Source organism: Azoarcus sp. DD4 (assembly GCF_006496635.1).
Taxonomy (GTDB): domain Bacteria; phylum Pseudomonadota; class Gammaproteobacteria; order Burkholderiales; family Rhodocyclaceae; genus Azoarcus.
This window is the reverse complement of record NZ_CP022958.1, coordinates 1-112,942: the sequence shown is the minus strand read 5'-3', so window position 1 is coordinate 112,942 and position 112,942 is coordinate 1. Positions and strand designations below refer to the sequence as shown.

The window sequence follows — 112,942 nt, the reverse complement described above, 5'->3', positions numbered from 1 at the left end:
CGTAGACCGGCTGGGCGACGATGCCGGCTTCCTCGAAGGGCAGGCTGATGACGATGACGTCGAGCTCGCCACGCTTGAGCGCTTCGGCCAACCGGGTGGTGTAGTTCTCCTGGATGATCAGCGGCATCCGGGGCGCCAGCTGGTGCACCCGTGGAATCAGGCGCGGCAGCAGATAGGGCCCGATGGTGTAGATCACCCCCACGCGCAGCGGTCCGGCGAGCGGATCCTTGCCGGCAGCGGCAATCTCGTGGATCTGGCTGGCCTCGACCAGCACCTTTTCCGCCTGGGCCACGATGCGGCGGCCGGTTTCGGTGATTTTCACCTCGGAGGCACTGCGCTCGAACAGCGCGATGCCGAGTTCGTCCTCGACCTTCTTGATTGCGACCGACAGGGTCGGCTGCGACACATGGCACTTTTCGGCGGCGCGGCCGAAATGACGTTCGTGGGCAAGAGCGACGAGGTAGCGGAGATCGGTAAGCGTCATGGATATGGCCCGGTGATGGCGGCGCGGGCGGTCCCGTGTCCGGAGCCGCAAATATTAACGTTTAGGCAGATTCGGCGCTTGCCGCTTCTGCCTAAGGATATACTTCAGTAATCCAACATCATGACAACAAGCAGACCATAATGTCTCGTCGAAGCCGCGAGAGGCGCGTTCTGTCTTCCCTGTTGGCATGCCTTTCGGCTGCACTGAGCAGCATGTCCCCGGCCCACGGCGAGGACAACTATTTTGCGGCACTTCCTATCGTTCTGAGCGTATCCCGCCTGCCCCAGGCGATGCAGGACACCCCGGGCGCCGTCACCGTAATCGACAGCGACATGATCGCCGCGACCGGTTACCGCGACCTGGCACGCCTGTTCCGGCTCGTTCCCGGCATGCAGGTCGGTCAGGAGCGCGGCAATCACCAATGGGTGACCTATCACGGTCTTGGTGCCGACTACCCTAACCAGATGCAGGTGCTGGTGGACGGCCGATCCATCTATTCGCCGTATTTCTTCGGTGGCGCCGACTGGGGTTCGCTGTCGCTGACCCTGCAGGATATCGACCGCATCGAGATCGTGCGCGGTTCGGATTCGGCCGCCTACGGTTCGAACGCCTTCCTCGGCGTGGTCAACATCATCACCCGCCACACCGGCGCGGAAACCGCCAACTCGGCGACCGTGACGGTCGGCAGCGGCAACATCGCCGATCTGACGGCGCGCGCCGTCGTCCATCACGAAGCGCTCGGCCTGCGCCTCACCGCCCGTCACCAGTACGACACCGGGATGCACGGGCTGAACGATACGCTGCGCTCCAACACCCTCAACCTGCGCAGCGACCTGCGCCTGAGCGACACCGACGAACTCACCGTGATCGGCGGCATCGCGGCCGGCAGTCGCGGCGCCGGCTACGCGGGTACCCAGTTCGACGGCAGTTCGCCGCGCACGGCGACTTACAACGACAGCAACCTGCATGTGCGCTGGCGTCGAACGCTCAGCCCGGACGAGGAATGGTCGCTGTCGTGGTACCGCAATCGGGAACGTTCGCGCGAAGACTGGGTGCTCGACTCGCACAAGAACCTGCCGGCCCACCTGGCCCATCTGGTCAACCTGCCGCGCATGCTGGTCCCGGTAAACAGCGACCGCGACAGTCTGCGCGACAACATCGAATACCAGCAGCGGCTCAAGCCCGCCGACGATCTGCGCCTGCTGTGGGGCACCGAATGGCGGCGCGACTGGCTGGATGCGCCGATGCTGTTCTACGACGGCGATTCCCGCAGCCAGCAGGAATGGCGCCTGTTCGGCAATGCGGAATGGCGTCTGGCGCGACACTGGCTCTGGAACATCGGCATGATGGCCGAGCATATCGAGAAAGACCGGCTGCGCTTCGCACCGCGCGTGTTCCTCAACTGGCAACCGCAAGCGACGCAAACCTGGCGCGTCGGCTTCTCGCGCGCCTGGCGCCAGCCCACGCTGTTCGAGCGTTCCGCCGACATCCGCGTGGTGCATCCGGTGTACGGCCTGCTGCACCGCGACCATCTGCCCAATCCTGACATCCGCCCGCAGCGCATCGATGCCTGGGAAATCGGCTTTCTCGGCCAGCTTCCTTCCCGTCAAGGCAGCTTCGATCTGCGCGTCTTCCACGAGCGGATCAAGGACTACATCGTGCGCAGTCCGGTCGATCCGGCCGAACTTCCGGACACCGACATCCAGCGTGCAGCGGGCGGTACGCGCTGGGTGAACAGCCCCAACGGCGTCCAGCTCCTCGGTCTGGAATACCAGCTGCGCCTGCGACCCTGGACGCAGGGCGAGCTGATATTCAATCACACCCTGATCCGCGCCCGCAGCGACGACGACGCGGTACGCCGCAGCGTTGCACCCTATACCGCCAGCCTGACCTGGCTGCAGACCGTGGGCCGCTGGCGCTCCACCCTGAGCCTGCTGCGCATGGGGCCAAGCGACGCAGGCAGCGGCTACATACCCGGTTATCGCTACAGCGTGCCGGCCTACACCACGCTCGACTGGAGCATCGCCCGCCCGCTGCAGATCGGCCCGCATGCCGCCGAGATCCGCCTGACCGGCATCAACCTGATCGGCAAGCACCAGGAGCTGGTACACCGGCCGCTGCAGAGCCTCGCCGCCTACGGCGACGATCGCCCCGCCAACGAACTGGAGCGGCAGGTGTATGTGAGCCTGCACGCCAATTTCTGACGCGGGCGCCGCCGGCCCTTGAGTTCTTGCGCGCTCACCCCGATCTTGCGGTCATCGACTGCAACCGGGAACGCGTCCGCGGTCCGCGCGTCCACCGCACTGATACCCTTGAACCAAGCCCGACAACCCCGCTAACGCACCAGGATTTCCCCCATGCGCCCGCTGCTTGCCGCCAGTACCCTGTTGATTGCCCTTGCCGCCAGCCTGCCCGAAGGGACGGTGGTGTCGACCTCGAACGCCGCCCTGTTCGGTGACAGCAACCCGCCGGTCAGCGCCAACCGCTACGGCCTGCCCGACTTCGGCGACCTGGTCGAGCAGGTCGGCCCGGCGGTGGTCAACATCAGCGTCGTCCAGCAACAACAATCCAGCGGCGACAGCCCCTTCGCCAACGACCCCTTCTACGACTTCCTGCGTCGTTTCGGCGTGCCGACACCCGACATGCCGGGCCAGGGCGGTGGCGGCCCGCGCATCAGCCGCGGCATCGGTTCGGGCTTCATCGTCAGCGCCGACGGCTATGTGCTGACCAATGCCCACGTGGTCGGTGAAGCCGGCGCCGAAGTCACCGTAACGCTGATCGACAAGCGCGAGTTCAAGGCCAAGGTGGTGGGCACCGACAAGCGCACCGACATCGCCGTGATCAAGATCGACGCCCGCGGCCTGCCCACCGTCAAGATCGGCGATGCCGAACGCGCCCGCGTCGGCGAATGGGTAGTCGCGGTGGGTTCGCCCTTCGGCTTCGACCACTCGGTGACCGCCGGCATCATCTCGGCCAAGGCGCGCCGCCTGCCCGACGAGAACTACGTGCCCTTCCTCCAGACCGACGTCGCCATCAATCCGGGCAACTCCGGCGGCCCGCTGTTCAACCTCGGCGGCGAGGTAATCGGCATCAATTCGCAGATCTATTCCCGCTCCGGCGGCTTCATGGGGATTTCCTTCGCCATCCCGATCGACGTCGCGATGAAGGTCAAGGACCAGCTCGTCACCCACGGCCGGGTGCAGCGCGGGCGCCTCGGCATCGCCATCCAGAACGTGGACAAGGAGCTGGCCCAGTCTTTCGGCCTGCCCGATGCACGCGGTGCGCTGGTGGCCAACGTCGAGGCCGAAAGTGCAGCCGAAAAGGCCGGCATCAAGACCGGCGACGTGGTGCTGTCGGTCGACGGCACCCGCATCAACGATTCTGCCGACCTGCCGCGCCTCATCGGCGACCGGCGTCCAGGCACGCGGGTCAAGCTGGAAGTATGGCGCGATGGCCGCAGCCGCGAAGTCAGCGCCACGCTGGACGAACTGAGCGGCGACGCAAGCGCCGCTGCGCGTCCCGGCCGTGGCGAGAGTGCCGGCGGCAAGCTGGGCCTAACCGCCCGTCCGCTCTCAAGCCAGGAAGCCACACAGCTCGGCCTTGCCGGCGGCCTGGTGGTGGAAAGCGCCAACGGCCCGGCGGCCAAGGCCGGACTGGAACGCGGCGACATCATCCTGGCGATCAACAACCAGCCGGTAAGCAACGTCGCCCAGTTCCGCCAGTTGCTGGAGCGCGCCGGCAACCGCTTCGCGCTGCTGGTGCAGCGCGGCGGCTCGCGCATCTTCGTGCCGGTGCGGCTCGACTAGGGCCGGCGCGGGCGGCGACGTCCTGCCGCGCGCCCGCCAGGTTCAGACGCTAAAGCGCGACACCGAATCCTGCAGCCGCGCGGCAAGCTGTTCCAGCTCGCGCGCTGCACTCACGGTGCCTTCGATCGCGGCATTGTTGTCACGCGCCATCGCGGCGATGGCCTCGATGCTGGCGCTCACCGATTCGCTGGAACGGCGCTGCTCGCCGGTGGCGCCGGCGATCCGGTCCAGGCCCTCGCCCACCTCGCTGACCGCGGCATTGGCTGCCTCCAGCACCTGCGACACCTTGTCGGCAGCGTGCCGGCTCGATTCCAGGTGATCCAGCCCGCGTGCGATGGCCTCCTGCACCGACACCGACTGCTCGCCGATCTCGCGGGTGATGGCATCGATACCGCCGGCCGAATGGGCCGACTTCTCGGCCAGCTTGCGCACCTCGTCCGCCACCACGGCAAAGCCGCGGCCCTGCTCGCCTGCGCGCGCCGCCTCGATTGCCGCGTTGAGCGCCAGCAGATTGGTCTGCTCGGCGATCTCGCGCACTTCCTGCGTCATGCGGGTGATCGCGGTGGTCGATTGCACGAAGGCACCGACCGCCGTCGCCATGTGCTGCACGGCGCCTTCGACCTGGCCGACCTCGCCGATCAGCTGGGCCAGGCTGCGCTGACCTTCCTGCGAACGCGCCAGGCTGTCGCGCGAGCGTTCGCGCACGCTCTCGGCGCTGGTGGCGATATGGGCGATGTTGTCGGTCAGCGCCTCGACTTCGCCTGCGGCCGACAGCGAGCGGTCGTTCTGCCGGTGCGAACTTTCCGCCACCCGCGCTGCGCCCTTGGCCAGTCCGCCGGCCGAAGCGGTCACCGCCGCCGCGGACTCGCCGACCTGGCGCACCAGCCCGGCAATGGTTGCCAGCATGCGGTTGAACATGCCGGCGGTGCGGCCGATCTCGTCGTCGCCGGCGCTGTCGAGGCGGCGGGTCAGATCGCCCCCGCCCTGCGCGATCTCGGCCAGACCTTCGGCCAGATGCGCCAGCGGCCGGGTGACGAAGCGGCGGATGAACAGGAACACGAAGCCGAGCAGCGGCAGCGACACCAGCAGCGCGAACAGGATGCTCTGGTTGCGGAAACTGTCCACCGCGGCATTCACCTTGTCGAGCGAGATGCGCATGCTCACCGCGCCCAGCGGGGTACCTTCCGCCACCTGGTGACACAGGATGCAGTCCTTGCCGAGGTAGTTCTTCGATGCCTGCGCGGCGATCACCACCCGCAGATGCTCGCCGTTGCGCTCGTCGTGCTCGACCCGCATCACCGGCTCGCCGCCGGCCAGCACCTCGCGCTCGGCAGCATCCAGGGTCAGGCCGGCACCGCTGCCCGGGCCATAGAGCTTGCTCACCGCCTCGCCGCGTATCACCTGGAGGTCGCGCACCGCCGACAGCTCCTTGATCTGGTCGAGGAAGACATCACGCTGCGCCACCGTGCCGGTGATCATCATGCCGGTCAGGCCGGCCATGGTCATTTCATTGACCGAACGGGCGAAGTCCTTGGCCTGTTCGATGGCGATGTTGCGATTCACCCGCGTTTCCCAGGCGATCATGCTGCCCCAGGCAAGCACCAGCATCAGCCAGATCGCTCCGGTCAGACGCACCCAGATCGGGGTATTGGCCAGTCGGCCCATGTCGTATTCTCCTGCCCGCCGCTGCGGGCCTGTTTTGCTACGGTCGCTTCAAGTCTATCTACGGCCGCGAAGCATCCGCCTTTAACGCCGGCAAACGGTGCCGGCGGTTTCCCTTGCCGCCTTCGCGGCACGTCTTCAAAGCAGGATTTGAACCATTGCTGCGCTGCAACTGTCGCAGACGGGATTCGTACTATTCCGATCGACTGACCTGATAATCCAGTACGAATATTTCCACCCGCTTCATCCATCAACCCACGAGGAACACATGAAGAAGTCACTCGCCCACGCCGCCTTCGGCATCCTTGCCCTGGCGCTCGCCACCACCGCCTCCGCCCAGGTCAAGCCGGAAGACCAGATCAAGTACCGCAAGGCCGGTTACAGCTTCATGAGCTGGAACATGGGCAAGATCAAGACCAATCTGGACGGCAGCTACAACAAGGATCAGGTCGCCGCCGCCGCCAACGCCATCGCCGGCATCGCCAACTCCGGCATGGGCGCGCTCTACGGTCCGGGTACCGAAAAGGACGTCGGCGCGCAGAAGACCCGCGTCAAGCCGGAATTCTTCAGCGACAAGGAAGGCGTGACCAAGGTCGCGATCGATTTCAACAAGGCCGCCAACAACCTCGCCAAGGTCGCTGCGGACGGCGATGCGGCCGCGGTCAAGGTCGCCTTCGGCGACCTGGGCAAGACCTGCAAGGCCTGTCACGACCAGTATCGCGCCGAATGAGCGGCAGGTCGCGCTGAAAAGGAAAACCGCCTCGAGGGGCGGTTTTCTTTTGGGTCGCGCGGCGACTTACCAGGCCGGAGCAGCTTCGGCCGGCGCCGGTGGCGGAGGCGGTGGCAACAGGCCACCGGTCGCCACCCACACCACGGCGGCGGCGACGGCCAGCGCCAGCACGAAGGACAACAGGCCGCCGCCCTCGGCCGGCTTGACGTCGGCATCGGCCACCTCCTTGACGCCGGTGATCATCGGCTTCACCAGATTGTCCTTCCTGGCATGCACGTAGAACAGGATGGCGGCCAGATGCAGCGCCACCAGGCCAAGAATGACCCACATGTTCTGGCGGTGCAGGCCGGTCAGCCAGGCGCTGACTTCATCCGACACCAACGCTGCCAGCGGGCCGGTAAAGGCGATGTCGTCGTTCGACACCAGACCGCTCGCTACCTGAAAAATGAGCACCGCAAGCAGGGCCAGCACCGACAGGGCGCCCAGCGGGTTATGACCGACGCCGCGCCACTGGCCGCGCAGGTAGGCGAAGACGCGGCCGGGGCCGGGCACGAAGTGGGCAAAGCGGGCGTAGGTCGATCCGACCAGCCCCCACACCAGGCGGAAGGCCAGCAGGCCCGAGATCGCGATACCCAGCCAGCCATGCCAGACGATGAGATTGCCGCCGATCAGCCCCGTGACGAAGGCGGCGACGACCAGCACCAGCAGCAGCCAGTGAAAAAGCCGGGTGGGAACGTCCCACACCCGGATCAGCTTCTTGTTCATTCTTGATTCCCTGCGCGCTAAGGCAAACGTGTGCAAAGACCGGCTCAGGCCGGATTAGTTTCCGCAGTGCAGCAACGGGTCGCCAGAAATTCGCCCAGATGGCGCCCCGTGTGCGACACCGGCGTCGCCATCGCCGTTTCCGGCGGCCCTTCGGCCACCACCATGCCGCCGCCGTCGCCGCCTTCCGGCCCGAGATCGATCAGCCAGTCGGCCTCGGCCATCACGTCGAGATCGTGCTCGATCACCAGCACGGTGTGGCCGGCATCGGTGAGGCGGTGCAGCACGCGGATCAGCTTGTCTACATCCGCCATGTGCAGACCGACGGTGGGTTCGTCCAGCACGTAGAGGCTGTGCTTATCGGCCGGCTGCGGCATGCCGCCGGTGTTCACCGGATCGCCGGCGCGATTCCTGACCTTGGCCAGCTCGGTAACCAGCTTGATGCGCTGCGCCTCGCCGCCGGACAAGGTCGGGCTGGGCTGGCCCAGGGTCAGGTAGCCGAGACCGACGTCCTGCAGCAGCTGCAGCGGGTGGGCGATGGCGGGATGGGCAGCGAAGAAATCCACAGCTTCGTCCACCGGCATCGCCAGTACCTCGGCGACCGTCTTGCCGCGCCATCGCACCGACAGGGTTTCCGGGTTGAAGCGGGCACCGCCGCAGGCCTCGCATGGCGTCTTCACGTCGGGCAGGAAACTCATCTCCACCGTGGTCTGGCCCTGGCCTTCACACACCGGGCAGCGGCCGGCACCGGTGTTGAAGGAGAAGCGCGAGCCGTTCCAGCCGTGGGTGCGGGCATCGAAGGTATCGGCGAAGAGCTTGCGGATCGCATCCCAGAAGCCGACATAGGTGGCCGGGCAGGAGCGCGGCGTCTTGCCTATCGGGGTCTGGTCCACCTCCAGCACTCGACCGACCTGCTGCCAGCCGTCGAGGCTGCGGCAGCCGACCAGGCTGTGCGTGCTGTCCTCGGGCTGCGCCTTGCCCCGCCGACGCGCGCGCACCGCATCCGGATCGCCGAGCAGGCCGCGCAGGTTGGCGTGGATGACGTCGCGCGCGAGCGAGGACTTGCCCGAACCGGACACGCCGGTCACCACCGTCAGCCGCGCCAGCGGAATGCGCACCGCGACATCGCGCAGGTTGTGCAGATTGGCACCCTTGACCCGGATCACCGGGTGATCCGCCGCCACCGCGCGCCGCGGCCGCATCGGATGCTGCAGCGGCGCACGGAAGCAGGCGCCGGTGGCCGATTCGGGTGCCGCCATCAGTTCCGCCAGCCGGCCCTCGGCGACGACGCGGCCGCCGCGCACACCGGCACCGGGACCGAGATCGATGACGTGGTCGGCGCGGCGGATGGTGTCCTCGTCGTGCTCGACCACCAGCAGGGTGTTGCCGCGGTCGCGCAGCGCTTCGAGCGTGCCGAGCAGCAAGTGGTTGTCGCGCGGATGCAGGCCGATGGTGGGTTCGTCGAGGATGTAGCAGACGCCGCGCAGGTTGGAGCCGAGCTGGGCTGCGAGCCGGATGCGCTGGGCCTCGCCGCCCGACAGCGTGGGTGCGGCGCGGTCGAGCGCCAGGTAGCCCAGGCCGACGTGCTGCAGGAAGTCGAGCCGGCCGCGGATCTCGGTGACGAGGTCGCGGGCGATGTCGGTCTCGCGCGGCGCCAGTTCCAGCGCACCGAAGAAATCCACAGCCTTATCCACAGCCAGCGCGGCGAGCTGGTGCAGGCCACGCTCGCGGAAACGCACCGCGCGCGCCACCGGGTTGAGGCGCGCGCCCTCGCAGCTCGGGCAGGGTTCGTCGCCGGCGATGGTTTCCTCCGCGTCGCCGAGGTCGAGCGCATCCGGGTCCTCCACCTTGCCCGCCACCTTCAGCCCGGTGCCGAAACAGCTCGGACACCAGCCGTGCTTGGCGTTGTAGGAGAACAGCCGCGGATCGGGTTCGGGGAAGCCGGTGCCGCAGCTCGGGCAGGCGCGCAGCGTGGAGAAGGTGACGGGCGTGGCACCGAGCTTGCCGAGCTCGATCACCTTGAGTACGCCCTTGCCGTGCTCAAGCGCCTCGCCGACCTGCGTGCGCAGCGTGGCTTCGTTGTCCGGCCCGACCACCACCATGCCCACCGGCAGCTCGATGTTGTGTTCCTTGTAGCGGTCCAGCCGCGGCCACTTGGCGGTCGGCAGGTATTCGCCATCGACCCGCAGCTGCGCGTAACCCTTGCCGCGCGCCCATTTGGCGAGATCGGTGTAGAGGCCCTTGCGATTCACGATCAGCGGCGCCAGCACTTCGATGGACGCGCCGCGGTAGTCGCGCATCAGTTGGGCGACGATGGCCTCGAAGCTCTGCGGCGTCACCGGCACGTCGCAGGTGGGGCAGTACTGGGTGCCGAGCTTGACGTAGAGCAGGCGCAGGAAGGGATGGATCTCGGTCAGCGTGGCCACCGTGCTCTTGCGCCCGCCGCGGCTGGTGCGCTGCTCGATCGCCACCGTCGGCGGAATGCCGAACAGACCGTCGACGTCCGGCCGGCTGGCCGGCTGCACGAACTGGCGGGCGTAGGCGTTGAGCGATTCGAGGTAGCGGCGCTGGCCCTCGCCGAAGACGATGTCGAAGGCCAGCGTGGACTTGCCCGAGCCCGACAGACCGGTGATGACGGTGAACTGGTCGCGCGGGATCTGCAGGCTGACGTTCTTCAGGTTGTGCTCGCGGGCGTGGCGGATCTCGATTGCCGGCGCTGCCAGCGCGCGGTATTCGACGCGCTTTTCCGCCGCCTTGGGCACTGCTGCGCGGCGGGTTTCCTCCAGCGCCGCGGCATACTCGCGCAGCGCCTGACCGGTGTGCGAGCCGACGTGCGCACGCACGACGGCGGGCGGACCGGCCACCACGATCTCGCCGCCGCCGTCGCCGCCTTCCGGGCCGAGGTCGACGATCCAGTCGGCGGCGGCGATCACGTCGAGGTTGTGCTCGATGACGACCAGCGAGTGACCGGCTTCCAGCAGCTTGCCGAAGGCGCCGAGCAGGGTGGCGACATCCTCGAAATGCAGGCCGGTGGTGGGCTCGTCGAAGAGGAAAAGCAGGCCGGGCTCGATGTTGTCCACGGCATTGTCAACATTTTTATCCACAGCCTTGGACTTGCGTCCGGACTTCTTCTGTGCCGCCTCGGCGAGATGGCCGGCGAGCTTCAGGCGCTGGGCTTCGCCGCCCGACAGCGTCGGCACCGGCTGGCCGAGACGCAGGTAGTCGAGGCCGACGTCGGCCAGCGGCGCGAGCGCCGCCAGCACCTTGGGCTGGTCGGCGAAGAAGCTCAGCGCCTCGCGGACCGTCATCTCCAGCACGTCGGCGACGGAATGCCCTCGCCATTGCAATTCAAGCACTTCCGGCCGGTAGCGCTTGCCTTCGCAGTCCGGGCAGCGCAGCCAGACATCGGACAGGAACTGCATTTCCACATGCTCGAAACCCGAGCCGGTGCAGGTCGGGCAACGGCCATTGCCCGAGTTGAAGCTGAAGGTACCGGGGGTGTAGCCACGCTGTGCGGCCTCGGGCAGGCCGGCGAACAGGTTGCGGATCGGATCCCAGGCGCCGACGTAGCTGACCGGGTTGGAGCGCGAACTCTTGCCGATGGGCGACTGGTCCACCATGACCACGCCGCGCAACTTATCCACAGCTTCGAGGCGATCGAAACTGCCCGGGGTGTCGGCCGCTTCGCCGAAGTGCTTCGCCAGCGCCGGGTAGAGCACGTCCTGTATCAGGGTGGACTTGCCCGAGCCGGACACGCCGGTGAGACAAACCAGGCGCTGCAGCGGAAAGGCCACGTCGATGCGCTTGAGGTTGTGCTGGCGGGCGCCGACCAGCCTGAGCCGCGGCGTGTTCGCGTCCACCGGCCGTGGCGGCCGCGACACGTCGATGGCCTTGCGGCCGGCCAGCCACGGTCCGGTGACCGAGGCCGGGTCGGCGGCGATCTCGGCCGGGGTGCCGCGGGCGACGATGTTGCCGCCGCGTTCGCCCGGACCCGGACCGATCTCCAGCAACTCGTCGGCCGCGACCATTACCTGCGGATCGTGCTCGACCACCACCAGGGTGTTGCCGGCATCGCGCAACCGCGTCATCACGCCCAGGATGCGGCCGATGTCTCGCGGATGCAGGCCGATGGAGGGTTCGTCGAGGACGAACAGGGTATTCACCAGCGAGGTGCCGAGCGCGGTGGTCAGGTTGATGCGCTGCACCTCGCCGCCCGACAGGGTGCGCGACTGGCGGTCCAGGGTCAGATAGCCGAGGCCGACGTCGGCGAGATAGTCGAGCCGGCTGCGGATCTCGCCCAGCACCAGCTCGGTAGCCTCGTCGGTGAGACCGGGCAGGTCCAGCGCGGCAATCAGCGCCCGCACTTTATCCACAGGCAGGTTGAACAAGCTGTGGATAGGTAGACCGTCCCCGGTAGTCGGCAGCCGCCACAGCAGGGCTTCCGGCTTGAGGCGGGCGCCGTGGCAGGCCGGGCATTCGGTGTAGCTGCGGTAGCGCGACAGCAGCACCCTGATGTGCATCTTGTAGGCCTTGGTCTCCAGCCACTCGAAGAAGTGGCGCACGCCGTAGAAGTAGCGCGGCCAGGAGGCATCCCAGCTCTTCCACTTGTCGTCGCCTTCCAGCACCCAGCGGCGGTGTTCCGGCGGCAGGTCGCGGAAGGGCACGTCCATCGCCACGCCCTGCTTCTTTGCCATCTTCACCAGATCGTCCTGGCACTCGCGGAAGCTCTGGGTCTGCCAGGGCTTGATCGCCCCGTCGGCCAGGGTCTTCGATTCGTCCGGGATCACCAGGCCGAAATCGACGCCGATCACCCGGCCGAAGCCGCGGCAGGTATCGCAGGCGCCGATCGGCGAGTTGAAGGAGAACAGCGAAGGCGTCGGATCGGAATAGTGGATGTCGCAGGGCGCGCAGTGGAGGTCGCTGGAATAGCGCCACACCGCTTTGCCGCCTTCGACCGTGTCGCCCGAAGCAAACACCGCTAGCCGGCCATGGCCGCGCTGCAGCGCGGTTTCCAGCGCCTCGGCCAGGCGCGCCGGTTCGACATTGGCCAGCCGGAAGCGGTCCTGCACCACCTGCAGCACATCGCCGTCGCTGGCTTCGATACGTTGCTGGATGCGTGTATAGCCCTGGGCATTGAGCAGCACAGTGACTTCTTCTTCGCTGAAGTTCTTCGGCACCGTCACCGGAAAGCACACCACCAGGCGCGGGTCGCCAGTCTCTGCCGTACGGCGGGCGAGGTCGGCAGCAATGCTGGCCGGCGTGTCGCGCCGTACCGGCTCGCCGCACTGGCGGCAGTGGAGATGCGCCGCGCGGGCGTAGAGCAGCTTGAAGTGGTCCGCCAGCTCGGTCATGGTGCCGACGGTGGAGCGCGAGGTGCGTACCGGATTGGTCTGGTCGATCGCGATCGCCGGCGGCACGCCCTCGATCCGGTCCACCTGCGGCTTGTCCATGCGGTCGAGGAACTGGCGCGCGTAGGGCGAGAAGGTCTCGACGTAGCGGCGCTGACCCTCGGCGTAGAGGGTGTCGAACACCAGCGAGGACTTGCCGGAGCCGGACACGCCGGTCACCACGGTCAGACGGTTGAGCGGCAGGTCGAGCGAGAGGTTGCGCAGGTTGTTCTGACGCGCACCGCGGATGCGGATGCTGTCTTTGGGATCAGACATGACGGGCTGCGGGGAGGGGCCGGAAAGGCGTCATTGTAGGGCGGTTCGGCCACCGCTCCGTCAGACTTCGACCTATGCCGAAGTCTTGTGGCAACACACGTCATCGCATCGGTGGCAGCGGCCGCCGACGCGCCGAAGCTTCAGTTGCCGGCGCCCTCGGGCCCCTTGTTACGTACCGACTCGACCGCATCCTTGCCGACTTCCTTCAGCTTCTGCGCCGCCTCGCGCGTGGCGTCGGCAATGCGGCGGGCGGCGAGTTCGGCGGCTTCCTGGGCATCGCGCGCACCCTCGCCGGTCGCCTCCGTGAGTTCGCCGAGCTTCTCGCTGCCGCTGTCGGTGCCGGCACGGGTGCTTTCCTCGACTGCTTCCAGCGCAGCCTTGCCGGCCTCGCCCGCTTTCTGCACCGCCACGCCGGCCTTGTCGAGCGCTTCCTTGGCTGCTGCCGCTGCTTCGGCGGCGGAACGCTCGGCCTTCTCGGCGGATGTCTCGGCCCCACAGCCGGCGACAGCAAGGGTCAGGGCAGCCAGTGCGACCAGCACGGGTTTCATCGAAAGGGCTCCGGTGGGAAAGGAAAGGCGATGCGGCATGGGGTTTGGGCAGGGATCGTGAAGGTGGGACTTCGGACCTTTGAACACGCCGTACGGATCCCGCCAGCAACAATCGGAAAACAAAGGGGCCCGCATGGGGCCCCCTGGCTTGCGAACGCGCGCGACTTACTTGACGCGGTTCTTGTACTCGTCGGTACGGGTGTCGATTTCGATCTTGTCGCCGATTTCCACGAAGGCCGGCACCGGCAGCTCGAAACCGGTGGTGATCTTGGCCGGCTTCATGACCTTGCCGGAGGTGTCGCCCTTGACTGCGGGTTCGGTGTAGACCACTTCGCGCACCACGGTGGTCGGCAGTTCGACCGAGATCGCCTTGCCGTTGTAGAACACCACTTCGCACTGCAGGCCGTCTTCAAGGTACTTGAGCGCGTCGGTCATGTTATCGGCTTCGACCTCGAACTGCTCGTAGTCGGCGTCCATGAACACGTACATCGGATCGGCGAAGTAGGAGTAGGTCACTTCCTTGCGATCGAGCTGCACGACTTCGAACTTGTCGTCGGCCTTGTACACCGATTCGGACGGCGCGCCGGTGAGCAGGTTCTTGAGCTTCATCTTCACGACCGCAGCGTTGCGGCCGGACTTGTTGTATTCGGCCTTCTGGACCACCAGCGGGTCGCTGCCGACCATGATGACGTTGCCGGAGCGGAGTTCCTGTGCGGTTTTCATGCTGTTTCCTGAACGGGAGGGTGCGACCGAAGGCCGCTGGTCCACAAAAATTTAAGCGCGCGATTCTACCGCTTAACGGCGCGGATGTGGTTGCAGAATTGCGTCAGGCGCATCACGAGATCGTCCTGCGCAGCGAGGCGTCCGCACCAGTCGCGGGCATGGGCAGCAAGCGCCGGCAGCACGGCAGCGAAATCCGGCCAGGCCGCGGCGATCCCGCCAGCGCCGTTCCAGGCCGACCAGAAACGGCGCAATGCCGCGGCCGCCGGCGCTTCCAGTCCTGCGCACCAGCGCGCGACGAAGGCATCGAGCTTGTCGACATGGGCGTCGCCGTCCTGCAGGTAGATCTGCCAGACGAAAGGGTGAGCCGCCCACTGCGCCCGCACGAAGGAATCCTCGCCGCGCACGAAGTTGAGATCGCAGGCCCACAGCAGGCGGTCGTAGCCGGCCTGGTCGGTGAAGGGCAGCACCGCGAGCGCGAGCTGCCCGCGTTGCAGTCGCGCGCCCGGCGCCAGCCCATCCATCCCGACCGCGGCGGCCAGGTCGCCCAGCACCCGGCCCTCCGGCACCAGCAGCAACACCGGCCGTTCGCCCTGCGCCCAGGCCGCCACCAGTTCGGCCAGCGCCGGCTGCTCGTAGGCGAACAGCGACACCACCAGGGTGTCGGGCGACGGCAGCGCCATACCCTGAGCGGCGAACCAGGCCGCGCGGCCATCGCCTGCGCGGAAGGCGTCGCGCTCGGCCAGCAGGCCGGTTTCGCGTATCAGGCCGCCGGTATCGGCATCGAAGCCGGGGAAGAAGAAGTGCTTCACCAGCGGCAATGCCGGATGGGGCGAGGCCAGCCGGTGACAGCCGGCCACCCAACCCTCGGCCGACAGGTATTCGAGGTTGATCCACACCGGCGCCAGCGGCTGCGCCGCCATCGCCCGCAGGTGCACGTCCGGCAGGTCGCAGGCGAAGGCTTCGATCACCACCGCCGCCGGTTCGACTTCAGGAAGGGGATCCGTCCATCGCCGGACTTCTATCCCGCCGCGGCAGACCTCGCCGTCCGCGCCGGCGAGGTCCGGACAGAGGCGGGCGAAGGCCGCCCAGTCGTCCACCCACAGCCTCACCGAAAAGCCTGCCCCGGCGGCCAGCGCGCGGGCAAGTCGCCAGCAGACGCCGATATCCCCATAGTTATCCACAACCTTGCAGAAGATCTCCCAATCGGGACGGGAAACGGCGGCGGCGGGCTTCATTGACGTGGGCAAGTCAGGGGACGAAACGGGGAAAGGATGTGGACAAAAGGGAAAAACACCAACCGATGAAAAAGCATGGACATTCCATGCACAGCTGTCGACCGGGTTTATCAACCTGTTTATCAGACACTGAATCCTGCGCGAGCACAGGGCTCATCCGGCTTATCCACAGATTTCGGGGCACTGTTTACTTCTTTGTTTCTTTAATTATTAAAAAAACTAAAAAACAAAACCCTCAACAGCCGCAGCCCCAAATCACATCCGGCGAGGCAGGACTTCAACTCTTCAACTGCCCTCGGGCGGAAAATCGGCCAGCCGCGCAAGGTCCTCGGCTTCGAGCCAGCGCCATTCGCCCGACGCCAGTGCCGGATCCAACGCCAGGCCACCGACACGGCTGCGATGCAGCGCCTCGACGCGATTGCCGGCAGCCGCGACCATGCGCTTCACCTGGTGGTACTTGCCTTCGCAGATGGTGAGATCCAGAGTGTGACTGCCGGTGGCCACGCAGGCGGCTGCCGCGATGGGTTCAGGTTCGTCGTGCAATTCCACCCCGGCGAGCAAGGCGGCGATGAGTTCGGCGCTGGCCGCATGCTTGAGCGTCACCTCATAGACCTTGGGCGTGCGCTTCTTGCCCGAGCTCCACTGGTGGATGAACTGGCCGTCGTCCGACAGCAGCAGTAGGCCTGTGGTGTCCTGGTCGAGCCGGCCTATGCACTGCACGCCGCGCGTCAGCATCTGCGGCGGCAGCAGGCGGAATATCGAGGGGTGGAAGGTCGGCTTGTGCGAACACTCGTAGCCGGCCGGCTTGTGCAGCATCAGGTAGGCCTGCGCACGGAACCGCCAGGGCTGGCCGTCGACGCTGAATTCGAGACCGGGGCGGCCGTCGGTGCTGCCCGGGTCGAATTCGGCCGCGGGATTTTCGCAAGGGACGCCGGCAACGCTGATGTAGCCGGCACGGATGAGGGCACGGCATTCCTTGCGGCTGCCGAATCCCTGAGCGTGGAGAAGTCGTTCGATCTGCATGGCCGGCATGGTATCCCGGATGGCGGACGGGGCGCTGCGGACGGATCGCCGCTCGGGGTAAACTGCGGGCCCGACTGGCAAGGGAGACGCCTTTGAGATTCGAACACCTGGTCGAGGTCAACGACCTCGCCGACCCCAACGCCAACCTGCTGACGCGCGAGGAACTCTGGTTCGGCCTGCTGTGCCGCGCCGAGGACGCCCGCCCCTTCCTGCCCGGCCTGGAAGCCTGCCGCATCATCGAGCGCACCGACACCGAGCTGGTGCGCGACCTGCATTTCGGCCAGGCGGTGATCCGCGACCGCGTGCGCTTCCGCGAACTCGAGTGGATCAGCTTCGAATCGGAAGCGACCGCCGAACATGCCGGCGGCAGTCTGACGATACGCATCGAGGAACCGCAGGCCGGCGCCCTCTTCCTGCGTTTCGTCTACACCACCAGCCTGTCCGAAACGACCGGCAGCGAGGACGCCACCTATGCCGACATCGTGCGTTCGGCCTACCATCAGTCCGATCTGGACACCCTCAAGGTCATCCGCATGATCGCCGAATCCGGGCGTCTGCAATAAGCCTTTCCATCCCTGCGCCCGTGGCCCAGGCCGCGGGCGCTTTTCGTTCACCTCAGGAAAAAACATCATGTGGTTCAAGAATCTGCAGATCTATCGCGTTCCCGCCGGCTGGGACATTGGCCTCGAACGGCTGGAGGAGCAACTGGCGAAGAAGCGTTTCCAGCCCTGCGGCAGCCAGGATATGGAGAGCCGTGGCTGGGTCTCGCCCACCGCTGACGACGTCCTGGTGCACCAGGTCGGCGGCCAGTGGCTGATCGCGCTCGGTGTCGAGGCCAAGCTGCTGCCCTCGTCGGTGGTCAAGGAGGTCGCCGACGAGCGCGCCGAGGAAATCGCCGAGCAGCAGGGCTACAAGCTCGGCCGCAAGCAGCTGAAGGATCTGCGCGAGCAGATCCAGCAGGAGCTGCTGCCGCGCGCCTTCAGCCGCCGTCGTCGCGTCCATGCCTGGATCGACCCGGTGGGCGGCTGGCTGGTGGTCGATGCCTCCAGCCCGGCCCGCGCCGAAGACGTGCTCGAATTCCTGCGCCAGACGCTGGACAGTTTCCCGCTGGCCATCCTGCGCACCGAACGTTCGCCGACCTCGGCGATGGCCGACTGGCTGGCCGGCGGCGAAGCGCCGGCCGGTTTCACCATCGACCAGGATTGCGAACTGCGCTCGGTCACCGAGGAAAAGGCGGCGGTGCGCTACGTGCGCCACACCCTCGAGGGCGACGAGGTCAAGGGCCATCTGGAAGCCGGCAAGCTGCCGACGCGGCTGGCGATGACCTTCGACGACCGCGTCAGCTTCATGCTGACCGAAAAGCTGGAGATCAAGCGGCTGGACTTCCTCGACGTCGTGCGCGACCAGATCGACGGTCAGGGCGAGGACGCGATCGCGGTCTTCAACGCGGAATTTGCGCTGATGACCGGCGAACTGCAGAAGCTGTTGCCGGCCGTGGTCGAGGCACTGGGGGGCGAGCAGGCAGTACCGGAAGTGGCACCGGCGATGACCGCCTTCGCGGCAACACCGGCTGCTGCCCTTGCTGCAGACGATCCCCCTTTCTGACGGCCGGGGGCGCTGCAGTCTGGCTGCGGCGCCCTGCTTTTGGGTGTACACAAGTTTTATAAAAGTAAACAATCATAAAGATCATGTACGGCCCGTTTCTGTGGACAAGTCGATTTTTTCCTTTTCTGTCAGCGTATTGGACGTCCTGAAAGTCGGTGTACAAAGCGCAGGGAAAGCCGGGACGGATTGTTGATGAAATTCGGTCGGTGGATGACGGGACGAGTTGTCCACAGTTCGTCCCTCGGCCTGGCCACAGCTTTTCAACCGGGTGAAAAGCTGTTTTTCAGCACATGAGGAAGGGGCGAATGAAGCCTGCGGGAAGATCCTGGCGCCGCCTGCGATGCGGCACGGTGCTGGTCGGCATGGGGCTGGCCGGCTTGTCGCCGCCGGCCGCGGTGGCCGGTCCGCTGCTCGACAGGCTGATGGAAGCCCGCACGGCCGCGGATCAGGGTGGCGGAGCCGGTGCGATGCCTGCCCTCCCGGCGGGGGTACGCCTGTTGCGCGAACTGCCCTATGGCGAAGACGCACGTCAGCGCATGGATGTCTATCTGCCGCCGGGGCTGGGTTCGGGCCGGGCGCCGCTGCTGGTCATGGTGCATGGTGGCGGCTGGCGGGTCGGCGACAAGGCGATGTCGGCCGTGGTGGCGAACAAGCTCGCTCACTGGCTGCCGCGCGGCTACATCCTGGTGTCGGTCAACTACCGGCTGTTGCCTGCCACGGCGCCGCTGGAGCAGGCGCGCGACCTTGCCGCGGCGCTGGCCCGGGCGCAGGCGCTGGCACCGTCCTGGGGCGGAGATCCGGCAGCTGTCGTGCTGATGGGTCATTCCGCTGGAGCCCATCTGGTGGCGCTGCTGGCGGCGGATCCGGCCTTCGCCCGCGACGCCGGTGCGCAGCCCTGGCTGGGCACGATCGCGCTCGACAGCGCGGCGCTGGACCTGCCGGGCATCATGGAGGCGCCGCACCCGTCCTTGTACGACCGCGCATTCGGGCAGGACCCGGCAGCGTGGCGGGCGGTTTCGCCCTATCACCGGGTTGCCGGGACGACGCGGCCGTTGCTGCTGGTGTGTTCCAGCCGGCGCGCGCTGGCGTGCGCACAGGCCGACCGCTTCGCCAGCCGGGTCGGCAGCCTGGGCGGGCGTGCGGAGGTATTGCGGCAGCCGCTGTCGCACGGCGAGATCAACCGTCGATTGGGCGAGCCCGGGGCCTATACCGCGGCGGTGGAGGCCTTCATCGCCACGCTGCGGCGCGGCGGCTGATCAGGGCGCTGGCGCGCGCAGGACGAGGGTGTCGCCGCGCTGGGTGAATTCGAGGTGCTTGAGCACGCTCATGCCGAGCAGGATCTGGTCGTCGTGGTCCATGCCGGGGTTGAGATGGCCGCGCACCTGGCGGGCGAGGAAGGGCCCGAGGCCGAGTTCGTCTATCACCGTCAGCCGCACGGTGACGCTGCCGTTGGCGGTGGAGACCTGCGCCGGCGTGCCGGCGCGCAAGCCGAGTTCGGCGCCGAGCCGGGCGGGTACCGACACCTGGGTGGCGCCGGTGTCGAGCAGGAAGGTGACGGGCTGGCCGTTGATGGTGCCCGGCGCCACGTAATGGCCGGCGCGGTTGCGCTTGAGCACCAGCTCGGTGGCCGAGCCGGGCGTGGCGACAAGGCCGCGGTTGGGATTGTTGCGGCGTTCCAGCTGGCCTTCGAAGAACAGCCACAGCACGCCGAGCAGCGCCAGCGCCGCCAGCCAGGCCATGATGCGGCCCATGCGGTGGGTGGCGGCGTGCTCGGGGGCGTTCATGCGGGCAGGGTCAGCCGATCACCTGGCCGTGCTCGCGGGTGGCGTGAAAGCCCACCTTGGGCCATTTTTCCATCGTCACCGCCAGGTTGTAGCGGCTGCTGGCGAGGTAGACCACGTTGCCATCGACGTCCTTGCCCAGGCGCAGGGCCTGTTCGCGCTCGAAGTTGCGGCGGGTGAGTTCATCGGGGAAGGTCAGCCAGCGCGCGGTGTGGATGTCGGCCGATTCGAAGATGGCATCGACCTTGTACTCGTCCTTGAGGCGCTGGGCGACGACCTCGAACTGCAGCTGGCCGACCGCGCCGAGCAGCATTTGCCCGCCTTCCTGCTCGAACACCTGGATCGCGCCTTCCTCGCCCAACTCCTGCAAACCCTTCTGCAACTGCTTGGATTTGAGCGGGTCGCGCAGACGCGCAGCGCGGAACATTTCCGGCGAGAAGTAGGGAATGCCCTTGAAGCCGAGCACTTCGCCCTCGGTCAGGGTGTCGCCGATCTGCAGCTGACCGTGGTTGTGGATGCCGATGATGTCGCCGGCGACGCCGTCTTCCTTCAGCACCCGCTCATTGGCCATGAAGGTGAGCGCATTGGCCAGCTTCATGTCGCGGCCGGCGCGCACGTGCTTGACCTTCATGCCCGAGCTGTAGCGGCCGGAGCAGATGCGGAAGAAGGCGATGCGGTCGCGGTGCTTCGGGTCCATGTTGGCCTGGATCTTGAACACGAAACCGGTGAAGGCGGGCTCGGCGGGCTGCACCATGCGGCTGCCGGCGTCGCGCGGCTGCGGCGGCGGCGCCCAGTCGATCAGCGCCTGCAGGATCTCCTGCACGCCGAAGTTGTTGATACCGGAACCGAAGAACACCGGGCTCTGCTTGCCGGCGAGGAATTCGTCGAGGTCGAAGGGCGGCGAGGCGTCGTTGAGCAGGGCGACGTCGTCGCGCACCTGGCCGATTTCCATTGGGTAGCGGGCGTCGAGTTCGGGGTTCCCGATGCCGGACAGCACTTCGGCGTCGGTGCGGCGTTCCTCACCGGGGGTGAAGGTCAGCACCTGGTCCTGCAGCAGGTGATAGACGCCGCGGAAAGCCTTGCCCATGCCGATCGGCCAGGTGACCGGGGCGCAGCTGATCTTGAGCACGTCCTCGATCTCGGCGAGCAGCTCGAAGGGTTCGCGCACCTCGCGGTCCATCTTGTTCACGAAGGTGATGATGGGCGTGTTGCGCAGGCGGCAGACCTCGAGCAGCTTGATGGTCTGGGCTTCCACGCCCTTGGCGGCGTCGATCACCATCACCGCCGCGTCCACCGCGGTGAGCACGCGGTAGGTGTCTTCGGAGAAGTCCTCGTGGCCCGGGGTGTCGAGCAGGTTGATGGTGTGGCCCTGGTACTCGAACTGCATCACCGAACTGGTAACCGAGATGCCGCGCTGCTTTTCGACTTCCATCCAGTCGGAGGTGGCATGGCGGGCGGATTTGCGTGCCTTCACCGTGCCGGCGAGCTGGATTGCGCCGCCGAACAGCAGCAGCTTTTCGGTCAGCGTGGTCTTGCCGGCGTCGGGGTGGGAAATGATGGCGAAGGTACGGCGTTTGTCGACGTCGCGCAGGAGTTCGGGCGGAAAGGGCGTGGAGGACAAGGGAAGAACGGCCATGAACGGGGTTGTGGAGAGGCGGCCGCTCCACACCGGGAGCGGCCGCCGAATGGCCGGATTCTACCAAGCAATCAGGTGCTTCCGTTTCTTTCCCTGGTCGATGTGCGGGGCCGGCTTCAGGCCGCGGCAGGGGCGGTGCCGACCGGCGCCTCGCGGATGGGCAGGTTGACCACCGCGGCGGCGGCGGCGAGCGCGATGTCGGCGTACCACATCCATGTGTAGTCGCCCCGCACCGTGATGGCGATGCCGCCCAGCCAGGCGCCGAGGAAGCCGCCGATCTGGTGGCTCAGGAGGGTGAGGCCGAACAGGGTGCCGAGGTAGCGCACGCCGAACAGCTTGCCGACGATGGCGGCGGTGGGCGGCACCGTGGCCAGCCAGGTGAAACCCAGTCCGGCGGCGAACAGATAGAAGGTGAGCGCGGTCTTGGGCGCCATCAGGTAGAGCGCCACCAGCACCGCACGCGAGGCGTACATCCAGAACAGGATGTGCTTGCTGCGGTAACGCGCGACGCAGCTGCCGGCGTAGATGCTGCCGGCGATGTTGGCCAGGCCGATGATGGCGAGCGACCAGCTGGCCACGTCGGGCGGCAGGCCGCACAGCGCCACTTCGCCCGGCAGGTGGGTGACCAGGAAGGCGATGTGGAAGCCGCAAGTGAAGAAGCCCAGATGCAGCAGAAAGTAGCTGCGGTCGCCAGCGGCGCGGCGCAGCATCTGCGGCAGCCCGCCGTCGGTGGCTGCATGGTGGCGATGGCTGCCGGGCGGCACCAGCTTCTTCACCAGCGGCAGCGCCGCCAGGGTGAGCAGCGCCAGCCCCCACATCGCCCCCATCCAGCCCACGCCCTGGATCAGCTTCTGGGTGATGGGCGCGAACACGAACTGGCCGAAGGAGCCGCCGGCATTGACCACGCCGGATGCCGCACCGCGCGCTTCCAGCGGCAGGCGCTGGGCGGCGGCGCCGATCAGCACCGAGAAGCTGCCGGCGCCCGAGCCGATGGCCGACAGCAGGCCGAGCGTGAAGATCAGCCCCAGGCTGCTGTCCATGAAGGGGGTGAGCGCGGTGCCGAGCGCCAGCAGCACGATGCCGCCGACCAGCACCGGTGCCGGACCCCAGCGGTCGGCCACCGCGCCGGCCACCGGTTGCACCGCACCCCAGGCGAACTGCGCGATCGCCAGCGCGAAGCTGATCGAGGCGATGCCGAGGCCGGTGGCTGTGTTGAGCGGCGACACGAAGAGGCCGGTGGATTGGCGCACGCCCATCGTCACCATCAGGATGCCGGCGGCCGACAGTGTGATGAGCCACAGTCCGGGTTGGTTCAGGGCACGCAGCATGGTTTTCGGCTCGGCGGGTTGGATGGGGATAAATGATGATGATCGTAATTTATGTTGTCAATGCATGACGTTCCGGCCGGCCGATTCGCTAGACTGCGCGCTTGTCGCGGCGCCAGCGCCGATCACCGTTCGTGGAAAGTCCGATGCCCAAAGCCACCCCGACCCTGCGCCAGCGCAAGATCTTCGCCCTTACCCGCATCCTCGGCGGCTTCGTCGCCGCGCTCTATCTCGGCTACGTGGTGCTGGCCAACCTCGCCGCCGGCCTGCCCTTCGACCGCACGCTGGTGTTCACTGCGCTGGTGGCGGTCGCCGGCTTCGCCTACGCGGCCTGGTATCTGCGCGACCTGCAGGCGGTGGCGCGGGACGAGCGCGCCGCGGCGGGCAAGAAGGACTGAGTCACCGTCGCCGGTCTGCCTCAGCCGGGCGTACGCGGGCTCGGCGGGTCGAGCGCGAACAGCCCGGCGCGAAAGCTCTCGGCCATGAATTCGGCGCGGCCGATGGCGGCGCGCGCCGCATCTTCCGGCAGGGTCTCGTTGGCAGCCTCGCGGAACAGCTCCAACCACTGGCCGAAATGTTCGCGCTTGATCGGCAGGTTCATGTGCACCGGAAAGGCGTGGCCCTTGTAGCGATTGGTGTGCAGCAGGCTGTTGGACCAGAAGTCGGCAACGATGCCGAGGTGGTGGTCCCAGTCGCTCACCGCGGCGTTGAACAGCGGCCCCAGGCTGGGGTGCTGGCGGGCGCGGCCGTAGAAGGTGTGCACCAGGTTGACGATGTGTTGTTCGGTCAGCTCGGTCATGGCGGAGTCCTTATTGCGATGCAGCATATTAACCCTGTCACGGACAATGGGATTCGCCATGTGCTTGGTCGCGGGCCCCGACCTTAAGATGCGGCCATGATTCCAGCCTGCTTCACATCTTGCCCCTGCTGGCCGCGGGGGCGTCGATGACGGCGCGTGCGCACTTCGCCGGCGCCGCTCACACCCTGCGCAACCTGCGACAGGACTTCGTCGAATGGCACGACGGCCGTCCGCGCTATGCGCTGTGGGCGGTGGATGTGGACATTCCGGCGGTGGCGCAGCGGGTGGCCGCGGCCGACCGTCATCTTGGCGGGCTGTTACTGGACGGCTACCGTCGCCAGCCGCATGTGACGCTGGGCTTGTGCGGCTTTCCGCAGGCGCAGCCGCGGCGGCGCGACGACTACGGCCCGGCCGCGCTGGCTGCCCAGCTCGCCGGTCTGCGCCGTGTCTGCTGTGCGCCGTTCGAGATCGCCATTGGCGGTCTGTCCAGCTTCACCTCGGCGCCCTTCCTGAGCGTGGCGGACATCGACGGCGGCATCGCGCGGCTGCGCCACGGCCTGGCGGTCGCCGACATCAACCGGCCGGACGGCGCCTACACGCCGCATATCACCGTCGGTCTCTATGCCGGCAGCTGGCCAGCCGCGGATGTGTTGCGGCGGCTCGAGGCCTTTGCCGAGGTCGAGGCGCTGAAGCTGCGCATAGCGCGCATCAGCCTGATGAGCTACTGCGCCCGCGACATCGGCGGGCCGCTGACGGTCGCGGCGGATTTCGAGCTGGGCGAGGGCCGCCTGCGCTTGCGCGATGCGGCGGCCTTCGGCGCCGACTTCTTCACCGCGGTTGTCTAGCCGGCGGCTTTCAGGCGGCCTGGCGGTGGCGGGCGATGCAGGTGTCGAGCGCACTGCGCGCGGTTTTCTGGATCTTCAGCAGCAGTTCGTGATCGACCGCGGCGAGCGCGTAGCGTTGGCGCAGCTCGGCGCCGATGCGCAGGAACAGGTTGGCGGTGGCTTCGGCGTCGGCCAGCGCGCGGTGGTAGCGGCCGGTGGCCGGCAGGCGCAGGGTGCTGACCAGGGTGCCGAGCCTGTGGTTGGGCGCGTCGGGGAAGAGGCGGCGGGCGAGCAGCAGCGAGCAGACGAAATCGGCCTCGCGGCAGCGGCCCAGACGGGCGAGTTCGGCATCCCAGAACTTGCGGTCGAAGGCGGCGTTGTGCGCCACCAGCGGATGCGGTCCGACGAAGTCCGCCGCTTCCGCCATCACCCGCGCCACCGGCGGCGCGGCGCGCACCATGGCATTGGTGATGCCGGTCAGCGCCTGGATCTCGTAGGGCACGAAGGCGCCGGCGTTCATCAGGCTCTGGTAGCGGTCCACGACCGCGCCGTCCTTGACCAGCACCACCGCGATCTCGGTCGGACGGGCACCGTGTTCCGGCGCCATGCCGGTGGTTTCGAAGTCGATGACGGCGTAGGTGTTCAAGCTGGTTTCCGGTTGAGGATGGGGGCGGCGCGGCCGCGCCAGGGCGAACGATAGCGCGTTATCGGTGCACCGCGCAGCGGCTCTGGGCGACAATGCGGCATCCCCGAGAACGAGAAAACGGAATCCGTCACGATGAGTGTCGCCGTCCTGTTGCGCGAAATCCCCACCGCCTGCGGCCGTCGCTTCGGCCATGCGACGCTGAACGCGGAGCGCTCGCTCAACGCGCTGTCGCTGCCGATGATAGATCTGCTGGCGCCCCGGCTCGACGCCTGGGCGGTCGATCCGGACATCGTGGGCGTGCTGCTCGATGGTGCCGGCGACAAGGCCTTCTGTGCCGGCGGCGACGTCGCCGCATTGTGGCGCGCGATCAAGGCGGCGCCGGCCGGCACCGTGGCGCCGGAAGCGGAAGCCTTCTTCGAGCGCGAATACCGGCTGGATTACCGCATCCACACCTATCCCAAACCCATCCTGTGCTGGGGCCACGGCATCGTCATGGGCGGCGGCGTCGGCCTGCTGGCGGGTGCTTCGCACCGGGTGGCGACGCTGCAGACGCGGCTGGCGATGCCGGAAGTCACCATCGGTCTCTACCCGGATGTCGGCGGCAGCTGGTTCCTGCCGCGCGTGCCCGGCCATGGCGGCCTCTTCCTGGCGCTGACCGGGGCGCCGCTCAATGCCGCCGACACGCGCTTCGCCGGGCTGGCGGACTTCGTGCTCGACCATGCCGCCAAGGCAGGTGTGATCGCCGCGCTCGGCGCCACCCGCTGGGGCGACGGCGCCGACGCCAACCGCCTTCGCCTCGACCATCTGCTGGGCGAGTTCGCGTTGCGCGAGGGGCTGCCGACGTCGCCCCTGCGCAGCCATTTCGACCGCATCGAGGCGCTGGTCGGGCGCGGCAGCCTGGCCGAGATCGCCGCGCGCATCGCGGCGCTCGCCGACGATGCCGATCCCTGGCTGGCCGCGGCCGCCACCACCTTCGTGCGCGGTGCGCCGGGTTCGGCGGCGATCTCGCATGCGCTGTGGCAGCGCGCCCGCCACCTGTCGCTGGCCGAGGTGTTCCGGCTGGAGTACGTCGTGTCGGTGGCCGGCACTCACCACGCCGATTTCATCGAGGGCGTGCGTGCGCTGCTGATCGACAAGGATCGTTCGCCGCGCTGGGCGCATGAGAACGTCGCGGCGGTGGCCGCAGATTACGTCGCCGATCATTTCCGGGCACGTTTCGACGGCGCCCATCCACTTGCCGACCTGGCCTGAGACCATGACGACCTCCGATATCCTGCCGCCCTGGCCCCAGGTGCCCGCCTGCTACGGCTGGCTGTCGCTCGATCGGCGCGGCGGCTGGCGGCTGAGGGGCGAGCCGGTGGAGCACGGCGGCCTGCTTGCCTTCCTCAACCACAACTACCGCAGCGACGGCGGTGACTGGTTCGTGCAGAACGGGCCGCAGCGCGTTTTCGTCAGTCTGGCCTACACGCCGCTGGTGCTGCGGCTGCAGACCGACGGCCGCATCACCACCCATACCGGTGCCGACGCCGGCGCCGCGCGGACGGTGCATGTGGACGACGAGGGCAATGTGCTGGTGCTGACCGAGGCCGGCATCGGCCTGGTGGACGACCGCGACCTGCCCGATTTCATCGGTGAATGCCGGCTGGCCGATGGCGAGCCGGCGGAGGTCGAGGCGGTGCTGGCCGGCGAGGGGGTGAGCTGGCGTGGCCTGCCGCTGCGGGCGATCGCGCGCGCCGAGGTTGCCGGCCACTACCGCTTCCGGCCCGATCCCCAGGCCTGAGCGGCCGGTGCCGCGGTGCTGAACCGAATGTTGCGGCGATGGTCGTCAGGACATCGCAAGCCGGTATAGTCCGGCGTTCGACCGTGTCATGCGGCCACTGGATCTGCCCTCAAGTTCATGTCGCCCATCTTTCCCGCCTACCTCATCGCCCGCTGGCTGCTGATCCTGGTCCTGCTCGCCGGGGTCTATTTCTTCAGCGGTTTCATCCTGCCCGTGCTGGCCGCGCTCATCATCGGCTTTGCCAGCTGGCCACTGTACCGGCGACTGCTGCAACGCTGCGGCGGGCGCAGCGCGGTGGCGGCCAGCGTGGCGCTGATCACCGTCATCCTGGTGCTGGTGGTGCCGCTGTCATTGGCAGCGACGTATGCGATCCGTGAGGCGGAGGGTTTCATCGACTGGTTGCTTGCCGCCAACCGCAACGGCATGTCGCCGCCGCAGTGGGTGAGCGCGCTGCCGCTGGTGGGCGAACGCCTGGCCGGCTACTGGCAGGAGCACCTCGGCGAACCGCAGGCGCTCGGCAACTGGGTGCAGCTGTTGAGCGGCCAGCACCTGGGCAACATCTACCGGGTGGTGCTGGCCGCCACCGGCGACATCTTCCATCTGGCGCTGACCGTGCTGTTCATGTTGATCACGCTGTTCTTCATCTACAAGGACGGTGCCCACGTGGTGGCGCAGCTCGACCTGGTCGGCGAGCGCATCCTGCCGGCGCGCTGGGAGCGCTTTTCGCGCGTGGTGCCGGCCACCGTCAGTGCCACCGTCACCGGCATGGGCCTGATCGCGCTCGGCGAAGGCGTGGTGCTGGGCGTGGCCTACTGGATCGCCGGCGTGCCCTCGCCGGTGCTGCTGGGCGCCGCCACCGGCTTCATGGCACTGATCCCGGGCGGCGCGCCCTTGTCCTTCACGCTGGTGTCGCTCTACCTGGTGGGTTCGGGCAATCCGGTGGCCGGGCTGGCGCTGTTCCTGTGGGGCACGGTCGAGCTCTTCATCGTGGACAAGACGCTGCGCCCGCGCCTGGTGGGCGGGCCGGTCAAGCTGCCCTTTCTGCCGACCTTCTTCGGCCTGGTCGGCGGCGTCAAGACCATGGGCCTGGTCGGCCTCTTCGTCGGTCCGGTGCTGATGGCGCTGCTGGTGGCGATCTGGCGCGAATGGCTGCGCCATGTGAACGCAGGGGCCGAGCGGCCGCCAGCCGGCGAACCGGCGGCAATGGATGCCGCCGGCCCGCGCTGAAGACGCAGTCTCGGCGGATGCCCCTATTGTCGGCGGACCCGGCTTGGGAGTAGAACTGTCGCCGCGCCGGCCTGGTACCGGCGCGACCGAGGATGCCTGCCATGACTTCAGCGTCGTCCGCCGTTTCGTCGGCCACCCGCCTGCCGGAAGGTTTCGACGTCGCCAGCCTGCTCGCCCACCTGCAAGTGAGCGTGGCCGATGAGCGCGGGTGCATCCTTCACGCCAACGACCGTTTCTGCGAAGCCTGCGGGTACGGCCGCGAGGAGCTGATCGGCCAGTCCTACCGCATGCTCTCGAGCGGCCGCCAAGCGCCGGATTTCTTTCACGAGTTGTGGAAAACCGTGCGTGCCGGGCTCAACTGGCGCGGCGAGCTGTCGAACCGGCGCAAGGACGGTTCGGAATTCTGGGTGGAACTCACCGTGGTGCCGCTGCCGCCGGACGCCGACGGCCGCCGCCGCTTCGTCGGCATCGGCTCGGACATCACCCGGGTGGTCGAGGCTGAGCTGCAGTTCCGCCGCAGCGAGAAGCGCTTTCGCGGCCTCGCCGAAACCATCAGCGCGGCCATCCTGCTCCACCGCGGCGACAAGCTGCTCTATGCCAACCGGGCGGCCGAGCGGATCACCGGCTACGGGCACGGCCAGTTGCTGGAGATGAGCATTCCCGACCTGGCCCACCCGGACGCGCGCGATGCGGTGCGCGCACGGATCGCGGCGCGGCTGCGCGGCGAGGAAGTGCCCGAGGTGTACGAGATGCCCATCGTCACCGCCAACAGCGAGCTGCGCTGGCTGGAGGTTAACGCGACCCTCATGGAATATGAGGACGGCGTCGCCGTGCTGGCGACCGCCATCGACGTTACCGAGCGCAAGCGCGCCGAGGCGGCGCAGCGCCATATGCAGCAGGTGCTGCAGCAGATCATCGAGGGCGACCCGGTGCCGACCTTCGTGATCGACGCCAACCACGTGGTGACGCACTGGAACCAGGCCTGCAGCCTGGTGACCGGAACGTCGGCTCAGGCGCTGGTGGGCAGCCGGCGCGCGTGGTCGGCCTTCTACCCGAGCGAGCGGCCGGTGCTGGCCGAGCTCATCGTCGATGGCGACATCGAGGCGCGCATCGAGACCTACTACCGAGGGCGCTTTCGCCGCTCGATGGTGATACCCGGCGCCTACGAGGCCGAGAGCTTCTTCCCCCATTTCGGCGAGCATGGCCGCTGGCTGTTCTTTACCGCGGCACCCCTGCGCGACACCAAGGGGCGCATCATCGGCGCCATCGAAACCCTGGTGGACATCAGCGCGCGCAAGCAGGCCGAGGAGGCGCTGCAGCGCGCCCACGACGAACTCGAAGGTCTGGTGGCCCGCCGCACCGAGCAGCTGGCGCGTGCCAACCAGGCACTGGAGCAGGACATGCGCCGGCGCGAGGCGTCAGAACGCGAGCTGCTGCGGCGCAATATGGAACTGACCGAACTCAACCGACGCCTGCAGGAAGCCCAGGCGCAGCTGCTGCAGTCGGAGAAGCTGGCGTCCATCGGCCAGCTGGCCGCCGGCGTCGCCCACGAGATCAACAATCCGATCGGCTACGTGCAGTCGAATCTCGGCACCCTGTCGCGCTATCTCGACGACATGCGCGAGGTGATCGCCGCCTTCGACACGGCCGCTGCGCAACTGCCGTCCGAGCATCCGGCGGCGCAGGCGCTGGCGCGCGTGCGCCAGGCGCGCGACTTCGACTTCATCATCGACGACCTTCCCGACCTGCTGCGCCAGTCATGCGAAGGCGTCGATCGGGTCGGCCGCATCGTGGCCGACCTCAAGGACTTTTCCCGCCTCGACGGCAGCCAGGAGTGGCAGTCCGCCGACTTGCACCACGGGCTGGATTCCACGCTCAACATCGTCAACAACGAGATCAAGTACCGCGCCGAGGTGGTGCGCGACTACGGCACGCTGCCCGAGGTGGAATGCCTGCCCTCGCAGCTCAACCAGGTGTTCCTCAATCTGCTGGTCAATGCCGCGCACGCGATGCCCCCCGAACGCATGGGCCGCATCCTGCTGCGCAGCGGCCACGAACCGGGCCCGGAGGGCGGGCAGGTGTGGATCAGCGTGGGCGACGACGGCTGCGGCATTCCGCCGGAAAATCTCGGCCGCATCTTCGACCCCTTCTTCACTACCAAGCCGGTAGGCAAGGGCACCGGGCTGGGCTTGTCGCTTTCCTACGGCATCGTGCAGCGCCACAACGGTCGCATCGAGGTCGACAGCACACCCGGCCGCGGCACCACCTTCCGCGTCGTGCTGCCGGTGCGGCAGGCGACGCCCGCCGGTGCTCAGAGCGAGAATTCGAAGAGCTGAGGCATCAGCCGCCGGTAGCGGCGCAGTTCGATCACGGTTGCCGGCACCAGGGTGCCGATGGCGTACCAGAGGCGGTCGCGCTCGTCGGCATTCCTCGCCTTCAGCACCGGGCGCAACTCTTCCCACGCCAGCCAGTCGATGCGACCCAGGCGTGCGGTGACGGCGTCGGGCAGGTCGCGTGCGCTGTCCACCATCACGTTCATGCACTGCAGCGCCTTCTTGCGCGCCGCGCGCGATTCGAAGAAGGCATCCTTCTCCCAGCCGGAAGTGCACAGCGAGATCGCCACGCCGGCGTCGTGAAGATTGCCGAGCAGGCCGGCACACCACAGCGCGCGGCCGATGTCGGCAGTGGGGACGTCCGCGCTGGCGGGGTCGATGGGCAGGGCGCCGGAGGAGTCGGGCAGCCGGGACATGTCGGACATGGGCGTATCTCCGTGTTCAGGCGAGCGCCGCCTGCAGCAGCAGGGCGACGTGGATGGGTTCGCGCGCCACGCCCTCGCGGATCTGGTGGCGACAGGAAAAGCCGTTGGCGAGGATGGGCGCATCCGGCGCCGCACGCAGCGCCGGCAGCAGGTCGAGTTCGGCCATGCGGCGGGACAGTTCGGCGTGCTCGGCTTCAAGGCCGAAGTTGCCCGCCATGCCGCAGCAGCTCGCCTCGACGAATTCGAAATCGAAGTCGGGGATCAGCCGCAGCACCTTGCGCAGCGACTTCATCGCGCCGACCGCCTTCTGGTGGCAGTGGCCGTGCACCAGGGTCTTGCCGCCGGCGATGGGCTTGAGCGCCAGCCTGAGGCGCTTGCGGTCGTTCTCGCGGGCGATGAACTCCTCGAACAGATAGACCTGCCTGGCGAGTGCTTCGGCCTCGGCGCCGAGGCCGAGCTTGAGGTGGTCGTCGCGCAGCGAAAGGATGCAGGACGGCTCCAGGCCCACCACCGGCCAGCCTTTCTCCAGCGCCGGACGTAGTGCCGCCTGCATGCGGCGGGCCTCGAAGCGCGCGGCCTCGACCTGGCCGAGCGACAGCCAGGTGCGGCCGCAGCATAGCGGGCGCGCCGATTCGGCGTCGTCGGCGGCGGGCGACAGCACTTCGACCTGGTAGCCGGCGGCGCTGAGCACCGCATGGGCGGCGGCGGCGACTTCGGGTTCGAAATGGCGGGCGAAGGTGTCGACGAAGAGGATCACGTGGCGGTCGTCGGCCAGCGCCGGATAGAGCTCGGACGCCGTGGCGGCGGCAGCGGCGGGTGGCGCTGCGTAAGGCGCGGCGGCTGGTTCCGGCAGCACGCGGCCGGCGGCGATGCCCAGCCAGCGTTCGCCCAGTCTGGCCAGCCAGGGGCTGCGGTTGCGCCAGCGCACCAGGCTGGCGACCCAGCGGCGTTCGCCGAGCAGGCGCGGCAGGCCGGCGAAGAGGCGGTCACGGCGGCTGGTGCCTAGCGCGGCATTGCGCTGGGCGAGCACCTCGATCTTGATGGCCGCCATGTCGACCTGGTTGGCGCATTCGCGCTTGCAACCCTTGCAGCCGACGCAGAGGTCGAGTGCGTCCTTGACGCGCGGATCGGCAAAGGGGGCGTCGCCGAACTCGCCGTTGAGCGCGGCCTTGAGCACCTTGACGCGCTCGCCGGGCGAATGGGCCGGATCGTCGGTGGCGCGAAAGCTCGGGCACATCACGCCCTTGGGTTTCTTCAGGCAGCTGCGGTCGCTGATGCACACCGCCACCGCCTTGGCGAAGTCGCCCCCGGTCGCGGGTATGCCGGCATAGGCGTCGCCTTGCCCGGCGGTTTCGTAGGACGACCAGTCGAGTTGATGTTTCATGCCTGCCTCGTTGCGGTCCTCTGACATAGCAAGGCCAGTGCCATCTATAGGAATCAATGGCTTGAGGTAAACGGCCGGTGTTTTCTGGCGCAAAGACGACACAGATGTCCTGTTTTGCGTCACATCGGCTGTCGTTAGCTCCGCTGCGCCGTCGGGCTCGGGCATAATCACGCGGCTTATCCGCTTCGCATTGCCGTCCCACCGGGGCCGGCCCTTGTTCTGACGGTGTCCGCCCCATGTCCTCCACACCTGCTCCTGCTCCCGCGCCCGCTGCGTCCAGCGCCGCGGCGCCATCCGGCCGCCGCCGCCTGCTCATGGCCGGCGCTGCCGGCCTCGCCCTGCTGCTCGGCGCCATCGCGCTGTTCTGGCTGCAGCGCTTCGACGGCAAGGTCAATGCGTTGTCGCTCGATCTTTCCCGCCCCGACGCCCTGATCCGCACGCGCAGCCTGTCGCGCCTGCCGGCCGATCTGCTGCGGGTGCCGCTGGCGCGCGACGTGCTGACCGAGGACTTCGTCGATTACTACGAGCATCACGAGCAGCGTCTGGCGCTGTCCGGCACGCTGCGCCGCATCGCCTTCGAACATGCGCTGAGCCTGCCGGAGCGGGTACTGGAATCGGTGTTCGACGAGCCGGCCGAGGTGGCGCTGTGGCGCGGCGCCGACGGTACGCTCAAGCACTTCGCGGTGGCGATGACGCGCAATGGGCTGGCGCGCGCACTGCAGCTGGCGCTGCCGGTGTTGCCCGATACCCAGCTGGAGACCGCCGGCACGCTGCGCGGCAGCCGCGCCCGGGTGCTGGTGCTGCAGTACGGCTACGGCCGCTATCTGCTGCTGGTGGCGCAGGGCGACCGGGTGGTGGCCCTGTCCGATCCCGGCATGCTGCTGGTGGCCGCCGAGGGTGAGGCGGCGGACGGCGCCGAGCCGGCCCAGGACGAGCGCGCCGCCGCGCTGATCGCCCGCCTGCTCGACGCCGATGCCGGGCGCGATTCGCCCTTCGCCGCACACTTCGCGCTGGCCGCGCCGCAGGCGTCGGAGCGGCACCAGCTGGTGGTGGGCGCCTCCTTCTACGCGCTCGGCTACGAGGCCTTCGCGCCGGGCGTGGCCGCGCTGTCCTTCGCCTTCGACGACAAGGGCGGTTGGCGCACCGCTGCGCTGATCGATGCCGACACCCTGCCTGCCGGCGGTCTCGACGGCGGCGCGCTGTGGCCGGCTCTGCCGCACGGTGCCAGCCTGTGCGCGCTGCTGCCGGCCGACTGGGCGACGCTGGCGCCGCTGGCTGCCCGCGTCGGCTCGGGCACGGGCGAGGACGGCGGCAAGGCGGGCGTGGCCGAGCTGTTCGAAGACCTGTTCACAGGCCCGGCGGCGGTGTGCTGGTATGGCGAATCGCGTCTCTACACGCCGCTCTTCGTTGCCGGTCTCAAGCGCGATGTCGACGATGCCTGGGCCGGCGAACTCGCAGCGCTGTTCACCCGGGCGATCGGCCAGGGCGCGCAGGAGCAGCGCACCCCGGTGGAAGCGGTCCGGCGCGACAACGGTGCGCGCCTGTGGCGGCGGCCGGTGGAAACCGTGTTCGGCGCGCGCCGCGGCGATGCGGAGCCGGCACTTGCGCCCACGCTCGCGGTGAGCGGCCGCACGCTGCTGTTCTCGCCCGATGCCGCGCTGGCGGACAAGGCGCTGGATGTGTCCGCCAAGCTCTACCCGGCGCTGGCCGACAGCCTGCCCAGCGCTGCCCGCACGCTGGCGCTGATGGACCCGGCGCCGCTCGCCGCGCTGCTGCGCAAGGAAGTCTTCGCCGCCTTGCCGCGCAACGAGGAGACCCTGCTTCGCAACGCGGCCGACGCTCACCTGTTGCCGCGCCTGGACGCGCTGGCCAAGTATCCGGCCTTGCGCCTGGTGCGCGCCGATGGGGCGCTCGAGGGGCGGGCCTGGCATGCGCTCGACTGGGAGAGCGCCGGGGGCCAGCGCTGATGCCTCGGCACCCGCGCGCAACGCAGCGCGGCCGCCGCGGTTTTCTTGCCGCGGCCGGCGCGCTGCTGCTCGGTGCGTCACCGCCGCTGCGGGCATTGATGCCGTTGGCGCCCGGTCGTGCCGTGGATGCCGTGCCGCAACTGGATGCCGAACAGAGCCGCGCCTTCCGCGCCTGGGTGGTGCGCATCGCCGACGCGCAGATCCGCCGCGGTCCGACGCCGCGCTGGACGCATCGCGACTGCGCCGGTCTGGTGCGCTTCGCGGTGGCCGAGGCGCTGGCCGAGCACGACCTGCGCTGGCGGCGCGCGATGGGCATGGATGGCCGCCTGCCGCCCGAGGCCGTGCCCGACGCGCTGCGCGCCGAGCTGCGCCACCAGTGGAAGCGGCCCGACGGCAGCACCGGCGCCTACGTCAATGCCATCGGCCTGGTGCAGGAGAACAGCCGTGCCGTCGGCCGCGACCTGCGGCTGGCCCGTCCGGCCGACCTGCTCTTCTTCGACCAGGGTGAGGCCCAGCACCTGATGCTGTGGACCGGCCGGCGCATCGTCTATCACAACGGCGCCGAGCCGCGCCCCGGCGACGACGGCCTGCGCGCCGTCAGCCCGCGCGAGCTGCTGCAGTGGGCCGACACCCGCTGGCGGCCCGACGCCGCCAATCCCAATTTCGCCGGCGTCTACACGCTGGCCTTCCTGACCTGAACCGCGATTCCGGCGCCATGACGACTTCCTTCCGCCCGTCCTTCCCGCGTTTCCTCGGTGCCGCGCTGTTCGCGCTGGCCTGCCTCGCCACCCCGCCCGCCGCGCAGGCGCAGGCGGAAGTCGGGCTGTCGAGCGGCTATACGCCCTTCGAGAGCATGCCCTTCTTCATCCTGGCCGATAAGCAGTTCGGCAGCGGCGACGAGGCCTTGCTGCGGGTCGAGGTGCCGGCCAGGGACGGCGGCCGCCAGATGCTGGAGGCCTACGGCGGGGTGGACATCCTGCTCTACCGGGTGCCGAAGCCGCTCGACTTCCTCAAGGCGCAGAAAAACCTGCATCGGGTGGATGTGCGCGCCCGGCCGCGCGACGAAGGCCTGGCCAACACGCTGTCCTACCTGTGGGACAACGCCTGGAAGAAGTCGCGGCTGGCCTGGCGCGACCTCTTCGACGCCAACACGCGCGGCACCGTCACCGCCGCGGCGCCGGCGCTGCAGAGCCGGCCGGCGCTGCTCGAAGCCACCGAATTCCGTGCCCCGCAGCGCTTCAAGCCGCTGCAGGGCTACGAACTGGTCGACCGCTTCCGCTACCCGGTGTGGCAGGCGCAGCCGATCAAGCCGCCGGAGGTCAAGCTGCAGGGTTCGAGCAGCGATTTCATCCCGGCCAGCGAAGGCAACATCCATGTACCGCTCGGCAAGCTGAAACCTGGCCTCTACCTGGTCGAGGCCATTATCGGAACCCACCGCGCGGTGACCTTGCTGTTCGTGTCCGACACCGTGGCCGTGACCAAGATCGCCGCCGGCGCGCTCACCGTGTGGACCGCCCACCGCGACGACGGCCGGCCGGTGGCCGACAGCCGCCTGCTGTGGACCGACGGCGTCGGCACGCTGAAATCCGCCACCACCGGCGCCGACGGACTCGCCACGCTGGCGCACGCCAGCCCGGAACGCACCTGGCTGCTCGGCGAGGATGCCGCCGGCGGGGTGTTCGTGTCGGAGAACTTCTACTACGACAGCGAGATCCACGACACCAAGCTGTACGCGGTGACCGATCGGCCGTTGTACCGCCCGGGCGACTTGGTGCGGATCAAGTTCCTCGGCCGCGACTTCCAGTCCGCCAGCCGTTCGCGCCCGCCGCGCGCCGGCGAGCTGCGTATCGAGGTGAGCGATCCCAACGGCACGCCGGTGCTCGCCACCACGGCAGCGCTCGCGCCGGACAGCGGCGCCGATACTGCCTTCCGCCTGCCCGACAACGCCGTGGCCGGCGGCTATGAGATCCGCATCGGCTACGAGGACAAGCGCTATGGCGCCGCCTTCCGCGTCGCCGAGTACGTCAAGCCGCATTTCGAGATCGAGTTGCTGGCCGACCAGCCGAGCTTCAAGACCGGCGAGCCGGTGAGCGGCAAGGTCCGCCTTGCCTATCCCGACGGCAAGCCGGTGAAGGACGCCGCGGTGGAGCTCACGTTGCGCGCGCAGACGCTGACCATGGTGCAGGGCGAACTGCGCTACAGCGGGCTGTTCCCGGTGCAGCTGTCCACCGCCAGCCTCACCACCGACGGCAGCGGCGAGGCCAAGTTCACGCTGCCGGCGGCGAAGGAGCCGTCGCGCCTCATCCTCACCCTGCTCGCCACCGACGGCGCCGCCTACCGCGTGCGCAGCTCGCGCGAACTGCTGGTGGAGCGCGCCGCGGCGAGCTGGAAGCTGGCGAGCACCCGCAGCTTCACGATGGCGGGCGACAAGCCGGCTTTCCGCCTCGAAGCCGAAGGCGAGAACGCCGCGGCGCCGGTCAAGTGGGAGATCGTGCGGCTGGAGGATCAATCCCGCAGCGGCGGCGATTTCGACCCGGCGCAGCGCGAGTGGAAGCCGGCGCTCGACCGCCCCGGCTCCTATTCGCTGATGCTGCGCGACGCCGCCGGCAACATCGTCGCCGCCACCGCGCACTGGGTGGGCGGCGCCACCGACAAGGACAGCCTCAAGGTCGCGCCCGGCTCGATCGAGATGGTCACCGACAAGGCCAGCTACCAGCCGGGCGAAACCGCCGAGGTGCTGATCTCCTTCCCCGAGCCGGTGGATGAAGCGCTGCTGACCCTGGAGCGCGACGGCGTGGACGCCACCGCCCTGCTCAGCCGTCCCGGCGGCTGGCTGCGCACCGAGCGCCTCGCCCCCAACCAGTGGCGCGCGCGCATCCCGGTGAGCGAGGCGCACGCGCCCAACATGACCTTCTCCGCGGTGTATGTGAAGCATGGCGACTACGTGTTCCAGAACGCCGGCCTGGTGGTGGAGCCGCCGCGCATCGCGCTCGACATCCGCAGCGACCACGAAACCGTGCAGCCCGGCGACACCGTGACGGTGGACATCCAGGCCATGCTGCGCGGCAAGCCGGCGCCGGCGCTGCTCACCGTCTCGGTGGTGGACGAGATGGTCTATGCGCTGCAGCCGGAGATCGCGCCCAGCCTGCCCGAATTCCTCCAGCACGTGCGCCGCAACAACGTGCGCACCGGCGCCAGCCTCAACTTCATCGCCTACGACGAAGCGGCCGACTGGTCCGCCGCCGCCGCGCGCCAGCCGCCCGCGCGCCACCAGTACAACGAGCGCGGCGTGAAGGTGCTGGAACGGCCGCGCCGCGACGACACCGACACCGCCGCCTGGCTGCCGGCGCTGAAGACCGACGCCCAGGGCCGCGCGCGCTTCTCCTTCCGCATGCCGGATGCACTGTCGCGCTGGCGTATTACCGTGCGCGCGGTCGGGCTGGACAGCGCCGACGGCGTGCCCGGCCAGCGCACCGCCTACGTCCGCTCCGACAAGCCGCTGTACGCCAAATGGACCTCGCCCGACTGGCTGCGCGAAGGCGACAGGCCGCAGGCGGCGCTGGCGCTGTTCAACAACGCCGCCGAGGAGCGCAAGGCCGAGGTGGTGCTGAACCTGGCCGGCAAGGAGATCAAGCAGGAAGTCAGCCTGCGCCGCGGGGTGAATTACCTCCAGTTCGGGCTGCCGGAGTTCAAGGGCCGCGAGACGGCCCGCGTCGAGGTCAAGGAAGGCGGCAGGACGGTCGATGCGCTGGAGACACCGCTCGCCGCGCGCGGCGCGAAATGGCGCGGCCCGCGCGAGCAGATCCTGAACCTGCACGGCGACACCCCGGCGGCCTTCGGTCTGCCGGCCGATGCCCGCGACCTGCGCCTGCGGCTGGTGGCGGGCGGCGGCGAGCACTTCCTGCGCATCGCCGACGACCTCATCGACTACCCCTGGGGCTGCACCGAGCAGACCGCCAGCCGGCTGATCCCGCTCGCGTTGGTGACGCCGCTGCTCGCGCCCAACCGCCATGCCGAGGGCGAGGGCGGCCGGCTGTGGCAGACGCTCTACAGCCAGCGCCTGCGGCTGGCGGCGCTGGCCGGTCCGCAGGCGGTGTTCGGCTGGTGGGGCGACGGCAGCGAGAACAGCGCGCTGATGACCGCCTACGCCTACTACGCCGACTGGTATGCCGCGCGCGCGCTCGGCATCGAACTGCCGGCCGCGCACTGGGAACGGGTGCTGACCGCCTACCGCAACCACGCCAGCCGCGAAGCCTTGCTGCACCGCGCGCTGGCGCTGTGGTTCGCGCAGGAGATCGGCCTGCCGGTACGCACCCAGGCGGAAGGCCTGCTGCGCGGTCTGGCCGAGGCCAAGGCGCCGGAAGACAGCGCTGTTGGCGCCGATACCTGGAGCCCCTTCCTCGCCGCGCCCGACAGCGCGCTCGGCCTTGCCCATGCCCGCGTGCTGGCGGCGCTGATCGCCCAGCGCGCGCAGGCGCCGTTGCCGGCCGGCTTCGACGCCGCGGTGGCCGAAGCCCAGACCCAGCTCGCCGCCAGCAAGCGTCCGGCGGCGCGTGCGCTGCTGCTGCTCGCCGGCACCGAGGCGAAGACTGCCGCGCCCGACATCCTCGCCCACGTCGGCCAGGCCATGCCCACGCTGGATCGCGCCCTGACCCTGGTGTGGACGCGCAAGGCGCTGGGCGAGATCGCCCCCGGCACGTCCGCCGGCCGCCCGGTCGGTGTCTGGCAGGCCGCCACCGCCGCCTTCGGCCAGCCCGAATGGCGCTGGCCCGCCACCAGCGCCATGCCGGACGGCGTCCGCCTCGAAGGGCGCAGCGCCGATGCCCCGCCGCTGACCGCGGTGCTGCGCTACGAAGCGGATGACGCCGCCGGCCCCGGCACGCTGCCGGTGGCGGTGGAACGCCGGCTCTATCGCCTCGAACGCGGCGACAAGGGCTACACCCGCACGCCGGTGAGGCCGGAAGACGGGCTGTCGGTGCAGGCGCTCTATCTCGACGAGATCGTGCTCAAGGCCGACGCGACCCACCGCCACGGCCTGGTCGAGGCCGCGCTGCCGCCCGGCGCCGCGGTGGAGCGCGGCACCTGGGGCATCAATCTGCTCGACGGCGGTCCCCAGGCCGCACCGCTCGAACGCGCCCGCGCCGAGGAACACAGCGGCAGCTACGGCGTGCCGGTCGACCGCCTCGAAGGCACGGTCACCGTGCGCCACCTGCTGCGCGTCGCCCAGCCCGGCCGCTTCGTGCTGCCGCCGGCGCGCTACTACCGCATGTACCAGCCGGAGGAGAAGGCGCTGGCGGACAAGGGCGAGGCGGCGGTGTGGCTGGTGAAGTGAGCCCGACGCCGCGTCAGCGTGTCTCGAACACGCCGGCGTAACGGAAGATCTGCCCGAGCAGCGGGTGGGTCAGGCGGAAGTCCATCGCGAAGCGGCCATCGTCGATGGCATGCTCGACGATGGTGGTGTGGCCCAGCAGCAGCCACTCCGGGATGGGGATCAGCCTTCCGCCCAGCCTGGCGACGAAGCGGACGCCGCGATAGTGCAGGCAGCCGTCCTCGACATGCACCGCCATCTGCAGGCCGAACACGGCATTGACGAACTCGATGAGCTGGTTGCCGCCGGCAGCGATCCAGCGGGTGTCGAAGCGCAGCTGGCGGCCGTCGGCGTAGGTCATCGTGCGCTGCCAGCGCTGGGTCTGCCCCGCGGGCCCTTTCTCGACCACCGTCCGCACGCCCCGGCCGCGCCGGTGCACCAGCGCCCCCAGCCGGTGCAGCGCGAAGAGGACGGGCTGCATGAAGCGCGGATACTCGATGTCCAGCTGGCCGACATCGGTGCTGCTGCCGGCGCGGTAATGCGCCTGCAGGGCGGCCGGCAGTTTCTCCCAGTCGGCGCCGAGCGCGTTCTGCATCAGGCTGTTCATCATCACAGTGCTCCCGGAATGTGTTTGAAGACCATCAGCGTCACCACGACGCACATCGCCGCAAAGGCCGGCACGCCCAGCCAGAACCAGCAGCGCGCCATGCGCCAGTACTGCGACGGCAGCGGCCGCGCGCCGGCGACGGCTTCCTCGGCGAGCCGGCGCATGCGGATCTGCAGCCACACCACCGGCAGCCAGCAGGCGCCGGCCAGCGCATAGAGCGCGAGGCTGGTGGCGATCCAGGGCGTGCCCGGCGGCAGCCCGAGCAGGTGCGCCAGCCACAGCCCGCTCAGCGGCTGGAAGATCACCGTGGGCGTGGTGAACAGCCAGTCGGCGAGCACCACATGGCGATTGACGATGGCAATGTGCGCCACGTTGCCGCTGCGGTCGGCCATCCATTTGTAGAAGGCGCTGCCCAGGCCGGTGCCGAACAGCAGCACCATGCTGAGGATGTGCAGGGTCTTGAGGGTGGCATAGCTCATGGCGTGCTCCTGGCGGGCAGGGTTTCGGCGATGCGCGGCGCACGCCCGAGGAAGCGGACGAAGGGTGCGGGGTCGTGCGCGCGGGCGGACAGCAGCATGCGCAGGGTGTCCGGTTGCATCACCGGGTTCAGGTGACGGGTGAAACGGGCGAAGGCCAGTGCGGCGGCTGGCGGGATGTGCATCGGCCTTGCCGCAGGCAGGCCTTGTGCCGCACGCAAGCGCGCCAGCCAGCTCCCCGGCGTGTGGGTTTCCGGACCGACGAGGTCCAGCGTCAGGCGCGTTTCCGCGCCCGTCAGCGCACGCAGCACGGCCGCGACCACGTCGTCGATGTGGATGGGCTGCAGGGCCTGGTCGTCGTCACCGATCACCGGCAGCAGCGGCAGCGCCGCCAGCCGCATCAGCAGTTCGGCGCTGGCGCCGCCGCGGCCATGGACCAGGGCTGGCCGCAGCACGAACCAGTCCAGCGGCAGGCTGCGCAGGCTATCGTCGGCAGCGCCCTTGCTGCGGTGGAAGGCGGTGCCGGCGCGCGCATCGGCACCGAGTGCGGAGAGCTGGATCACCCGTTGCGGGCCAGCCCGGGCGCAGGCCTCGAACAGCGCCGCGGGCGCGCGATGGTGCAGCGTGTCGAAGCGCTGGCTGCCGCGCTCGGCGATGATGCCGACGCAATTGACCACGGCATCCATGCCGTCGAGCAGCGGCAGCCAGTCGGCCGCACTCAGCAGCCGGGCGAAGTCGCCGCCATTGCGCCGCGACAGGGGGCGGACCCGGTGCCCGGCGGCGGCGAGCGCAGGGACCAGGTGGCGGCCGATGAAGCCGCCGGCGCCGGTGAGCAGGATGTTCATTCCGCCCGCTCCACGACATGGATGTGCGGCACCGCCAGGAAGCGGTTGAGGCGCTTGCCCACCGTGTACAGGCCGACCAGGAGTCCGCCCAGACTGGCCAGCAAGGTCAGGCGCAGGCTGGCGACGGGGTCGGCGAGGCGGTCGAACATGTCGCTGAGCAGTACCAGCAGCAATGGCGCGATGGTCAGCATCAGCCGGGTGTAGCTCAGCCAGAAGGCGGCGGCCGGCGCGTCGGGGCAGAGCTGGCGGAGGACGTCGATCAGCGGACGGGACAGCACGATCAGTACCAATGTGCTGATGGCGATGCTGACGACCAGCTTGGTCGGCAGGAAGGCGCTGGCATCCATGGGAGGCTCCTGTGTGTTGAAGGCCATCCCACTGTGGCGAGCGCTGTCGCCGGGCGCTTCCTTTCCTATCCGAAAGGAGCAGTTCTCCTGTGCGAAATGATCATTCCGGTGCGCCGGAAGCCTGCTTGCGGTACTGGCCGGGCGTCATGCCCTCGATTTCGCGGAACGCGGCATAGAAGTTGGACTGGGTGCCGAAGCCGACACTGAGCCCGACCGACAGCACCGACGCCGAGGGTTCGGCCAGCAGCATGGCCTTGGCCGCGTCGACGCGCTGTTCCCGCAAGTAGCGGGAAAAACCCTTGCCCAGCCGGGTGTTGATGAGTTCCGACAACTGGTGGGGGCTGAGGCCGAGGCGTTCGGCCAGCGTCGGCAGGCTCAGGCCGGGATCGGCGTATAGCCTGTCCCGCCCCATCGATTGCGCCAGCGCAGCGAGCGCGTGCTCGCAATCGACGTTGCCGAGCGTCGATGTGGCGTATGCGCTCTGCGCGGTCTCCCGCACTTCGGCCGGCAGCTGCGGGCGCAGGTCCAGTGTCAGCTGCACCAGGACGAAGGCGAGGCCGATGGCCGCGGCGTAGAGGCTGAAGTACAGCTTGTCGGGCAAGGCGGGCTGGATCAGGCCGAACAGCGAAGCGGCCAGCGCGATGACGAAAACGCCACCCAGCAGCAGGATCTCGCGCCGGTAGCCGCTGCGCGCGTGGCGCAGGCGGTAGAGGGTGCGCGCGAGCCAGGCGAGGTAGCCGGCGCCGATCAGGAAGGCCAGGGATCGGCTTGGCGTCGCCGGTAACAGCGGCAGCAGTGCCAGGGGCAGCGCATGCCACAGCAGGCCGGGGCGCAGCCCGGCCGGCAGCTGCGGATCGAGGATGGGCCGGCCGAAGAGGAAGAAGGCCGGTGCCACCAGATAGAGGGTCAGGCGGTAGGCCGCGGTATCCACCCACGGCAGGTCGAACCGCAGCCAGGCCAGATGCGCCAGCTGCAGCGCGCCGAGGGCCAGCAGCAGCGACAGGCCGGCAAGGCGCGAAAGCGGCTGGCCCGGGTAGTCTTCGCGCCGGAAGCGGGTGAGCGCCAGCGTGAGGGCGCTGAACAGCGAGTAGCCGATCAGCAGCAGTGCGAGCGTGTTTGCGGTGGAGAGCAGCACGGCGGTCCCGGAATGTCATGGTGATGTGCCACGGGCATGGCATCGGGCGCCGAGTGTAGCGAGTATCGGCGGTCTGGGGGCCGCCCGCTCAGCCCAGCGCGTCGCGCAGGCGCCCGCACAGCCGGCGCGCTTCGTCCGCACCGGCGATGTTGGTGAAACCCAGCAGCAGGCCGCGCCGGGCGTCGTCGCCCTGTATCCAGCCCGACAGCGGCAGCACCGCCAGGCCCCGGGCGTTGGCGCTGGCTGCCAGTGCCTGATCGTCGGCGCCGTCCGGCAGCCGCGCCAGCAGGTGGATGCCGCCGGCGCGCAGGTCGATCCGCAGCCTGTCTCCGAGCGTGGCGTGCAGGGCGTCGACCAGATGGCCGCGGCGTTCGGCGTACAGTCTGCGCATCTTCTTGAGGTGGCGGCCGAAATGGCCCTGCACGAGAAAGTCCGCCACCGTCGCCTGCAGCAGCGCCGGGCAGTATTGCTGGAAGACCTCGGCGGTGTGGCGGAAGCGCTCGACTTCGCCGGGCGGCACCACCAGGTAGGCCAGCCGCAGGCCGGGGAAGAGCACCTTGCTGAAGGTGCCGGTGTAGAGCACGCGGCCTTCGCGGTCGATGCTCTTCAGCGCCGGTAGCGGGCGGCCGTGGTAGCGGTATTCGCTGTCGTAGTCGTCCTCGACGATCCAGGCGCCGCGCGCGCCGGCCCAGTCGAGCAGGGCGAGCCGGCGCGCGAGCGACAACGACACCCCGAGCGGGCTCTGGTGCGACGGCGTGACGACGGCGAAGCGCGCGTCCGGCGCGAGAGCGAGGCCGTCCGCCACCCGCAGGCCGTCCTCGTCCACCGGCACCGGCACCAGCCGCATGCCGGCGCCGCGCAGGAAGTCGCGGGCGTGGAAGTAGCCGGGGTCCTCGAACCAGCAGGCGTCGCCCTGCTGCTGCAGGCTGCGGCAGACGAGGTCGAGCGCGCCGCGGTAGCCGGCGGTGACGAAGACCTGTTCCGGCGCGCAGGCGATGCCGCGCGAGATGCCCAGGTAGGCGGCGATGGCCGCGCGCAGCGCCGGATCGCCCTGGGCGGGCGGATAGCCGAGGCCGGCGGCGGTGATGCTGCGCAGCCGGTGTCCTGCCAGCCGGTTCCACAGCTTGCGCGGAAAGGCATCCAGCGCCGGCAGGCCGAGCTGGAAGGGCGGCGGCGCGAGGCCGTCGTGACGGCCGGGATCGACCACTGCCGACGGTGCGCTGCGCGGCGCCACCGCGGCATAGGCGTGGGTGGCGAGCTGCGGCGCCACCACGGTGCCGGCGGGGCCGCGCGGCTGCAGGTAGCCCTCGCCGATCAGCAGCTGGTAGGCCGCCTCCACCGTGCCGCGCGCGAGGTTGAGCTCGCTCGCCAGCGCCCGCACCGCCGGCACGCGGTCGCCGGGGCGCAGCCGCCCCTCGGCGATGGCGCTGCGAAAGCGCTGGTAGAGCTGCAGGTAGACCGGCGTGGCGAGGGCGCGGTCGGGGTGCAGGTTCAATCCGGTCATGGCGCTTGTCCCACTCGCTCGATCGATTCTTGGTACTGGGTCATGGGCCATCGTACGCTTGATCAACGCCTTCAACCGGCTGGCGGTGGCGGCACGGCGCTAGAAGGCGTGCAGCCACGCCAGGTTCAGGCTGTGGCGGGGAGTGAGGGCGGCGGCCGGGTCTGCTGCGCCGTGGCTGCCGGCCCAGCGCAGGCGGATGTCGTCGCGGTCGCCGGCGGCCCAGCCGAGTTCGATCTGCCAGCGCCGCGCAGGGCTGTCCAGGGTGCGGCGCACGAAGGCGGAGACGTCCAGGCCGGCGATGCCGAAGGCGTCGTCCCAGGCGAGGCGGGCGAACAGCGCGCGCTGGCGGGCGGCGCCGTCGCGCTGGTGTTCCAGCGTCAGCACCGCGCCGGCCGCGGTGGTCCAGGCGAGGCCGAGGGCGCTGTCGTCGGCATGGCGCAGCGGTGCGCCGTCGGCCGCGGCGCGGCGGCCGCTGGAAAATTCCGCATGCACCACCCACGCAGCGCCCAGCAGGCGGGTGAGATTGGCGCCGACTTGCGGGCCTTCGCCGGCGCGGGCGTAGGCGAGCAGATCGAGGCTGGTGTGCTCGTCCAGCGAGGGGGAGAGCTTGAGCAGGGCGGCGCGGTCGCGGTTGGTGCGCGACCAGCCGGGGGCGGTCAGGCTGCTTTCCGGGCCGGCGGCCAGCGCCGGGATGAGGGCGAGCTGGGCCGAGCCTGCGGCGCCGACCCACTGCTGGCGCAGCATCACCGTGCCGAGCCGGTTTTCGCGCTGGGCGCGCGGGTCGAGGCTGCCCTGCTCGATGTCGGCACCGCGCTTGAGGTAGTCGGTCGGGTTGTAGCCACTGCCGACGCCGTTGCGCCAGTTGATGCGGCCGAGGTCCACGTACCAGCCCGGCGCCGCGGCGAGGCTGGCATAGGCTTCGCGCAGGGCGTTGCGCTGGCGCGTGCCGTCGCCGCCGCTGCGGCGCTCGTAGCGGTTGGACAGCGCCAGCCGCAGGCCCGCCGCTGCCCGCCATTCGCCGCGGAAGTCGAGCACCACGCTGCCGTAGCCCTGCGTTCCGCCACTGGCTCGCTCCTGCTGTTCGCGCGCGAGTTCCAGCCGCAGGCCGGGGCCGCTGCCGTGCCAGCTGGCCGGGGCGGCTGCGGTGTCATCGGCGTCGGCGGTTTCCGGCTGCAGCGCGAGCGGGTCGAAGCCGGCTGCCGCCGCGGGCGGGCCGGCCGCGGCGAGCAGCAGGGACACGACCGTCCCCAGCGCGCGCAGGAAGCCCAAGGGACGGCCGAGCTGCCGCCCCGCAACCTCCTCCCACGGAAAGGGCGCGCCCCCGGCGGGCGGCCGTACGGCGGCGCTCATTCGCCGGCGAAGCGCGGCAGGTAGTCGCGCTGCAGCCAGGCGTCCGGCACCTCGCGGAGGGTGTGCCGGGAGAGCTGCATGACGGTCACCCAGTCGGGGTCGAGTCCGTCGATGATCACCGTCTCGGTCGGCCGCAGCACGCCCAGCACGTCGCGGTACTTGCGGAAGTAGGCGGTCTTCAGCAGGCGGCCCTCGGCGCTGTGGTAGCGGGCCATCAGCGGGTGGTGGTCGTCGGGGGCTATCCAGTAATCGGCCAGCGGATAGGGTACGTCGTCGCGCAGCGCGGTGAGGCGCAGGCGGGCAGCCTCGCGGGTCTGGCCGTCGCCGTCGCGCAGGCTTTCGCGCCCGACCAGTTCGGCGCGGTAGTCGCGGGCGAGATTGGTGCTCATCACGTCGCCGTTGCTGGCCTGGCCGAGCAGGCGCTGCTGCGGCGAGATGCGCACGCTGGCACCGCTCGCCGGGTCGTGGAACCAGAGGTCCAGCCCGCGCCGCAGCATCAGCTTGCCGGCATCGCGCGCCGGGGCGACGAAGCGCACCAGGTTGTTGTACTGGCCGCTGTCCGGCGCCGGGCGGGAATACACCGTGAGCACCGAGCTGCCGGTCTGGCTGCCCTGGCGGAACTCGGTCAGCGCGATGCGCACCGAGAAGCTGCCGGGCAGGTTGCGCACACGGTCGCTGCCGGCGAGCAGGGCGAGGGCTTCATCGTCGGCGATGGCGGCGCGTACCGCCTCGGGCAGGGCGTAACCGGCAGCGAGGCAGCAGGCCGCGAAGAGCAGGCGGCGGCGCCCGCCGCGGTGGACGGTGGAATCAGGCATGGCGCAGGGCCTCCACGATTTCGAGACGGGCGGCGCGGCGGGCGGGCCACCACGACGAGAGGCAGGCGATCGCGGTCATCGCCAGCAGGGTGCCGAGGCAGAGCCGGGCGCTACCCTGCACGTCGACGGTGATCGGCACCGGCGTGGTGTTGCCCGGCGGCGTCCAGCTGGAGCCGGCCTGGTTGATCAGGCCGGCGGCCAGCACCAGCGCCAGCACGATGCCCAGCGCGGCGCCGAAGGCGCCCACCAGCCCGCCTTCGAGCACGAACATACGGCGGATGCGTGCCCGCGGCAGGCCGATCGCGCGCAGCGAGCCGATTTCGCCGGTGCGTTCGCTCACCGCCATGTTCACGGTGTTGGCCACCGCGAACAGCGTCACCACCGCCATCAGCAGCGAGACGAAGCCGAACAGGGTGCGGAACATGCGGACGACCTGATTGTAGCTCGGCGATACCTCGGCGAAGGGTCGCACTTCCAGCGTGTCGCCGGCGTAGTCGCGCACCACGGCCTCGACCCGCGCCCGCGCCTCGGCCAGGCGGGCGCTGTCTTCGAGCTGCAGCACCAGCGCCGACGCACCCGCCGCGCTGCCGCCGAACACCAGCCGCTGCGCCAGCGCCAGCGGCAGGCCGACGTGCATCATGTCGAGCTCGCGCACGCCCTGGCGTTCGGCGCGTGCCACCGTCATGCGGACGATGTTGGGCGCGCCGCTGGCGCCGGCGGCGAGCAGATCCACCGCCACCGCGCCGTCGGCGGGCGCGGCCGGTCCGGCCTGGCGCGCCTGCCGGCTGAGTGCGGCGAGGTCGGCGTCGATGGGAGCGGCCGCGACCGGGACGGCGGCTGCCGGGGCGCGGATGCAGTCGGCGATGGACAGCGCGTCACACAGGTCGAGCAGCTGGGCGAGGCCGACGCCGATCACGCCGTCTTCCGGGCGGTCGGGCCGCAGCGAGGTCCGCAGCGGCGGCGTGCCCAGCCGCAGGCCGTCCCAGGCCAGCATCCGGGCGCGGTCTTCCGCTACCCAGCCGGCGGCGCTGAAGGTGCTGGAGTTGGCGCTGGCGAAGTGGCCGGCGACGCCCTGCACCTGCAGTGTCGGCGTCACCAGGCGCAGCATCGGCGCCAGCTGCGGATCGGCGCGCAGGCGGCCGACGAGCGGACCGTAGTCGTGCAGGGCATGGCGGGCCGGGTTGGCGCGGCCGAATTCGAGGTAGCCGCGGTTCATGATCTGAAGATGGCCGACCTGGCGCACGGTGAGCGTCTCCAGGCCCTTGATGGTGGCGGCGACATAGCCGCCCAGCATCACGATGGCCATCGCCGCGACCGCGACGGTGGCGAGCGTGATGGCGCTGCGGCGGCGGTTGCGCAACACGTTGCGCCAGGCGAGGAAGAGCGTGTTCATGCCGCCACCTCCGCCAGGGTTTCGAGGTGCTCGATACGGCCGTCGACCAGGGTCACGCGGATGTCGGCCGCGTCGAGCACGGCCGGGTCGTGCGAGGAGAACACCACGCTGGTGCCGGTTTCGCGTTGCAGCCGGCGCAGCAGGGCGATGATGCCGGCGCCGGTGGCGCGGTCGAGGTTGGCGGTGGGTTCGTCGGCCAGCAGCAAGCGCGGCGCATTGGCCAGGGCGCGGGCGATCGCCACCCGCTGGCGCTGGCCGCCGGACAGCTCCGACGGCCGGTGGCGCGCCTTGTCGGCCAGGCCGACACTGGCGAGCAGTTCCAGCGCGCGGGCGCGGCGCGCGGCGGCGGGCAGCGCGCCGAGGCGCATCGGGTATTCCACGTTTTCCAGCGCGGTCAGCACCGGTAGCAGGTTGAAGCTCTGGAACACGAAGCCGATGTGCTGCGCGCGGAAGGCAGACAGCGCGTCGTCGTCGAGGGCATCGAAATCGCGGCCTTCGAAGCGGATCTTGCCGGCGTCGGCGCGGTCGAGGGCACCGAGCAGGTGCAGCAGGGTGCTCTTGCCGCTGCCCGACGGGCCGGTGATCACGGTGAAGCGGGCGGGCGCGATGTCGAGATCCACGCCGTCGAGGGCGACGACGGTGGTCTTGTCCAGGCGGTAGCGCTTGTGGATGTCGCGCAGGACGGCGAGCGGTTCGGTGCGCGCGGCGGCGGCATCCGGTGTGGCCTTGTTCATGGCGGTGTGCTCCGGCAGGGCGGGCGCCCCGGTGGCGGCCCGCGATGGGCGTATTGGGCGCCCGCCCGTGTAGCCGCGGTTTGTCCTGCCGGCCGTGGATTTGTATCGCCCGCTGGCCGCCCGCCCCGCCGATACGCGCCGGCCACGGGCGGATACACAGCGACACACGTATGACGGCACAATCACGCCCATGAACCGTCCGGACCACGTACTCATCGTCGACGATGACCCCGACATCCGCGACCTGCTGGCCGACTACCTCGGCAAGCAGGCGCTGCGGGTGTCGACCGCGGCCGACGGCCGCCAGATGCGTGCCGCCCTGCTGGCCGCGCCGGTCGACGTGGTGGTGCTCGACCTGATGCTGCCCGGCGAGGACGGCATGACGCTGTTCCGCTGGCTGCGCGACACCCCGGCCCATGCGCAGATCCCGGTGGTGATGCTGACCGCGCGCGCCGACGACGTCGATCGCATCATCGGGCTGGAGATGGGCGCCGACGACTATCTCGGCAAGCCCTTCGTCGCGCGCGAGCTGCTCGCTCGCGTGCGTGCTGTACTGCGTCGGGCGCGCATGCTGCCGCCGGGCACGGTGCGCACCGAGGTGGCGCGCTACCTCGCCTTTGGCGACTGGTTGCTCGACACTGTGGAGCGCCATCTGGTGGCGCGCGGCGGCACCGTGACGCTGCTGCAGGCGGCTGAATACACGCTGCTGCGCTTCCTGCTCGACCACCCGCAGTGCGTGGTGAACCGCGACCAGCTGCTGATCGGCCTGGCCGGGCGCGAGGCCGATGTGTTCGACCGCTCCATCGACCTGCGCGTCAGCCGGCTGCGCAAGCGCCTGGGCGACGACGCGCGCGAGCCGGCCTACATCAAGACCATACGCAACGAAGGCTATGTGCTGTGCAAGACGGTCGCCGCGCACGTGACGCGCCCGCCGGGCTTCGGCGACGGAGACGGCGCGTGAAGTCGCTCGCCGGGCGGGTGTTCCTGATCCTGGTGGTGGCCACCGTGCTGATCCAGGTGCTCAGCTTCGGCGGCGCGCTGGCGGTCAGCGCGCGCGATTCGCGGCGCCAGATGTTCGAATTCATGGGTGCCGACGTCGCCTTCCTGCACCAACTGCTCGGCCGCATGCCGCCGGCGGAGCGCGCGCAGTGGATGCCGGCGCTGGATCGCGGCTTCTACCAGCCAACACTGGAGCCGGCGGGGGTGGTTCATCCCGAGGCCGACACGCCGCATCTGCGCGAATCGATGGCGCCGATGCGACGTCGGCTCGATCCGGCGATCGACGTGCGCGGGGTGATGCTCGATCCGCCGGCGCCGGGCGAAGACGGCATTCCCGCGCTGGCGGTGTCGCTCGATGCCGCCCACACCCTGCTGGTGCGCTTCCCCACCCGCAAGGCGCCGCTCGCGCCGCCGCCGCTGGGCGTGATCGCCGGCTACGTGGCCGGTGTCAGCCTGGCGGTGATGCTGGCCGCCTGGGGCGCGGTAAGGCTGGCGACGCGGCCGCTGCGCCGGCTGGCCGAGGCCGCCCATGCGCTCGGTCACAACCTGGACGCGCCGGCGCTGCCGGAGCGCGGGGCGAGCGAACTGGTCGAGGCCAGCCGCGCCTTCAATGTCATGCAGGCCGCGCTGCAGAAGAACCTGGCCGAGCGCACCCAGATCCTCGCCGCCATCTCGCACGATCTCAAGACGCCATTGACCCGCCTGCGCCTGCGCATCGGCGCCCTGCCCGCCGACGAGCAGGCGCGTGCGCGCATCGAGACCGACATTGACGCCATGAGCCAGCTCGTCGAAGAAGGGCTGGACTACGCCCGCAGTGCGCAGCCGGTCGAGGCCACGGCGCGGGTGGATCTGCAGGCGCTGGTGGAATCGCTCGCCGACCAGGCTGCCGACCTCGGTCAGGTGTTGCGCATCGAGGGCCGGCTGGCGGCGCCGGTCAGGTGCGCGCCGCGCGCTGTCCGGCGCGCGCTGCAGAACCTGGTCGACAACGCCCTGAAGTACGGTGGCGGTGCGGCCACGCTGCAGCTGGCGCAGGACGAGGGCGGGGTGGAGATCCGTATCGAGGATGATGGCCCGGGCCTGCCGCCGGCCTTGCTGGAGCGGGTGTTCGAACCCTTCTTCCGCGCCGAGGATTCGCGTAGCCGCAAGACCGGCGGCACCGGCCTCGGCCTGGCGATCGCGCGCAACCTGATGCGCGCGCAGGGTGGCGACATCCGGCTGGAGAATCGCACCGGCGGGGGGCTGGTGGCCATTCTCCACCTGCCGCGGGGCTGAGGCGGTTCCCACCGGCAGGTTCAGGGCAACGGCCGCAGCACGATGGGTGTCATCGGGTTGCTTCTGCCGGGCACCACCGCGTGCTGCGACACGTGGGCTTCGTAGCCCTCCGCCTGGATGGTCAGCTCATAGTCGCCTTCGGCGAGGTCGAAGAAGGCGAAGTGCGCCTGATGGGCGCCGTCTTCTCCCCGCAGGTGGCGTGCGAGCGCATCGTCGGCCGCGGTGTCCAGCGGCTGCAGCGTCCGCCGTATGCCGGGGCCGCGCAGGCCGATCTCGCGAATGCGCACCGTGTCGTGCGGGCGGCGGTAGCTGCCGGCGGGGCTGCCCACCGAATCCGCCTCGGTGCCGATGTAGCCGCTCAGCTCGCCGCGCGGCAGCAGGCGGAAGCGCGCGTCGGCGGTGGTATTGCCGGCGATCCGCAAGTGCTGGCTGACGGGCTCGCTGCGGTAGGCGGGCATCATCAGGCTGAGTTCGTAGTCGCCGGCGGGAATGGGGCCGATCTCGCGGCCGTTGTCCTCCGCCGACAGCGGCATGCTGAAGGTGGCCGGTGCCGCAGCGCCCCCTGCCGGCCGGAACAGCAGGATGGGTGTGCCGCCGCTGCCGTCGGGCGTTTCGAACTCGAAGGTGGTGCGCAGGCGGCCGGCGTTCTGTGCGTCGCCGCTCGTGCTGCCGGCACCGTCGAGCAGGGTCTGAACCTGGGCCATGACCTGCGGCGACGACAGGATGCCGACGTGGTCCTCGTCAAAGCCGTAGATCATCCGCGCCTCCGCCTGCGCCGCGGTGCGCAGCTGGCTGGCGAGCGTCACCGTGCCGTCGTGATTGGGACGTAGCAGGCTGTAGCCGCCGCGATGGCCGAACAGCAGGTAGTAGTCGATCCCCGCCGGCAGCGGGCGGGCGAACAGCGCCTGCATGAAGTGGCCGTCCGGCTGCATGTCGTGCCATGACGGCACCACCGCCGGCGAGTGCTTCACGCCCAGCTCGGCGGTGGGCTCGCCCGCCCAAGGCGTCGAGATCGAGATGAAGCGCCGCAGCGCGGGCAGCTGATTGCCATGATTGACCAGAAAGCCGCGCGCCACCAGCCCGCCCATGCTGTGGGCGACGATGTGCAGGGTGTCGAAGCGGTGCTCCAGCTGCAGGTTGAAGAGCTTCCAGTAGAGCAGGTAGGCCATCGAATCGACCGCGGCGCCGGAGGGGTACTGGAACAGCCAAGGCTGATAGCGGCGGCGGTCGAGATGTTCGACGAAGTAGCGCCAGTCCTGCGCCGAGCCGGCCGCACCGTGCACGAAAAGCACTGGGACGCGCGCTGGATCGTAGGGTTCGAGGAAGTAGATGTTGCCGCCGGTTTCGCGGAAATAGGCCATCGGCGCCCAGTAGCCGGTTTCGCCGTGCGCGGCGGAAAAGGCCGGCGAGTCGAGGTTGGCGATGGCGCCGGCGCGGGTGCTGTGGCGGCGCTCGAACGGCGGCCAGGCGGCGGCGCGAGTCGCGGTGTCGGGGCGCAGCGGCGCTCCCGGGCCGATGGCGAAGTCGAGCAGCGACACTACCCCGCTGCCGGAGGCCGTCACCGCCTCGGTGGCGGGATACTCGCCGGCCGGCTCGCCGGGGTCGTAGGCGCCGTTGCCGTTGGCATCGCCGAAGGCGAACAGCCGGTAGCTGCCGGCCGGGACGATGAGTTCGTAGCCTCCGGCAGCGTGCAACAGGGTGCGGTGCACCGGCTGGTCCGGCGCGGCTTCGCGCCAGGCGGCTACCACGACCGGGCCTTCCCAGCCGGATGCGCCGATGCGGCCGACGAGCACGGTGGAGGTGTAGAAGGCGCGCGCTTCCTCGCCCAGGCGCAGCAGCGTACAGCCACTCAGCACCAGGCTGACGGCGGCGAGACAGAGCGTTCGGAGCCGGCGATGCATGCGGGATCCTCTGCGGATGGCACGTTCGGGCGGAATTAGCGCACCGCTCGCTACCTTGATGCAAGCGCCATGTCGCCCGGTCCGGGAACCGCCGGCCGCTTTCGCCGCCGGTGTCCCTGTCGCGGCGCTAAAATGGCCCGCCGCTGGGTTCCCGAACCGCGGCCTTCAACCGAGCTGCCGATACGCATGAAACAAGTTCTGCCCGAATGGGCGCTGCCCTGGCTCGAAGTCATCACTCTCGGCCTGCAGATCGCGTCGATCGTACTCGGCGCGGTGCTGCTGCGCATGCTGTTGCGCCGCCTGCTGCGCCGTCTCGGCGAGCACTACAGCCTGCCGCCGGAGCTGGTGATAGGCGGGCGGCGGGTCATGAGCTTCGTCGTCTGGTCCGGTGCCCTGCTGATCATTCTCGACCGCTTCGGCGTGTCGGGCACGGTGTTGTGGACCGCCTTTACCGGTTTCGCCGCGGTCGGGGCGGTGGCCTTCTTCGCCGCCTGGAGCGTGCTGTCCAACATCTTCTGCACCTTCCTCATCTTCAGCACGCGGCCGTTCCGGCTCTACGACCACATCGAACTGCTGGAGAACGGCGAGAAACCGGGGCTGAAGGGGCAGGTGATCGACATCAACCTGATCTACACCACCTTGCAGGAACACGCCGCCGGCCAGGGCGACACCGTGCTGCAGGTGCCCAACAGCCTCTTCTTCCAGCGCACCATCCGCTGCTGGCGCGGCGCGCCGCCGGCGTGACAGGCGCGTGCGGGGATCGGTCTTGACCGCGCGCTGGCCTGGCCGCCTGCTCGCGGCACTTGCACTCGCACTTGCACTTGCACTGCTCGGCGCCGGTGCGCAGGCCGCGCCTGCCGCGCTCGATCTCGCCTACCGCGATCCGGCCAGCGGCGCACTGGTCCAGCGCGCCTTCGATGCCGACGGCGGGCCGATGCCGCAAGCCGTGCCACCGGCTGCAGTGCCGCTCGGCAGCCTGTGGAAGCTCTTCGTGTTCGCCTGGCTGACGGAACACGGCGCACCGGCGCCGGATTACGTGTGCCGCGCCGGCCGTGCCAACGACGCCGCCAGCCGCCGGCGGCGCGAGGAAGAAAGCTACTGCTGCGAGGCGGGCGGCAGCATCGGCCGCGATGCGGCGCTGGTGTCGTCCTGCGGGCTGTTCTTCGCGCCGGCGCGGCTGGGTATCGCCGCGGCCGACTGGCGCAGCTTCTGGACCGATCGCGCGCCCGGCCTGCCGTGGCTGGCGGAGCTTGCGGCGATGCAGCCGGAAACTGCGGTCAGTCCCGCCAGCCTGATTGCGGCGCTCGAAGCGGTGCCGCCGCGCGCCCGCGAGCAGGCCGCCGGCGTGTTGCTGGCGCGCGCCTTCGGGCCGGGCGGCGATGCCGGGGCGGTGCGCGTGCTCGGCGGCCGGCTGCGGGTCAAGACCTACTCCTGGTTTCGGCCGGGCACGCGCGAGCGCTACGGCGGCGGTGCCGGCTGGCTGGCGGACGGCACGCCGCTGTGGTTCGGCGCGGCTGGCACCGGCCAGCAGGTGCTGGCGCGCCACGGCGCGACGCTGGCGGCGGCCTTGCCGCAGGGCGGCGGCGGACTGGCGCCGGGCTGCGTCGAGGTGGATTTCTTCAGCCGTTACCCGCTGGTCCGGGTCGATGGCCCGGACGGCCGGCCGGCGCGCGCCGGGCTGCTGCGCGGGCGCCACGTGGCGGTGTTCGCCAACGGCGTGAGCCTGCCCTTTCGTGGCAGCGGCGAGTTGCGGCTGCTTGTCGAGGAAGGCGTGCCGCGGCTGCAGGGCCGTTTCGGCGTGGACGACTACGTCGCCCGCGTGCTCGACCGCGAGGCCGACGCCGGCGAGACCGAGGCGGCGCGCGCGCTGGCGGTGGTGGCGCGGAGCTATCTCTTCAACGAGGCGGCGCGCCGCGGCAACTGCCTGGCGATCGCCGACAGCAGCCGCAGCCAGCGGGTGTCGCCCAATCCGCCCTCGGCCGCGGCGCTGGCGGTGGCGGGCTTCACCACCGAGCTGGTGCTGCGCGGCGCGCCGGTGGGCTACCACCTGGATACGCCGGGGCCGGACCGGCTGGTGTGGCGCGAGGCAGTGGCGGCGGGCCGTGCCGGTCAGCCCTGGGATGCGATTCTGCGCCACGCCTTTCCCGCCGCCGACCTGGTGGCGGCGCGCGATCCGGCCGGCCTGCCGTGCGAGCGGCTGGTGCCGGCCGAGCGCTGGCTGGCGGCGCAGGCGCCGCGCTGGCGGCGGATGCTCGCCGCCCTGCCCGGCTTCGAGCCGCCGGCCGCGCCGCTGGTGTGCCGGCTGGCCTGGGGCACGCCCTTCTCCGAACTCGACCGCGGCCGCATCCACGTGCGCGAGCTGCGCACGCCGGAAGACCGCATCACGCTTGCCCACGAATACCTGCACCTCGGCCTGCGCCACCATCCGGCGAGCGGCGACGAGGCGCTGGTGGAAAGCTGGGCGCGCCGACTGGCGGAAGGCACGGGACCATGAGCGCGACGCTTGTCGGCAGCCGCTGGCGGCCGGACAATCGCATTCCTGTTCAGTCGATACGCGTATGACGGAATATGCCATTCAAGAAGCCGGTCGTGGGAGCAATGCTCTGGTGAGCGCGCGTGCCTGTCGCTGCCTGACGGTGCTTTGTGCGCTTGTCCTGGCCGGCCCGGCTGCGGCCCTGCAGCCGGCCACGGTGGACGCGCCCGCCGGTGGCTGGAACTACGGCGGCCTCACCGATCACAGCGCCGACAGCGCGGTGGCCTACCCGTATTCGCCGATAGACCGCGGCGCCCAGGCCGGGCGCACGCTGATCCGCGGCCGGCTGGCCGCCGAGCACCGCGCGCGCGACGCCGCCGGCAAGCCGCACACGCCGCCGACGCTGGTGGTCAATGGCAACCCGATGCCGCTCTACAGCGGCGACGACGGCCGCTACGCCCGCCCCTACGCCTTCGGCCCCGGCTCCAACAGCGTCGAGATCCGCAGCGCCGACGGCCAGTCGCTGCAGCGCCTGCAATTCTTCGAGGCCAACCCGGCGCGGCCGCGCGCCCAGCTGCGCGCCATCCTGGCCTGGGACGACGACCAGGCCGAGGTCGACCTCCACGTACTCACGCCCGACGGCCAGCATGCCTTCTGGGCGCATCCGGTGCTCACCAACGGCGGCGGCATGGATGTGGACAGCGTCGATGGCGCCGGGCCCGAGATGTTCTCCATCACCACGCCGCTGCGCGGCCCCTACCAGCTCTACGTCAATTACTGGGGCAACTTCGGCGACGCCGGCTACCACTTCGACGAGCGCACCCGGCAGAAGAAGATCATCACCTGCCGCATCACCCTCGTCTTCCACGAAAACACCCCGCAGGAGCGGCGCGAGAGCTTCGTCGTGCCGCTGCGCAAGATCGGCGATCTCACCCATGTCAAATCCGTCATCTTCTGATCTCCGCCGCTTCGCGCTGCTGCTCGCCGCGCTGCCCGGCGCCGCTCTGGCCGAAGCGGAGATGCCGGTGGGCGGCTGGCGTCCGGGCCATGCCGACGCGCCCTACACCCAGGAGGTGAACTACCCGGCCTCGCGCCCCGGGCTGGTGGCCGATGTGCCGGGTGCGGCGCAGATCCGCGGCCGCATCGCGCGCGCCGGCAAGGGGCCGGCGACACTGGTGGTCAATGGCAACGCGATGCCGCTGGAAACCGACGAGGCCGGCCGCTACGGCCGCGCCTACAGCTTCGCCACCGGTTCCAACAGCGTCGAGATCCGCGACGGCGAGGGCCGCAGCGCACAGCGCGTGCAGTTCTACCAGACCGCCGCCGGCCAGCCGCAGTCGCGCCTGCGGGTGGTGCTGAGCTGGAATACCGACGGCACCGACCTCGACCTGCACATCCTCACCCCCGACGGCGAGCACGCCTGGTACGGCAACCGGGTGGTGAGGAGCGGTGCCATCGACGTCGACGTCACCACCGGTTACGGCCCGGAGATCTTCGCCGCGCCGGCGCCGGCCAAGGGTCCTTACCAGGTCTATGTGAACTACTATGGCAGCGGCGAGGAACACCTGCTGACCACCGCCCGCATCGCGGTGATCTCCAACGAAGGCACGCCGTCCGAGCGTCGCCAGGAATTCGAGGTGCCGATGCGGGCGGCCGGCGAGCTCACGCTGGTGCGCCAGTTCGTCTATCCCTGAACGGATCGGCCGCGCTTTCCGGCGGCGACCGGCGCGGCCATACTGGCTGCCTTTCGTCCGCTGCGAGGTGTCCGCCATGTTTCCTGCCAACCAGGCCGCCGCCGCGGCCGACGCCGCGCTGTTTCCGGGTTTCGCCAGCCATCGCGTGGAGGTCGCGCCGGGTGTGGATATCGCCTGCGTGGCGGGCGGCAGCGGGCCGGCGCTGTTGCTGCTGCATGGCCATCCGCAGACCCACGCGATCTGGCACAAGGTGGTGCCGGAACTGGCGCGGCACTTCAGCGTGGTGGCGTCCGACCTGCGCGGCTACGGCGATTCCGCCAAGCCGGCGGGTGCGCCCGACCATGGCAACTACGCCAAGCGCGCGATGGCGGCGGATCAGGTGGCGCTGATGCGCGCGCTCGGCCACGCGCGCTTCAAGGTACTGGCCCACGACCGCGGCGCGCGTGTCGCCCACCGGCTGGCGGCCGACCATCCGCAGGCGGTGAGCCGGCTGGTGCTGCTCGACATCGCACCGACGCTGGCGATGTACGAGCAGACCACCGAAGCCTTCGCGCGCGCCTACTGGCACTGGTTCTTCCTGATCCAGCGCGCGCCGCTGCCGGAGCGCCTGATCGAGGCCGACCCCGTCGCCTACCTGGGCGACGTCATGGGCAGCCGCCATGCCGGGCTGACGCCTTTCGACCCGGCCGCCTTCGCCGAGTACGCGCGCTGCCTGTCGCAGCCCGGCGCGGCGCACAGCCTGTGCGAGGACTACCGCGCCGCCGCCGGCATCGACCTGGAACACGACCGTGCCGACCGCGCCGCCGGCCGCCGGCTGACGATGCCGCTGCTGGCGCTGTGGGGCGAGAAGGGCATCGTGCAGCGCTGTTTCCGGCCGCTGGAGGAGTGGCAGCGGGTGGCGGACGACGTCCGCGGCGGCCCGCTGCCCTGCGGCCACTACATCCCGGAAGAGGCACCGGCGGCCTTGCTGGAAGCCGCCTTGCCCTTCCTGCTGGAAGGCGCCTGAGGCACGCCCGTCCTTAGCCTATCATCCGCCCCGGCAGCCAGGTCACCAGGCCGGGGAATGCGTACAGCAGCACCACGGCCAGCACCATCAGCAGGAAGTAGGGCATGGCGTAGCGCGCGATGGTGGTGATCTGGCGCCCGGTGAGGCCTTGCAGCACGAACAGGTTGAAGCCCACCGGCGGCGTCACCTGCGCCATTTCCACCACGACCACCACGAAGATGCCGAACCACAGCGGATCGATGCCGGCGGTCTGGATGGTGGGCATCAGCACCGCCATGGTCAGCACCACGATGGAGATGCCGTCGAGGAAGCAGCCGAGCAGCACGTAGAACACCGCCAGCGCCACCAGCAGCACGCCTGGGCTCAGCCCGAGCGAGCCTATCCACTCGGCGAGGTGGCGCGGCAGGCCGATGTAGCCCATCGCCAGGGTGAGGAAGGCCGAGCCGCCGAGGATGAGCGCGATCATGCAGTACAGCCGGGTGGCGCCCATCAGCGCGGCGACGAAGCTCTTGCGGTTGAGCGACTTCTGGCTGGCGGCGATGACGAGGCTGCCGATCACGCCGATGGCCGCCGCCTCGGTGGCGGTGGCGATGCCGCTGTAGATGGAGCCGAGCACGCCGGCGATCAGCAGGATCACCGGGATCAGGTTGCGCGACGCGCGGATCTTGCCGGCGAAATTGGTGCGCAGGTCGGCCGGCGGGATCTTGTCGGCGTTCAGCAGCGACCAGACGATGACCCAGCCCATGAACAGCCCCGCCAGCATGATGCCCGGCAGCACCCCGCCGATGAAGAGCTTGGCGATGGAGACGTCGGCCGCCACGCCATAGACGATCATGATGATGGACGGCGGGATCAAGAGGCCGAGCGTGCCGGCGCCGGCCAGCGTGCCGAGCGCCATCGATTCCGGATAGCCGCGGCGGGTGAGTTCGGGCAGCGCGATCTTGCCGATGGTGGCGCAGGTCGCCGCCGACGAGCCCGACACCGCGGCGAACAGCGTGCAGCCGATGATGTTGGTGTGCAGCAGGCGGCCGGGCAGGCGTTCCAGCCAGGGCGACAGGCCTTTGAACATGTCTTCCGACAGCTTGGTGCGGAACAGGATCTCGCCCATCCACAGGAAGAGCGGCAGCGCGGTCAGGGTCCAGCTCGAGCCGGCGCCCCAGATCGCCACCGCCATGCCGTCGCCGGGCGCGCGCGGGGTGAAGCCGAGCATGCCGAGGATGCCGATGGCCATCAGCGCCAGGCCTATCCAGACGCCGCCGGCGAGCAGCACCAGCATCAGGCCGATGAGGAGGGCTGCAATGGTCAGTTCCATGGTCCGCTCCTCATTCCATGCGTGCGGCTTCGGCGCCGGCACCGGCCAGCCGCCTGGGCGCGCGGCCGAGCGTGGTCAGCACCAGGTCGTCGACGATGGCGATCAGCAGCACTACCGTGCCGATCGCCATCGACAGCTGTGGGATCCACAGCGGCGTGGCATCCACCCCCTGCGACACCTCCTCGAATTCGTAGGACTGCCAGGCCAGCCGTACCGCGTACCAGGCCAGCATGCCGGCAACGGCGGTGGCGGCGGCGAGCGAGCCCCATTCCAGCGCGCGGCGCAGGCGCGGGCCGACCCGCTCCAGCACCAGGCTGACGCGGATGTGCTCGCCGTGCTTGAAGGTGTAGGCCAGCGCGAGAAAGCCGCAGGCGGCCATCGCGTAGCCGGCGTAGTCGTCGCTGCCGGCAAGGTAGAGGCCGAGCGACCGGCTGACGACGCCGGCCGAGACCATCAGCAGGGTGGCGACCATGCCGAGCGCAGCGAGCGCGCCGGACAGGCGGTAGAGGGAATCGAGCAGCGCTCTCATGGGGGCTCCGGGCGGAAAAAGGGCCCGGCATGCCGGGCCCGATGGGGCTGGGATTATTTCGACTTGCGGTAGGTGTCGAGGATCTTCTGGCCGTCGGCGCCGACCTTCTCGGCCCATTCGGTGGTCATCCTGTCGCCGATCTTGACGAAGTCGGCGCGCAGCGCGTCCGACGCCGGCAGCACCTTCATGCCGTTGGCCTTGAGCTGGGCGACGTACCAGGCGGTCTTCTCTTCCGACAGCTTCCAGCCGCGCGTCTCGGCGGCGGCGGCGGCCTTCATCACCGCCTGCTGGGTGGCCGGATCGAGCGCGTCGAAGGCTTTCTTCGACACGAACACGATGTTCTTCGGCAGCCAGGCCTGGACGTCGAAGTAGTAATCGAGCTGCTCCCAGCTCTTGGAGTCGTAGCCGGTGGCCGACGAGGTCAGGTTGGCCGAGACCACGCCGGTCGACAGCGCCTGGGTGAGGTCGGCCGCCTGCACGGTGACCGGCTGCGCGCCCATCAGCTCGATCATGCGGGCCACGGTCGGGCTGTAGGAGCGGATCTTGATGCCCTTGAGGTCGGCCATCGAGGTGAGCGCCGTCTTGGAGTAGATGCCCTGCGGCGGCCAGGCCACCGAGTACAGCAGCTTGAGGCCGTTCTTCGCCAGCCGCGCCTCGACCGCGGCGCGCGAGGCCTGCCACAGCTTCATCGAATCGGCGTAGCTGGTGGCGAGGAAGGGCACGGTATCGAGGGCGTAGAGCTGGTCTTCGTTGGCGAGGCTGGACAGCAGCAGTTCGCCGATCTGGGCCTGGCCGCCCTGCACCGCGCGCTTGATCTCGTTGGCCTTGTACAGCGAGCCGTTGGGATGGACGGTGATCTTGAGCTTGCCGCCGCTGGCCTGGGCGATGTCGTTGGCGAACTGCTGGACGTTCTCGGTGTGGAAGTTGTTGATCGGGTACGGGGTGGGCATGTCCCAGGTGGTCTGGGCCTGGGCGGCGCCGGTGATGCCGAGCGCGGCCAGGGTGCCGGCAAGTGCCTTGAGGATGCGGTGGGAGGCGGTCATCTGGTGTTCTCCGTGCAGGGGAGTGAAGGCTGAAAACCGTGTGCTGCTGTGGATCTTGCCTGCCGCGGATCCGGCAGGCCGGAACGGCAGCAACAAAATCGCTGTTGAAAGAGTGGTATTTCGTCTATAAATTGTCAAGAATTCGTAAACAAGTTCTGAGGAAAACATGGCGAAAAACCCGGCGTCACCCGCCGCCCCGGACGGCGGCCGCATCGTTTCCTCCCAGCATCTGGTGTCGCCGAAGTCGCCCGAGCTGTCGGAGTTCGAATACGGAATGATCGTGGCCTGGCACGCCTTCGCGCGCTGGATGCTGCGCTGCATGAACGCGACCGGCATCAAGGACATGGCCGCCATCGACGTGCTGGTGCTGCACCACGTCGCCCATCGCGACAGCGACAAGCGCCTGGCCGACATCTGCTTCGTGCTCAACGTCGAAGATACGCACGTGGTGTCCTACTCGCTGCGCAAGCTCGCCGGTCTCGGCCTGGTGCAAAGCAAGAAACAGGGCAAGGAAGCCTTTTTCGGTGTCACCGAGCGCGGCCGCGAGATCTGCCTGGCCTACCGCGACGTGCGCGAGTCCTGCCTGATGCCGGGCTTCACCGGCAGCGCCGAGGACAACGCCCAGCTCGGCGAGCTGGCGCGCCTGCTGCGCACGTTGTCCGGCCGCTACGACCAGGCGGCGCGCGCCGCGTCCACCTCGGTGCTGTAAGCGTTGGAGTACCGACCATGAGCCTGCGCCTGCTCGATGCCGGCGATGCCGCCTTCACCATCGAATTCGGCAACGCCATCGATCCGCAACTGCTGGCCGCGGTGAATGCGCTCGACGCCGCCATCGCCCGCTTGCAGGCCGAAGGCGGCCTGCCCGGTGTGATCGAAACCATGCCCACCTTCCGTTCGCTCACCGTGTTCTTCGATCCGCTGCTGACCGGGCGCGAGGCGCTGATCGCCGCGCTGCAGCCGCTGTTCGCCGCGGCCGAGGGCGGCGCGGCGCTGGCCGGCCGGCGCTGGCGCCTGCCGGTGTGCTACGAAGGCGAGTGCGCGCCCGACCTTGCCGACACGGCGCGCGCCATCGGCGCGGGCGAGGACGAGGTGGTGGCGCTGCACAGCGGCACCGAATACCGGGTCTACATGCTCGGCTTCCTGCCCGGCTTCCCCTTCATGGGCGACCTGCCCGAACGCCTGCGGCTGCCGCGCCGGGCCGAGCCGCGCGTCCGCGTGCCGGCCGGCAGCGTGGCCATCGCCACCGGGCTGACCGCGATCTACCCCTGGGAAAGCCCGGGCGGCTGGCATCTGCTCGGGCGCTGCCCGGTGCCGCTGTTCGACGCCGGGCGTGCGTCGCCCTCGCTGCTGGCGGCGGGCGACCGGGTGTGCTTCGAACCGGTGTCGATGGCGGAATTCCAGCGCCTGACGGCCGCTCTGCAGGCGGGCGAGATCGATCCGCAGCAATGGCTGGAGGGCGGGCAATGAGCGACACCGTGCAGCTGGAAGTGCTGGCCGCCGGGGCCTACGCCTCGGTGCAGGACGGCGGCCGGCGCGGTTACCGGCGCATCGGCGTGCCCTGGGCGGGTGTACTCGACAGCCGCCTGATGCGCATCGCCAACAGCCTGGTGGGCAACGTCGATGCGGCACCGGTGATCGAATGCTTCGACGGCGGGCTGCAGCTGGCCGCCCGCGGCGGCGCCGTGCGCGTCGCGGTGGCGGGCGACGCGACGCTGGAGATCGAGCGCGGCGGCGAACGCGGTCCGCTGCCGGCGTGGCGTTCGGTTACGCTGGCCGATGGCGACGTGCTGCGGCTGCGCAAGCTCGGTGCTGGCCGGATCGCGATGGTCGCGGTCGAGGGCCTGACGCTGCCAGCGGTGCTGGGCAGCGCTGCCACTTACGCCCGCGCCGGGCTGGGCGGCCTCGGCGGCAGCCTGAGCGGCCGCGCCCTGGCCGGCGGCATGCGCTTGCCGGCCGCTGCGGCGAGCGCCTCGCCGGAACGCGTGCTGCCGGTGCCGCCGGCGGCCGATGCCGGCCCCATCCGCATCGTGCCCGGGCCGCAGGCCGACCATTTCACCGAGGCCGCGCTGGCGTTGTTCGTCGCGGCCGAGTACCGCGTCACCGCCGAGGCCGACCGCATGGGCGTGCGTCTGGAAGGGCCGCCGCTGGAACACGCCGGGGCGCGCGAGATCGTGTCGGATGCCACCGTGCAGGGCGCCATCCAGGTGCCGGGCAACGGCCAGCCCATCGTGCTGCTGGCCGATGCCCAGACCGCCGGTGGCTATCCCAAGGTCGCCACGGTGATAAGCGCCGACCTCGGCCGCCTGGCCGCCTGCCGGCCGGGGCAGGCGGTGCGCTTCGCCGTGGTCGGCGCGGCCGAAGGCGAACGCCTGGCCCGTGCCGCCGAAGCCGAGACGCGCGCGCTGCAGGCGAGCGTGCGGCCGCTGCTCGGCGAGGGCGTGGACCTCGCCGCGCTCTACGCCTGCAACCTGGTGAGCGGCGTGGTGCATGCGCTGTCCGCCGAATACCGGCCGTTGCCTGGTGTCGAAGACGCGAGCGGCGGCCCTTCTCCCGGCATCTCCTCCTGAACCCTGCGGAATCCCAGCCATGAAGATCAACCTCAATGCCGACCTCGGCGAATCCTTCGGCGCCTGGAAGATGGGCGAGGACGAGGCGCTGCTGCAGGTGGTGCGCTCGGCCAACATCGCCTGCGGATTTCATGCCGGCGACCCGCTGGTGATGCGCAACACGGTGCGCACCGCGCTCGCCGCCGGGGTCAGCCTCGGCGCGCATCCGGCCTATCCCGACCTGCAGGGTTTCGGCCGGCGGCCGCTGAAGATGGCGCCGGCCGAGCTGGAGGCCGCGGTGATCTACCAGGTCGGTGCGCTCGCCGGCATGGCGGCGGCCGAAGGCGGCCGGCTCACCCACGTCAAGCCGCACGGTGCGCTCAACAACCAGGCCTGCGAGGATGCCGCGCTGGCCGACACGGTGGCGCGCGCGGTGCGCGCGTTCGACCGCGAGCTGATCCTGCTGGCGCCGGCGCTGTCCGAGCTCTGCGCCGCCGGCGAACGCGCCGGCCTGCGCGTGGCGGCGGAGATCTTCGCCGACCGCGCCTACACCGACGCCGCCACCCTGGTGCCGCGCAATCAGCCCGGTGCGGTGATCCACGACCACGACGAGCTCGTCGCCCATGTGCTGCGCATGCTGGAGGCGGGCGGCATCGTGGCGCAGAGCGGCAAGCTCATGAAAACGGCCATGCACAGCATCTGCGTGCATGGGGACACGCTGGGCGCGGTGGAGAGTGCGCGCCAGCTGGCCGAGACGCTGAAGGCGAAGGGGTGGGATCTGGTGGACCTGCCGGAGATGGTGGGCTGAAAATTGCCCGCGGGGCCTTGCCCCCTCCCTTCAAGGGGGAGGAACTTGAGTCTCTTGGCCTTCGTTCCAGCTGATAAGCTGAACGAATTGAAACGCTCCCCCGTCCCCATGATAGAACTGCGTGGCATCGAGACTTTCTACTGGGTCGCCACCCTGGGCGGCTTCCGCGCCGCCGCCGAAAAGCTCCATACCAGCCAGCCGGCCATTTCGCAGCGCATCGCGCAGCTGGAGGATGGCCTCGGTGTCAGGCTGTTCGACCGCGATACCCGTGGCGTGCGCCTGACCGCCAAGGGCCAGGCCCTGCTGGCGCATGCCGAACGCATGCTGGAGATGCGCCACGACATGCTGCTGGTGGCGCGCGCGCAGAACGCGGTGAGCGGCCGACTGTGCATCGGCGTGGCCGAGACCATCGTCCAGACCTGGCTGCCGGCGCTGCTCGAGCGGGTGCACACCACCTTCCCCGACCTGGTGCTGGAGATCGAGGTGGATACCACGCCGGTGTTGCGCGCCCACCTGCTGGCGCGCCAGATCGACCTCGCCTTCCTGATGGGGCCGCTGTCCGAGCCCGATGTCGAGAACCTGCCGCTGTGCCGCTATCCGCTGGCCTGGGTGGCCAGCCCGCAGCTCGATCTCGGGGTGGAGCCGCTGCCGCTGGTCAAGCTGGCGAAGCTGCCCGTCATCACCTATCCGTCCAGCAGCAAGCCTTACCAGATTGTGCGCGAGATGCTGATGCGCGCCGGCGTGCGTGCGCCGAGGATGTACGGCTCGGCCTCGCTGGCGATGGCGGTGCGGATGGTGCGCGACGGCATCGGCACCAGCGTGATCGCGCCGGTTTTCCTCGGCAAGGAACTGGCCGAAGGCCGCTTGCGGTTGCTCGAGGTAGCTGCCGAACCCTTGCCCGACCTGGCATTCACGGCCACCTGGCTGCGCGGCACCGACAGTCACGTAGCCGCTGCGATTGCCCGTCTTGCAGTGCAGGTGGCGGCCAGCGAGGAGGGCGGCGAAGGCGGCACTGATCGCTTTTACTTATAAGCTTTTATCCGAACATACGATTAGACAGGTCGGAGCTTCTGGGCTGAAATGGTTTTGCAACAACCCATTTCGGAGCACCGATGCCTGCTGTCGCCACGTCTTCCCCCGCCTTCGCCCCGGAAAGCCTGGAGGTGCGTCTGCGCGCCCGTCGCGGTGAGCTGACCGGTCCCACCGCCAGTCTGGTGCCAGGCTACGTCCAGGCCAACCTCGCCATCCTGCCCAAGGCGCTGGCCGACGATTTCCTGCGCTTCTGCCTGCGCAACCCGCGTTCGTGTCCGCTGGTCGGCGTGTCGGAGCCGGGCGATCCGCGGCTGCCCGGACTCGGCGCCGATCTCGACATCCGCAGCGACGTGCCGCGCTACCGCGTGTGGCGCGACGGCGTGATGGTGGAAGAGTGCACCGACGTGCGCCACGTCTGGCGCGACGACCTGGTGAGTTTCGCCATCGGCTGCTCCTTCTCCTTCGAGGAAGCGCTGATCGCCGACGGCATCGAGGTGCGCCACATCGCCGCCGGCTGCAACGTGCCGATGTACCGCACCAGCATCCCGACCACCCCGGCCGGCGTGTTCTCGGGGCCGATGGTGGTGTCGATGCGGCCGATGAAGGCCGCCGACGCGATCCGCGCGGTGCAGATCACTTCCCGTTTTCCGTCGGTGCATGGCGCACCGGTGCACCTGGGCGACCCGGCCGAAATCGGCATTGCCGACGTCGATCGCCCCGACTACGGCGACGCCGTCGACATCCGCCCCGGCGAACTGCCGGTGTTCTGGGCCTGCGGCGTGACCCCGCAATCGGTGGTGGCGGCGGTGCGGCCCGAGTTCTGCATCACCCATGCGCCCGGCCACATGCTGGTGACCGACCTCAAGAACAGCACGCTGGCGGTGTTCTAGCACCGGCAGGGGCGGCGAGGAGGTAGCCCGTCGCCGAACGATGTCCCAGGAAGTCCGGCTGTGCCGGAGTGCCGCGAACGTACGCCGGGGATGCGCGGGCCCGGTGTATCGACATGAATCCCGCCCCCAATCCCGGAGAAGTGCCTCATGAAGACCATCGTCGCCGCGCTCGTCGGCACCCTGATCGCCGGTTCCGCGTTTGCCCAGGAACTGCCCAAGACCCAGCTGCGCATCGTCGGCGGCCTGTCCAACCTGACGGCCTACAACGACTACGAGAAGCCCTTCTGGACCAAGACCATCCCCGAACTTTCCAAGGGCCAGGTCACCGCCGAGATCAAGGGTTTCAACGAAATGGGCCTGAAGGGGCCGGAGCTGATGCGGCTGATGTCGCAGGGCGTGGTCGAGTTCGGCACCGCGACGCTGTCCTACTTCGCCAGCGACAACCCGATCAACGAAGCGATCGACCTCGCCGGCCTCGCGCCGGACGTGAAGACGGCGCGCCAGGTCACCGACGCCTTCGAGCCGATCTACGCCAAGATCTACGGCGACGGCGCCAAGGTGAAGGTGCTGGGCATCTCGCCCTACCCCGCGCAGGTGCTGTTCTGCAACGCCGAGATCCGCAGCCTGGCCGACCTCAAGGGCAAGAAGGTGCGCACCAGCGGCCGTTCGCAGGCCGAGTTCGTCGAGGCGATGGGCGGCTCCAGCGTGACCATGGCCTTCGGCGAAGTGGTGCCGGCGCTGCAGAACAAGGTGGTCGATTGCGCCATCACCGGTTCGCTGTCGGGCTATTCGGCCAAGTGGTACGAAGTGTCCACCCACCTCTACGCGCTGCCGATCAACTGGAACCAGCAGATCCACGCGGTGAACCAGAAGGCCTGGGACAAGCTCGACCCGAAGGTGCGCGACTTCCTGCAGACCAGCGTGAAGGGCCTGGTGAACGACATCTGGAACGCCGCCGAGCGCCAGACCGAAGAAGGCTATGCCTGCAACAGCGGCGCCGCGAGCTGCGCGCAGCCGGTCAAGGGCAAGATGGTGCTGGTGCAGCCCACCGCCGCCGACCGCGAACTGCTCGCCAGGATCCGCGGCGACGTGATCAACAAGTGGGCCGCGCGCTGTTCGGCCGAGTGTGTGAGCGACTTCAACGCCACCGTCGGCAAGGTGGTCGGCGTCACCGCCAAGAAGTGACCGCAGCCGCCGGCCGTGAGGCCGGCGCCTGACGAGGACGCCCCGCAGCGGGCGTCTGTTCCCGACCCGCTGCGGGGCCCCCGCCCCCGGAGAGAATTCCATGACTGCCTCACCCCCCCTCGGCCTGCTCGCGCGCCTGCTGGCGCTGGCCGGCACCCTGTCGCGCGTCGCGGTATGGGTCGGCGGCGCGCTGACCATCGCCAGCGTGCTTCTGATCTCCTACGACGTCATCGTCCGCCGCCTGTTCGGCATCACCGTCGGCGGCGCCGACGAGCTGTCCAGCTACGCCTTCGCCATCAGCACCAGCTGGGCGCTCGCCTTTACCGCGCTCGACCGCGCCAACGTGCGCGTTGACGTGATCTACCAGTATTTCCCGGTGCGCATCAGTGCCCTGCTCGACTGGATCGCGCTGGTCGCGCTCGGCGTGTTCTCGGTGTACCTCACCTACTACGCCTACGACGTGGCGATGACCTCGTGGACCGAGAACGCCGCCGCCAACACCCCGCTCGCTACCCCGCTGTGGGTGCCGCAGACCCTTTGGGTGGTGGGCCTCGGCTGGTTCTCGGTGGTGCTCGCGCTGCTGCTGATCCGTGCCTCGGTGGCGCTGGTCACCGGCGACATCGCCGCGCTGAAGGAAGTGTGCGGCGTGAAGTCGGCCAAGGAAGAGGCGGAAGAAGAAGCCGCCGCCGGCATCCGCATGGTCAAGGGAGAAAACGCATGATCGTCGTCGCCCTCATCCTGCTGCTGGTGCTGATCGGCCTCAGCATCCCGGTGGCCGCCGCGCTCGGCGTGCTCGGCCTCATTCTCGATCCGCTCTATTCCATGCTGCCGCTCACCCGCGCGATGGGCGAGCTGGCGTGGAGTTCGAGCAACGAGTTCCTGCTGGTGGCAATCCCGCTCTTCATCATGCTGGGCGAGGTCCTGCTGCGCGCCGGTTTCGCCGAACGCATGTACGGCGCGATGAGCCTGTGGCTGTCGTGGCTGCCGGGCGGGCTGATGCACGCCAACATCGGCGCCTCGACGCTGTTTTCGGCCACCTCCGGTTCCAGCGTGGCGACCGCCGCCACCGTAGGCACCGTGGCGCTGCCGCAGATCAAGCGCTTCGGCTACAACGAGCCGCTATTCCTCGGTTCGATCGCCGCCGGCGGCACGCTCGGCATCCTGATCCCGCCTTCGATCAACCTCGTCATCTACGGCGTGCTGACCAACTCCTCGGTGCCCAAGCTCTACCTCGCCGGCATCATCCCCGGCTTCCTGATGGCGGCGCTGTTCATGGCAGTGATCGTGGTGGCCTGCATCGCCAAGCCGCAATGGGGCGGCCAGCGGGTGACGGCGAGCTGGGGCGAGCGCTTCGCCAGCCTGGTGCACCTGCTGCCGCCGCTGGGCATCTTCCTGCTGGTGGTGGGCTCGATCTACGCCGGCATCGCCACGCCCACCGAGGCGGCGGCGCTGGGCGTGGTCGGCGCGCTGGTGCTGGCGGCCGTCTTCGGCCGACTCAAGATCGCGATGCTGCGCGAGGTGGTGGAAAGCTCGATGCGCGCGACCGCGATGATCATGATCATCGTCATCGCCGCGGCCTTCCTCAACTTCATCATGTCGGCCATCGGCCTGACCGACGCGATCACCAGCAGCATCACCGGGCTGGGCCTGTCGCCGGGCTGGATGCTGCTCGCCATCGTGATCTTCTACGTCATCCTCGGCTGCTTCATGGAGACGCTGTCGATGATGATCACGACCATCCCCATCGTCGCGCCCATCATGACCGCGCTCGGCTTCGATCCGATCTGGCTCGGCATCGTCATCATCGTCCTGGTGGAAACCGCGCTCATCACCCCGCCGGTGGGCCTCAACCTCTTCGTCGTGCAGAGCCTGCGCAAGTCCGGCTCGATGCAGGCGGTGATCAACGGCAGCCTGCCCTTCGTCGCCGCGCTGTTCCTGATGATCGCATTGCTCGCCGCCTTCCCCGGCCTCGCCCTGTGGCTGCCGTCGGTGTTCGGCTGATCGAACCCGCCGGGCGCGGCCGCCGCGCCCGGCCTTCTCCCTTTTCTGGAATATGCACCATGAAACTCGAATTCACCCTCGAAACCGCCCAAGGCACCCAAACCCTCAAGGCCGAGCTTGGCCAGCTCGTCGTCGCCGGCTGGGCCGGCCGCGACCGCGACGCCATCGAACACCACATCGAGGAACTCGCCGCCATCGGCGTGCCGCGCCCGAGCGCGGTGCCGCTGTACTACCGCGTCGCCGCCAACCAGATCACCCAGGACGAAGTCGTGCAGGTGGTCGGCGACAGCTCTTCCGGCGAGATCGAAGCCTTCGTGTTCGCGGTGGACGGCGTGCTCTATCTCTCTATCGCCTCCGACCACACCGACCGCAAGCTCGAGGCCTACAGCGTGGCGCTGTCCAAGCAGGTGTGCGTCAAGCCGGTGGCGCGCACCGCCTGGCCGCTGGCGGAAGTCGCCGACCACTGGGACGCGCTGCAGGTGCGTTCGCGCATCGTCGAGAACGGTGCCGAAGTGGCCTACCAGGACGGCACGCTCGCCAGCCTGCGCACCGCCACCGACCTCATCGCCGGCTACAGCGGCGCCACCCTGCCCGACGGCACCGGCATGACCTGCGGCACAGTGGCGGTGATAGGTGGCATCCGCCCGGCCACGGTGTTCGAAATGGAGCTGTACGATCCGGTGCGCCAGCGCAGCATCCGTCACCGCTACACGCTGGACGTGCTGCCCGAAGTGGCCTGATCCTTCCCCCGCCAATCAGTCACCGCGAGGAACGCGCACCATGCTGCCCACCATCGAAGCCCTGGCCGCCGAGCTCGCGGCCGGTCGCACCACTTCCGTCGAACTCACCCGTGCCGCGCTCGCCCGCGCCGAAGACCCTGCCGGCGAGGGCGCGCGGGTGTTCACCCGCATCCACGCCGAGCGCGCGCTCGCCGCCGCCGAGGCCTCCGACACGCTGCGCGCGGCCGGCATCGTGCGCTCGCCGCTCGACGGCCTGCCGCTGTCGGTGAAGGATCTGTTCGACATCGCCGGCGAGCCCACCACCGCCGGCTCGGTGCTGCTGAAAGACGCGCCGCCGGCCGCGCGCAACGCGCTGGTGGTGGATCGCCTGATCGCCGCCGGCGCGGTCATCGTCGGCCGCACCAACATGACCGAGTTCGCCTATTCCGGCCTCGGGCTCAATCCGCATTACGGCACCCCCTGCAACGCCTGGGACCGCACCACCGGCCGCATTCCCGGCGGTTCTTCGTCCGGCGCGGCGGTGTCGGTGACCGACGGCATGGCGGTCGCCGCCATCGGCTCGGACACCGGCGGCTCGGTGCGCATTCCCTCGGCGCTGTGCGGCCTCACCGGTTTCAAGCCGACCGCACGCCGGGTGAGCATGGAAGGCGTGCTGCCGCTGTCGACGGCGCTCGACTCCATCGGCCCGCTCGCCGCCTCGGTGCGCTGCTGCGCCATTGTCGATGCCGTTCTAGCCGGCGAGCCAGTCGACCTGCCGGCGCCGGCGGAACTCGCCGACCGCGTGTTCGCCATCCCCACCGACGTCGTGCTCAACGACCTGGACGACACCGTCGCCCACAGCTTCGACGCCGCGGTCGCGCGGCTGGAAGCGGCCGGTGCGCGCATCCGTCGCATCGCGGTGCCCGAGTTCTCGCAGCTGGCGCAACTGCACGCCCGCGGCACCTTCACCGCGGCGGAAGCCTGGGCCTGGCACCGCGGCTACCTGGAAACGCGCGCTGCCGAGTACGACCCGCGCGTCGGCAGCCGCATCGCCGTCGGCGCCAGGATGAGCGCGGCCGACCTGCTCGACCTGATGGCGGCGCGCCGCCGCTGGATCGCCGCGGTGGAGGCGCGCATCGCCGGCTTCGACGCGCTGCTGATGCCCACGGTGCCGCAGGTGGCGCCGCGCATCGACACCCTGGTACGGGACGAGGAAGCCTATTTCCGCGCCAACGGCCTGATGCTACGCAACCCGACGCTGATCAACTTCCTCGACGGCTGCGCGCTGTCGCTGCCCTGCCACGCACCGGGGGAAGCCCCGGTGGGCCTGATGCTGGCCGCAGCCGGTGGGCGCGACCGCCACATCCTGGCGCTGGGTCAGGCGATCGAGGCGGCGCTGGCGGCGGGGCGATGAATCCCCGGTTTGCGCCGTGGCCGGCCGCCGCCGACGAGGTGGCGGAGCCGGCCCGCGCGCTGACGGTGGAAGCGCTGACCGCCGAAGCCTTCGCGCCTTTCGGCCGGGTGCTGGGCGGCGGTTACGACCCCACCGTCACCGGCTTCAGCCACCCCGGCAGCGATTTCTGGCATGTACACGACTTCGACGCCGGCACCGGCGGCCAGGTCGAAGTGCTGTGGGTGAACTACCGCAACGACAGCCTGCGCCTGCGCGTGCTCGAAGCCCATTGGCTGACCGAGCAGGCCATCGTGCCGCTCGGCGGCGAGATCGTGCATGTGGTCTGCCCCGGCCGCGACGATGATCCGCGCACCCCCGACCTCGCCCGCCTGCGCGCCTTCCGCGTCGGCGACGGGCAGGGCGTGTGCATGCAACCGGGCTGCTGGCACGCCAGCTTCGTGCTGGCCGGGCAGACGACGTGTCTGATGCTGACGCGGCATTCGACCACCGCGGACCTGGTCGAGGCGCTGCAGGGCCGGCACGACGCGGTGGAAAGCAGCATCGTCGAACTGGCGGCGCTGGGCGAGGGTGAGGTCGCGCTGCAGGTTTGAGCGGGGCCGGCGGGCCGACAAAAAGACGCCCGGCAAACCGGGCGAAGAGGAGGGGCACCATACCCCTGATCATCTCGGCGGGCGGGTCGTCCGCCCGTTACGCTCACGCCACCGTCAGCCCGCCGTCGGCCACCAGCGCATGCCCGTGCACCAGCGAGGCCCGCGGCGACATCAGCCACACCACCGTTTCGGCCAGTTCCTCCGGCGTGCCCATGCGGCCGATGGGCTGCAGCTTGTTCCATTCCTCTTCCGCGCCCGGCTGGCCGGCGATCACCTGGTCCACCATCGGCGTGCGGATCACCCCCGGACACACCGCATTCACCCGCAGGCCGCGGCTGCCGTATTCCAGCGCGGCCGTCTTGGTGAGGCCGATCACCGCATGCTTGGTGGCGCAATAGACCGACAGCCCCGGCTTGCCGACGATGCCGCCGACCGAGGCGGTATTGACGATGGCGCCGCCGCCGCGCGGCAGCATCAGCTCGATCTGGCGCTTCATGCCGTACCACACCGCCTTCAGGTTGATCGCGATCAGCGCGTCGAAGGCGGCTTCCTCGTGATCGGCGAGCGCCACGCCCGGCCCCGGAATGCCGGCGTTGTTGAAGGCGCCGTCCAGCCGGCCGAATTCGGCGATGGCGAGGTCGTGCAGCGCGTCCAGCTCGTCCAGCTTCGCCACATCGGTACGCACCGCCACCGCGCGGCCGCCGGCCATCGTGATGCGGTGCGCGGTGTCTTCCACCGTATCCAGCTTGAGATCGCTGGCGATCACGATCGCGCCTTCGCGCGCCATCAGCTCGGCCGCCGCGCGGCCGATGCCGGAGCCGGCGCCGGTGACGATCACCACCTTCTGTTCGAGCATGCCCTGCATCTGTGTCTCCTGTCCTTGTGCGGCCCGTCGCGGGGCCTTGTGGTGTTGCGCACTGTAGCCGGGCGGCGCGGCGCGGGCGGCGGCGGCGGATAACTTTAGCGATATCTGCAAAGTCCCCCGCTGTAATTGGAAAACGGCGCGCCTACAATGGCTTGCATAACAAAAGCGCTACCCATACGGAGGAGACAATGACGGGAGTTTTCTCATCGACCCCGCAGCTCATCGCGCGCGCCACCGCCTCTGCGCCGGATTACGTGATGGAAGGCCACAACGGCGACATCTTCGGTGCGCGCTGGAACCACCCCGCCGGCGAATCCCAGCTGCGCCGCAACGCCGAGCATGTGCTGGTCTATCACCTGTCGGGCAACACCGACGTCGAACGCCTGCAGCAGGGCGTGGTCACCGGCTTCCGCTCGCGCGTCGGCTCGGTCACCTTCATGCCGCGCGATTCGGAATCCGACTGGCGGCTGGGCGGCAACACCCAGGTCATCCACCTCTACCTGTCGCAGGACGTCATGGACGCTTTCGCCCGCGACACGCTGGAGCGCGACGCCTGTCCGGAAATCGACGACTTCTTCGCGGTGAACGACACCTGGCTGGACGGCTTCTTCCGCATGCTGGCCAGCGAGGCGCCGCCCTCCGCCGGCGCCGGCACCCGGCTGGAAACCCTGGTGCTCGACCAGATCCAGAGCCTGCTGGTGCGCCACCTCGTCACCCGCTACGCCAGGGAACGCCGCCCCGACACCGAACGCGCGCTGGTACGCGGCGGCAGCGGCAGCCAGCTGCGCCAGAGCGTGCTGAAGAAGATCACCGCGCTGATCCACGAACGCCTGCACGAAGACATCTGCCTGCAGGACCTGGCCGACCTCGCCTGCATCTCCAAGGACCACTTCCTGCGCGCCTTCCGCGACACCGTCGGCCAGACGCCCTACCACTACGTGCTGTCGCAGCGGCTGGAGCGGGCGCGGATGCTGCTAAGGGAGGACCAGAACCTGCCGGTGGCGGAGATCGCGCGGCGCTGCGGCTTCAAGAACCTGAGCCACTTTTCGGCGACGTTCAGGCGGATGACGGGGGTGAGTCCGAAGGGGTATCGGGGGTGAGGGCTTAGCGCGCTGTCGGCAGAACGTCGCTGCCTTCATCAAGGATGCCGAGGAAAGCGTCATAAGCGAACACCCTGTCCCGCTGCTTCCAGGTGATCTAGCAGGATTCGAACTGGACATGGCGGCCAGGCTGCAGCCTCCTGCGACTGAGCAATCCAATCAGTGCCGTCAGCGTCAGCAGCAAGGTGCCAGGTTCTGGCACCGAGGTGAGGACGGCGGTGATCGTGTACTCGTAATCGGCGGAGAAGGATGTCTGGTATCCGTTCCATCTCAGCCTCTGCCCGTCCCAGATTCCGCTTGCTCCGATTTTCTCGCCGGTCGCCAATATGACGCAGCCGCCGATGGCGCCGGGAGGCACGGGGCAGCTTATGTCTCCCAAGGTAGCGAAGGTGTCGTCATCGTTCAGCAACCCCAGCACCGTGCTGAGTTGCAGCCCACTCGCAAATGCGTCCGACGCGATACCGACAGGCGTGAGACCCAGCAAGTAGCGATATGGATCGACATCACCGGGATTCAGGAACTGCGGGATCACCTCAAGTTCAATCTGGCCGCTGATCCCGTAGATTTCGTTCGCCGGCGGTGGGCATACGATCTCGCCAGACGCGTCGGGGAAACAAATGGAAAGTTTCGCGCTGTAGTGAACCTGGCTTTGTGCCGGATCGATCTGCAGCGTCATGGCGCTGGCCGGATTGAGGAACGCGGCCGAAAGCAGCAAGAGACCCGCCAGCACGACCCGTATTGCGATGCGCATCTTCGAGATAACTCCGCCTGTCGTCATCTGTCATTCTCCACAACGTAATTGGCATACGTTGATGGGTGAAGCAAGTCCAATTCCATATTCGACATGCATTTGATTTGCTGCGTTATCGTGGCGCGAGTCGACGCTTCCTCCAGGCCAGGTGTCAAAGGCGCCGACAGGCGGACTCCTTGCGCCGCGTCTTAACGACGCTGATCCACCTTCTCGGCAACCGTGGCCTCACCCACGAGACGCTGCACGGGGCATTTCAGGTCCCCCTTACCCGAAATGCGACGGCGCAATCCCCGCCGTCTGTCCGCCATCCACGAACAGTTCCGTCCCGGTCACCATCCCCGCCGCGTCCGACGCCAGATACACCACCGCCGCCGCGACATCCGCCGGCTTCGCCAGCCGCCCCACCGGCACCAGCCGCGCCATCGCCTGCACCATCGCTTCCCGGCTGCCATACAGCGCGGCGATCGGGTCCAGCATTTCGCTATCCACGTAGGTCGGATGCACCGCGTTGCAGCGGATCGGGTAGCACTTGTGGGCGCAGTACAGCGCTACCGATTTGCTGAGCATGCGCAGCGCGCCCTTGCTGGCGCAGTAGCCGGCCAGATCCGGCGCGGCGTGGGTGGCGGCGATGGAGCCGACGTTGATGATGGCGCCGGGGCGGCCGCTGCCGGCCATGGCGCGGATGGCGTGCTTGCAGCCGAGGAAGGGGCCGGTGGCGTTGACCGCCATGAGGCGGTTCCAGTCGGCCAGCGCCAGGTCCTCGAAGTCGCCGCCGAGGCCGATGCCGGCGACGTTGGCGAGGATGTCGAGGCGGCCTTCGGTGGAGATGACGTAGTCGAGCGCGCGGCACCAGGCGGTTTCTTCGGTGACGTCCAGGTGTACGAAGCCGGCGGCGCCGCCGATGGCGTCGGCGGTTTCCCAGCCGCCGGTTTCGTTGATGTCGGCGACGATGACGCGGGCGCCTTGCGCGGCGAGCGCGTGGGCGGTGGCGCGGCCGATGCCGGAGGCGCCGCCGGTGACGAAGGCGACGCGGCCGGTGAGGTCCATCAGACGGGTTTCGATCGTGTTGGTCATGGTGTTCAGCTCCTTTGCGCGTCGGCAAGGCGAAGATGGGGTTCGGGGTGTCGGGGGGTAGCGGTTGCCGCTGCCGGCCCGGCGGCGGGCAGCAGCAGGCGGGCGAGCGCGGGCAGCAGGACCAGTGCGCCGACCATGTTCCACAGGAACATGAAGGTGAGCAGCAGGCCCATGTCGGCCTGGAACTTGATGTCCGAGCCGATCCAGGTGAGCACGCCCACCGCGAGGGTGAGGCCGGTGAAGGCGACGGCGCGGCCGGTGGTGGAGACGGTGAGCAAATAGGCTTCGGCCAGCGGCAGGCCGCGGTCGAGGCAGGACTGCAGGCGGTTGTAGATGTAGATGCCGTAGTCCACGCCGATGCCGACGCCGAGCGCGATCACAGGCAGGGTGGCCACCTTCACCCCCAGACCCATCCACGCCATGATCGCCTCGCACAGCACCGAGGTGATGTAGAGCGGCACCACGATGCAGACCGTCACGCGCAGCGAGCGGAATTCGATCAGCAGCAGCAGCGCGACGATGGCATAGACCAGCATCAGCATGGTGCGCTCGGCGTCGCGGATGACCTCGTTGGTGGCGGCCTCGATGCCGGCGTTGCCGCCGACCAGGGTGAAGCGCACCTTGTCGGAGTCGTGGCGGGCGGCGAAGGCGCGCACGGTGGCCATCACCGCCGACAGCGTGGCGGCCTTGTGGTCGTTCAGGTACACCACGAAGGGCGTCATCGCGCAGCCGTTGCCGATGTATTCCTTGGGCGTCTTCTGGAAGGCGCCGCCGAGCGCGTACTTGTTGCGGCTGATGGCGTACCACTTGGGGTTGCCCTCGTTGTTGCCGGCGAGCACGCGGTAGGCGAAGTCGGACATCGACACCGTGCGCTGCACGCCGGGCACGCGCTCCAGTTCGGCGGCGAGCAGGTCCATGCCGGCCAGCACCTGGTAGTCGCGGCAGCCCTGCGGCGGGGTTTCGGCCATGATGACGAACACGTCGGTGCTGGTGGCGTAGTGCTCCACCAGGAAGGCGGCGTCGCGGTTGTAGCGCGAGTCGGTGCGCAATTCGGGCGCGCCGGGGTCGAGGTCGCCGATCTGAAGGTCGCGCGCGCCCCAGTAGCCGAGCGCCAGCAGCGCCGCGCCGGCCAGCGTCACCACCACCGCCGGGCGCGGCTGGGCGCAGCGCGCCACCTGCTGCCACAGCCAGGGCAGGTGATCGCGGCGGCGGCGGGCGTGGGCGACCGCGGCGGGTGACACGCCGGTCCACGACATCAGCACCGGCAGCAGGAACATCTTGCTGAAGATGATGACCGCCACGCCGATGCTGGCCGAGATGGCCAGTTCCTGGATGACGCCGATGCGGATGATGAGCAGGGTGGCGAAGCCGACCGCGTCGCACAGCAGCGCCACCGTGCCGGCGACGAAAAGGCTGCGGAAGGAACGCTTGGCGGCTTCCACCTTGTCGGCGCCGTCAAGCGCGGCGTTGGCGGTGGCGTTGATGTTCTGCACCGCGTGGCTGATGCCGATGGCGAAGGTGAGGAAGGGCACCAGGATGGAGTACGGGTCCAGCCCGTAGCCGAGCAGCCGCACGATGCCGAGCTGCCACACCACCGCGATCAGGCAGCACACCAGCGTGGTGAGGGTGCTGCGCAGGCAGCGCGAATACCAGAACAGCAGTGCGGCGGTGAGCACCAGCGTGAGCAGGAAGTAGCCGAGGATGGGCACCGCGCCGGCTATCAGTTCGCCGATGACCTTGGCGAAGCCGACGATGCGGATGCCCACTGCGTCGTTCTCGTAGCGGGCGCGGATGCGTTCTTCCAGATCGGTGGCGAAACGGCCGTAGTCCAGGCGTTCGCCGGTTTCCGGATTGCGCTCCATCAGCGGCACCAGCACCAGCGCCGAACGCAGGTCGTTGGCGACCAGGGTGCCGACCTCGCCGGAGCGGAAGACGTTGGCGCGCAGCTGTTCGATGGCGCGCGCCGAGCCGTCGTAGCCGTCGGGGATGACCGGGCCGGCCTCGAAGCCTTCGGCGGTGACTTCGCCCCACATCACGTTGGGCGTCCATAGCGAGCGCATGCCGGCGCGATCCACGCCGGGGATGTAGAACACCTCGTCGTTGACCTTGCGCAGCACCGCCTGGAATTCGGGGTCGAAGATGTCGCCCTTGCGGTTCTCGACCACCACCCGCACCACGTTGGAGAGGCCGCGCAGGTTGTCCTCGTGGGCGAGGTAGTTGGCGATGGCCGGGTGGTGGGTGGGGATCATCTTCTCGAAGCTGGCGTCCGGCCGCAGGCCGAGCGCCACCCAGCCGAGCCAGACGGTGAGCAGTGCGAAGAGGGCGACGGTGGCGGTGCGGTGGCGGAACAGCGCGCCTTCCAGCCGGCGTTCGAGGCGTTTGAGCAGGCCACCGTGCGGGGCGCGGGTAGCGGTGACGGTGGCTTCACTCATGGCGGCCATCTCCGGGGTTGGCGGCTTCGGCCCGGGCGAGGCCGCCCCAGCCGGCCAGCACCCAGCCGTCCTTGCCGCGCGCCGCGGCGGTGAGCGGGCGGCCGTCGCCGGCGGGCAGGGTCTCGAAGCGCTCGCCGGCCAGGCGCAGGCGGGCGCCGTTGTTGCCGACCAGTTGCAGTTCGCTGCCGGCCAGCGCGGCGCCGTAGAGCGCGCTGCGGGTGCCGCTGTCCAGCGCCTGCCAGCTGGCGCCGAGGTCGGTGCTGCGCAGCACCGCGCCGTCGAAGCCGTAGGCCAGCGTGGCGCTGGCGTCGGGCAGGGTGACGAGGCCGTAGAGCCCGCCGTCGGCGAGATCCGCCTGGGCCTGCCAGTGCCCGCCGGCATCCGTCGAGCGCAGCACCAGGCCGCGTTCGCCGGCGATCAGCAGCACCTTGGGCGCGGGTGAGGCGACGGCGTAGAGGTGCAGGTCTTCCGGGTTGGGCAGGCGGTCGGCGAACAAGGCCCAGTGCGCGCCGCCGTCGGTGGTGGCGAAGGCCATGCCGAAGGCGCCCACGGCGTAGCCTTCGCGCGCGTCGCGGAACCACACGCTCATGAAGGGGCGCGAGGGGCCGAAGCCGGCGGTCTGCTCGATGCCGGCTAGGCCGTCTTCGGCGGCGGCGAGCGCATCTTCGGCGGCTTCGCGTTGTGGCGCGGGTGCGGCCTCCAGCGCGGCGCGCGCGGCTTCCACCCGCTTCTGCGCCCACGCCAGCATCTGCGCGTTGGCCTGGTTGCCGTCGAACTGGCGGGCCCAGCTGGCGCCGCCGTCGCGGCTGTGCAGGATCACGCCGTCGTGGCCCACCGCCCAGCCGAGCTGCGGGGTGGGGAAGTGCAGCGCGGTGAGCATCACCGCTACCGGCACCGCGGCCTGGGTCCAGCTGCGGCCGCCGTCGTCGGAATAGACGATGGTGCCGCGCGCACCGGCCGCGACCAGGCGGTCCCCGGCGGTGACCAGGCTGTTCATCAATTGGCCGGCGGCGCGCGGGCTTTGCGGCGCGGCGGTTTCGAGCAGGTCGATGGGCGGCGCGGCGGCGGGCCGCGGCGCGAGGCCGGCACCGGCGGCGGCGGCGACCAGCACCGCCGCCGCCGCGGCCAGCGTGGCGAGGGGAAGGCGTGTCATCATGGGTGTCCCTGTGGGCGGGGCGGCGGCGGTGTGATCCGGCGCCGCCCGCTGTGCGCGGTCGTGGCCGCTGCTTACTTGGTGCCGCTGCGGCGCAGGGCGTCGGGGTCGAAATCCGCGCGCCGCGCCTTGGCGCCGAAGCGCCACGGCCCTTCCTCGTTGCTGAGGCCGGCGACGTAGTAGCGGCCGTCCTGCAGGTCGTACATGTTCTCGAAGGCGTAGTAGGGCAGCGGCAGGTCGTAGTACTGCATCAGCTGCGCCTCGCCCACGCGCCAGAGCTGGCCGCGGCCGTCGTACTGTTCCTTGACGGCGATGGTCCAGCTGTCCTCGTCGAGGTAGAACACCCGTTTGCCGTAGATGTGGCGCGCGCCGTCCTTCAGCGTGGCTTCCACCACCCACACCCGGTGCAGCTCGTAGCGGGTCAGCGCCGGGTCGAGGTGGTGGGGCTTGACCACGTCCTTGGCCTTGAGCTTTTTCGAGTGGATGGCGTAGCTGTTGTAGGGGATCAGCATTTCGCGCTTGCCCACCAGCTTCCAGTCGTAGCGGTCGGTGGGGCCGTTGAACATGTCGTAGTCGTCCTCGGTGCGGGTGCCTTCGGAGAAGCTGCCCGGCGAGTCGTAGATGATCTGCGGCGCGCGCCGCACCCGGCGCAGGCCGGCGTTGTACACCCAGGCGAGGCGGCCGTCGCGGGCGAAGTCGAGCGGCTCGTGCACCATCACCACCTCGCCGGTGACGTCGGCCGGGGAGTACATGCGCGCCATGAAGTACCAGAAGCGGTTGTCCTCCTGGCGGTCCATGTTCTGCGCGAAGATCCAGCTCTCATCCACGCCGTAGGCGTTGAAGCTGCCGTTGGGATTGACCGCGCCGATGAGGTGGCGGCGCTCGATGCCGCCGGCGCGCGAGCGCACCTGGTGGTTCCAGATCGCCTCCAGCCCGTTCTTGGGGATGGGGAAGGGCGTGGCGCTGCGCTCCCAGCCTTCCAGCCCGGTGCCGGAATCGGTCAGCAGGATGCGGCCGGCCTGTTCGCGGATGCGGTCGTATTCCGCCTGCGGCAGCGCGGCGCTGCGGTGGGTGGGATAGACGTTGAGGCGGTAGGTCTCCGGGTAGCGCTTCAACATCGCGATATGGCCGTCGGAGAGCTTGTCCTTGTGCTGCTCCCAGTTCTGCGCCGTGATGGTGTAGAGCGGCTTTTCGTCGGCATAGGGGTTGGCGTGGCCCTGGGCGATGTCGAAGCCGGCGGGCGGCTTGGTGAGGCCGCCGGTCCACGCCGGAATGGTGCCGGCGGCGTTGCCGGCGCGTTCGGCGCCGAGCGGGGTGAGGTCCTTGCCGAGGCGGGCGATTTCCTCGGCGCTCATCGCCGCGTGGGCGGCGCCGGCCGCGAGCGGCAGCAGCAGGCTGGCCAGGCGCAGGGCGGGGTGAAGTCGGGTCATGTCTGTTCTCCTTAGAACGCCACGCTGACGCTGGCGGCGAGGAAGTCCTTGTCGCGGTTGGTGTCCCAGCGCGCGGCGTCGATGAAGCGGGTGTAGGCGAGATCCACCGTCCAGCGCTGGCCGTCCACCAGGCGCGAAAGGCCGACGCCGGTGCCGAGCGTGCGGCGGCTCTCCATGAAGGCGCCATCGGCCGCGTTGCCCTTGACGTCGTGCGCCCAGTAGAGGCGCGGCTTGGCGGTCCAGCCGGCGACGGCATTGGGGTATTCCAGTTCGCCGAACAGCCGGTAGCCCCACGAGAACGGGGTGACGAAGCCGTCCTGCGCGCAGTTGGCCTGGGTGACCATGCCGGCGGTGTTGGCGGCGTTGCAGCCGGCGCGGGTGGACAGCGCCGGGTTGGTGTAGGCCGGGTGCCAGGCCGTGCCGAAGGTGAAGGCACGGCCGTAGCGCACGTCGGTCTTGGCGTTGGGCAGGTCGGGCAGCCAGCTCATGCCGACCTCGCCCACCGCCAGCAGCGACTGCGCGCCGAGCACCTGGCTGAAGACGTTGATCGCGCCGAGCTGCAGCTGGATCTTGTCCATGCGGTCGTAGCCGCGGATGGTGGCGCCGGCCGGGTCGTAGATGCGCTTGCCGACCAGCGGGCCCTGGGTGCCGCCGGAGACGCCGAACTGCACCAGGTCGCCGCCGTTGATCTGCACCGGCAGGTCGCGGGTGTAGGACAGTTCCGCCATCACCGACACCCCGCCCAGCGTGTTCGACAGGCTCAGCCCGAAGGTCTTGATGTCCTCGGCGGAGTAGTCGAGCAGGTAGGACAGCGGCGCCACCGTGCCGTACAGCGAGCTGGGTTCCGACGGCCGGCTGGACAGGCTGAGGAAGGGCGTGCGGGTGTGGTAGTTGATGTAGTAGAGGCCGATGTCGGTCTCGCTGTTGGGCTCCAGCCAGTGCAGCGCGAGGCCGTACTGGCCGGCGTCCGAGGGCTTGTCGTCGTTGAGCCGCAGCGAGCGCAGGTTGAGTCCGCCGAGCGCGGCCACGCCCTCGTACTGCTCGCGGTCGGAAAACACGTCGGGGCCGAACTGCGAGCCGCCGCAGTTGATGACGTCGGCCGGCGAAAAGAAGGTGCCGCAGCCGTCGATCACCGTTTTCTTCCACTTCAGCTGGTAGAAGGCTTCCAGGCTGACGCCGCCGGGCAGGCCGAGGTTGCCGTAGAGCAGCGGCACCGGCAGCAGGATCTCGCGCACCTGAGCGCCGGCGCGGCGCGCGGCGGGCACGTCGATCGGGTTCACCACGTTCACGCCCTGGATGAAGATGCTCTCGCCCCAGTTCACCACCTGGTTGCCCAGCCGCATGTTGAGCCGGCTGTCGCCGCCCAGCTCCCAGTCGGCGAAGACGAAGGCGTCGAGCAGTTCGGCGCCGGTGAACTTGGCGGCGCTGTCGTAGTGGCCGTCGTTCAGGCGTTCGTTGGGCACATAGCCGTTGTCGAAATGGCCGTGGTCCACCTTCTTGTTGGCCAGCGTGAAGTCGTGCCAGGCCTTGGCGCGCAGCAGGGCGCCGTAGTTGCGGTAGCGCAGCTCGACGTCGCCCACGAGCTTGAGCGTGGTGGAGGTGACGTCGCCGCGGTCGAAGTTGAGATCGCCGTCGTCGGTGCTGCCGCCGCCGGTGCCGGGCTTGCCGCCGTTGTGGTTGGCGTTGCCGAACGAGGTGAGTTTGGCGTCGCGGTCCTGGGTGCGGACGTTGGTGCCGAGGCTGGCGTTGAGCGTCCAGGTGCCGGTGAGTTCGTCGCCGAGCCTGAAGTCGCCGGCGTGGGCGCTGCCGCACGCGGCGATGGCCGCCGCGAGCACGGCCGGGCGCAGGCCGGGTCTCCGGAATGTTCCGTTCATGGGTTCCTCCTGGGAGGGAAGAGCGGGGAGGGAGGCGGCTCAGCGGCCGGAGACGAGCTGCACGACGTGGCCGGCGGCGGCGTTGGCTTCGGCGAGTTGCAGCATCAGCCGGCAATCGACCACCGCGGACACCGAGCCGTCCGGATTGCAGCCGGCGAGCGGGCCGTGGGTCACCGCAAACATCACGCAGCCCTGCGGCGACACCGGCTGGTGGATGGAGCCGCCGCGTTCGTAGGTGTAGTAGCCGGCGTAGCCGGGGTCGTCTTCCTCGTAGTAGAAGCCGCCTTCGACCAGGTAGGCCTCGGCCGAACCGAGGTGGCCATGCACCGGCGCCTGCACGCCGGGATCGACCTTGAGCAGCATCGAGAAGCCGCCGCTGAGTTCATTGATGGCGAGCAGCTTGAAGTGGGTGCCTTCCATCACCCAGGGCGTCCACGGCACTTCGGCGAGATTGACGAAATCCTTGCCGTGGCGGGCGCTGAGGGTGGCCTGGCTGGAGGGGGAATGGCTGAGGACGGCGGCCGTCATGGGTTGTCTCCTGTGTTTTTGTGGTCCGGCGGATCGGCCGGTGCGGCGAAATCTAGCCGCGAGTGCAATGCACAAACACAAAGGAGCCGGAATCGTCGCGATATCCCGAAAAGTGCCGATTTTTCGCAAATCGGAGGGTTTCAGTATCGATTTATCGCGATTTTGGAATCGTCGCGGCGATTTGGCAGGTGGCGGCACCGGGGGCAGGGACGCCGCCTAATATCGGTCGCCGGCCCATCCGTCCCGAGCGGCGGGGCGCCGCCATTCCACGACAAGCAGGTAACGAAGGAGACCACGATGAGCGTCATGCTGTGCACCGCCGAGAGCCAGAAAACCCACGGAAGCGCCGCGCGCGACAGGATCACCCTGCCCTATCCCAGGTTCCAGAAGCTGGACCCGATCCCGTGGCGGCCGTGGGTGATGGAGGGCGTGCAGTACAAGCTGCTGAGCGTGAATAGCCGCAGCGGCGGCTTCACCTGCATGCTCAAGGTGCTAGCCGGCGTGGAAGCGCCGATCCACCACCACCTCGGCGCGATCGAGGTGATGGTGATGGAAGGCGACATCTGCTACGAAGACGCCGACATCGGCGGTCCGGGCGACTACATGTTCGAGCCGGCGGGCGACATCCACCAGCCGCGAACCAAGGACGGCTGCGTGCTGTTCTGCGTGTTCGACGGACCGATCGCCGGGCTGGCACCGGACGGCAGCATCGCCGGGATCGTGGATTACAGGGTGATGCTGGAGATGGCCGAGCGCGACGGGGTGGCGGCGGGAGTGCATCGGTAGGCTGGCCCGTTTTCTCCCTCCCCTGCAAGGGGGCGTAGGCGGGGTTTCGCAGAGCACTGCTCTGCGCCGCCGGAGCGGCGGAGCGAAGCGAAGACTCCTGGGTTGGGGTGGGGATGGGGCTTGGTTCAGCGCGCGCCCACCCCCATCCCCCTCCTAACAGTAGTCTCGGCCTCGCCGCTCCGCAGGCGGCAAGCAGTGCTTCCTGAAACACCTGCTCCGCCCCCTTGAGCGTGGAGGAACAAGAAGCGCCCTCAGTCGGCCCGAACCGCCTTCAATCCCATCCCCGCATGCGCCGGCGCCTGCTGCGTCCGCAAGGTCCACAGCGTCGCCCACACCAGCGCCCCCGCGCCCAGCCAGTAAGTGTCGCTCATGCTGCCGCCGCGCTCCAGCCACATCCGCGCCATCCACGGTCCGGTAAGTTGGGCGAGGCCGTACAGCGTGATCAGCGCCGCCGAGATGCGCGGCCCCTGGTGCGGATGCAGCGCACGCGCCAGGCGTTGGGTGAGCAGCACGCTGCCGAGGAAGGTGCTGCCCACCAGCAGCGCGCAGGCGAGTACGCCCGGCACGCCCGGCCACAGCAGCGGGCCGGCCACGCCTATGCCCTGCACCACGTAGTTGAGTATCAGCGCGTTGCGGTCGCCCATGCGGCTGCCGAGGCGGTTCCACAGCCAGGCGGCGGCGAGCGTGCTCAGCGCCAGGATCAGCCAGGCGCCGCTCTGCAGCCAATGGCCGGCGGGCAGCTGCTCGTGCGCCACCACCGGCAGGAAGGTGGTCGGCAGGATGTAGCCGAGGCCGGCGCCGGCATAGGCCATGAAGACCGGCAGGCTGGCGCGGTCGAGCAGCGGCGTGGCCCGGCTGGCGGCAGGCAGAGCCGGCGCGCCGGCCTGCGGGCGGTCGAGGTGGGCGAGCTGGCGGGCACTCCACCAGGCCAGCGGCACCGCCGCCAGCGCCATCGGCCACCAGCGTTCGGCTCCGTGCAACCATGCGGCCGGCAGGTTGGCGAGCGCGTTGGACAGCAGCAGCCCGCTGCCGACGCCGAAATACATCAGCCCGGACAGCGCGGCCAGGCCGTGGCGCGCCAGCCATTCCAGCACCAGCGCCGGTGCCTGGACGAAGACCACGCCGTTGCTGATGCCGCTGATGAGCCGCAGCAGGAGGAACAACGTCGGATGATCGGTGAAGCCCTGCGCCACCGTGCACGCGGCGTTGATGAGCAGCGCCGCCGGCAGGATGCGGCGGATCTGCGCCGGCTCGTGCAGGCGGATGGCCAGCATGGCCCCGAGCAGGTAGCCGACGTAGTTCCAGGTGGCGAAGGCGGCGCCGGCGTCCAGGCCCATGAAGCCGTCGGCCACCAGCATGGGCAGCAGCGGGGTGTAGGCGAAGCGGCCGATGCCGTGCACCACCACCAGCGCGAGCGCGGCGGCCAGCAGTGGCAGCCAGAGGCGGCCGGGCGGGGCGTTGGACTGTGGGGTCATGTCTGATCTCCTGGCGGGGGAGCGGGCGAGCCTTGGGCCATCGCTTCCGTTCCGGTTCGGTACCCATGCGGATGATGGGATGACTGTAACGGAGCCGCCGGGGATACTGTTAGTGAAAAGTAGTATTATTAATCATCACCAAAAGAGAAAGGTCCGGCCATGCTGTCCGCCAGCCGCTTCAATCCGCAATTGCTCCGCTACTTTCACGCCGTGGTCGAGCACGGCAGCCTGAGCGCGGCGTCGCGCCACCTCAACTGCGTGCCGTCCAACGTGTCGGCGCGTCTGCGCCAGCTGGAGGAGCAGCTCGGCAGCGTGCTGCTGGAGCGCAACGGCCCGCAGTTCAAGCTGACCGCTGCCGGCGAGCGCCTGCTGCCGCACGCGCGCCAGCTCGACAGCCTGTGTGCGGCGGCATGGCAGAGCGTGCATCTGGACACCCTGCAGGGGCGGCTGCGGCTCGGTTCGATGGAAACCACCGCGGCGATGCGCCTGCCCGACGTGCTGGCGCGTTTCCATCGCCACGCGCCTCGGGTGGGCGTGGAGCTGGAGACCGGTACCAGCTCGGCGCTGATCGAACGGGTGCTCGGCCACGAACTGGATGCGGCCCTGGTGGCCGGGCCGCTGGAGCATCCGCGGCTGATCGCCAGCGAAGTGTGGCGCGAGGAATTGCGGCTGGTGCTGCCGCCGGGCGCGGCGGTGCCCGGGCCGGGCGAAGAAGTGAGCCTGATCGTGTTCCCGGAGGGCTGCCACTACCGTGCGCGCCTGTACAACTGGGTGCAGGAGAGCGGCTGGAAGGTGCGCGGCCAGCAGAGCTATGCCTCGGTGGAGGCCATACTCGGCTGTGTCGCGGCGGGCCTGGGCATGGGGGTGTTGCCGGCCAGCCTGCTGGCCGGGCATCCGCGTGGCCGACAGGTGGCGAGCCATCCGCTGCCGGCGCACCTGGCGGTGTCGCCGACGGTGCTGATCCGGCGCCGCCTGGCGGAACCGCATCCGGCGCTGGATGCCTGGGTCGAGGTCTTGCTGGAGGGCGGCAACGCGGCGCCGGTGCAGTAGGCGCCGTGTGTGATCGGTGCTGCCGGCCCCGGCGGACCCGCGCGGCGGGTGCCGGGGCGCGGCGTTCAGGCCTTGTCGGCGGCGCTGGCCGGCTGCTTCTCGACGACGTAGGCCTCGTGCAGGTCCACCGGCTTCTCGGCCTGCTTGCGCAGTCGGATGTTGAGCATTTCCACCACCACCGAGAAGGCCATCGCGAAGTAGATGTAGCCCTTGGGCACGTGATGGCCGAAGCCGTCGGCAATCAGCACCACGCCGACCACCATCAGGAAGGACAGCGCCAGCATCTTCACCGTGGGATGGCGCGAGACGAATTCGCCGATCGGGGCAGAGGCCACCATCATCAGCGCGACCGAAGCCACCACCGCGGCAACCATCACCGGCAGGTGGTTGACCATGCCGATGGCGGTGATGATGGAGTCGAGCGAGAACACCAGGTCGATGACGATGATCTGCAGGATGACCGCGGTGAAGGTGGCCTTGACCGCGCTGGAGGCCTCGCCCTCCTCGCCTTCGAGCAACTGGTGGATCTCGCCGGTGCTCTTCCACACCAGGAACAGGCCGCCGGCGATCAGGATGATGTCGCGGCCCGAGAAGCCGGCGTCGAACACGGTAAACAGCGGCGCAGTGAGCCCGGCCAGCCAGGCGAGCATGGCGAGCAGGCCGATGCGCATGAACATCGCCAGGAAGAGGCCGAGGCGGCGGGCGAAGTTGCGGCGCTCCGGCGCCAGTTTGTCCACCAGGATGGAGATGAAGATGATGTTGTCGATGCCCAGCACCAGTTCCAGCGCGGTGAGGGTGAAGAAGGCAACGATCAGCTGGGGGTCGGTGAAGATTTCTAGCATCGGGGTTTTTATTGATGAGCGCGATTGTCCGCGCGGAGCCCCGTCAACGTATCACGACGCCGTTTGGTTGATATAGAACGTGCTGTCGCGACCTTGTCGGACGTGGCGTCGGAGGAGGAAAATGCTGCTTTGCACCATCGCCGACACGCACCGAGACGCCCATGCAGATCAAGCCCCAATACGTGCAGCCGGTGATCATGGCCGGCATCATGGCTTTCCTGATGACCGCAGTGGTCACCTGGCTCAACCTCGGTTTTCCGCCGGACTACCTGTCGCGCTGGATGCATGCCTTCGCAGTCGCCTGGCCGATCGCGGTGGCGGCTGCCTTTGTCGCCATCCCGATCGCGCAGCGCGCAGCGCGCAGGATCGTCGCCGCGCTGTCGTCCTAGCGCGTGGGGCCGACTTCGAAGGCCTCGCCGGTGGCGAAGAAGTTGCCGCCGGCGATGTAGTGGATGCTGCGCGTGGCGGCTTCGTCGAAGTGCCAGTGGCCGTCGCGGAACAGGCGCGCGTCTGCGCGGGCCGCCACCACTTCGCCGAGAAAGAGATCGTAAGCCTGCTGGATGTGTGGTTCCGGGATGACGCGGCATTCCAGCCAGGCGATGCAGCCGCCCGGGAGCGGCGCCCCTAGCTTGTCTGCTGTCCAGGCCTCGATGCCGAGCGCGGCGAACTTGTCCTCGTCGCGGCCGCTGTGCGATCCAGCCGCCAGCGCCTGCGCGGCGGCGGCACGGGTGGGCACCGCCAGCACGAATTCGCCGGAGGCCTCGATCAGGCCGCGGCTGTAGGTGGCCTTGTCGATCACCACGGCGACCTTGGGTGGGTCGAAATCCAGCGGCATGTTCCAGGCGGCGGCCATGACGTTGCGGCGGCCGGCGTGGGCGCTGGCGACCAGCACCGTGGGGCCGTGGTTGAGCAGGCGGTAGCACTTGGCGAGCGGGACGGGGAAGGTGTGGGGTGGGGTCATGGGAGTGAGGGTGGCGGGGCGTTGGTTTTCTCCCTCCCTTTCAAGGGGGTGAAGCAGGGGTTTTGGCAAGCATTGCTTGCCGCCTGCTGAACGACGGAGCGAAGCGGAGGCTCCCGGGCTGGGGTGGGGATGGGGTACATACTGCGCCGAGCTTAACCCCATCCCCATCCCAACCTCCTCTTGAAGCAGGAGGAGCGGACGGCGCCGGGATTCCAGCAGTCTCAGCGACCCAGATCCGCCGGCGTATCCACATCCCGCAGCACACCGGGATCGGCGCTGTCGATCAACAGTATCTCCGCATCGCGCAGCAACTCGCGTGCGCCGCTGTCGCCGGCGAGCGTCATCAGCTTGACCCCCCAAGCCGCGCCAAACCCGACCGGATGACCGCGGCGGCCGTCGTGCATCGCCGCCGCAACGCGCTGCGGATGGTCGATCGCGGCTGCCACTGCGGCGACCGCGTCCACCGGCAGCCACGGCATGTCGGCAAGCGCCACCACCCAGCCGTCGGCGTCCGCGCTGGCGGCGACCGCCGAGGCCAGTGCAGCGCCCATGCCGGCTTCCGCTGCTATGCTTTCCAGCACTTCGCAACCGGCGTCCCGCAGCCAGTTCGCGCGTGCCGTCTGGCCGGGCCGCAGCACCGCGAGGCTGCCCGGCAGCGCGGCGCACAGCGCGCGCGCGGCGTGCCAGATCACCGGGCGGCCGTCGGCGAGCGGCGCCAGCAGCTTGTCCTGCACGCCGTCGGGGTCGAAGCGGCGGCCGTAGCCGGCGGCGAGCAGGATGCCCTGCATCAACGGGCGGCGCAGCTCGACAGGGTGTCGGCGGCGAGTTCGAGCGCGGCCTTGGCTTCGGCCACCGGCAGCACCCGTTCCGGGGTCACGCCGTTCTTGACCGCGACTAGCTCGGCGGCGATGGAGACGGCGATCTCGGCTGGCGTGCGGCTGCCAATGTAGAGCCCGGCGGGGCCGCGCAGCGCGGCGACCTGCGCTTCGCTGACGTCGAACTCGCGCAGCCGCTCGCGGCGGGCGGCGTTGTTGCGGCGCGAGCCGAGCGCGGCGACGTAGAAGGCCGGCGAGCGCAGCGCCTCCATCAGCGCAAGGTCGTCGAGCTTGGGGTCGTGGGTGAGCGCGATCACCGCGGTGCGCGCGTCCGGCCGCATCGCGATGACCACGTCGTCCGGCATGTCGCGGGTCAACGTAGTGCCGGGCACCCGCCATTCCTCGTGGTATTCCTCGCGCGGATCGCACACGGTGATGGCGAAATCCAGCGCGAGGGCGATGCGGGCGAGGCTTTCCGAGAGCTGGCCGGCGCCGATCAGCAGCAGCCGGTAGCGCGGGCCGAACACGCTGGTCAGCGTGCGGCCGTCGTAGGCCAGGCCCTGTTCCGGGTGGGCCGCGGCGAGGCTGGCCGTGCCGCTGGCCATGTCGAGCCGGCGTTCGACCAGTTCGCCGGCGGCCAGCCGGGCGAGCAGGGCATCGAGCGGTGCCGGATCGGCGAGGGGTTCGAGCACCAGCTCCATGGTGCCGCCGCAGGGCAGGCCGAAGCGGCGCGCCTCTTCGGCGCCGACGCCGTAGCTCACCAGTTGCGGCACGGCGGGCAGGCCGTCGCGGTGCAGGCGGTCGATGAGGTCGTCCTCGATGCAGCCGCCCGACACCGAGCCGACCGCGCGGCCGTCGTCGCGCAGCGCCAGCAGCGCGCCGGGCGGGCGCGGCGAGGAACCCCAGGTGCGCACCACGGTGGCGAGCAGCACCCGGCGACCGGCGGCGAGCCAGTCGCGGGCGCGGGTGAGGACGTCGTGGTCCAGGCTATCCATGGCGGACCTCCTCGTGTCGCGCTCAGGCCTTGAGTTGCTCGGCGATCGGCAGGCTGCGGATGCGCTTGCCGGTGGCGGCGTGGAGCGCGTTGGCGAGCGCGGGGGCGAGCGGCGGCACGCCCGGTTCGCCGACGCCGGTGGGCTTTTCCGCCGACGGCACGATGTGCACTTCCACCTTCGGCATTTCGCCGATGCGCAGCACCGGGTAGTCGTGGAAGTTGGACTGCTCGACCACGCCGTCCTTCAGCGTGACCGCGCCGGTCAGCGCCGCAGCGAGCGCGAAGCCGATGCCGCCTTCCATCTGCGCGCGGATCACGTCCGGATTGACCGCGACCCCGCAATCGACCGCGCACACCACCCGATCCACCTTGAAGCTGCCGTCGGCGGCGACGGTGACTTCCACCACCTGGGCGACGAAGGTGTGGAAGGACTCATGCACCGCGACGCCGCGGCCGCGCTTGGCGCCCTTGTCCTTGGCCGCGGCCAGCGGCTTGCCCCAGCCGGCCTTGTCGGCGGCCAGCTTGAGCACGCCGGCGTGGCGCGGATGGCTGCCGAGCAGCGCCATGCGGTAGGCGACCGGATCGGCGCCGGCGGCGCTCGCCAGCTCGTCGAGGAAGACTTCGGTGGCATGGCCGGTGTGGGTGGAGCCGACCGAGCGCCACCACTGCACCGGCACCTTCACCGCGTCGTTGGTGGTGTGCAGCTCGATCTGCAGGTTGGGGATGGCGTAGGGCAGGTTGGCGGCGCCTTCGACCGAGGTCGCGTCGATGCCGTCCTTGATCATGACGCCTTCGAAGGGCGAGCCCTTGATGATGGACTGGCCGACGATGCGCTGCTCCCAGGCCTGCGGCTTGCCGTCGGCGCCCAGGGTGGCGCGCAGCCGGTGCAGGAAGGCGGGGCGGTAGTAGCCGGCGCGCATGTCGTCCTCGCGCGACCACACCAGCTTGACCGGGGCGCGGCCGCCGATCGCCTTGACGATCTGGGCGGTCTCCAGCAGGTAGTCGGACATCGGGTTGGCGCGGCGGCCGAAGCTGCCGCCGGCGTACAGCATGTGCAGCGTCACCTGCTCGGGCTTGAGGCCGAAGAAGGCGGCGAGGTTGGCCTGGTCCACGGTCTGGAACTGTTCGCCGTTCCACACCTCGCAGCTGTCGGTGCCGAGGCGCATCACGCAGTTGATCGGCTCCATCGCCGCGTGGGCGAGGAAGGGGAAGGCGTACTCGGCCTCGATCACCTTGGCGGCCTTGTCCAGCGCGGCCGCGCCGTCGCCGTCCTTGCGCGCGACCAGCCCGGGCGTGCCGGCGAGCTTGCGGTAGTCCGCGAGGATGGCGTCGGAACTGCCGTGGTAGGCGGAGGATTCGTCCCACTCGACCTGCAGCGCATCGCGGGCCTTCTTCGCCGTCCAGTAGTCGCCGGCCAGTACCGCGACGCCGTTGGGGATGGTGACCACGTCGGCCACGCCCGCCACCGCCCGCGCGGCCTTGTCATCCACGCTGCGCACCTTGCCGCCGAAGCGCGACGGGTGCGCGACCACCGCCACCAGCATGCCGGGCAGCTTCACGTCCTGGGTGAATTGCGCGGTGCCGGTGGTCTTGGCGACGCTGTCCTTGCGCGGCACATGGCGGCCGATCAGGCTGAAGTTCTTCGGGTCCTTCAGCGTCACCTGCTGCGGCACCGGCAGCGCGGCGGCGGCTTCTGCGAGTTCGCCGAAACGGGCCTTGCGGCCGCTCTTCGCATGGCTGACCACGCCGTTCTTCACGCTGATCTCGGTGGCCGGCACCTTCCAACGCTCGGCGGCGGCCTGCACCAGCATCGCCCGCGCGGCGGCGCCGGCCTGGCGCAGCTGCTCGAAGGAGTTGCCGATGGCGGTGCTGCCGCCGGTGCCCTGCGTCGGGCCCCAGAACAGGTTGTTGTAGCGCTTGGCGTCGGCCGGCGCGCCTTCGACGACGACCTGCGCCCAGTCGGCGTCGAGTTCCTCGGCGACCAGCGTGGTGAGGCCGGTATACACGCCCTGCCCCATCTCGAGGTGCTTGGAGAGCACGGTGACGGTGCTGTCGGCGCCGATGCGGACGAAGGCGTTGGGGGTGAAGTCGCCCGCCGCGGTTGCGCTGCCGGCGATGCCCGGGCCGCCTGCGGCGGCGAGTAGCGCGCCCGGCAGGCTGACCGACAGGGTGAGGCCGGCGCCGGCCTTGAGGAAGTCGCGGCGCGACACGTTGGTGATCTGCATCTTCATCGTGCGCTCCTTACGCCAGGCTCTTGGCGGCTTCGTGGATGGCGGCGCGGATGCGCACATAGGTGGCGCAGCGGCAGATGTTCCCGCCCATCGCGGCGTCGATGTCGGCGTCGGTGGGCTTGGGATTGGCGGCCAGCAACGCGGTGGCGGACATGATCTGGCCGGACTGGCAGTAACCGCACTGCACCACGTCGAGCTTCTGCCAGGCTTTCTGCACCGCCGCGCCGACGCGGGCCTTGCTCACGCCTTCGATGGTGGTGATCTTCTTGCCGGCAGCGGCCGACAGCGGCGTGGAACAGGAGCGGATGGGCTGGCCGTCGAGGTGCACGGTGCACGCGCCGCACAGGCCCATGCCGCAGCCGAACTTGGTGCCGGTCATGTCGAGCCCGTCGCGCAGGACCCACAGCAAGGGGGTGTCGTCGGGCAGCGCGGTTTCGACCGGCTTGCCGTTGAGGGTGAAGCGGGTCATCGGCGTCTCCTTGGGGGAAGGGGGCTGAGGCGAATGAAATGGTTGCGCGGCGGGGACGCCGCACGGAAACGGCATCTAGCTTAGACTGGGTTTCTTTTAAGATCGACGGCGCAATCCTGCAAGCGTCTTGAAGAGTGGCTTAATGATCGAACCTGCGATGCTGCCGGCGCTGGCCGCCTTCGAATGTGTTGCGCGCAATGCCAGCTTCAGCCGCGCGGCGGCTGAAATGGGCCTGTCGGCCTCGGCGCTGTCGCAGTCGGTGCGCAGCCTGGAACGCCGGCTCGGCGTCCGTCTGCTGGCGCGTACCACCCGCCGTGTCGGCCTCACCGAGGAAGGCGCCCGCCTGCTCGACGGCGTGCGGCGCGGTCTGGGCGAACTCGGCGGCGCGCTGGCCTCGCTCGACCAGGCGCGCGAGCGGCCCACCGGCACGGTGCGCATCACCTTGCCGCGGCTGGCCTTTGCGCTGTACTTCGCGCCGCACGTGGCCGATTTCGCCACGCACTACCCGGACGTCGGCATCGAGTTCGCGCTCGACGACAAGCTCGCCGACCTGGTGGCGGACCGTTTCGACATCGGCCTGCGCATGGCCGACAACATCGCCGGCGACATGGTGGCAATCCCGATCGGCCGGCCGCAGCGGCTGATCGTGGCGGCGGCGCCGTCCTACTTCGAGCGCCATCCGCTGCCGCTGCACCCTGCCGACCTCGCCGCCCACGACTGCATCCGCTTCCGGTTTCCGACCAGCGGGCGTAATGCGCGCTGGCTGTTCCGCCATCGGGACGGTGAACTGGAACTGGAAGTGAGCGGCCGCTTCATCGTGAACGACGCCGACGCGGAGCTCGACCTGCTGCGGCGCGGCCTGGGCATTTCGCAGGTGGTGGAGTCCATGGTGGTGGACGACCTGCGCGCGGGTCGTCTGCGCGAGGTGCTGGCAGATTACGCCTGGCCGATGCCGGTCGCCCATCTCTATTTCCCCAGCCGCGCGCAGATGCCGGCGCGGCTGAGGGTGTTCATCGACTTCTTCCGCCACGCCAACGGCGCGGCATGAGCGCTGCAGCTTACTGCACGTAGCGGCCGTTGCTCCGGACCAGCGACAGGTCGACATAGCGCGAGCCGGCGCGCTGGCCGGGGGCAAAGCCGACCTCGTAGCCGCCGAGGTTGAGCTGGCGCATGTTCTCCAGCGCCTGCGTCAGTTTCTCGGCGGTCGGTTCCGGGCCGGCACGGCGCAGGCCTTCGACCAGCACGCGGGCGGCAATGTAGCCTTCCAGCGTGGTGTGATTGACCTCGACGTCCTTGGCGGCCTCGGCGTCGCGCTGGAATTCGCGCACGATCTGGGTGGTGCGCGACCACGGTGACGGCACCACCTGCGAGATCACCACGCCGTCGGTGTCCGGGCCCAGCTCCTTGAGCAACTGGTTGCTGCTGACCACCGAGAGGCCGAAGAACTGGGCGCGCTTGCCGCTCTTGAGATAGGCGCGGATGAAGTTCACCGAGGCCTGGCCGGCGGTGGCGAGGATGATGGCGCCGGGCGCTTTGGCGCCGACGTCGGCGACCGCCTGCGCCGGGTCGTAGGTCTTGGCGGCGACGGTGCCGACCACCGCCGGCTTGAGCTGGTAGCCGGCCAGCACCGCTTCCGCGCTCTTGAGGCCGGAGCGGCCGAAGCCGTCGTCCTGATAGACCACGCCGATGTCGCGCACGCCGACGGTGGTGAGGTATTCCACCATCTTCTTCATCTCGTCGACGTAGCTGGCGCGCACATGGAAGAGGTAGCGGCCGGCCTGTTCGCGCAGTTCCGGCGCGCCGGTGAGCGGCGCCAGCAGCGGCACGCGGGCCGCCTCGGCGAGCGGGCTGCAGGCGGCGGTGGGGCCGGTGCCGGTATAGCCGAACAGCGCGACCACCTTGTCCTGCTCCAGCAGGCGCCTGGTGTTTTCCTTGCAGCGTTCCGGGTCGTAGCCGTCGTCGAGCGTGACCAGCCGGACAGGCTTGCCGGCGATGCCGCCGGCGGCGTTAACCGAATCCACGTAGAGCTTGATGCCGCGGGCGTAGAGCAGGCCGTTGGCGGCCTGCGGCCCGCTGAGCACCGCCGACTGGCCGACGACGATGCCGCCGGATTGGGACCTGGCGGGCAGGCTGAGTGAAGACAGGGCCACGCCGAGCGTGCAGCACAGGGCGAGGGCGAGCGAACGCCGTCCGGGCATGATGTTCTCCTCCAGGTGTCTGGTAGTCGTTATGCCGCCGTGCGGCGGGCGTAAGCCCGTGGCCGGCGGAACTTTTGTGCCGGCAGCATACCGCAAAGTGTTCGCAGCGGGCGTTGCGCAATGGCTGGCGCTTTCACCGCCGCCGACTAGACTGAGGCGGAGATTCCCTCACGGCAAGGAGACGACGATGGCTGCGAAGAAGATCCTGATGATCACCGGCGACTACACCGAAGATTACGAAACCATGGTGCCCTTCCAGGCCCTGCTGATGGCCGGCCACACGGTGCATGCGGCCTGCCCCGGCAAGAAGGCCGGCGAGCGGGTGCGCACGGCGATCCACGACTTTGAGGGCGACCAGACCTACAGCGAGAAACCCGGCCACAACTTCACGCTCAATGCCGAATTCGACAGCCTGCGGCCGGAGGATTACGACGCGCTGGTGATCCCCGGCGGGCGCGCGCCGGAGTACCTGCGGCTCAACCCCAGGGTGATCGCCGCGGTGCAGCACTTCTTCGCCGCCGACAAGCCGGTGGCGGCGATCTGCCATGGGGCGCAGCTGCTGGCGGCCGCCGGGGTGCTGAGAGGCCGCAGCTGCAGCGCCTACCCCGCCTGCGCGCCGGAAGTGAAGGCGGCCGGCGGCGAGTACGCCGAAATCCCGATCGACAAGGCGACAGTGGACGGCAAACTGGTCACCGCGCCCGCCTGGCCAGCGCATCCGGACTGGCTGGCGAAATTCCTGCAGGTGCTGGGCACGCGCCTGGAGCCGTGAGCCGGCGGCGGGCGAATCGACCAGGGGATGGCCGCCGGGACTTGAAGACCGCGCGCTCGTCCCCATCTGAGTGCGAAGACCGGTGAGCCGCAGCGGAACTCTTTGTGCTGGCGGCCGACTTACCGGGTAGCACAACCCCGACACCGGCCCGCATGCTCCGTACGCTCAAAGACCTCTTCAGCACTCTCACCGCCCCCTTGATCGAGACCGCCACGCCGGCAGCCGGCGCGGCGGAGCACCGGCTGCAGCTCGCCACCGCGGTGCTGATGGTGGAGGTGATGCGCGCCGATGCCGACTGTACGCCGCAGGAACGCGAGACGGTGATCGGCGCCCTGCGCCACCGCTTCGCACTGGCCGACGACGAGGTCGAGCGGCTGTTCGAACTGGCCGAGACCACCTCGCGCGATGCGCCGGATTTCTACGGCTTCACCTCGCAGCTGAACAAGGGTTTCAGCGCGGAAGAGAAGCTGCGCATCGTCGAAACCCTGTGGGAGGTGGCCTTTGCCGACGGCCACCTGAGCCATCACGAGAACCAGCTGATGCTCAAGCTCGGCGACCTGCTTTACATTCCCCGTGGCGATTTCGTCGGCGCCAAGCAGCGCGCCCGCGAGGCTGCCGGGTCGGGTGCCGCCTGAGCGGCGGCGCTGCCCTCCAACCGAATCACTGACGCGCAGCCGCCGCGCTGCCACAAGGAGCTTCATGCAATTCCATCGACAAGGCGCCAATCCGTTCGCCAAGCTGTCTGCGGCCGGCGGCGAACCGCCGGGCCTGCTCAAGAAGATCGTTGCCATCCTGCTGACCGCCGCGCTGTTCGTGGTGGCGATGATGTTCTCGGTCGTGCTGTTCGCGGTGGTCCTCACCGTCGGCGCCGTCGCCTGGGGCTACCTGTGGTGGAAGACCCGCGCTGCGCGCAAGCGCATGGGCGCCGAATCCTACGGCGGACAGCGCCAGGATCCGTCCGGGGGGCTGGTGATCGAGGGCGAGGTGATCCGCGAGGTGCGTAGCACCGACGACGGCCGCTGACGATGGACCGGCACGCGGCGACCATGTTGCGGAGCAGGCGCGATGGCTGACTACGACGTCGGGCTGCGCGCGCTGACCGGGCGCTTTCCCCGCCCCGGGCGGCTCGAGACCATCCTGCTGCGGCCTGTCCGCCGTGCCGATCCTCAGGCGGTGGACAGCGCCGTCGCGATCGCCGGCTGCGGTCTGGCGGGCGATCATTCCGCGGCGCGTGCGGGCGGCGGCAAGCGCCAGGTGACCCTGCTCCAGGCCGAGCACCTGCCGGTCATCGCCGCGTTGGCCGGGGTGGGGGCACTGACCCCGGCGCAACTGCGGCGCAATCTGGTGGTGTCGGGCCTCAACCTGATCGCCGCGCGCGCGCTGTTCGAGGACCAGCCGCTGGTGTTGCGCATCGGTGCCGAGGTCGTGCTGGAAGTGAACGGCAGCTGCGATCCCTGCTCGCGCATGGAAGAAATCCTCGGCCCCGGCGCATACAACGCGATGCGCGGCCACGGCGGGATGACGGCACGGGTGCTGGCCGGCGGCGTCCTGCGGCTTGGCGACGCGGTGCTGTGCGAACCTGCAGCAGCGGCAATGCCGGTGCCCTGACGGCGCCGGCGAGCCGGACGCATCACGACTCTTCAAGCAGTTCCGTTCGACCGGCGCCAGCCGGTATGCCCTTTGCTTCTCTGTCCATCGAGACCGTCTGGCGGCGTCGATCGCGCGTCGCCAGTGTTCGGCTCACGACAACCCGCGCGATAGCGTCGGATCACCGACCGACGCCACCACCTTGAGACGGCAGACGGCATGGACAAGATAGGCATGTTTTTCGGTACCGAAACCGGTACCACCCGGTTGATCGCCAAGAAGATCCACAAGAAGCTCGGCGACGAGATCGCCGACAAGCCGGTCAACGTCAATCGCATCGAACCGGCGGACATGCTGAAGTACGACGTGCTCATCCTTGGCACGCCGAGCTACGGCGTGGAGGAAGTGCCCGGCCGCAGCGCCGGCTGCCTGGAGCCCAACTGGGAAGAATTCCTGGTGAAGATGAACAAGCCGGACTTCTCCGGCAAGCGCATCGCCCTCTTCGGCCTGGGCGCGCAGGAGCGCTATTCCGAGCGCTTCTGCAGCTCGCTGATGCGCATCTACGAGATCTTCAAGGGCTACGGCGCCGAGATTGTCGGCGACGATTGGCCGACCGACGGCTACACCTTCCAGCAGTCCGCCGCGGTGAAGGACGGCCGCTTTGTCGGCCTGGTGATCGACGAGCGCACCCAGGGCATGTACACCAACGAGCGCATCGACACCTGGGTCGCGCAGGTGAAGCCGCTGCTGCTGGAAAAGCTCTCGGCCGAGGCCTGAGCCGACTGCGGCCGGCTGCCGCTAGAAGGGCACCGGGCTGTCGAACTGCATCGGTACCCGCCGCTGCGGGTGCATGAAGGCGATGCCTGCCGCGTGCAGGTACATGCGCGGATGCGCTGTTGCGCTTGCAGGCGGCGCGTAGAGCGGATCGCCGGCGATGGGGTGGCCGATGGACATCAGATGCACCCGCAGCTGGTGCGAACGGCCGGTGAGCGGCTTGAGTTCCAGCCGCGATAGCGCGGCATCCCCCTCTCCGGTGCGCGCCACCACCCGGTAGCGGGTGAGCGCGGGCCGGCCGCGCACAGCATCCACGATCTGCCGCGGCCGGTTCGCCGGATCGGCCGCCAGCGGTAACGCGATTTCCCCTTCGTCCTGCGCAAGGTGCCCATGCACCAGCGCCACGTAACGCTTGCCCACCACCCGCTGTTCGAAGGCGAGACTCATCCGCCGCAGCATCTCCATGCCGCGTGCCAGCAGCACCAGGCCGGAGGTGGCAGCGTCAAGGCGATGCACGATCAGCGCGTCTTTGTAGAGCGCCTGCACCCGGTGCGCGAGGCAGTCCTGGCGGTCCTCGCCGCCGGCCGGCACCGACAGCAGGCCGGCGGGCTTGTCGGCGACGATGAGGGCGTCGTCGGTGTGAAGGAGGATGGGGGTGTGGTGGGGCATGGGGTGCCGCAGCGTAAGGCGAGTGCCGATTCTATGGTTGTGGGGTCTGGATTCCGTGTATTCGTCAACTTACGGGAGTTGGGATCCAACGGGGGATAGTCTCTCGCAGTCGGCCCTGTTCCAGGTACGGTCAAACTAAGCTTCCGTTTCGAAGAATCGGCCTGTATGTGGCTCAAAGCCGAGCCTGTGGGCTTGCGCGAGCTCTGAGCGCCTCATACAGCTGTGCCGGCCCCAGCAGGATATCCTTCAGCCCGTCCTGAACCCGCTGGGAGCCGAGCGCCTGCGTGCTCATCGATTGATGGGCGTCCAGTGCGTCCATGATGGCGTGGAGGATGGCCTGCGAAAGGTCAGGGGAATTGCCGAACTGTTCCTTGGTGTTGTTGGCGGCCTGTTTCACCAGCGTTTCGTTCTCCAGCAGCTTGCCTTTGAGCACGCCATTCACGTAGACGAGTTGGTCATCGTCCGAGAGCTCCCCTTCGAACAGGCCGTTCACCTTCTCGATGATTTCGACCAGGTAGGCGTGCTGTTTCTCCTGCACTGAGCCGCTGCCTACGGCGTCCATGGGCTGCAGCGTGTAGTGCTCGCCCTGGTTCAGGTTCAGCGTCTGCTTGCCGCGGTTCTTCAGGGTGTGGTGAGTGAGCACCACCTTGCTGAGGTCCACCGTGTCGCGCTCGCGGCCGAATTCCAGCAGCGGGATGAGGCGTTTGTAGAACAGGAAGCGCTTCTCGATGTCGGTGTTGCCGTAATCGAAAATCTGCCCCAGGAAGGCGTACAGGCGCACGTAGGCGCCCATGTCGTTCTTGAACAGGATGAGCGCTTCCAGCGTGTCCTTGGCGGTCTTCGCGGCTTTCTCGTCGCCGTGCGCTTCGGCGGCGGCCTTGTCCTGCTGCGCGGCTTTGTAGCGCTTGAGCAGGCGGTTGGCCACCGGGGCGATGGCGGCATCGAGCTGTTTCTGGGTGCCGTTCGGGTCGAGGTCGACCTTGGCCACGCAATCCACTTCGAACTCGTCGTAATAGCCGGTGGCGTCGAGCTTGGCGCGCAGGTCGTACACCGCGTGCGGGTCGGTCGTTGCCTCCAGTTCGGCGGTATCGTAATAAGTCTTGAAGGCCTTGAGCACTTCCGCCGGTTCGTTCACGAAGTCGAGGATGTAGGTCGTGTCCTTGCCCGGGTGCGCACGGTTCAGGCGCGAGAGCGTCTGCACCGCCTGGATGCCGCCCAGCATCTTGTCGACGTACATGCCGCACAGCAGCGGCGCATCGAAGCCGGTCTGGAACTTGTTCGCCACCAGCAGCAGGTGGAAGTCCGGCTCCTTGAACACCTCGCGGATGTCGCGCCCCTTGAGGCCGGGGTTGAGCTGGGCATTGGTTTCGGTCACCGGTTCCGGGAAGCTCTCGGCGTCATTCACCTCGCCGGAGAAGGCCACCAGCACGCCCAGCGGGTAGTTCTGCTTGGCGATGTAGGCGCGGATGGCCTTCTGCCAGCGCACCGCTTCGCGACGTGAGCCGACCACCACCATGGCCTTGGCCCGGCCCTGCAGCAGCGGCTGCACGTTCTCGCGGTAGTGCTCGACCACCACCTGCACCTTCTGCGCGATGTTGTAGGGGTGCAGGCGGACCCACTGCATGATGCCCTTCATCGCCGTGCTGCGTTCCACCTCTTTCTCGTCGTATTCCTGGCCATCATGGGCGAGCTTGAAGGCCAGCTTGTAGCTGGTGTAGTTCTTCAGCACATCGAGGATGAAACCCTCCTCGATGGCCTGGCGCATCGAATAGACGTGGAAGGGCTGGGGCAGTCCGTCCTCACCCTTGCGGCCAAACAATTCCAGCGTCTTGCCCTTGGGCGTGGCGGTGAAGGCGATGTAGGTGAGCCCCTTCGAAGCGCCGGCCTTCGCTTCCATCTGCGCCGCGAGCAGCGCCTCGGTATCCACCTCGCCGCCATCCTGCAGCTCGGCCCATTCCTCGGCGGACAGCAACTGTTTGAGCTTGGCCGCCGCTTCGCCGGTCTGCGAGCTGTGGGCCTCGTCGGCAATCACCGCGAAGCGCTTGCCCTCGGTCGCGGCCAGCTCCTGCACCGCCTGCAGGGCGAAGGGGAAGGTCTGGATGGTGCAGACGATGATCTTCTTGCCGTCCTTGAGCGCCTGGCCCAGCTGGGCGCTCTTGCTGCCGTGCTCGTTGGTGATGGTGGCCACCACGCCGGTGGTGCGCTCGAAATCGAAGATGGCTTCCTGCAACTGTGCATCCAGCACATTGCGGTCGCTCACCACCAGCACGCTATCGAAAAGCTTGTTGTGCTGGGCGTCGTGCAGGTCGGCGAGGAAGTGCGCGGTCCAGGCAATCGAGTTGGTCTTGCCCGAGCCTGCCGAATGCTGAATCAGGTAGCGCTCGCCGGCGCCGTTCCGCAGCACGTCGGCGACCAGCTGCCGCGTGGCATCGAGCTGGTGATAGCGCGGGAAGATGAGGCTCTTCAACTGCTTCTTGTCGTCGCGCTTGCCGATGACGTAGCGATGCAGGATGTCCAGCCAGCTCTCGCGCGCCCACACCTCTTCCCACAGGTAGGCGGTGGCGAAGCCCTGCGGGTTCGGGGCATTGCCCGCCCCGCCCGCGTTGCCACGGTTGAAGGGCAGGAAGAAGCTGTCCTTGCCCGCCAGCCGGGTGCTCATCATCACCTCGGACTGGCTCACCGCGAAGTGCACCAGCGCCCCGCCGGGGAAGCCCAGCAGCGGTTCGAGCACGCCGCCCTTGGGCTGGGGGTGGCGGTCGTAGCGGTACTGGTCGACCGCATCCTGCACGCTCTGGGTGAAGTTGCTCTTCAGTTCGGCCGTGGCCACCGCGATGCCGTTGAGGAAGAGCACCAGGTCCAGCGCATCGTTCTGTGCATTCGGCGAATGCTTCACCTGGCGCACCACGCGCAGGCGGTTGGCGGCGTACTTGGCCTGGGTCGCCGGGTTGATGGCCAGTGCCGGCTTGAACTGCGCCAGCATCAGCGGCTCCTTCAGCCCCAGCATCTCCACGCCCCGGCGCAGCACGTCCAGCGTGCCGCGGTCCGGCAGGTTGAGGCTCTTGCGCACGCGCTCGGCCAGCACTTGCGGCAAGGCTGCGCCGTGGGTCTTGGTGAGCCGCTGGAAGCTGTCCGGCTGTGTCTCCTCCACCCAGGCCAGCAGGTCGGGCAGGAACAGGCCGTTGGCGCGGTCGAAGAGCGCCGCATCGCCTTCGGCGTACAGCCAGCCGTTGGCCGCGAGGTGGGCGCAGATTTCGGCTTCGAAGTGGTGTTCCTGATGCAGATTCATCGACACATCTCCCTCAAGCGCGCCAACACCACACCGGCACGCTCCGGCTCCGCAATCAGGCCGGGCACGACATTCAGAAAATCGCCTTGGGTCAGCAGCAAACCCGCCACCGAACCACCGACGAACACAAGCTGCTCCCGCAACTCGCCCAGTGCGCCGGCGATGCGCCGCAGTTGCGGAAGGTTAGGATCATTGGGGTTCATCCGCCTCGCCTCCCAGCGCCGTCGTCAGCAGGTCAGTGGCCAAGGCCCGTTCGCGCGCGCGCCCCATGCGCAGTGCATCGAGCAGGGCCAGCAGGCGATGCAGGGCCGGGTCGGCGAGCGCCGCCTCGGGTGCCGTGCGATACAGCGGGGAAAGCGTGGGCCCCTTGGCGCTGCCCTTGGGATGCGCCCACACCGGCGCCTCACCTGGCGCGGCATTCAGCAGGCTGGCCAGCGGCTCCGCGCCGAAGGCGGTCGGCACGCCGCGCTTGGCGGGGCCGCTGATGGCCGGCCACACATAGCGCGCGCCGTGCAGCACGAACTCCAGCAAAGCCGGGCGCACCGGCTGCCAGCCTTCGCGCCCCTGCGATACCGCCAGCCCGGCGGCGATCGCGCGTTTCACGCAGGCGTGGGTTTCCGAGGCGCTCATGGCGAGCGCTTCGCCCAGCGTGGCGTAGGTCCAGCGCTGGGGCGGGTGTGCCGCCACCTTCAGCAGCACCAGCAAATCCTGCGGTTTGAGTTCCATGGCCTCGCCTCATTCGCTATTCGCGAATTGCGAATATGCCTGCGGGGCAAGGGTTTGGCAATTCATGTAGTTCGGATGAAGCGCAGCAATCCGGCCTGCTTCTTCCCTTAACTCCCAACTTATCCAAGTTAAGGAAAAGTCGTTTCCCTTAACTTACAAACAGTCTGAGGTAACGATCAAACACAAAAACCCGGCCTTTCTGCCGTCCGGTGCTCTCACGCAGAATGCCCAGGCGCTCGAAATCCTTGATCAGGGCATTGGCAGTCGGCGTGCTGATCGCCAAGCCTGTTGCCAGATCGCCGGCACTGACCACCGGATTCCGGTAGAGCAGGTTAAGGCCTTGGCGCGCGGTCGGTGCTCGCTTGCCCAGAGAGAGGATTTGCTGCTCTGCTTCGGTACGCAAATGCAGAATCTGGCCGAACACATCGCGGCCCTTGCTCGCCGTCTCGGCCACGCCTTTCAGGAAGAAGCGCACCCAGTGAATCATGTCGTTACCGACACGCACCCGCATCAGGGCGTCGTAATAACTGGCGCGGTTACGCTCGAAGAAATCCGACAGATACAAGGCCGGCTTGCTCAGCGCGCCGCAGTTCACCAGATACAGCGGGATCATCAGCCGACCGATGCGCCCATTCCCGTCCAGGAAGGGGTGAATGGTTTCGAACTGATAATGCGCGATGGCAATGCGCACCAGATTGGGCACGGCAATCTGGTCGTTATGCAGAAACTTTTCCAGATCGCTCATCAAGGCCGCCACGCCATCCTGATGCGGCGGCACAAACGCCGCATCCTGCAGGCTGGAGCCACCGATCCAGTTCTGGCTGATGCGGAACTCGCCCGGCTGCTTGTGCTCGCCGCGCACACCCTGCAACAGGGTCGCGTGGGTCTGCCGCAGCAGGCGGTTCGACAGTGGCAGCGTGGCCAGCGCCTCGATGGCCTCGTTCACGGCATCGATGTAGTTGCGCACCTCGCGCCAGTCGTCGCGCTTCTCCGGCAACACCTGCTCCTCGGGCAGCAAGGCCTCGTCGATCTCGGTCTGGGTACCCTCGATCCGGCTGGAGGTCTGCGCCTCCTTCACCACGTGCATCTGGATGAACAGATCGATGTCCGGCACGATCAGCGAAAACGCATTCAGCTCGCCCAGCGCCCGGTTGGCCTGCTCCAGCAGCACCCCGATCATCGGGTCTTCCCACACCCAGTCATGATCCACCGGCACCGGCTCGAAGCTCTTGTACTGGTAACGCGATACCCACTGCCCCGCCACGAAGGTTTCAAATTTCATGCGGACTCCCGTTGGGCTACGGCACCACGCACGTCGATCTGGCCGGTGACGGCGGCGGCGATGAGGGCGGAGCGGCGTTCTTTGAAAAGTTGGACGGCTCGCTCAGCCTGCAACTCCAACGCATCCAGCTTACTCACCTCCACATCGATGAACACGGCAATCTCCAGTTGCTCTTCCTTGGGAGGCACGAAGACCGGAGTTCGCCGAAGAGCATCGAGCGTAATTTCTTTGAACGTCGCTCCCTTTGCCATCGAATCAAAGTACGTTTGCGTGGCATTTGAGCGAAGACTAGCGAGCAGAAATGCAGTTTCCATTTCACTACTCGGCGAAACCTTTGCTGTGCCTTGCGTGAGATTGGCCCCTTCAAGTTCTGCGGGCACAGGGAGGCATTTTCCGACTGTCGCGCGAATGGCGATAACTATGTCACCAGCTGAAACCTTGGAACGTGAATAGGACGCGTCAATCTCTGGTGATGTCAGTGCGTATCCGTCGAGAGGCAGCCTGTCACCTGCCATGTCGCTGGTCTTGATGTAGGGGATACCCCCTTCGTAATGCGGTCCTGCTTGAACAATACCGTAGGTGATTGCTGTCCCGGGTTGCGCGACGTGCTTAAGCTGTTTGGCTTCCCAATGCGCCGGCACCTCCCCCAGCCAGGCCACGCCGGAGTCCTTCATCGGCGCGTCGGGGTTGAGGCCGCGGGTGACGGCGTGGGAGATGGTGGCATGGCGCTTTTCGGCCAACAGGGCGATGAGCTTTTCCTGCTCGGTAATAAGCGCATCGATTTTCGCGGTCTCGCGGTCGAGGAAGGCGGCGATGGCGGTTTGTTCCGCCAACGGTGGATAGGGCACCCCGATGTTTGAAATGAGCTCCACTGACAAGCCGGGTTGAGCGGCGGACACGGAGTATTGATTCAGGTTCATCGCACGCATCAACTCGCCCAGCCACGTTGTTTCGGCAGGCTTGATAGGGGTGGCAACAACAGCGTGCTCCGACGCCCAGAACTTGCCCTGCGAATAGTTGACGTTGCCGCAGAGCGCGCCTTGTCGGCCAACAAGTGCAAAACGTCCCTCATGTGTGAAGGACGACGTGAAGCCGCGCAGGCCATTTCCACCGTAGACAGCGTAGTCACCGGCTTCGGTGATTTGCTCTGAAGTAATGCTGTCGCCGCTCTTGAGGCTAGTAACTCTTTTCAAAGCGCAAACGTCCCAATGCGATGGAACGGTGGGCAACCAATCAAGACCGCTGTCCTTGTACTCCGGATACCTCGGCAAACTCATTCCGCCAGGCCCTCCAGCATCTTCATGATGTTGGCCGAGACGGTCTTCAGTTCCTCATCGATGGCATGCAGGCTGCGCGGCGGCTCGAAGACGTAGAAGTGGCGGTTGAAGGGGATCTCGTAGCCGACCTTGCTCTTGGTTTCGTCTATCCAGGCGTCCGGCGCGTGGGGCAGCACTTCGCGCTTGAAGTAGGCGGCGATGTCCTCGCCGAGCGGCACGTTTTCGGTGTCGCGCAGGGCGCTGTCGGCCTGCGGCTTGCCGCGTCGCGCGCCCTTGCTGCCCAGCACCGGCTTGCCGGCTTCGTCCTTGAGCGGGCGCTCGACGGTAATCGTGGTGTAGCCGAAGTCTGCGTTGCTGAAGATGCGGGCGATGGGCACGCGCTTGAGGCGGCCGCCTTCCGGCGCCTTGGGCGGGGTATCCGTATTGGTGACGAGCTGGGGCTGGCCGAGCTGCTGGCCGGCGGCGTCGAACACGGTGATGTACTCGGCCTCGGTGAAGCTGCCGAACAGGCGGGTGACGGTGGCGATGTGCTCGTCGCTCATCTCCTTGCGCTTGGAACCGAGGCTCTTCCTCATCTTCTGCCAGAAGCTGCTGGCGTCGATGAGCTGGACCTGGCCCTTGCGGTCGGCTTTCTTGCGGTTGGAAATGATCCAGACGTAGGTGGCGATGCCGGTGTTGTAGAACATGTCGGTGGGCAGGCCGACGATGGCTTCGACCAGATCGTTCTCCAGCAGGTAGCGGCGGATTTCGGATTCGCCGCTGCCGGCGCCGCCGGTGAACAGCGGCGAGCCGTTGAGGACGATGCCGAAGCGGCTGCCGCCATCCTGCGCCGGGCGCATCTTGGACAGCAGGTGCATGAGGAAGAGCATGGAGCCATCCGACACGCGCGGCAGGCCGGGGCCGAAGCGGCCGTCGAAGCCTTTCTGTTCGTGTTCCTGGCGCACGGCCTTTTCGACCTTCTTCCATTCCACGCCAAAGGGGGGATTGGAGAGCATGTAGTCGAACTTGCGGGCGCCGTGGCCATCGTCCGAGAGGGTGTTGCCGGCGACGATGTTGGCGACGTCCTGGCCCTTGATGAGCATGTCGGCCTTGCAGATGGCGTAGGACTCGTCGTTGAGTTCCTGGCCGAACATGGTGAGCCGCGCCTGCGGGTTGTGTTCGAGCAGGAATTCGCCCGCCACCGAGAGCATGCCGCCGGTGCCGGCGGTGGGGTCGTAGATGGTGCGCACCACGGCGTTGCCGGGGGTGAGCACGTCGTCATCCTCGATGAAGAGCAGGTTCACCATCAGGCGGATGACTTCGCGCGGGGTGAAGTGCTCCCCGGCGGTTTCGTTGGAGATTTCGGCGAACTTGCGGATGAGCTCTTCGAACACCAGGCCCATGCTGGTGTTGTCTACGGCCTCGGGGTGGAGGTCGATGTTGGCGAACTTTTCGGTGACGAGGTAGAGCAGGTTGGCCTTCGCCAGGCGCTCGACCTGGGTGTGGAAATCGAAACGCTCGAAGATGTCGCGCGCCGCCGGCGAGAAGGCCTGCACGTAGGTGTAGAGGTTCTGGCGGATGTGGTCCTGGTCGCCGAGCAGTTTGACGAGGTCCAGCGGGGAGGTGTTGTAGAAGCCGAGGTTGCCGGTCTTGCGTTGAATGAAAGGGTCGGGATTGAGTCCGGCTTTGGTCTTGGCTTCCAGCTCGGCCAGTACGGCGGGCTTGGTGGCTTCGAGCACGCAGTCGAGGCGGCGCAGCACGGTGAAGGGCAGGATGACCTTGCCGTATTCGGATTGCTTGTAGTCGCCGCGCAGGAGGTCGGCGACCGACCAGATGAAGGATGAGAGGGCTTGGTGGTTCATGGTCTTTTCTTCTGAGGCTTCTTGTCGCGCCAAACCGGAAAACGATATCCCAAAAAAGAAACGGCCACTATGCGTGGCCGTTGAATTCCTGCTGGGTATTCGATGCGGTGGATGTGTGTCGCGCTAGCGCGCGACGCACTGGCTTATTGCGTTTTCGGTTGTTGCCCGCACTGTCGTTTTTGATAGGGGAACAGCATTACACGTCGATGTTCTGCGCATACAGCGCATTGCTTTCGATGAACGCCCTGCGCGGCTCCACGTTATCCCCCATCAGCGTGGTGAAGATCTCGTCCGCGGCGATGGCGTCGTCGATCTGCACCCGCAGCAGGCGGCGGACCGCCGGGTCCATGGTGGTCTCCCACAGCTGTTCGGGGTTCATTTCGCCCAGGCCTTTGTAGCGCTGCTTGCTGAGGCCGCGTTCCACTTCGTTGAGCAGCCAGGTGATGGCATCCGCGAAGCGGGTGACGGTCTGGCGCTTTTCGCCGCGGCGGATCTCGGCGCCCGGGCCGATCAGGCCGGCGATGGCCTGGGAGGCGGTGCGGATGCTGCGGTAGTCGCCGGAAACGAGGAAGGCGGTTTCCACCCAGCCGAACTTGAGGTTGCCGTGGTGCAGGCGCTCGATGGTGAGGCGCCAGGCTTCGTCTTCTTCATGGTACTGGGCGTAGATGCGCAGACCTTCCGGCAGGTGGGGCTGGATGCGATCGGCCGAGGCGCGGGCGGCGGCTTCGTCGTCCAGGCTGATCTCGAGGTCGTGCGCGAGCATGGCCTGCAGCACTTCGGGGTCGATGTAGCTGGCCAGGCGGCGGATGACGGCTTCGGCGAGCAGGTAGCTGCGCGCCAGGCCGCCGAGGGCGTCGTCGGCAATGGTGTCGGCGCCTTCGCGCGGGGTGAGCACCGCGCCGTCGAGCGCGAGCTTCAGCAGGTGGCCGTTGAGCTCGTGGTCGTCCTTGATGTAGAGCTCGGTCTTGCCGTGCTTGATCTTGTAGAGCGGCGGCTGGGCGATGTAGATGTGGCCGCGCTCGACCAGCTCCGGCATCTGGCGGTAGAAGAAGGTGAGCAGCAGGGTGCGGATGTGGGCGCCGTCGACGTCGGCGTCGGTCATCAGGATGATGCGGTGGTAGCGCAGCTTTTCGGGCTTGTAGTCGTCCTTGCCGATGCTGGTGCCGAGCGCGGTGATCAGGGTGGCGATTTCCTGGCTCTGCAGCAGCTTGTCGAAGCGCGCTTTCTCGACGTTGAGGATCTTGCCCTTCAACGGCAGGATGGCCTGGAATTTACGGTCGCGGCCCTGCTTGGCGGAGCCGCCGGCGGAGTCGCCCTCGACCAGGTAGAGCTCGCACAGCGCGGGGTCCTTCTCCTGGCAGTCGGCGAGCTTGCCGGGCAGGCCGACGCCGTCGAGTACGCCCTTGCGGCGGGTCATCTCGCGCGCCTTGCGGGCGGCGTCGCGGGCTCGGGCGGCTTCGACGATCTTGTTGCAGATGGTCTTGGCGTCGATCGGGTTTTCCAGCAGGAATTCGGTAAGCTTGGCAGCGACCACTTCTTCCACCGCCGGCCGCGCCTCGCTGGAGACCAGCTTCATCTTGGTCTGGCTGGCGAACTTCGGGTCCGGCATCTTCACCGACAGCACGCAGGCGAGGCCTTCGCGCATGTCGTCGCCGGTGATGTCCACCTTGGCCTTCTTGGCGATCTCGTTTTCTTCGATGTACTTGTTGATGACGCGGGTCATCGCGGCGCGCAGGCCGGTGAGGTGGGTGCCGCCGTCGGCCTGCGGGATGTTGTTGGTGTAGCAGAGCACTTGCTCGGCGTAGGAGTCGTTCCATTGCATGGCGACTTCGACCGAGAGTTCGGCCTCGCCGGAGCCGGTGGGGATGCGGGTGGTGCCGGCGGCGTAGAAGACGTTGGGATGAAGGACGGTCTTGGTACGGTTGATGTACTCGACGAAGCCCTTCACGCCACCGGCGAAGGCGAAGTCTTCTTCCTTGCCGGTGCGCTGGTCGACCAGGCGGATCTTGACGCCGTTGTTGAGGAAGGACAGTTCGCGCAGGCGCTTGGCAAGGATTTCGTAGTGGTATTCGACGGTGCCGAAGATTTCCTCGTCGGCGAGGTAATGCACCTCGGTGCCGCGCTTGCTGGTTTCGCCGGTGATCTTGAGCGGGCTGGTCTCGATGCCGTTGACCAGCTCGATGACGCGGTCCTGCGGCGTACCGCGGTGGAACTCCATGAAGTGCTTCTTGCCGTCGCGGCGCACGGTGAGGCGCAGCCACTTGGAGAGCGCGTTCACGCAGGACACGCCGACGCCGTGCAGGCCGCCGGACACCTTGTAGCTGTTCTGGTTGAACTTGCCGCCGGCGTGCAGCACGCACATGACGATCTCGGCCGCCGAACGCTTGGGCTCGTGCTTGTCGTCCATCTTGACGCCGACCGGGATGCCGCGGCCGTTGTCGGCGACGGAAATGGAGTTGTCGGCGTGGATGGTGATGACGATGTCGTCGCAGTGGCCGGCCAGCGCCTCGTCGATGGAGTTATCGACGACTTCAAACACCATGTGGTGCAGGCCGGTGCCGTCGGAGGTGTCGCCGATGTACATGCCCGGCCGTTTCCTCACCGCTTCCAGGCCTTCGAGCTGCTGGATGCTGGATTCGTCGTAGTCGTTGCCGGAGGGGGCGGGCGTGTTTTGCGGTTCGGACATGGTCATCTCGGGTGATTCATAAAGAACGAGCCCCCGCGGGCCGGGGGCAGGCGGTCCGCGCGGACGCCATCGGGGCGCCTGCGCGGGGTGCGGCGGCTGCAGTTCAGATCCGCATCGGCATCACGACGTACTTGAACTTGTCGTTGCCCGGCAGGGTGACGAGCGCGCTGGAGTTGCCGTCGTTGAAGCGCCATTCCACATGCTCGGACGACAGGTTGTTGAGCACGTCGAGCAGGTAGGTGACGTTGAAGCCGATGTCGAGCGGGGTGTCGTGGTAGTCGATCTCCAGCTCTTCCTGGGCTTCTTCCTGCTCGGTGTTGGAGCTGACGATCTTGAGCGCGCCGTCGCCCAGCACCATGCGCACGCCGCGGAACTTCTCATTGGTGAGAATCGCGGCACGCTGCAGCGAGGCCAGCAGCGGCTGGCGCTCGAAGGTCACCATGCGCGGGTGGTTCTGCGGGATGACGCGTTCGTAGTCGGGGAACTTGCCGTCGATCAGCTTGGTGACGAGTTCGATCGAGCCGAAGCGGAACACTGCCTGGTTGCCGGCGAGGATGATCTCCAGCGGATCGTCGTTGTCGGCCAGCTGGCGGGCGAGCTCCAGCACCGTCTTGCGCGGCAGGATGGCTTCGGTGCGTGCCGACACCGGCACGGCGAGATCGCCGGCGGCGTAGGCGAGGCGGTGGCCGTCGGTGGCGACCATGCGCAGTTCGCCGCCGTCGGCGATCAGCAGCAGGCCGTTGAGGTAGTAGCGGATGTCCTGCTGCGCCATCGAGTACGAGACCTGGGCGAGCTGACGCTTGAAGGCGCGCTGCGGCACCGAAAAGCGCACCGCGTCGCCGTCGGGCAGATTCATGCGCGGGTAGTCGGCGGCGGGCAGGGTCTGCAGCTGGAAGCGGCTTTTGCCGGCCTTGACGGTGAGGCGTTTGTCTTCGAGCGTGAGGACGATGTCCGGGCCGTCGGGCAGGGCGCGCAGGATGTCCTGCAGCTTGCGCGCGCCGACGGTGATCGCACTGTCTTCGCCGCCGATGTGGCCGGCGGTGGTGGTGCGGATCTGGATCTCGATATCGGTGGCGAGCAGGGTGAGCTGGTCGCCGCGCTTCTCGATCAGCACATTGGACAGGATGGGCAGGGTGTGGCGCTTTTCGACAATGCCGGCTACCGACTGCAGCGGGGCGAGAAGCGCGTCGCGGGTGGTGTTGAGCAGAAGCATGGCGTCAGCTGAGGGAGTGGGTTGATCGGACTATCGGGAATGCGCTTGGATCATCCGGCTCACCCCCGCAGGACCTGGGTGAGCACGTGGACGTCGTGGTTCAACTGGTGGTCGCCGAGGCGCAGCTCGGTGATGGTGCGGCAGGCGTGCAGCACGGTGGTGTGGTCGCGGCCGCCGAAGGCTTCGCCGATCGCCGGCAGCGACATCGGCGTGAGTTCCTTGGCCAGCCACATCGCCACCTGGCGCGGGCGGGCGATGACGCGGGTGCGCTTTTTGGAGTGCATGTCGGCGACCTTGATCTTGTAGTAGTCGGCCACCGTCTTCTGGATGTGCTCGATGGAGAGCTGGCGGTTGTGGGCGTGGAGCAGATCCTTGAGCGCTTCCTTGGCAACTTCGAGCGAGATGCCGCGGCCGTGGAAGCGGGCGTACGCGACCACCTTGTTGAGCGCGCCTTCGAGCTCGCGCACGTTGGAGCGCAGGTTCTTGGCAATCAGGAAGGCGACGTCGTCGTCGACCGAAACGCGCAGCGCTTCGGCCTTCTTCTGCAGGATGGCGACGCGCATTTCCAGCTCGGGCGGCTCGATCTGCACCGTGAGGCCCCAGTCGAAGCGCGAAATGAGGCGGTCTTCCAGGCCCTGGATGTCCTTGGGGTAGGTGTCGCAGGTGATGACGATCTGCTTCTTCGCCTCGGTGAGTGCGTTGAAGGCATGGAAGAACTCTTCCTGCGTCCGGTTCTTGTTATTGAAGAACTGGATGTCGTCGATGATCAGCATGTCGAGCGAGCGGTAGTAGCGCTTGAACGCGTCGAAGCTCTTCTGCTGGTAGGCGCGCACCACGTCGGCGTAGTAATCCTCGACGTGGACGTAGCGGATCACCATGCGCGGGTTGTGGCGGTACACCGCGTTGCCGATGGCGTGGACCAGGTGGGTCTTGCCGAGGCCGACGCCGCCATAGACAAATAGCGGGTTGTACGAGGTGCCCGGGTTCTGCGCCACCTGCATGGCAGCGGCGCGGGCGAGGTCGTTGGCGCGGCCCGTGACCAGGGTGTCGAAGGTGAAGTCGGCGTTGAGGCGGGTCTTGTCGTAGGCCAGATCGGACGCGGAGATCGCTTCCGGCTCGGGTTGGCGCAGCATGATGGTCGGCGCCGCCATTTCTGCCGCAGCCGGCATCGCGGCGCTGCCCGCTCCGCCTGCGCCTGCCGCAGTTGCCGGCCGTGCCTTGGGCGCGCTCGGCTTGACGGTGGCGGGCTTGGCTCCGGCCACCGGCAGCTGCAGCTCGAGCTGTATCGGCATGCCGTGGAATTCTTCGCCGAGTTCGCTGATGCGGCGCATGTAGCGCTCGCGCACCCACTGCAGCACGAAGCGGTTGGGCGCGGTCAGCGTCAGCGCGGGGCCGCCGTCGGTATCGCTTTCAGCCGCCTGCAGGGTCTTGATCCAGGTGGTGAACTGCTGCTGGGGCAGTTCCTGTTCGAGACGGGAGAGGCAGAAGGGCCAGAAGTCTTGATTCAC

Annotated in this window: 99 protein-coding genes (1 of these 99 cut by a window edge); 44 read left to right on the top strand and 55 right to left on the bottom strand. The window is 68.8% G+C overall.

What is annotated here, in order from left to right; genetic code table 11:
- On the bottom strand, positions 1-484 hold the 5' portion of the coding sequence (locus CJ010_RS00495; protein WP_141016214.1) for a hydrogen peroxide-inducible genes activator. It extends 455 nt beyond the left edge of the window; 484 of the gene's 939 nt are visible here — the first part of the coding sequence; it begins with the start codon at positions 482-484; its stop codon lies beyond the left edge, outside the window.
- A gap of 212 nt (positions 485-696) precedes the next feature.
- On the opposite strand from CJ010_RS00495, the gene CJ010_RS00490 reads away from it, so the two are divergent.
- Positions 697-2,688 carry a TonB-dependent siderophore receptor gene (locus CJ010_RS00490; protein ID WP_141016213.1) on the top strand — a complete coding sequence of 664 codons (1,992 nt, stop codon included), beginning with the start codon at positions 697-699 and terminating at the stop codon, positions 2,686-2,688.
- A 153-nt stretch (positions 2,689-2,841) separates the two neighbouring features.
- Positions 2,842-4,290, top strand: coding sequence for a DegQ family serine endoprotease (locus CJ010_RS00485; protein WP_141016212.1), 1,449 nt, complete (start codon positions 2,842-2,844; stop codon positions 4,288-4,290).
- Positions 4,291-4,332: 42 nt separating this feature from the next.
- Here the strand turns inward: CJ010_RS00485 and CJ010_RS00480 are convergent, their stop codons facing one another.
- Positions 4,333-5,955, bottom strand: coding sequence for a methyl-accepting chemotaxis protein (locus CJ010_RS00480; protein ID WP_141016211.1), 1,623 nt, complete (start codon positions 5,953-5,955; stop codon positions 4,333-4,335).
- A 265-nt stretch (positions 5,956-6,220) separates the two neighbouring features.
- Between CJ010_RS00480 and CJ010_RS00475 the strand changes: the two genes are divergently transcribed.
- Positions 6,221-6,682: a cytochrome c gene (locus CJ010_RS00475; protein WP_141016210.1), complete on the top strand. Its 462-nt coding sequence runs from the start codon at positions 6,221-6,223 to the stop codon at positions 6,680-6,682.
- A gap of 66 nt (positions 6,683-6,748) precedes the next feature.
- Here the strand turns inward: CJ010_RS00475 and CJ010_RS00470 are convergent, their stop codons facing one another.
- The 6 genes from CJ010_RS00470 to CJ010_RS00445 form a co-directional block, all read right to left on the bottom strand.
- On the bottom strand, positions 6,749-7,447 hold the full coding sequence (locus CJ010_RS00470; RefSeq protein WP_141016209.1) for a cytochrome b/b6 domain-containing protein: 699 nt from the start codon (positions 7,445-7,447) through the stop codon (positions 6,749-6,751).
- A 44-nt stretch (positions 7,448-7,491) separates the two neighbouring features.
- Positions 7,492-13,107, bottom strand: a complete 5,616-nt coding sequence (gene uvrA / locus CJ010_RS00465; protein WP_141016208.1) for an excinuclease ABC subunit UvrA — start codon at positions 13,105-13,107, stop codon at positions 7,492-7,494.
- Positions 13,108-13,247: 140 nt separating this feature from the next.
- Entirely contained in the window at positions 13,248-13,655 is a 408-nt protein-coding gene (locus CJ010_RS00460) for a hypothetical protein (RefSeq protein ID WP_141016207.1), read from the bottom strand.
- Positions 13,656-13,820: 165 nt separating this feature from the next.
- Positions 13,821-14,378, bottom strand: a complete 558-nt coding sequence (efp, locus tag CJ010_RS00455) for an elongation factor P (RefSeq protein WP_141016206.1) — start codon at positions 14,376-14,378, stop codon at positions 13,821-13,823.
- Positions 14,379-14,443: 65 nt separating this feature from the next.
- Entirely contained in the window at positions 14,444-15,613 is a 1,170-nt protein-coding gene (gene earP, locus CJ010_RS00450; protein WP_141016205.1) for an elongation factor P maturation arginine rhamnosyltransferase EarP, read from the bottom strand.
- A gap of 285 nt (positions 15,614-15,898) precedes the next feature.
- Positions 15,899-16,645 (bottom strand): 16S rRNA pseudouridine(516) synthase, encoded by a 747-nt coding sequence (locus CJ010_RS00445; protein WP_141016204.1) that lies wholly within the window; start codon positions 16,643-16,645, stop codon positions 15,899-15,901.
- A gap of 83 nt (positions 16,646-16,728) precedes the next feature.
- Here CJ010_RS00445 and CJ010_RS00440 point away from each other — a divergent pair, with 83 nt between their 5' ends.
- From CJ010_RS00440 to CJ010_RS00430, 3 genes are all read left to right on the top strand, one after another.
- Positions 16,729-17,199 carry an SRPBCC family protein gene (locus CJ010_RS00440; protein WP_141016203.1) on the top strand — a complete coding sequence of 157 codons (471 nt, stop codon included), beginning with the start codon at positions 16,729-16,731 and terminating at the stop codon, positions 17,197-17,199.
- 67 nt (positions 17,200-17,266) lie between these two features.
- Positions 17,267-18,241, top strand: a complete 975-nt coding sequence (locus tag CJ010_RS00435) for a recombination-associated protein RdgC (protein ID WP_141016202.1) — start codon at positions 17,267-17,269, stop codon at positions 18,239-18,241.
- A 305-nt stretch (positions 18,242-18,546) separates the two neighbouring features.
- Positions 18,547-19,497, top strand: a complete 951-nt coding sequence (locus CJ010_RS00430) for an alpha/beta hydrolase (RefSeq protein WP_240794467.1) — start codon at positions 18,547-18,549, stop codon at positions 19,495-19,497.
- Here CJ010_RS00430 and CJ010_RS00425 read toward each other — a convergent pair whose 3' ends face one another.
- The 3 genes from CJ010_RS00425 to CJ010_RS00415 form a co-directional block, all read right to left on the bottom strand.
- Complete coding sequence (locus CJ010_RS00425; RefSeq protein ID WP_141016201.1) at positions 19,498-20,025, bottom strand: TIGR02281 family clan AA aspartic protease; 528 nt, start codon at positions 20,023-20,025, stop codon at positions 19,498-19,500.
- Between the two features lie 10 nt (positions 20,026-20,035).
- The gene (locus CJ010_RS00420) at positions 20,036-21,658 is read right to left on the bottom strand and encodes a peptide chain release factor 3 (RefSeq protein ID WP_205754861.1); all 1,623 of its coding nucleotides are present in this window, start codon (positions 21,656-21,658) and stop codon (positions 20,036-20,038) included.
- Positions 21,659-21,774: 116 nt separating this feature from the next.
- Entirely contained in the window at positions 21,775-22,986 is a 1,212-nt protein-coding gene (locus tag CJ010_RS00415) for an MFS transporter (protein ID WP_141016200.1), read from the bottom strand.
- A 143-nt stretch (positions 22,987-23,129) separates the two neighbouring features.
- Here CJ010_RS00415 and CJ010_RS00410 point away from each other — a divergent pair, with 143 nt between their 5' ends.
- A complete protein-coding gene (locus CJ010_RS00410; protein WP_141016199.1) occupies positions 23,130-23,381 on the top strand; it encodes a hypothetical protein in 252 nt (83 codons plus the stop codon).
- Between the two features lie 20 nt (positions 23,382-23,401).
- On the opposite strand, the gene CJ010_RS00405 is transcribed toward CJ010_RS00410, so the two are convergent.
- Positions 23,402-23,782, bottom strand: coding sequence for a group III truncated hemoglobin (locus CJ010_RS00405; protein ID WP_141016198.1), 381 nt, complete (start codon positions 23,780-23,782; stop codon positions 23,402-23,404).
- A gap of 146 nt (positions 23,783-23,928) precedes the next feature.
- Between CJ010_RS00405 and CJ010_RS00400 the strand changes: the two genes are divergently transcribed.
- Entirely contained in the window at positions 23,929-24,627 is a 699-nt protein-coding gene (locus CJ010_RS00400) for a 2'-5' RNA ligase family protein (protein ID WP_141016197.1), read from the top strand.
- A 10-nt stretch (positions 24,628-24,637) separates the two neighbouring features.
- Here the strand turns inward: CJ010_RS00400 and CJ010_RS00395 are convergent, their stop codons facing one another.
- Entirely contained in the window at positions 24,638-25,252 is a 615-nt protein-coding gene (locus CJ010_RS00395; protein ID WP_141016196.1) for a PolC-type DNA polymerase III, read from the bottom strand.
- Between the two features lie 132 nt (positions 25,253-25,384).
- On the opposite strand from CJ010_RS00395, the gene CJ010_RS00390 reads away from it, so the two are divergent.
- From CJ010_RS00390 to CJ010_RS00375, 4 genes are all read left to right on the top strand, one after another.
- Positions 25,385-26,503, top strand: a complete 1,119-nt coding sequence (locus CJ010_RS00390) for an enoyl-CoA hydratase/isomerase family protein (protein ID WP_141016195.1) — start codon at positions 25,385-25,387, stop codon at positions 26,501-26,503.
- Between the two features lie 4 nt (positions 26,504-26,507).
- Positions 26,508-27,032: a DUF2946 family protein gene (locus tag CJ010_RS00385; RefSeq protein ID WP_141016194.1), complete on the top strand. Its 525-nt coding sequence runs from the start codon at positions 26,508-26,510 to the stop codon at positions 27,030-27,032.
- A gap of 117 nt (positions 27,033-27,149) precedes the next feature.
- The gene (locus CJ010_RS00380) at positions 27,150-28,259 is read left to right on the top strand and encodes an AI-2E family transporter (RefSeq protein ID WP_141016193.1); all 1,110 of its coding nucleotides are present in this window, start codon (positions 27,150-27,152) and stop codon (positions 28,257-28,259) included.
- Between the two features lie 101 nt (positions 28,260-28,360).
- Positions 28,361-30,595 carry a PAS domain S-box protein gene (locus CJ010_RS00375; RefSeq protein ID WP_141016192.1) on the top strand — a complete coding sequence of 745 codons (2,235 nt, stop codon included), beginning with the start codon at positions 28,361-28,363 and terminating at the stop codon, positions 30,593-30,595.
- Here CJ010_RS00375 and CJ010_RS00370 read toward each other — a convergent pair.
- Both CJ010_RS00370 and CJ010_RS00365 read right to left on the bottom strand, forming a co-directional pair.
- The gene (locus tag CJ010_RS00370) at positions 30,571-31,017 is read right to left on the bottom strand and encodes a hypothetical protein (RefSeq protein WP_141016191.1); all 447 of its coding nucleotides are present in this window, start codon (positions 31,015-31,017) and stop codon (positions 30,571-30,573) included. The two genes, CJ010_RS00375 and CJ010_RS00370, sit on opposite strands and share 25 nt — an antisense overlap.
- Positions 31,018-31,033: 16 nt before the next feature.
- Positions 31,034-32,401, bottom strand: coding sequence for a (Fe-S)-binding protein (locus tag CJ010_RS00365; RefSeq protein ID WP_141016190.1), 1,368 nt, complete (start codon positions 32,399-32,401; stop codon positions 31,034-31,036).
- Between the two features lie 236 nt (positions 32,402-32,637).
- On the opposite strand from CJ010_RS00365, the gene CJ010_RS00360 reads away from it, so the two are divergent.
- Genes CJ010_RS00360 through CJ010_RS00350 form a run of 3 tightly spaced genes read left to right on the top strand, consistent with a single transcriptional unit; the run spans position 32,638 to position 39,700 of the window.
- Positions 32,638-34,368 (top strand): DUF2138 family protein, encoded by a 1,731-nt coding sequence (locus CJ010_RS00360; RefSeq protein WP_141016189.1) that lies wholly within the window; start codon positions 32,638-32,640, stop codon positions 34,366-34,368.
- Positions 34,368-35,066, top strand: a complete 699-nt coding sequence (locus tag CJ010_RS00355) for a DUF1175 family protein (protein WP_141016188.1) — start codon at positions 34,368-34,370, stop codon at positions 35,064-35,066. Before CJ010_RS00360 ends, CJ010_RS00355 begins: the two co-directional genes overlap by 1 nt.
- A gap of 17 nt (positions 35,067-35,083) precedes the next feature.
- Positions 35,084-39,700 carry an MG2 domain-containing protein gene (locus CJ010_RS00350; protein ID WP_141016187.1) on the top strand — a complete coding sequence of 1,539 codons (4,617 nt, stop codon included), beginning with the start codon at positions 35,084-35,086 and terminating at the stop codon, positions 39,698-39,700.
- Positions 39,701-39,713: 13 nt separating this feature from the next.
- Here CJ010_RS00350 and CJ010_RS00345 read toward each other — a convergent pair whose 3' ends face one another.
- From CJ010_RS00345 to CJ010_RS00300, 10 genes are all read right to left on the bottom strand, one after another.
- The gene (locus tag CJ010_RS00345; RefSeq protein ID WP_205754860.1) at positions 39,714-40,286 is read right to left on the bottom strand and encodes a DUF4166 domain-containing protein; all 573 of its coding nucleotides are present in this window, start codon (positions 40,284-40,286) and stop codon (positions 39,714-39,716) included.
- Complete coding sequence (locus CJ010_RS00340) at positions 40,286-40,762, bottom strand: DUF2269 domain-containing protein (protein ID WP_141016186.1); 477 nt, start codon at positions 40,760-40,762, stop codon at positions 40,286-40,288. Before CJ010_RS00340 ends, CJ010_RS00345 begins: the two co-directional genes overlap by 1 nt.
- Complete coding sequence (locus CJ010_RS00335; RefSeq protein ID WP_141016185.1) at positions 40,759-41,604, bottom strand: NAD-dependent epimerase/dehydratase family protein; 846 nt, start codon at positions 41,602-41,604, stop codon at positions 40,759-40,761. The genes CJ010_RS00340 and CJ010_RS00335 overlap by 4 nt, the downstream gene beginning before the upstream one ends.
- Complete coding sequence (locus CJ010_RS00330; RefSeq protein WP_141016184.1) at positions 41,601-41,951, bottom strand: hypothetical protein; 351 nt, start codon at positions 41,949-41,951, stop codon at positions 41,601-41,603. Before CJ010_RS00330 ends, CJ010_RS00335 begins: the two co-directional genes overlap by 4 nt.
- A gap of 100 nt (positions 41,952-42,051) precedes the next feature.
- Positions 42,052-43,086 carry a helix-turn-helix domain-containing protein gene (locus tag CJ010_RS00325; RefSeq protein WP_205754859.1) on the bottom strand — a complete coding sequence of 345 codons (1,035 nt, stop codon included), beginning with the start codon at positions 43,084-43,086 and terminating at the stop codon, positions 42,052-42,054.
- Positions 43,087-43,174: 88 nt separating this feature from the next.
- Positions 43,175-44,590, bottom strand: a complete 1,416-nt coding sequence (locus CJ010_RS00320) for a PLP-dependent aminotransferase family protein (protein ID WP_141016183.1) — start codon at positions 44,588-44,590, stop codon at positions 43,175-43,177.
- A 99-nt stretch (positions 44,591-44,689) separates the two neighbouring features.
- Positions 44,690-45,940, bottom strand: a complete 1,251-nt coding sequence (locus CJ010_RS00315; protein WP_141016182.1) for a hypothetical protein — start codon at positions 45,938-45,940, stop codon at positions 44,690-44,692.
- Positions 45,937-46,755: an outer membrane lipoprotein-sorting protein gene (locus tag CJ010_RS00310; RefSeq protein WP_141016181.1), complete on the bottom strand. Its 819-nt coding sequence runs from the start codon at positions 46,753-46,755 to the stop codon at positions 45,937-45,939. Before CJ010_RS00310 ends, CJ010_RS00315 begins: the two co-directional genes overlap by 4 nt.
- The gene (locus CJ010_RS00305; protein ID WP_141016180.1) at positions 46,748-48,148 is read right to left on the bottom strand and encodes an ABC transporter permease; all 1,401 of its coding nucleotides are present in this window, start codon (positions 48,146-48,148) and stop codon (positions 46,748-46,750) included. The genes CJ010_RS00310 and CJ010_RS00305 overlap by 8 nt, the downstream gene beginning before the upstream one ends.
- On the bottom strand, positions 48,145-48,882 hold the full coding sequence (locus tag CJ010_RS00300; protein WP_141016179.1) for an ABC transporter ATP-binding protein: 738 nt from the start codon (positions 48,880-48,882) through the stop codon (positions 48,145-48,147). Before CJ010_RS00300 ends, CJ010_RS00305 begins: the two co-directional genes overlap by 4 nt.
- Positions 48,883-49,072: 190 nt before the next feature.
- On the opposite strand from CJ010_RS00300, the gene CJ010_RS00295 reads away from it, so the two are divergent.
- Entirely contained in the window at positions 49,073-49,843 is a 771-nt protein-coding gene (locus tag CJ010_RS00295) for a response regulator (RefSeq protein ID WP_141016178.1), read from the top strand.
- The gene (locus tag CJ010_RS00290; protein WP_141016177.1) at positions 49,840-51,153 is read left to right on the top strand and encodes an ATP-binding protein; all 1,314 of its coding nucleotides are present in this window, start codon (positions 49,840-49,842) and stop codon (positions 51,151-51,153) included. The genes CJ010_RS00295 and CJ010_RS00290 overlap by 4 nt, the downstream gene beginning before the upstream one ends.
- A 20-nt stretch (positions 51,154-51,173) precedes the next feature.
- Here the strand turns inward: CJ010_RS00290 and CJ010_RS00285 are convergent, their stop codons facing one another.
- On the bottom strand, positions 51,174-53,054 hold the full coding sequence (locus tag CJ010_RS00285; protein ID WP_141016176.1) for an alpha/beta hydrolase: 1,881 nt from the start codon (positions 53,052-53,054) through the stop codon (positions 51,174-51,176).
- Positions 53,055-53,240: 186 nt separating this feature from the next.
- Here CJ010_RS00285 and CJ010_RS00280 point away from each other — a divergent pair, with 186 nt between their 5' ends.
- The 5 genes from CJ010_RS00280 (at position 53,241) to CJ010_RS00260 (ending at position 58,227) form a co-directional block, all read left to right on the top strand.
- Positions 53,241-53,798, top strand: a complete 558-nt coding sequence (locus tag CJ010_RS00280) for a mechanosensitive ion channel family protein (protein ID WP_141016175.1) — start codon at positions 53,241-53,243, stop codon at positions 53,796-53,798.
- 22 nt (positions 53,799-53,820) lie between these two features.
- Positions 53,821-55,548: a DUF2300 domain-containing protein gene (locus CJ010_RS00275; protein WP_141016174.1), complete on the top strand. Its 1,728-nt coding sequence runs from the start codon at positions 53,821-53,823 to the stop codon at positions 55,546-55,548.
- A gap of 112 nt (positions 55,549-55,660) precedes the next feature.
- The gene (locus CJ010_RS00270) at positions 55,661-56,485 is read left to right on the top strand and encodes a YfaP family protein (protein WP_240794466.1); all 825 of its coding nucleotides are present in this window, start codon (positions 55,661-55,663) and stop codon (positions 56,483-56,485) included.
- Entirely contained in the window at positions 56,463-57,221 is a 759-nt protein-coding gene (locus tag CJ010_RS00265) for a YfaP family protein (protein ID WP_141016172.1), read from the top strand. Before CJ010_RS00270 ends, CJ010_RS00265 begins: the two co-directional genes overlap by 23 nt.
- 76 nt (positions 57,222-57,297) lie before the next feature.
- Positions 57,298-58,227: an alpha/beta fold hydrolase gene (locus CJ010_RS00260; protein ID WP_141016171.1), complete on the top strand. Its 930-nt coding sequence runs from the start codon at positions 57,298-57,300 to the stop codon at positions 58,225-58,227.
- A 13-nt stretch (positions 58,228-58,240) separates the two neighbouring features.
- Here CJ010_RS00260 and CJ010_RS00255 read toward each other — a convergent pair whose 3' ends face one another.
- Genes CJ010_RS00255 through CJ010_RS00245 form a run of 3 tightly spaced genes read right to left on the bottom strand, consistent with a single transcriptional unit; the run spans position 58,241 to position 61,111 of the window.
- Positions 58,241-59,539, bottom strand: coding sequence for a TRAP transporter large permease (locus tag CJ010_RS00255; protein ID WP_141016170.1), 1,299 nt, complete (start codon positions 59,537-59,539; stop codon positions 58,241-58,243).
- A 10-nt stretch (positions 59,540-59,549) separates the two neighbouring features.
- A complete protein-coding gene (locus CJ010_RS00250) occupies positions 59,550-60,068 on the bottom strand; it encodes a TRAP transporter small permease (protein ID WP_141016169.1) in 519 nt (172 codons plus the stop codon).
- 53 nt (positions 60,069-60,121) lie between these two features.
- On the bottom strand, positions 60,122-61,111 hold the full coding sequence (locus CJ010_RS00245; RefSeq protein WP_141016168.1) for a TRAP transporter substrate-binding protein: 990 nt from the start codon (positions 61,109-61,111) through the stop codon (positions 60,122-60,124).
- Between the two features lie 166 nt (positions 61,112-61,277).
- On the opposite strand from CJ010_RS00245, the gene CJ010_RS00240 reads away from it, so the two are divergent.
- The 12 genes from CJ010_RS00240 (at position 61,278) to CJ010_RS00185 (ending at position 72,296) form a co-directional block, all read left to right on the top strand.
- Complete coding sequence (locus CJ010_RS00240; protein WP_141016167.1) at positions 61,278-61,820, top strand: winged helix DNA-binding protein; 543 nt, start codon at positions 61,278-61,280, stop codon at positions 61,818-61,820.
- 17 nt (positions 61,821-61,837) lie between these two features.
- Positions 61,838-62,578 carry a 5-oxoprolinase subunit PxpB gene (gene pxpB, locus CJ010_RS00235; RefSeq protein WP_141016166.1) on the top strand — a complete coding sequence of 247 codons (741 nt, stop codon included), beginning with the start codon at positions 61,838-61,840 and terminating at the stop codon, positions 62,576-62,578.
- The gene (locus CJ010_RS00230) at positions 62,575-63,678 is read left to right on the top strand and encodes a biotin-dependent carboxyltransferase family protein (protein ID WP_141016165.1); all 1,104 of its coding nucleotides are present in this window, start codon (positions 62,575-62,577) and stop codon (positions 63,676-63,678) included. The genes pxpB and CJ010_RS00230 overlap by 4 nt, the downstream gene beginning before the upstream one ends.
- A 19-nt stretch (positions 63,679-63,697) precedes the next feature.
- Positions 63,698-64,465 (top strand): LamB/YcsF family protein, encoded by a 768-nt coding sequence (locus CJ010_RS00225; protein ID WP_141016164.1) that lies wholly within the window; start codon positions 63,698-63,700, stop codon positions 64,463-64,465.
- Positions 64,466-64,552: 87 nt separating this feature from the next.
- Complete coding sequence (locus tag CJ010_RS00220; protein ID WP_205754858.1) at positions 64,553-65,497, top strand: LysR family transcriptional regulator; 945 nt, start codon at positions 64,553-64,555, stop codon at positions 65,495-65,497.
- Between the two features lie 80 nt (positions 65,498-65,577).
- On the top strand, positions 65,578-66,387 hold the full coding sequence (locus CJ010_RS00215) for a putative hydro-lyase (protein ID WP_141016163.1): 810 nt from the start codon (positions 65,578-65,580) through the stop codon (positions 66,385-66,387).
- A gap of 147 nt (positions 66,388-66,534) precedes the next feature.
- On the top strand, positions 66,535-67,572 hold the full coding sequence (locus CJ010_RS00210) for a TRAP transporter substrate-binding protein (RefSeq protein WP_141016162.1): 1,038 nt from the start codon (positions 66,535-66,537) through the stop codon (positions 67,570-67,572).
- 100 nt (positions 67,573-67,672) lie between these two features.
- Entirely contained in the window at positions 67,673-68,293 is a 621-nt protein-coding gene (locus tag CJ010_RS00205; RefSeq protein WP_141016161.1) for a TRAP transporter small permease subunit, read from the top strand.
- On the top strand, positions 68,290-69,573 hold the full coding sequence (locus CJ010_RS00200; protein WP_141016160.1) for a TRAP transporter large permease: 1,284 nt from the start codon (positions 68,290-68,292) through the stop codon (positions 69,571-69,573). Before CJ010_RS00205 ends, CJ010_RS00200 begins: the two co-directional genes overlap by 4 nt.
- Before the next feature lie 59 nt (positions 69,574-69,632).
- Complete coding sequence (locus CJ010_RS00195) at positions 69,633-70,313, top strand: DUF2848 domain-containing protein (RefSeq protein ID WP_141016159.1); 681 nt, start codon at positions 69,633-69,635, stop codon at positions 70,311-70,313.
- A 40-nt stretch (positions 70,314-70,353) separates the two neighbouring features.
- Positions 70,354-71,706 carry an amidase gene (locus CJ010_RS00190; protein ID WP_141016158.1) on the top strand — a complete coding sequence of 451 codons (1,353 nt, stop codon included), beginning with the start codon at positions 70,354-70,356 and terminating at the stop codon, positions 71,704-71,706.
- Positions 71,703-72,296: an ureidoglycolate lyase gene (locus tag CJ010_RS00185; protein ID WP_141016157.1), complete on the top strand. Its 594-nt coding sequence runs from the start codon at positions 71,703-71,705 to the stop codon at positions 72,294-72,296. The genes CJ010_RS00190 and CJ010_RS00185 overlap by 4 nt, the downstream gene beginning before the upstream one ends.
- Before the next feature lie 103 nt (positions 72,297-72,399).
- Here CJ010_RS00185 and CJ010_RS00180 read toward each other — a convergent pair whose 3' ends face one another.
- A complete protein-coding gene (locus tag CJ010_RS00180) occupies positions 72,400-73,161 on the bottom strand; it encodes a glucose 1-dehydrogenase (protein WP_141016156.1) in 762 nt (253 codons plus the stop codon).
- A gap of 188 nt (positions 73,162-73,349) precedes the next feature.
- Between CJ010_RS00180 and CJ010_RS00175 the strand changes: the two genes are divergently transcribed.
- Complete coding sequence (locus CJ010_RS00175; protein WP_141016155.1) at positions 73,350-74,261, top strand: helix-turn-helix domain-containing protein; 912 nt, start codon at positions 73,350-73,352, stop codon at positions 74,259-74,261.
- Positions 74,262-74,358: 97 nt separating this feature from the next.
- Here CJ010_RS00175 and CJ010_RS00170 read toward each other — a convergent pair whose 3' ends face one another.
- The 7 genes from CJ010_RS00170 to CJ010_RS00140 form a co-directional block, all read right to left on the bottom strand.
- A complete protein-coding gene (locus CJ010_RS00170; RefSeq protein WP_141016154.1) occupies positions 74,359-75,039 on the bottom strand; it encodes a PEP-CTERM sorting domain-containing protein in 681 nt (226 codons plus the stop codon).
- A gap of 237 nt (positions 75,040-75,276) precedes the next feature.
- On the bottom strand, positions 75,277-76,086 hold the full coding sequence (locus CJ010_RS00165; RefSeq protein WP_141016153.1) for an SDR family NAD(P)-dependent oxidoreductase: 810 nt from the start codon (positions 76,084-76,086) through the stop codon (positions 75,277-75,279).
- A 5-nt stretch (positions 76,087-76,091) separates the two neighbouring features.
- Positions 76,092-78,518 (bottom strand): RND family transporter, encoded by a 2,427-nt coding sequence (locus CJ010_RS00160; RefSeq protein ID WP_141016152.1) that lies wholly within the window; start codon positions 78,516-78,518, stop codon positions 76,092-76,094.
- On the bottom strand, positions 78,511-79,671 hold the full coding sequence (locus CJ010_RS00155; RefSeq protein WP_141016151.1) for a YCF48-related protein: 1,161 nt from the start codon (positions 79,669-79,671) through the stop codon (positions 78,511-78,513). The genes CJ010_RS00160 and CJ010_RS00155 overlap by 8 nt, the downstream gene beginning before the upstream one ends.
- A 74-nt stretch (positions 79,672-79,745) precedes the next feature.
- Positions 79,746-81,101 (bottom strand): DUF1329 domain-containing protein, encoded by a 1,356-nt coding sequence (locus CJ010_RS00150; protein WP_141016150.1) that lies wholly within the window; start codon positions 81,099-81,101, stop codon positions 79,746-79,748.
- Positions 81,102-81,112: 11 nt separating this feature from the next.
- Positions 81,113-82,975 carry a DUF1302 domain-containing protein gene (locus CJ010_RS00145; protein ID WP_141016149.1) on the bottom strand — a complete coding sequence of 621 codons (1,863 nt, stop codon included), beginning with the start codon at positions 82,973-82,975 and terminating at the stop codon, positions 81,113-81,115.
- 39 nt (positions 82,976-83,014) lie between these two features.
- Complete coding sequence (locus CJ010_RS00140; protein WP_141016148.1) at positions 83,015-83,503, bottom strand: 2,4'-dihydroxyacetophenone dioxygenase family protein; 489 nt, start codon at positions 83,501-83,503, stop codon at positions 83,015-83,017.
- A gap of 297 nt (positions 83,504-83,800) precedes the next feature.
- Between CJ010_RS00140 and CJ010_RS25070 the strand changes: the two genes are divergently transcribed.
- A complete protein-coding gene (locus CJ010_RS25070; RefSeq protein ID WP_168224877.1) occupies positions 83,801-84,289 on the top strand; it encodes a 2,4'-dihydroxyacetophenone dioxygenase family protein in 489 nt (162 codons plus the stop codon).
- Between the two features lie 251 nt (positions 84,290-84,540).
- Here the strand turns inward: CJ010_RS25070 and CJ010_RS00130 are convergent, their stop codons facing one another.
- Positions 84,541-85,764 (bottom strand): YbfB/YjiJ family MFS transporter, encoded by a 1,224-nt coding sequence (locus tag CJ010_RS00130; protein ID WP_141016146.1) that lies wholly within the window; start codon positions 85,762-85,764, stop codon positions 84,541-84,543.
- A 159-nt stretch (positions 85,765-85,923) separates the two neighbouring features.
- Here CJ010_RS00130 and CJ010_RS00125 point away from each other — a divergent pair, with 159 nt between their 5' ends.
- Positions 85,924-86,814, top strand: a complete 891-nt coding sequence (locus tag CJ010_RS00125; RefSeq protein ID WP_141016145.1) for a LysR family transcriptional regulator — start codon at positions 85,924-85,926, stop codon at positions 86,812-86,814.
- A gap of 65 nt (positions 86,815-86,879) precedes the next feature.
- Here CJ010_RS00125 and CJ010_RS00120 read toward each other — a convergent pair whose 3' ends face one another.
- Positions 86,880-87,656 (bottom strand): TerC family protein, encoded by a 777-nt coding sequence (locus CJ010_RS00120; protein ID WP_141016144.1) that lies wholly within the window; start codon positions 87,654-87,656, stop codon positions 86,880-86,882.
- Positions 87,657-87,817: 161 nt separating this feature from the next.
- On the opposite strand from CJ010_RS00120, the gene CJ010_RS00115 reads away from it, so the two are divergent.
- The gene (locus CJ010_RS00115; protein WP_141016143.1) at positions 87,818-88,045 is read left to right on the top strand and encodes a DUF2798 domain-containing protein; all 228 of its coding nucleotides are present in this window, start codon (positions 87,818-87,820) and stop codon (positions 88,043-88,045) included.
- Here CJ010_RS00115 and CJ010_RS00110 read toward each other — a convergent pair.
- The 5 genes from CJ010_RS00110 to CJ010_RS00090 all read right to left on the bottom strand — a co-directional run bounded on the left by CJ010_RS00110 (position 88,042) and on the right by CJ010_RS00090 (position 93,126).
- A complete protein-coding gene (locus CJ010_RS00110) occupies positions 88,042-88,617 on the bottom strand; it encodes a flavin reductase family protein (protein ID WP_141016142.1) in 576 nt (191 codons plus the stop codon). The genes CJ010_RS00115 and CJ010_RS00110 overlap by 4 nt on opposite strands.
- Positions 88,618-88,838: 221 nt before the next feature.
- Positions 88,839-89,405, bottom strand: coding sequence for an NTP transferase domain-containing protein (locus tag CJ010_RS00105; protein WP_168224876.1), 567 nt, complete (start codon positions 89,403-89,405; stop codon positions 88,839-88,841).
- The gene (locus CJ010_RS00100) at positions 89,405-90,427 is read right to left on the bottom strand and encodes an XdhC family protein (protein WP_141016140.1); all 1,023 of its coding nucleotides are present in this window, start codon (positions 90,425-90,427) and stop codon (positions 89,405-89,407) included. The genes CJ010_RS00105 and CJ010_RS00100 overlap by 1 nt, the downstream gene beginning before the upstream one ends.
- Positions 90,428-90,449: 22 nt before the next feature.
- The gene (locus CJ010_RS00095) at positions 90,450-92,657 is read right to left on the bottom strand and encodes a xanthine dehydrogenase family protein molybdopterin-binding subunit (RefSeq protein ID WP_141016139.1); all 2,208 of its coding nucleotides are present in this window, start codon (positions 92,655-92,657) and stop codon (positions 90,450-90,452) included.
- Between the two features lie 10 nt (positions 92,658-92,667).
- On the bottom strand, positions 92,668-93,126 hold the full coding sequence (locus tag CJ010_RS00090; protein ID WP_141016138.1) for a (2Fe-2S)-binding protein: 459 nt from the start codon (positions 93,124-93,126) through the stop codon (positions 92,668-92,670).
- Positions 93,127-93,268: 142 nt separating this feature from the next.
- Between CJ010_RS00090 and CJ010_RS00085 the strand changes: the two genes are divergently transcribed.
- The gene (locus tag CJ010_RS00085) at positions 93,269-94,174 is read left to right on the top strand and encodes a LysR family transcriptional regulator (RefSeq protein ID WP_141016137.1); all 906 of its coding nucleotides are present in this window, start codon (positions 93,269-93,271) and stop codon (positions 94,172-94,174) included.
- A gap of 10 nt (positions 94,175-94,184) precedes the next feature.
- Here CJ010_RS00085 and CJ010_RS00080 read toward each other — a convergent pair whose 3' ends face one another.
- A complete protein-coding gene (locus CJ010_RS00080; RefSeq protein WP_141016136.1) occupies positions 94,185-95,324 on the bottom strand; it encodes an ABC transporter substrate-binding protein in 1,140 nt (379 codons plus the stop codon).
- Between the two features lie 187 nt (positions 95,325-95,511).
- Between CJ010_RS00080 and CJ010_RS00075 the strand changes: the two genes are divergently transcribed.
- The 5 genes from CJ010_RS00075 to CJ010_RS00055 all read left to right on the top strand — a co-directional run bounded on the left by CJ010_RS00075 (position 95,512) and on the right by CJ010_RS00055 (position 98,457).
- Positions 95,512-96,093 carry a DJ-1/PfpI family protein gene (locus CJ010_RS00075; protein ID WP_141016135.1) on the top strand — a complete coding sequence of 194 codons (582 nt, stop codon included), beginning with the start codon at positions 95,512-95,514 and terminating at the stop codon, positions 96,091-96,093.
- 152 nt (positions 96,094-96,245) lie between these two features.
- Positions 96,246-96,728: a TerB family tellurite resistance protein gene (locus CJ010_RS00070; protein ID WP_141016134.1), complete on the top strand. Its 483-nt coding sequence runs from the start codon at positions 96,246-96,248 to the stop codon at positions 96,726-96,728.
- Positions 96,729-96,792: 64 nt separating this feature from the next.
- Positions 96,793-97,116: a CPBP family intramembrane glutamic endopeptidase gene (locus CJ010_RS00065; RefSeq protein ID WP_141016133.1), complete on the top strand. Its 324-nt coding sequence runs from the start codon at positions 96,793-96,795 to the stop codon at positions 97,114-97,116.
- A 42-nt stretch (positions 97,117-97,158) separates the two neighbouring features.
- Positions 97,159-97,701 (top strand): MOSC domain-containing protein, encoded by a 543-nt coding sequence (locus CJ010_RS00060; RefSeq protein WP_141016132.1) that lies wholly within the window; start codon positions 97,159-97,161, stop codon positions 97,699-97,701.
- Between the two features lie 213 nt (positions 97,702-97,914).
- Positions 97,915-98,457 carry a flavodoxin gene (locus CJ010_RS00055; protein ID WP_240794465.1) on the top strand — a complete coding sequence of 181 codons (543 nt, stop codon included), beginning with the start codon at positions 97,915-97,917 and terminating at the stop codon, positions 98,455-98,457.
- Positions 98,458-98,478: 21 nt separating this feature from the next.
- On the opposite strand, the gene CJ010_RS00050 is transcribed toward CJ010_RS00055, so the two are convergent.
- The 10 genes from CJ010_RS00050 to dnaA form a co-directional block, all read right to left on the bottom strand.
- Positions 98,479-99,123: an RluA family pseudouridine synthase gene (locus tag CJ010_RS00050; protein ID WP_141016130.1), complete on the bottom strand. Its 645-nt coding sequence runs from the start codon at positions 99,121-99,123 to the stop codon at positions 98,479-98,481.
- A gap of 172 nt (positions 99,124-99,295) precedes the next feature.
- Complete coding sequence (locus tag CJ010_RS00045) at positions 99,296-102,409, bottom strand: type I restriction endonuclease subunit R (protein ID WP_141016129.1); 3,114 nt, start codon at positions 102,407-102,409, stop codon at positions 99,296-99,298.
- Positions 102,406-102,612: a hypothetical protein gene (locus CJ010_RS00040; RefSeq protein WP_141016128.1), complete on the bottom strand. Its 207-nt coding sequence runs from the start codon at positions 102,610-102,612 to the stop codon at positions 102,406-102,408. The genes CJ010_RS00045 and CJ010_RS00040 overlap by 4 nt, the downstream gene beginning before the upstream one ends.
- Positions 102,599-103,135 (bottom strand): MarR family transcriptional regulator, encoded by a 537-nt coding sequence (locus CJ010_RS00035; protein ID WP_141016127.1) that lies wholly within the window; start codon positions 103,133-103,135, stop codon positions 102,599-102,601. The genes CJ010_RS00040 and CJ010_RS00035 overlap by 14 nt, the downstream gene beginning before the upstream one ends.
- A 148-nt stretch (positions 103,136-103,283) precedes the next feature.
- Positions 103,284-104,399 (bottom strand): Fic family protein, encoded by a 1,116-nt coding sequence (locus CJ010_RS00030; RefSeq protein ID WP_240794464.1) that lies wholly within the window; start codon positions 104,397-104,399, stop codon positions 103,284-103,286.
- 14 nt (positions 104,400-104,413) lie between these two features.
- Complete coding sequence (locus tag CJ010_RS00025; protein ID WP_141016125.1) at positions 104,414-105,694, bottom strand: restriction endonuclease subunit S; 1,281 nt, start codon at positions 105,692-105,694, stop codon at positions 104,414-104,416.
- A complete protein-coding gene (locus CJ010_RS00020; RefSeq protein ID WP_141016124.1) occupies positions 105,691-107,535 on the bottom strand; it encodes a class I SAM-dependent DNA methyltransferase in 1,845 nt (614 codons plus the stop codon). Before CJ010_RS00020 ends, CJ010_RS00025 begins: the two co-directional genes overlap by 4 nt.
- A 196-nt stretch (positions 107,536-107,731) precedes the next feature.
- Entirely contained in the window at positions 107,732-110,221 is a 2,490-nt protein-coding gene (gene gyrB, locus CJ010_RS00015) for a DNA topoisomerase (ATP-hydrolyzing) subunit B (protein WP_141016123.1), read from the bottom strand.
- Between the two features lie 103 nt (positions 110,222-110,324).
- On the bottom strand, positions 110,325-111,434 hold the full coding sequence (dnaN, locus tag CJ010_RS00010) for a DNA polymerase III subunit beta (RefSeq protein ID WP_141016122.1): 1,110 nt from the start codon (positions 111,432-111,434) through the stop codon (positions 110,325-110,327).
- A gap of 59 nt (positions 111,435-111,493) precedes the next feature.
- Positions 111,494-112,942: a chromosomal replication initiator protein DnaA gene (dnaA, locus tag CJ010_RS00005; RefSeq protein ID WP_141016121.1), complete on the bottom strand. Its 1,449-nt coding sequence runs from the start codon at positions 112,940-112,942 to the stop codon at positions 111,494-111,496.

Coding starts and splice junctions, on each gene's coding strand:
- CJ010_RS00490 (WP_141016213.1), top strand. CDS start 697: ATGTCCCCGGCCCACGGCGAGGACAACTATTTTGCGGCACTTCCTATC.
- CJ010_RS00485 (WP_141016212.1), top strand. CDS start 2,842: ATGCGCCCGCTGCTTGCCGCCAGTACCCTGTTGATTGCCCTTGCCGCC.
- CJ010_RS00480 (WP_141016211.1), bottom strand. CDS start 5,955: ATGGGCCGACTGGCCAATACCCCGATCTGGGTGCGTCTGACCGGAGCG.
- CJ010_RS00475 (WP_141016210.1), top strand. CDS start 6,221: ATGAAGAAGTCACTCGCCCACGCCGCCTTCGGCATCCTTGCCCTGGCG.
- CJ010_RS00470 (WP_141016209.1), bottom strand. CDS start 7,447: ATGAACAAGAAGCTGATCCGGGTGTGGGACGTTCCCACCCGGCTTTTT.
- uvrA (WP_141016208.1), bottom strand. CDS start 13,107: ATGTCTGATCCCAAAGACAGCATCCGCATCCGCGGTGCGCGTCAGAAC.
- CJ010_RS00460 (WP_141016207.1), bottom strand. CDS start 13,655: ATGAAACCCGTGCTGGTCGCACTGGCTGCCCTGACCCTTGCTGTCGCC.
- efp (WP_141016206.1), bottom strand. CDS start 14,378: ATGAAAACCGCACAGGAACTCCGCTCCGGCAACGTCATCATGGTCGGC.
- earP (WP_141016205.1), bottom strand. CDS start 15,613: ATGAAGCCCGCCGCCGCCGTTTCCCGTCCCGATTGGGAGATCTTCTGC.
- CJ010_RS00445 (WP_141016204.1), bottom strand. CDS start 16,645: ATGCCGGCCATGCAGATCGAACGACTTCTCCACGCTCAGGGATTCGGC.
- CJ010_RS00435 (WP_141016202.1), top strand. CDS start 17,267: ATGTGGTTCAAGAATCTGCAGATCTATCGCGTTCCCGCCGGCTGGGAC.
- CJ010_RS00430 (WP_240794467.1), top strand. CDS start 18,547: ATGAAGCCTGCGGGAAGATCCTGGCGCCGCCTGCGATGCGGCACGGTG.
- CJ010_RS00425 (WP_141016201.1), bottom strand. CDS start 20,025: ATGAACGCCCCCGAGCACGCCGCCACCCACCGCATGGGCCGCATCATG.
- CJ010_RS00420 (WP_205754861.1), bottom strand. CDS start 21,658: ATGGCCGTTCTTCCCTTGTCCTCCACGCCCTTTCCGCCCGAACTCCTG.
- CJ010_RS00415 (WP_141016200.1), bottom strand. CDS start 22,986: ATGCTGCGTGCCCTGAACCAACCCGGACTGTGGCTCATCACACTGTCG.
- CJ010_RS00410 (WP_141016199.1), top strand. CDS start 23,130: ATGCCCAAAGCCACCCCGACCCTGCGCCAGCGCAAGATCTTCGCCCTT.
- CJ010_RS00405 (WP_141016198.1), bottom strand. CDS start 23,782: ATGACCGAGCTGACCGAACAACACATCGTCAACCTGGTGCACACCTTC.
- CJ010_RS00400 (WP_141016197.1), top strand. CDS start 23,929: ATGACGGCGCGTGCGCACTTCGCCGGCGCCGCTCACACCCTGCGCAAC.
- CJ010_RS00390 (WP_141016195.1), top strand. CDS start 25,385: ATGAGTGTCGCCGTCCTGTTGCGCGAAATCCCCACCGCCTGCGGCCGT.
- CJ010_RS00385 (WP_141016194.1), top strand. CDS start 26,508: ATGACGACCTCCGATATCCTGCCGCCCTGGCCCCAGGTGCCCGCCTGC.
- CJ010_RS00380 (WP_141016193.1), top strand. CDS start 27,150: ATGTCGCCCATCTTTCCCGCCTACCTCATCGCCCGCTGGCTGCTGATC.
- CJ010_RS00375 (WP_141016192.1), top strand. CDS start 28,361: ATGACTTCAGCGTCGTCCGCCGTTTCGTCGGCCACCCGCCTGCCGGAA.
- CJ010_RS00370 (WP_141016191.1), bottom strand. CDS start 31,017: ATGTCCGACATGTCCCGGCTGCCCGACTCCTCCGGCGCCCTGCCCATC.
- CJ010_RS00365 (WP_141016190.1), bottom strand. CDS start 32,401: ATGAAACATCAACTCGACTGGTCGTCCTACGAAACCGCCGGGCAAGGC.
- CJ010_RS00360 (WP_141016189.1), top strand. CDS start 32,638: ATGTCCTCCACACCTGCTCCTGCTCCCGCGCCCGCTGCGTCCAGCGCC.
- CJ010_RS00355 (WP_141016188.1), top strand. CDS start 34,368: ATGCCTCGGCACCCGCGCGCAACGCAGCGCGGCCGCCGCGGTTTTCTT.
- CJ010_RS00350 (WP_141016187.1), top strand. CDS start 35,084: ATGACGACTTCCTTCCGCCCGTCCTTCCCGCGTTTCCTCGGTGCCGCG.
- CJ010_RS00345 (WP_205754860.1), bottom strand. CDS start 40,286: ATGATGAACAGCCTGATGCAGAACGCGCTCGGCGCCGACTGGGAGAAA.
- CJ010_RS00340 (WP_141016186.1), bottom strand. CDS start 40,762: ATGAGCTATGCCACCCTCAAGACCCTGCACATCCTCAGCATGGTGCTG.
- CJ010_RS00335 (WP_141016185.1), bottom strand. CDS start 41,604: ATGAACATCCTGCTCACCGGCGCCGGCGGCTTCATCGGCCGCCACCTG.
- CJ010_RS00330 (WP_141016184.1), bottom strand. CDS start 41,951: ATGGATGCCAGCGCCTTCCTGCCGACCAAGCTGGTCGTCAGCATCGCC.
- CJ010_RS00320 (WP_141016183.1), bottom strand. CDS start 44,590: ATGACCGGATTGAACCTGCACCCCGACCGCGCCCTCGCCACGCCGGTC.
- CJ010_RS00315 (WP_141016182.1), bottom strand. CDS start 45,940: ATGAGCGCCGCCGTACGGCCGCCCGCCGGGGGCGCGCCCTTTCCGTGG.
- CJ010_RS00310 (WP_141016181.1), bottom strand. CDS start 46,755: ATGCCTGATTCCACCGTCCACCGCGGCGGGCGCCGCCGCCTGCTCTTC.
- CJ010_RS00305 (WP_141016180.1), bottom strand. CDS start 48,148: ATGAACACGCTCTTCCTCGCCTGGCGCAACGTGTTGCGCAACCGCCGC.
- CJ010_RS00300 (WP_141016179.1), bottom strand. CDS start 48,882: ATGAACAAGGCCACACCGGATGCCGCCGCCGCGCGCACCGAACCGCTC.
- CJ010_RS00295 (WP_141016178.1), top strand. CDS start 49,073: ATGAACCGTCCGGACCACGTACTCATCGTCGACGATGACCCCGACATC.
- CJ010_RS00285 (WP_141016176.1), bottom strand. CDS start 53,054: ATGCATCGCCGGCTCCGAACGCTCTGTCTCGCCGCCGTCAGCCTGGTG.
- CJ010_RS00280 (WP_141016175.1), top strand. CDS start 53,241: ATGAAACAAGTTCTGCCCGAATGGGCGCTGCCCTGGCTCGAAGTCATC.
- CJ010_RS00265 (WP_141016172.1), top strand. CDS start 56,463: ATGTCAAATCCGTCATCTTCTGATCTCCGCCGCTTCGCGCTGCTGCTC.
- CJ010_RS00260 (WP_141016171.1), top strand. CDS start 57,298: ATGTTTCCTGCCAACCAGGCCGCCGCCGCGGCCGACGCCGCGCTGTTT.
- CJ010_RS00255 (WP_141016170.1), bottom strand. CDS start 59,539: ATGGAACTGACCATTGCAGCCCTCCTCATCGGCCTGATGCTGGTGCTG.
- CJ010_RS00250 (WP_141016169.1), bottom strand. CDS start 60,068: ATGAGAGCGCTGCTCGATTCCCTCTACCGCCTGTCCGGCGCGCTCGCT.
- CJ010_RS00245 (WP_141016168.1), bottom strand. CDS start 61,111: ATGACCGCCTCCCACCGCATCCTCAAGGCACTTGCCGGCACCCTGGCC.
- CJ010_RS00240 (WP_141016167.1), top strand. CDS start 61,278: ATGGCGAAAAACCCGGCGTCACCCGCCGCCCCGGACGGCGGCCGCATC.
- pxpB (WP_141016166.1), top strand. CDS start 61,838: ATGAGCCTGCGCCTGCTCGATGCCGGCGATGCCGCCTTCACCATCGAA.
- CJ010_RS00230 (WP_141016165.1), top strand. CDS start 62,575: ATGAGCGACACCGTGCAGCTGGAAGTGCTGGCCGCCGGGGCCTACGCC.
- CJ010_RS00225 (WP_141016164.1), top strand. CDS start 63,698: ATGAAGATCAACCTCAATGCCGACCTCGGCGAATCCTTCGGCGCCTGG.
- CJ010_RS00215 (WP_141016163.1), top strand. CDS start 65,578: ATGCCTGCTGTCGCCACGTCTTCCCCCGCCTTCGCCCCGGAAAGCCTG.
- CJ010_RS00210 (WP_141016162.1), top strand. CDS start 66,535: ATGAAGACCATCGTCGCCGCGCTCGTCGGCACCCTGATCGCCGGTTCC.
- CJ010_RS00205 (WP_141016161.1), top strand. CDS start 67,673: ATGACTGCCTCACCCCCCCTCGGCCTGCTCGCGCGCCTGCTGGCGCTG.
- CJ010_RS00200 (WP_141016160.1), top strand. CDS start 68,290: ATGATCGTCGTCGCCCTCATCCTGCTGCTGGTGCTGATCGGCCTCAGC.
- CJ010_RS00195 (WP_141016159.1), top strand. CDS start 69,633: ATGAAACTCGAATTCACCCTCGAAACCGCCCAAGGCACCCAAACCCTC.
- CJ010_RS00190 (WP_141016158.1), top strand. CDS start 70,354: ATGCTGCCCACCATCGAAGCCCTGGCCGCCGAGCTCGCGGCCGGTCGC.
- CJ010_RS00185 (WP_141016157.1), top strand. CDS start 71,703: ATGAATCCCCGGTTTGCGCCGTGGCCGGCCGCCGCCGACGAGGTGGCG.
- CJ010_RS00180 (WP_141016156.1), bottom strand. CDS start 73,161: ATGCAGGGCATGCTCGAACAGAAGGTGGTGATCGTCACCGGCGCCGGC.
- CJ010_RS00175 (WP_141016155.1), top strand. CDS start 73,350: ATGACGGGAGTTTTCTCATCGACCCCGCAGCTCATCGCGCGCGCCACC.
- CJ010_RS00170 (WP_141016154.1), bottom strand. CDS start 75,039: ATGACGACAGGCGGAGTTATCTCGAAGATGCGCATCGCAATACGGGTC.
- CJ010_RS00165 (WP_141016153.1), bottom strand. CDS start 76,086: ATGACCAACACGATCGAAACCCGTCTGATGGACCTCACCGGCCGCGTC.
- CJ010_RS00160 (WP_141016152.1), bottom strand. CDS start 78,518: ATGAGTGAAGCCACCGTCACCGCTACCCGCGCCCCGCACGGTGGCCTG.
- CJ010_RS00155 (WP_141016151.1), bottom strand. CDS start 79,671: ATGACACGCCTTCCCCTCGCCACGCTGGCCGCGGCGGCGGCGGTGCTG.
- CJ010_RS00150 (WP_141016150.1), bottom strand. CDS start 81,101: ATGACCCGACTTCACCCCGCCCTGCGCCTGGCCAGCCTGCTGCTGCCG.
- CJ010_RS00145 (WP_141016149.1), bottom strand. CDS start 82,975: ATGAACGGAACATTCCGGAGACCCGGCCTGCGCCCGGCCGTGCTCGCG.
- CJ010_RS00140 (WP_141016148.1), bottom strand. CDS start 83,503: ATGACGGCCGCCGTCCTCAGCCATTCCCCCTCCAGCCAGGCCACCCTC.
- CJ010_RS25070 (WP_168224877.1), top strand. CDS start 83,801: ATGAGCGTCATGCTGTGCACCGCCGAGAGCCAGAAAACCCACGGAAGC.
- CJ010_RS00130 (WP_141016146.1), bottom strand. CDS start 85,764: ATGACCCCACAGTCCAACGCCCCGCCCGGCCGCCTCTGGCTGCCACTG.
- CJ010_RS00125 (WP_141016145.1), top strand. CDS start 85,924: ATGCTGTCCGCCAGCCGCTTCAATCCGCAATTGCTCCGCTACTTTCAC.
- CJ010_RS00120 (WP_141016144.1), bottom strand. CDS start 87,656: ATGCTAGAAATCTTCACCGACCCCCAGCTGATCGTTGCCTTCTTCACC.
- CJ010_RS00115 (WP_141016143.1), top strand. CDS start 87,818: ATGCAGATCAAGCCCCAATACGTGCAGCCGGTGATCATGGCCGGCATC.
- CJ010_RS00110 (WP_141016142.1), bottom strand. CDS start 88,617: ATGACCCCACCCCACACCTTCCCCGTCCCGCTCGCCAAGTGCTACCGC.
- CJ010_RS00105 (WP_168224876.1), bottom strand. CDS start 89,405: ATGCAGGGCATCCTGCTCGCCGCCGGCTACGGCCGCCGCTTCGACCCC.
- CJ010_RS00100 (WP_141016140.1), bottom strand. CDS start 90,427: ATGGATAGCCTGGACCACGACGTCCTCACCCGCGCCCGCGACTGGCTC.
- CJ010_RS00095 (WP_141016139.1), bottom strand. CDS start 92,657: ATGAAGATGCAGATCACCAACGTGTCGCGCCGCGACTTCCTCAAGGCC.
- CJ010_RS00090 (WP_141016138.1), bottom strand. CDS start 93,126: ATGACCCGCTTCACCCTCAACGGCAAGCCGGTCGAAACCGCGCTGCCC.
- CJ010_RS00085 (WP_141016137.1), top strand. CDS start 93,269: ATGATCGAACCTGCGATGCTGCCGGCGCTGGCCGCCTTCGAATGTGTT.
- CJ010_RS00080 (WP_141016136.1), bottom strand. CDS start 95,324: ATGCCCGGACGGCGTTCGCTCGCCCTCGCCCTGTGCTGCACGCTCGGC.
- CJ010_RS00075 (WP_141016135.1), top strand. CDS start 95,512: ATGGCTGCGAAGAAGATCCTGATGATCACCGGCGACTACACCGAAGAT.
- CJ010_RS00070 (WP_141016134.1), top strand. CDS start 96,246: ATGCTCCGTACGCTCAAAGACCTCTTCAGCACTCTCACCGCCCCCTTG.
- CJ010_RS00065 (WP_141016133.1), top strand. CDS start 96,793: ATGCAATTCCATCGACAAGGCGCCAATCCGTTCGCCAAGCTGTCTGCG.
- CJ010_RS00060 (WP_141016132.1), top strand. CDS start 97,159: ATGGCTGACTACGACGTCGGGCTGCGCGCGCTGACCGGGCGCTTTCCC.
- CJ010_RS00055 (WP_240794465.1), top strand. CDS start 97,915: ATGTTTTTCGGTACCGAAACCGGTACCACCCGGTTGATCGCCAAGAAG.
- CJ010_RS00050 (WP_141016130.1), bottom strand. CDS start 99,123: ATGCCCCACCACACCCCCATCCTCCTTCACACCGACGACGCCCTCATC.
- CJ010_RS00045 (WP_141016129.1), bottom strand. CDS start 102,409: ATGAATCTGCATCAGGAACACCACTTCGAAGCCGAAATCTGCGCCCAC.
- CJ010_RS00040 (WP_141016128.1), bottom strand. CDS start 102,612: ATGAACCCCAATGATCCTAACCTTCCGCAACTGCGGCGCATCGCCGGC.
- CJ010_RS00035 (WP_141016127.1), bottom strand. CDS start 103,135: ATGGAACTCAAACCGCAGGATTTGCTGGTGCTGCTGAAGGTGGCGGCA.
- CJ010_RS00025 (WP_141016125.1), bottom strand. CDS start 105,694: ATGAGTTTGCCGAGGTATCCGGAGTACAAGGACAGCGGTCTTGATTGG.
- CJ010_RS00020 (WP_141016124.1), bottom strand. CDS start 107,535: ATGAACCACCAAGCCCTCTCATCCTTCATCTGGTCGGTCGCCGACCTC.
- gyrB (WP_141016123.1), bottom strand. CDS start 110,221: ATGTCCGAACCGCAAAACACGCCCGCCCCCTCCGGCAACGACTACGAC.
- dnaN (WP_141016122.1), bottom strand. CDS start 111,434: ATGCTTCTGCTCAACACCACCCGCGACGCGCTTCTCGCCCCGCTGCAG.